Origin of the sequence: Salinisphaera sp. S4-8, from assembly GCF_040361235.1 — a bacterium.
Lineage (GTDB): Bacteria > Pseudomonadota > Gammaproteobacteria > Nevskiales > Salinisphaeraceae > Salinisphaera.
Map to the genome: position 1 here is coordinate 229,367 of NZ_APNF01000004.1, position 114,457 is coordinate 343,823.

Genomic DNA, 114,457 nt, shown 5'->3' on the forward strand with positions numbered 1-114,457 from the left:
TGGATCACCGCCAGGGGGGTACGCAGTTCGTGGCTGGCATCGGCGGTGAAGCTGCGTTCGCGCTCGACGAAGCCGTCCAGGCGCTGCATGAAGCGATCGAAGGCGCGGGCGATCGTGCCCACTTCATAGCCGTCGAAACGCTCGGCCATGGCCTGACCGGGCGCGCCGGGCTCCAGCCGTGCGACATGCTCGGCCAGCCGATTGATCGGCTTGAGGCTGATACGCGCGATCCACACCCCCAGCGGCAACGCCAGCGCGAAGACGATGATGACGGCCACGATCAGGGCGATACGAAACACCGACTCGCGCGCCTCGATGGCCGTGATGTCGTAGGTCAGAAAGGCGCGTTTGCCCTCGATCATGGTGGTGGCCACGCGATAATTGCGCCCGGCGTAGCTCAAATTCACCCCGCTGGTGTGGCGCGGCAGCGGGCGCAGCGCGGCGGGCAGGCGTTCCAGTTCGTCGGGCGCGACCACGAAGGCCTTGATCGTGGCCGAGTTGGGCAGCGCGGCCGGGCCATCCACGGGATATTCGGTTTCCAGTTCGCCGAGTTCGTGGGCGACGATACCGTCCAGCAGGTCGTGCTCCAGGCGTTCGTTGATGGCGAACAACGCAAGCACCATGAGTACGGCCATCACGGCCACGAACAGGGCCAGGGCGGCGGTGACCCGGAACTGCAGGCTGTCGAGCGGACGCAACACGGCGTGCTATTCGGGCGCGATCAGGCGATAACCCATGGTGGGGACCGTATGCAGCAACGGCGTGCCGAAGGGTTTGTCGATGGCGGCGCGCAGGGCATGGATATGCGTGCGCAAGGCTTCCGAGTCCGGCGGGTGATCGCCCCAGATGGCGGTTTCCAGCTCGCCGCGGCGCACCAGCCGGGGGGACGCCCGCATGAGCACTTCCAGCAGGCGCAGCGCGGTGGGCGTGAGATTCACGCGCTGGTCGTCGCGCGCGACCTGCCAAGTGTCCAGGTTGAGCACCAGATCGGCCACCCGCAATACATGTTGGCTCTGGCGCGGGCCGCGGCTGCCAAGAGCGGTCAGGCGGGCATCGAGTTCGAGCAACGAAAAGGGCTTGATCAGGTAATCGTCGGCGCCGCAGGCAAACCCGGCGAGCTTGTCGTCGAGCGTATCGCGGGCGGTGAGCATGAGAATCGGTGTCTGGCGATCGGCTTCGCCGCGCAGGCGCGCACACAGGTCGAAGCCGTCGATGCCCGGCAGCATCAGATCCAGCACGATGGCATCGTAGTCGTTGACCACGGCCAGATGCAGGCCGGTCACACCGTCACTGGCGCTGTCCATGACATGCTGGCGAGCGCACAGAAAATCGATGATATTGGCCGCGAGATCTTCATTGTCCTCGATCACCAGTATGCGCATAGTCGAATGGCCCGCCCGCCTCGTGTTGTCGAAAGGCCCGCGTGCTGAATGCCGCGCGTATCGCCCGGGGCATTTTATCCGTATTCGCACGCGCTCCGGTGTGACGCATGCTCGCATACACTGGCGTGCCCCGCGGCGGCGCGTACCTGCCGTGGCACCTTGTCTGCCGGATTTGTTCATGACAACGACCGATGCGTTTGTAGCGGCCCGTCGCAGCGGGACGCGCTCGCGGGGTGGGCTATGAGAATGGCGCGCTCCTCGGCGGTGGTGTTCACCGATCTCGATGCCACGCTGCTCGATCACCACGACTACGACTGGCAGCCCGCCGCGCAGGCGCTGGCGATGCTGGCCGCCCACGATGTGCCGGTTTGTATCGTTACCAGCAAGACCGCGGCCGAGGTCGCGCGCCTGCGTGTCGAACTGGGCAACGGCCATCCCTTCGCGGTGGAAAACGGCGGCGCGGTCGCGCTGCCGCGCGGCTATTTCGAGGGCGCGCGTTGCGATGCCGATACGCCGCTGGAGCTGGTCACGCTCGGCGCCGAGCGCGCGCGCTTGCGCGCGCTGGTCGAACGCCTGCGCGCGCAGCATGGTTTTCGCTTTACCGGTTTCGGCGATATGGATATCGCGGATGTGGTCGATGCCACCGGTCTGGATCGCGACGGCGCGGCCCAGGCGCTGGAGCGCCAGGCGTCGGAGCCGCTGCTCTGGCAGGACAGCGAGGCTGCGCTCGAGGCCTTTCGCGAGGCCGTCGAAGACGAGGGTCTGTGCGTACGTGTGGGCGGGCGGTTCGTGCATGTGCTGGGCAACGCGCACAAGGGCGATGCCCTCAACTGGCTGCGTGCGCGCTATGAGCGTGCGCACGGTCCGATTCTTGCTATAGCGTTGGGCGACAGCGGCAACGACACCGATATGCTCGACGCGGCCGATATCGGTTACTGGGTCGCGCGCCCCGATGGCAGCTATTACGGCGCTGCAACCGGGCATATCCGGCATGCGCGCGGTATCGGCCCGGCCGGCTGGGCCGATGCCATCGAGGCGTTGATCGCCAATCACGAAATCTAGAACAAGAGGACACGGCATGGCGGATTTTCATCAGAACGGCCTGATCACGACGTTGCATCGGCTGGGCCATCGGTCGATCGAGGCGCTCGAGTCCGAGCTGCGCGCCTTCGGCGAGCGCCGGCCGATGTCGTTGATCCTGCCCTGTCTGTATTCCGAGCTCGAAGGCGATGCGTTGCCGCATATCGTCGAAGAAATCGCCAAGGTCGATTATCTCGACGAGATCATCATCGGCCTGGATGCCGCCAACGAGCAGCAGTTTCTCCATGCCCATGCGTTCTTCGAACGCCTGGGTCAGCGTTACCGGCTACTGTGGAACGATGGTCCGCGTTTGCAGGCACTCTACGATCAGCTCGACGCCGAAGGCCTGGCCCCTGAACGCCCCGGCAAGGGCGCCAACGTCTGGAACTGCATGGGCTACTTCCTGGCCTCGGGGCGCGGGCGTGTGCTGGCCATGCACGATTGCGATATCAAGACCTACGATCGCGACCTGCTGGCCCGCCTGTTCTACCCGATGGTGCACCCGAACTTCAGCTACAAGTTCGCCAAGGGCTACTACGCCCGGGTGGCCGATGGCGGTATCAACGGCCGTGTGGCGCGGCTGTTCGTCACCCCGCTGGTGCGCGCGCTGATGACCGTGGTCGGCGATATGGAATATCTGCGCTATATGGACAGCTTTCGCTATCCCTTATCCGGCGAATGCGCCATGAGCGCCTCGGTGGCCGAATCCATTCGTATTCCCAGCGACTGGGGGCTGGAAATCGGCATTCTCGCCGAGGTGCATCGCAACTACACGCCCAACGCGATCTGCCAGGTCGATATCGCCGATGCCTACGACCACAAGCATCAGCCCGTCTCCGATCACGAAGCCGATACCGGCCTGGCCAAGATGAGCGCCGATATCGCCAAGGCGCTGTATCGCAAGCTGGCCACCTACGGTGTGGTGCTGCCGCCGGAAACCATTCGTACCATCAAGGCGGTCTATCTTCGCAACGCACTCGATAGCGTGGAGCGATTCTATTTCGATGCGCAGATCAATGGCCTGGGCTATGATCGGCACAAAGAAGAAAAAACCGTGGAAGTCTTCGTCGAGGCGATCATCAAGGCGGGTGAGCAGTACGTGGCCAACCCCATGGAGGTGCCCTTCATCCCCACCTGGAATCGCGTACGCGCTGCCTTCCCCAATTTCCTTGCGGATTTTCATGCGGCGGTCGAGGCGGACCACGAACAGGCCCAGGCCGCAAAAAACTAGCGCCGCAGGCGGGGCGTTTGCGATGCGCCCGTTCAGCCGCTGAATACCCGGCCATGTTATGAAGGCTCGCAAGCAGTGTACGAGGATGCATCGTATGGCGAAGCCGTCGAATACCAACGCCTACGAAGACGCCCGCGAGATCGAAAAGGCGCAATCGGCGCCGGAAATGGTCGGCCTGATCCGCCAGCAGCTGGACGCCGGCTTTCGCTGGCTGCGTTTCGAACCGGTGCTCGAACGCGAGTTTCGTGCCCATAACGATGCTGCCGGTGTAGCCAATCGTATTGCGTTGCTGGCCATCGCATTGACCGTGCTACTGATCAGCCCGCTGTTCGATACCGCCTTTTTCGGTGTGCCGCCGATGGCGGCCTGGTGGTCGCGGGTTCTGCTGATCGGTGTGCTCGGGCCGGTAACCGTCGTTGCACTAATATGGTGCGCTCGTTGTGGTGCCTCATCCGCGACCGAGTACGTCATCGCCGGCCAGTTCACGATCGTCAGCTTCGGGCTGCTGTTCAATCACATTCTGCTCAATCGGTATGGCGCGGAATTCCCGGTGGAATTCGTCGGCGTGTCGATGGTCGCCGTGGTCGCACTTGGACGCGTGCGCTCGTGGTTGATATTGCCCGTGGCTGTGCTGATCGCGCTGCTGACGCTGATCACGGAAATCTGGCTCGTGAACGCCAGTCCGACCGATTACTACCATCTCGCCGCAGCGGGCGTGCTGGCGCTGTTCGCGATCTATCTGCAGGCCGCGAACGAGTATGTGCTGCGGCGCAGCTGGCTCGACCGCAAGCTGTTGCAGCTGGTGGCGCGCCACGATGGCCTGACTGGCCTGCTTAATCGACACGCGCTGGAAAATGCGCTGGCCACCGCCCATGGCCACGCCGTGCGCCAGCGCAGCAACTACGGTCTGGCGATGGTGGATATCGACCAGTTCGGCGCTTACAACAATCATTACGGCCACCCGGCCGGCGATGAAGCATTGCGTCAGGTCGCCAGCGTGATCGAAGCCCACGCCCGGCGGCCGCTGGATGTGTGCGGGCGCTACGGCGGTGAGGAATTCGTGGTGTTCTGGATCGAAGGGCGCGAAAACGAGATCGAGGACCATGCCGAAGCGCTGCGCGCCGCGATCGAGGATGCCGCGATTGCGCACGCCACCTCGAAGGTGGCTTCGGTGGTGACCGTGAGTATCGGTCTATGCCACGTCAAACAGCCGCAGGAACATGATTCGCTGTCGGCAGTGCTCGCCTGTGCCGATGCCCTGCTCTACGAGGCCAAGGCCGCGGGCCGCAATCGGGTCGCCATCGGGCGATTCGATCGCAATGCCGCCGATGCGCAACCGCACGCCCGACGCGCTCAGGCCGCCGGCTAACCGCTGATCCAGGCGACTTCGTAGGGCGCGAGCGTAATCGAACGGCTCGAACCACTGATTTCGGTAGCCGCGACCACGTTGCGGCGCAGGCGTGCCTCGGGCAGCACATGGGCGGCCACCTTGACCGGCCGGTCGGTGACGTTATGCAGTGCCAACAGCGTCTGGCCGCCGCCACGGCGCTGGATCGCGAACAGATGCGGTCCCAGGTCGACCAGGGTCTGGGCAGCATCCGGGTGCAGGGCGGGCTGGCGCGCACGCACGGCCAGCAGATGCTTGAGCCGGGCGAATACCGTGGCATGGTGGCTCTGGCTGGCGAGCTGATATTCCAGCTCGCCGACATCCCATTTACGGCGATTGATGGTGCGATAGCGCCCGCTTTGCTCGACCCGTGACAGATCGTTGTGGGTCGCGGTCAGGCTATGAAAATACAACGCTGGAATGCCGGCCAGGGCCATGGCGATCGCCTGGCTGCAGATAAAGCGTTCGATATGCAGCGGCGTATCGCGCTCTTCGGCTGCCGCCAGCAGATCGTAATAGGAAATATTGAGCTCGTAAGGCTTGTGCGAGCCATCCGCCACCGCGCGCGTGGACACGAAACCGCCGCGCGCCCGTACGGTATCCACCAGATGTTCGATCGCCTCGCCATCCAGAATCGATTCCACCGCGCGCAGGCCGATGCCGTCATGGCTGGCGGTGAAATTCAGAAAATGACAGCCCTCGGGCAGGGCCGGCAGGCTGCGTGCCCAGTGGCTGAGCGTGCTGGCATCGCCGGTCAGCAGCGCGTCGGCAACCAACGGCGGCAGGGCGAACTGATAGGCCACATGGGCCTCGTCGCCGTCGACGAGATAGGAGATGTTCTCCACATGCGGAACATTGGTTTCGGTGATCAGCTGTACGCCCGGCGCGTAGTAGGCCAGTAGCGCGCGCAGGAACTTGATCAGGCGATGGGTCTGGGGCAGATGAATACAGGGCCCGCCGATTTCCTTCCATAAAAACGCCACCGCATCTAGGCGCAACAGCCGCGCGCCGCGGGCGACATACTCGAAGATAATGTCGATGAATTCCGACAACACGTCCGGATTGGCGAAGTTCAGATCGATCTGGTCTTCAGAAAACGTCGCCCACAGATGGCGGGTGCCGCGGGCGGTGGCCACCTCGGCAAGCAGCGGCGTGCTGCGCGGGCGTACCACCGCGCGCAGGTCGGTGGCCGGGTCGACTTCGATGAAGTAGTCACGGCCGGGATCGACATCGCCCAGATAGTTCGCAAACCACTGGCCCTTGCGCGAAGCGTGGTTGAGCACGAGATCGAACATCAGCGGGTGATCGTCGCCAAGCGCCGCCACGTCGTCCCAGTTGCCCAGCTGCGGGTCCACCGCGCGGTAGTCCATCACCGAGAAGCCGTCATCCGAACTGTGCGGATAGAACGGCAGGATATGGATCGCCGCGATCGAATCGGCCAGATGCTCGGCCATGAACGCCTTCAGCGTGGCCAGCGGCGCCTCGCTCGGGCGCTGGACGATATCGCCGTAGGTGATCATGACATTGAAGGCTTGATCGATCGGCGTGGTGGATTCGATCGGCAGGCCGTGGCGCGTGGCGGCATCGGCTGCCCGGTCCAGACAGTCGCTGGCGGCGGCTTGGCCGTAGAGCGGATCGAGCCAGTCGATCAGGGTCTGGCGGGGCGCCGGCTGGGTAGAGCTTGCATCAGGCATGCGTTTGCGGAAACAAGGTTTGTGCCAGCATGCATTATGCCGGTATCGGTTCTATGATTGGCGCCGGGTTCGAAACGAGCGCGAGGCGTGGTCATGATCGAAGGCGGCTGTCTTTGCGGTGCGGTGCGCTATGCGATTGCCGGCGCGCTGGCCGATATCCAGGTCTGCCACTGTCGAAGTTGCCAGAAGGCCCAGGGCACCGCGTTTGCAACCAATATCCCGGTCGCCCGTGATTGTTTCGAATGGCGCCGCGGCCAGGCCGAGATTTGCGATTATGAATCCTCGCCCGGCAAGCATCGGCTGTTCTGCGGTCGTTGCGGTTCGCCGTTGATCAGCCGTCGCGACGACGCCCCCGATGCCGCGCGGGTGCGTGCGGGCACGCTCGACGCGCCGGTGCATGCGCGTATCGCAAGTCAGGCGTTCGTTGCCGAAACGCCGTGCTGGTGGCCGCCGGCAGCGGATGTCGTCTGCTTTGACGGGGCACGATCCGAGACCGGCGGTTGACGCCGGTATGATCCGCAAGACACTGTTCTGGGGCGTTTTGACCCTGATCGGGCTGGCCGTGGCCGCGCCGGCGCTGGTGGGCTTCTATCTCGAGCGCGAGTTCGACGACATGGTCGCCCGGCTGGCGCGACCGGGCCTGACGCAGGTGACCCATGCGCATTTCGAGCGCGGCTGGTTCAGCTCGCATGCCACGATTCGCGTCGAGCTTGCCGCGCCGATATGCAGCGCGCCGCCCTGTGTCGGCACCACGCTGGATACCACCGTCTATCACGGCCCGTTGCCGTTCGGTGCGCCGCCCGAGAACAGCGAAGGCTTCGAGCCCGGGCTCGGCGTCGGTGTGACCCGAATCGATGCCGCCTCGCTGTGGCCGCGACATGTGTTCGAGCCGAGCCTCGCGCCGCTGCGCGTGATCACGCGGGTGGGTTTCGACGGCCTGGCACGGTCGCATCTGCACTTTGACGGGCGCGCGCTGGATATTGCCCGTGATCGCGTCGTGGCGCATATCGAAACCGCGCCGATTTCAGCCCATGCCCGTATTCCGCTGGCGGGTGGGCCGATCGCGCTTGATATGGCGTCGCCACAGTTCGAGATCGTCGGTGCCGACGGTGGTCAGCTCGCCTGGCGCGAACTCGAGGCGCGTCTGGGCGCAGCCGGCGAGGGCGGTTCGCTGCGCGCGCATTCGTTGCGTATCGCTGATGGGCTGGGCCAGTCAGCACTATTGCAGTCTCTGGCCTGGCAATGGCAGATGCTGCCGAGCGCGCCGGCGCGGATCAGCGCCCGTGTGGATGGGCGTATCGCCCGCGCAGTGATCAACAACAATGCGTACGGCCCGTTATGGGTCGAGGCCGAAACCGCGGATCTGGATATCCGCGCCTGGCGGGCGTTGTTCGCCCAGCTTGGGCTGTTGCGCGATATCGAAACCGGCAAGCTCGACGACAGCGCGCGGGCGACGCTCTACCGCGAAACACTGCCCGCCTTGCTCGCCGGTGCTCCGCGTATCGATGTGCCCCGCCTGCAGCTCACCACGCCGCAGGGCGATGTTCGCCTGAAACTGCATATCCAGGCGCCGCAAACAATGCGCGAGGCGCGTCTGCTGGCGGATGTGGTTTCGCAGCTGGATATGAACTTCGAAGCCCGACTGCCCGCAGGTCTCGCCCGCGATCTGACCGTACAGGTCATGCTCGCCAGCGGTCGCTCGCCCTATGCCATCGAAGAACGCGATATCGATCAGGCGCTGGCCGAACTGGTGCAACAGAACCTGATCGAATCGGTCGACGACGGCGTGGCCTATCGTTTGCGGCTCACGATCGAGGCCGGACGGCTCACGCTCAACGGGCGTAATCAAATCGGTTGGAAAGCCATGATCGACCAGTTCGAAGCGGCACGCGAGCGGCTTTGAGCGCCGCCGGCTACTAACCCGGCACCAAAACAGCTGACTCTGTCAGCCGTTTTCAATAGCTTCGCGGCCGTTGGCCGCGGCGAGTACGCTGTCGCGCACTCGCGTTATTAACCCGATAATTCATCTATGTGTGCCGGGTTAATAACCGGTCAGCGTCTTCGCGATCCAGGCCGATACGAACAAGCCAATGCCGAATACCGTGTGGTTCAGTAGGCTCTGCCAGCGTGCGTTACCGGGATTCGCGGTGTGGCGCGCGGCCAGGCCGGCGCCCATGGCGGGCTGCATGATCAGAAAAGGCGCGGCCACCGTTGCCACACCGATCAGCAGCGCCGGGCCGAGGGTCGGCCGGTCGAACCAGCCGGGGCCGGCAAGCAGTGGCAACAGACCGGCGAAAAGGACGCCGGTCAGGTAATGCACACTCCAGCCCAGCGGCTGTTCGCCACGGATCGGCGCGGCATCGGCAATACGGATGTGCCAAAACCGGCCATATCGCATATGGGCCAGCCAGCGCCCGACCCAGTCGAACCGCGGCGCCGACAGGCCGAACAGCGCCTTGGCTAGCAGGCTCCAGATATCCATTGCGACGGTGGCGCCGATGCCGGTCGCGAGGGTCAGTAGCAGGATTTTCATGGTCAATACGTAGCGCTTGTGAGAGTGGCGCGTTAGGTTAGTACTTCAAGTTCAATTGAAGTACAGCGCGATCAATGGATATCGCCGAGGTCGCCAAACGCGCGGGTGTGCCTGCGTCCACGCTGCGTTTTTACGAGGAAAAGGGGCTGATTCGCTCGATCGGTCGGCGCGGGTTGCGGCGCCAATTCAGCCCTGGGGTTCTCGATCGGCTGGCGCTCATCGCCCTGGGGCGGTCGGCCGGGTTTTCGCTCGCACAGATTCGGCCGATGCTGGGCGATTCGGGCCCGCGTGAAATCGATCGTCAGGCGTTGAGCGACAAGGCCGACGAACTGGATCGCAGAATCCGCGAGCTCACGGCCATGCGCGACGGTTTGCGCCATGCGGCGGTCTGTAGTGCGCCCAGCCACCTGGAGTGCTCCACCTTTCGTCGCCTGATGGGGGTGGCGGTGGCCGACCTGTCGCGGCGCTCGCGCCGGCGTGGCGATCAGCGGACCTGACCGAGTTCCTGGCTACGTGTCGGCTTCGTCTGTGCGGCGGCAAACTCTGCGCGTGGCGCAAATGCAACCGCAAACACGTTAAAATGCCGTGTTTTTGAATTCGACCGCGGCCATATCGCGGGAGCGCGCAATGAATACCCAGACCGATTTCGACGTCATCGTGGTCGGTGGCGGCCATGCCGGCACCGAAGCGGCCACCGCCGCTGCCCGTATGGGCGCGCGTACGCTGCTTTTGACCGACAACATCGAAACCATCGGCCAGATGTCCTGCAATCCGGCCATCGGCGGGATTGGCAAGGGTCATCTGGTGCGCGAAATCGATGCCCTGGGCGGCGTCATGGCCCGGGCGGCCGATCGCGGTGGCATTCAGTTTCGCACGCTCAACGCCCGCAAGGGCCCGGCGGTACGCGCGACCCGTGCCCAGGCCGATCGGGCGCTCTACAAGGCCGCCGTGCGTTCGATGGTCGAGAACACACCCAATCTGGCCCTGTTCCAGCAGTCGGTGGCCGATCTGATCGTCGAGGGCGATCGCGTGGCCGGCGTGATGACCACCATGGGCCTGGCCTTTCATGCACCCACGGTGGTGCTGACGGTAGGCACGTTTCTGGGCGGCACCATTCATATCGGCCACAAGCGCTTCGGCGGCGGTCGCGCGGGGGATGCGCCCTCGAATGCGTTATCCGAGCGCCTGCGCGCGCTGGACCTGCCGGTAGGCCGGCTCAAGACCGGCACGCCGCCGCGTATCGATGCCAAGAGCATCGACTACTCGCAGCTGGCCGAACAGCCGGGCGACGAGCCCGCGCCGGTGTTTTCGTTCATGGGTGAGCGCGGCGAGCATCCGCGCCAGGTGAGCTGTCATATCACCTATACCAACGAAACGACCCATCGGATCATTGCCGACAATATCGGCGAATCGGCCATGTATTCCGGCCAGATCGATTCGGTGGGCCCGCGCTATTGCCCCTCGATCGAGGACAAGGTGGTGCGCTTCGCCGACAAGGCCTCGCATCAGATCTTCATCGAGCCGGAGGGCTTGACCTCGGCCGAGGTCTACCCCAACGGTATTTCCACCAGCCTGTCGTTCGAAACCCAGCAGAAGGTCGTACGCTCGATCGCCGGCTTCGAGAACGCGCATATCACGCGGCCGGGCTATGCCATCGAATACGATTATTTCGATCCGCGGGCGCTTTCCTACACGCTGGAAACCAAGGCCATTGCCGGGCTGTATTTCGCCGGCCAGATCAACGGCACCACCGGCTATGAAGAAGCCGCCGCCCAGGGCCTTCTGGCCGGGCTCAACGCCGCGCGTGCGGTGGCCGGCGAAAGCGCCTGGTGGCCGCGCCGCGACGAAGCCTATCTGGGCGTGCTCGTGGACGATCTGATCACCCGCGGCACGATCGAGCCCTATCGCATGTTCACCTCGCGCGCCGAGCATCGCCTGCTGCTGCGCGAAGACAATGCCGATACGCGCCTGACGCCCATCGGCCGGGCGCTGGGGCTGGTTGACGATACGCGCTGGGCGGCGTTCGAGGCGGCGCGCGACGCGGTGGCCGCCGAACAGGCGCGATTATCGGCGATCGTGGTCAAGCCGGAAGACTTCGGCGCCGATCGCGGCGAACGCGTTCTGGGCAGCGTGCTCAAGCAGGCCACGCCCGTGGCCGAACTGCTCAAGCGTCCGGGCGTGGATCATGCCTGCTTGGTGGCCATCGAAAGCGTGGGCGCGCCCGATCTGTCGCAGCTCAACGCCGAGGCTGCGGAGGCGGTCGGCGAGCAGGTCGAAATCCAGGCCAAGTACGCGGGCTATATCACCCGGCAGAGCGCCGAGATCGAAAAGACGCGCCAGCACGAGGCCACCGCCCTGCCGGCCGATCTGGATTACGCGGCGGTATCCGGGCTGTCCAACGAACTGCGTGGCAAGCTCGAGGACGTACGCCCGACGAGTATCGGGCAGGCGTCGCGTATTCCGGGCATGACCCCGGCCGCAATCTCGTTATTGCTGGTGCACTTGAAGAAACTCGGACTGAAACTGGCAAAAACCGCCTGAGCACCGGTCGATAACCGCGCCCGCCGAGTCACCCGTGAACCGCGACGGGTGGGGCGACAGGCTTGCATCGCGCGCAAAACATTCGTGTAACCTAGTATTTTCGAATAGTTGCGGTTTCGCGGGGCCAAATTGAACAAGCTTCGAGCGCTAGGGTGTGTCCTGTTTGCTGCACTGCTGCTGGCAGCCTGCAGTAGCGAGGAGTCGGCCAAGTTCCCGGTCGAGAACACGCCCGAGATTCGGGACGACGGCACCACGGTGCTGCGCCGGGGTAACGGCGCCGAGCCGGAAAGCCTGGATCCGCATCAGGCCCGTAGCGTGCCGGCGGCCAATATCCTGCGCGATCTGTATTCGGGCCTGGTTCAGATTTCGCCGGCTGGCGAAATCGAGCCCGCCGACGCCGAGTCCTGGGAAATGACCGATAACGGGCTCGTCTATACCTTCAAACTGCGCAAGGATCTGCACTGGTCCAACGGCGAACCGCTGACCGCGCAGGACTATGTGTACAGCCTGCGGCGCAGTGTCGATCCGGCCACCGGCTCGCCTTATGCCCAGCTGCATGCGCCGATCGCCAATGCCAAGGCGATCATCGCGGGTGACAAACCGCCCGCAGCCCTGGGCGTACGTGCGCTCGACGATCACAGCCTCGAAATCACGCTCACCGCGCCCACGCCGTATTTTCTGGGCACGCTGGCGCACAGCATCAGCTATCCGGTCTACAAGCCGGCGGTCGAGGCCCACGGCGCGGCCTTCAGTCAGCCCGGCAACGCGGTGACCAACGGCGCTTACAAGATCGAAAGCTGGCGGGTGAATTCGATGATTGCGCTCGAGCGCAATCGCCAATACTGGGACGATGCCCAGACCGCGATCGGCCGCGTCGAGTACTACCCGATCACCAACCAGAACTCGGCGTTGTCGCGCTATCAGGCCGGTGAGCTGGATTGGGCCACCTCGGTGCCGATCCCGCGCCTGGAGGCCATCAAGAAATATATTCCCGCACAGCTGCATACCCAGCCCACGCTGGGCGTCTACTACTACGGCCTGAACGTCAAACGCCCGCCGTTCAAGGATGCGCCCGAGTTGCGGCGTGCCTTGTCGATGGCGATCGACCGGCGCACCATCGTCGACAAGATTACCCGGGGCGACGAAATCCCCGCCTATGGCTGGATTCCGCCGGTGGTAGAAGGCTATGCAGGCGCGCAGTTCTCGTGGACCAAGCTCTCGGACAGCAAGCGCGAGGCCAAGGCGCGCGAGCTATACGAAAAAGCCGGCTATTCCGAGAGCAAGCCGTTACAGATCGAAATCCGCTACAACAGCGGCGAGGGCAACAAGAAGATCGCCTCGGTGATCGCTGCGATGTGGCGCAGCGTGCTCGGTGCCGATGTCACCTTGCGCAACGAGGAATGGAAGGTCTTTCTCGACAACGTGCGCCAGGGTAATACCGAGGCCTACCGGCTGGCCTGGATTGGCGACTACGACGACCCGAACACCTTCTTCGAACTGATGAATTCCAAGTTCGGCCTCAACGGCACCGGTTATGCCAGCGCCGAATACGACCGCCTGCAGGAAAAACAGGCGCATATGCCGGACGGCCCCGAGCGCATGAAGATCATGAAGAAGGCCGAGTCCGTATTGCTGGCCGACAGTCCGATCATTCCGATCTATTTCTATGTCAGCAAATACCTGATCAAGGATTATGTGAAGGGCTTCGAGGGCAACCCGCTGGACTCCTACTACAGCAAGGATCTGTCGATCGAACCGTGAGCGCCCTGATCAGACGTTTGCGAACGGGCGACGCCTAGCCATGCTGGCCTATGCGCTGCGCCGGCTGCTGGGCGCGATCCCGACGCTGTTCATTCTGCTGACCCTGGCGTTCGTGATGATGCGCGCGGCCCCGGGCGGGCCATTCGATGCCGATCGCGAACTGCCGGCCCAGGTCCGGGCCAACCTCGAAGCCAAGTATCACCTCGACGAACCGATCTATCAGCAGTACGGGCGTTATCTGTGGGATATCGCCCACTTCGATTTCGGCCCGTCTTTCCAGTATCGCGATACCAGTGTCAACGACCTCATCGCCTCGGGCTTTCCGGTATCGCTCAAGCTCGGTGCGGCCTCGCTGGCGTTCGCGCTGCTCTTGGGTGTGCCGTTGGGCATGCTCGCTGCGCTGCGCCAGAACCGCCCAGCCGACTACGGCGCGATGACGCTCGCCATGCTGGGTATCTCCATCCCCAATTTCGTGCTCGCGCCGCTGATGATTCTGATGTTCGCGGTCTATAACGACTGGCTGCCGGCCGGTGGTCTGGATGGTTGGCAGAACTATGTGATGCCGGTGCTCGCACTGGGTACCGCGATGATGGCCTATGTCGCGCGCCTGGCCCGCGCCTCGACCATCGAGGTCATGCGCTCGAACTATGTACGCACCGCCCGTGCCAAGGGGCTGTCCGCTGCGCGCGTGGTCTGGGTGCATGCGCTGCCGGCCGCGCTTACGCCGATCGTGTCTTATCTGGGCCCGGCGGCGGCCGGCATCATTACCGGTTCGGTGGTCATCGAGACGATTTTCGGCATTCCCGGGCTGGGGCAGTTTTTCGTCCAGGGGGCGCTCAACCGCGACTACACGCTGGTGATGGGCGTGGTGCTGTTCTACGGCATCCTCATTGTGGCTTTCAATCTCGTCGTGGACCTGCTCTACGGCTGGCTCGACCCTAGGGTGAGCTATTGATGCGGCAAGTCAGGCGCCAGCCCGTTCGTTTCGCCGTCGCGGTGGTGGGCACTGCATGATCTTCGGACGTCGAAAACACATGCAGCAGGCCGCGCATGGGCGCAGCCTGTTCTCCGATGCGTTGCGGCGGCTGCGTGCCAACAAGGCCGCGCTGACCTCGATGGGCGTATTGGGCGTCATCGTCGTCGCGGTCGTGGTGGGGCCGTGGCTGTCACCGCATAACTACTTCGACCAGGACTACGGGGCGATCTGGGTGGCGCCGACCCTGACGGATGCCCACTGGTTCGGTACCGACTCGGTGGGGCGCGATCTGTTCGTGCGCGCGCTCGAAGGCGGGCGGATTTCGCTGATGATCGGTTTCGTCGCCACGCTGGTCAGCCTGGTTATTGGCGTGGCCTATGGCGCGACGGCCGGCTATGCGGGCGGGCGCGTGGACGCGGTGATGATGCGCATCGTCGATATTCTCTATGCGATGCCGTTTCTGTTCTTCGTGATCCTGCTGATGGTGTTTTTCGGCCGTAATATCCTGCTGATATTCGTGGCCATCGGGGCCATCAACTGGCTGGATATGGCGCGTATCGTGCGCGGGCAAACACTCGCGCTCAAACAGCAGCCCTTTATCGAAGCCGCGCGCATGTCCGGCGCGCCGGCGGTGTCGATCATCGCCCGCCATATCGTGCCCAACCTGCTCGGCGTGGTGGCGGTGTATATCACCCTCACCATTCCGCAGGTCATCCTGTTCGAATCGTTTCTGAGCTTTCTCGGCCTCGGCGTGGCCGAACCCGCTACGTCCTGGGGCGCGCTCATCAAGGACGGCGCCGATGAAATGAATCGCGCGCCCTGGCTGTTGATCGTGCCGGCGGTGTTTCTCGCTGCCACGCTATTCTGCTTTAACTTCATCGGCGACGGTTTGCGCGACGCGCTCGATCCGAAGGATCGCTAGGCTCGCGAGTCAGCATGACGCCCGAAATCAAGCGGGTCGTGTATCTGATCGTGGCGGTGTCAAACGACGCGCATTAAATCGGCACCGCGGATCGCGTTCTACGCGCTGCGATCAGGCAAGTATTTTGTCCGCCAATGAACGCGAAGAAACGCGAATAAGGCAAAAAGACGATCGGTCGAGCGGCGAGGCGTCGGCCCTTTACGCTTCGAGCTGAGCTTTGTACATGCGCAGTTGCGGATTTGCGCTTTTGGCATGTATTTGCGGATGTCTTTCCAAGGAACGAGCCCCTGTGTCGGGCAGGAACGACGCAGGTCGAATCGACGCCGCGGGCTTCGTTTGGCCGGTTGGTGGCTTACACTGGGTGCATGCTGCTCGACGTTCGCGATCTGAAAGTACGTTTCGACACGCCCGACGGCGTGGTGGAGGCCGTACGCGGGCTCGATCTGCAGCTCACCGCCGGTGAATCGGTCGGCATCGTGGGCGAATCCGGCTCGGGCAAGAGTCAGAGCGTGCTGGCCCTCATGGGGCTGCTGGCGGACAACGCGCGTGTCTCGGGCAGCGCGAGCCTGCAAACCGATCGCGGCCGGCTGGAGCTGATCGGCGCGAAACGGCGCACGCTCGAACGGATTCGCGGCGCGCGGATCGCCATGATCTTTCAGGATCCGATGACCACGCTCAACCCGCATCTGCGCATCGCCACCCAGATCAAGGAAGTGATCACGCGCCATCGCGGTTTGCGCGGCCGGGCCGCGACGAAGGCCGCGATCGAGATGCTCGAGGCGGTCAAGATTCCCGATGCCGCGCGTCGGATTCGCTATTACCCGCACCAGTTTTCCGGTGGTATGCGCCAGCGCGTGATGATTGCCATGGCGCTGGCTTGCGAACCGGATATCCTGATTGCCGACGAACCCACCACTGCCCTCGATGTGACCGTACAGGCCGATATTCTCGATCTGATGGCCGAGCTGCGCGAGCGCACGCAGGTCGCGTTGCTGCTCATCACCCACGATCTGGGCGTGGTCGCCGGCCAGTGCGAGCGGTTGCTGGTCATGCGTGCCGGCGAAGTGGTGGAGCGCGGTGCGATCGACGACATCTTTGCCGCCCCAGCGCACGACTATACCCGTGCGTTGCTGGCGGCCGTACCGCGTCTGGAAACGCCGCATCGCACGCGCGGGCGGCCATGAATCTGCCGGATTATCTGACCGACCCCGAGCTGATCGCACTGCTCAAGTTCTGGACCACGATCGTCGTGCTGGCCGGCAGCGCGATCGCGGCCAGCGTGCATGCGCTGCTCACCCGTGAAACACCCAGCAGCGCCTTTGGCTGGATCGGCGTGTCGGTATTGTTTCCACCGATCGGCCCGTTGTTGTATTACATGTTCGGCGTCAATCGCGTACGCATTCGGGCGCGTCGCCTGGACCGCCAGTCGCGCCACGGCCTGGGCGCGCATCAGCCCGGCGCCAACGCCGAGTTGCGCGACTACAGCGACATACTCGATCGCCGCCGGCTGGGCCTGGCCGCGGCCGGCGACCGGCTGTCGGCCTGGCCGGTGGTCGCCGACAATGGCGTGGAGGTGTTGCACGACGGCGAGCAGGCCTATCCGCCGATGCTCAAGGCGATCGAAAAAGCCCGTCGTTTCGTCTATCTGACCACCTATATCTTCGAGACCAACCGTACCGGCAAGCGCTTTATCGATGCCCTGGCGCGCGCCGCCGAACGCGGCGTGGATGTACGCGTGCTCATCGACGGGGTGGGCGAATACTATGCCTGGCCGGGCCGGCGCGCCGTGCGTCTGTTGCACAAACAGGGGGTCAAGTCGGCGCGTTTTCTGCCGCCACGGCTGATTCCGCCCTCGCTGCAGCTCAACCTGCGCAACCACCGCAAGATCCTGGTGACCGATGCCGGCGTGGCGTTTACCGGCGGCATGAATATTGGCGACCGGCATCTGGTGGAGGGCAGCCGTGGCGTGTCCGATCTGCATTTTCGTTTTGCCGGCCCGGTGGTGCGCCAGATCGAGGCCGTGTTTCTGTCCGACTGGGCGTTTGCCACCGGACGTCAGACCGGCGTGTCGCGCGGTGAGATCGCGCCGGCGGGTGACGCGGCCTGTCGCAGTATCGAGAACGGGCCGACCCGCGACACCGAGCGCCTGACCACACTCATTCAGACCGCAATCGCCAGTGCCCGGCGCAGTGTGCTGATCATGACACCGTATTTTCTGCCCGGACCGGCGCTGGTAGGCGCGCTGCAATCGGCCGCGTTACGGGGGCTGGAAGTCAAGATCGTGCTGCCGGCCAAGAACAATCTGCCGTTTGTGCACTGGGCATCGCGGCATGCGCTGGGCGAACTGATGATGCGCGGCGTGCATATCTACTATCAGCCGCCGCCGTTTGCCCATACCAAACTGCTCGTGCTCGACGAGGACTATGCGCTGGTCGGCTCGCCCAATCTCGACCCGCGCAGTCTGCGCCTGAACTTCGAGCTGGCCGTCGAGATATTCGACCCGGCCGGCGTGGAAAGCCTGGCCACGCATATTCGCGAGAGCATTGCCATGAGTCGGGCCTATTCGCTGACCGAGCTGCACAGCCGGCGCTGGCCGACGCGCCTGCGCGATTCCTTTTTCTGGTTATTCTCGCCTTATCTCTAGGACTATCGTTGCCGGTGGCTGGCGTCGAGCGAATGAGCCAGGGTAGCGGGCATTTCGATACGCATATGCACCGGCAGATGGTCGGAGAGCACGGTATCGATCACCCGCGCTTCGCCGATATTGAGCGTCGGCGAGGTGAGGATATGATCGATGCCGCGCCGCGGACGCCAGCTGGGAAAGGTCGGCAGCGGCCGGTCGTAGACACGCAGCCCGCTGGCCGCCAGCGCCGGGTCGGCGATCAGCGCCGAAGCCGTGCAGTTGGTATCGCCCATGATCACCACATGGCGATCCCGGGCCACGAGGTCGCAGATCGCGGCCAGCTGGCGTGCCCGGCTACCGGCGCCGAGTGCCAGGTGCGTGATCACCACGGCAAGCGGGTCTTCCGGCGTGCCGAAGCGCGCGATCAACGCGCCGCGCCCGGGCAGGCGCCCCGGCAGCTTGTGTTCGCTCACCGCGAACGGCGTATAGCGGCTGATCAGCCCGAGCCCGTGCTGGGCGACGCGCCCGAGATCGCGATTGACCTGGACCCGCCAGTATTCGAAGCCGGCGGCTTCGGCCAGATGCTCGATCTGGTTGCGGTACTGGCTGCGCCGGCTGCCGGCATCGATTTCCTGCAGGCCGATGATGTCGTGGCCGACCAGCAGTTCGCCGATACGGTCGAGGTTGTCGCGCACCTGCTGGCTGGGCAGCAGATGACGCCAGCCACGGGTTACGTATTCGCGATAACGCTTGGTGCCGACGCCGACCTGCATGTTGAAACTCAACAACGACAGGCTCGGCCCCGCTTGGCTGGGACGCGTCAGAGCGCCGGGTGCAGTGGGCGAATTCACAGGGTCAGCGTACCATCGTTACCGGGTGAGTGATGCCTTACGAAAACGGCCAGTCGATGAGCGAAACGTTGCTACGGGTAGACAATCTCAAGGTGCATTTTCCGCTGGGCGGTGGTCTGTTCGCCGCCGACGCGGGCGTGCTCAAGGCGGTTGACGGCGTGAGCCTGAACCTGGCCCCCGGGCGCACGCTCGGGCTGGTGGGCGAATCCGGCTGTGGCAAGTCGACGCTGGCGCGTGCGCTGACCGGCATGGTGTCCGTCACATCGGGCGAAATTGTGTTCGAAGACAACACGATACGCCACGACCGGTCAGCCAGCTGGAAAGCCCTGCGGCGTGATGTGCAGATGATCTTCCAGGACCCGCTCGCCAGTCTCGATCCGCGCATGACGGTGGGCCAGATCGTGGCCGAGCCGTTGCGGCATCTTCGCCCCGACCTGGGTCGCGCGGATCGACGCCGGCGCGTGGCGGCGATGATCGAGCGGGTCGGGTTGTCGCAGAGCCAGATCAATCGTTATCCACACGAATTCTCGGGTGGGCAGTGCCAGCGGATCGGTATCGCGCGCGCGCTGGTGGTCGAGCCGAAGGTGCTGATCTGCGACGAGCCGGTATCGGCGCTGGATGTCTCGATCCAGGCGAAGATCGTGGAACTGCTGCAACAGCTCCAGGCCGAGTTCGGCATCGCCATTCTGTTCATCGCTCACGACCTGGCCGTGGTACGCCAGATCAGCGATGAAGTGATGGTGATGTATCTGGGCCGGGTCATGGAACGCGCGCCGTCGAACACGCTGTTCGAGCGCCCGGCACATCCGTATACGCGGGCGTTGTTGTCGGCCGTACCGCGCCCGGATCCGGAACTCGAACGTCGTCGGCGTCGAATCGCCTTGTCCGGCGAGTTGCCGTCGCCGGCCGATCCGCCCTCCGGCTGCGTGTTTCGTACCCGCTGCCCCTGGGCACAGGTGGATTGCGCGGCACAAACGCCCGCGCTGCGGGCATTTGGCGGCGAGAGCCATGTGGCCTGCCTGCATGCCGAAGCCGTGGCCAGGGATCGGCTCGCCGCGACCGGCTGACGCGTGAGCTACGAGCGCCTGTTCAACCGCCTCGGCGTACTCGCGTTGTTCGTTGCCCTGGTGGTGGTGGCCGGCGTGGCCGGTTGGCATACGCTACTCAACACCTATGCCGGCGCCTGGTCGCACCAGCCCGAGGACGCCGACTGGCTGCTGGCCGATAGCGCACGGCAACTGATCGCCGACAGCATGGCGGATCTCGACGCCGGTGTCGTCGATCATCAGGTCGCGCTGCTGTCGAGTCGCGCTATCGGTGCGCGCGCGCCCGGCGAACCGGATCAGCCGCGGGTCAATGTATCCGTGCCGACGGCCCCGCGGGCCTGGCTCGAATGGCAGTTTCTACGTCATGCCGCCGGCGTGGACGATGTCTTGCAGGCCTTCGAGCTTCAGGCCTCGCGGTTGCTGCGCCAGATCGATGCCATGCCGGGTGACTATCGAGCCTATGTATTCGCCCGGGACGCGGTTTATAGCCGGGCGGGTGCGCTCGATGCCGGCGCTACCACGGCCTTCGTGGCCAATGCCGATGTCGTAGCGCTTGCCGCACGTAGCGATGGGCACCTCATTCCCGTGGTGTCGGTGCACCCGGCGCGACCGGATGCTGTCGCAGTGCTCAGGCGCTGGGCCGAGCGCGGTGTGCGCGATGTGGCCTGGTGGCCGGCGCAACAGCAGATCGATCTTGCCGGTGCATCTGCCCAAGCCGCCTATGCGGTGATGGCCGCACACGATATGCGCCTGCATACCCGGATTGGGCCGGGGCGTGACAGCGAAACAGGCCAGGCGATGATCGATGCGCGGGCGCTACGCGACGCCCTCGATGCGGGTGTCGCGGTCACGGTTTCCATCGACGCGCCCGCAGACAATGCGCGCGAGGTCATGGAATCGCTGTTCGCGTTGTTGCGGCAGCCGGCCTACCGGGCGCGGCTGCGTATCGCGCTCGACGGCGTGCTGGCCGGCCGGCGGGATCAATCGGTGCTCGCGCCGCTGTTACAGCATCCACAGTTTTTCGATCGGTTGTGCTATGCCAGTGGCTATCCGCATTCGGCGATCGCGGGCGCGATCGATCTCGAAGCGCTGGCGGATGACGGCTTTCTCGACCCGGCGCTGATTGCGCCGCTGCGGGCCATCTACGATGTCAATCCGTTGCTGTTCATGTTCGTGACCCTGCGCCAGGTCCGCTTGCCTACGACCGGGCTGAAGCTGCCGGCTCGCGTGTTTGCGTGCCGGGCGGAGTCATGAAGACTTAACACCGTTGTCCCAGGCTCCGCGGCATTGGATCTGTCGTTCGGAACAAACCTATGGGTCAGCCCACCCGTCATCATCGCAGCGTGCTCGCGCCACAGACACGTCGTTCTTTTCTGCGTCGGGCCGGATTCGCCGGCGGCGCCGCGTTATCGCTGGTCGGCCTGGCCGGTTGCAGCGACGATGGCGGCAGTTCGGTACGGGTGTCGCGTGCGCCGGGCAGCAGTGCCGCGCAGTTCGTCCATGGCGTGGCCAGCGGCGACCCGTTGACCGATCGCGTCATGCTCTGGAGCCGGGTGACGCCGGCGATCGAGGGCGATATCAGCGTCAACTGGTTTCTGTCCGAATCGCCGGACATGCGCAACGTGCTGCGTAGCGGCACCGTGATTACCGGCGCGTCGCGTGACTACACCGTCAAGGTGGATGCCACCGGCCTGGTCGCCAACACGACCTATTACTACTGTTTCGAAACCGCCACCGAGCGCTCGCCGGTCGGGCGCACGAAAACCCTGCCCACGAGCGGCGTCGAGCGGCTGCGGATCGCCGTGCTGTCCTGCTCGAATTATCCCTTCGGCTTCTTCAATGTCTATGGTCGGGTCGCCGAGCGCGCCGATCTGGATCTGGTGTTGCATCTGGGCGATTACATCTACGAATACCCGGGGCGCGGCGTATCCGAGGCCGAGAACCCGGATGAATACGGCGACGGGCGACCGCTCGGCCGTGCCCCTGAACCGCCCTACGAAATCGTCAGCCTCGACGACTACCGGACCCGCCATGCCTGTTACAAGACCGATGTCGACCTGCAGGAGCTGCATCGTCAGCATCCGATGATCTGGGACCATCCGATCAGCTCCCCAGCGATCCGCGTTTGAGTCCCAAACCGTTCGGCTGCAAGGCGCGCGCCGCCGCATCGTGGGTACTCACGATCTAGGCGAGCAACGCCGCAGACGGGCGGCTTGGGCCAAACCCGTTGGGCCAGGCCTTTGTGCTCGGCTGGCGGCGTTATTCGTCGGTTGTGTGCAAACAGCACACGGCCCTCCTTATTCCTTGCCAGTCGAGCACAAAGGCGCTGGCGCGGACCGCTGCGGAGCTGATCGGATGGTCTGGTGGACGACCACGAATCGACCAACGACAGCTGGCGCGGCGGCGCCCAGAACCACGACCCCGATCGCGGCGAGGGGCCGTGGAGCAAGCGCGAAGCGGTTTCGATCCAGGCCTATTACGAATGGCTGCCGATCCGTGAAACCGACCCGGATAATCGCGAGCGGATCTATCGCGGCTTCGAGATCGGCGACCTGGTGTCGCTGTCGATGCTGGATACGCGCCTGATCGGGCGCGACCAGCAGCTCGAAAACAATGCCGAGCAGGGGTTTACCGATACCGGCGATTATGCGAACGCCGATCGGACCCTGATCGACGACAATCAACGGCAATGGCTGGCCGACCGGCTCGAACAATCGCCGGCGATCTGGAAACTCATCGGTCAGCAGGTCATGTTTGGCCAGCTCAAGTCCGTGGGCGCGCCCAATGCCAGCAACGCCACCAACCCGGGCGGCCAGGGCGGCGTTTTTTTCAATTCCGATCAGTGGGATGGCTATCCGCGGGCCCGCGAACGGGTGTGGGAGATCATTCGTGGCGGCCAGGCCGCGCCGAATGTGGCGATCGACAACGTGGTGGTACTCACCGGCGATATTCATACCTCCTGGGCCATGGATATCACCGAGGATCCGAACAATGCCGCAGCCTACGACCCGGCCACCGGCCTGGGCTCGATGGGCGTGGAATTCGTGACCACGTCGGTGACCTCACCGGGCTTCGACAGCAACGATCTGCGCGATACGATTCTCAGCCAGAACCCGCATATGAAATACGCCGAGCTGACCCAGCGCGGCTATCTGCTGCTGGATATCACCCGCGAGCGCATGCAGGCCGAATGGTGGTATGTCGACGACATCAAAAGCCGTAACAACCAGCAGCGCTTTGCCAGCGCCTGGCAGGTACGTGCAGGCGAAAATCATGTCGTGGCCGCCAGCGGCCAAAGTCAGCCCGTCGCCGACGCGCCGGTGCTGGCGCCGCAAGACCCACAAGCGGCGGTGGCCACCGGCTAATCGCTGCGCATCCGGTCGCCGGCGGGAAAAGATCGTGTTTCACAATACGGTCATGGTTCGAGACTAGCCTTCGAGAACGCACTCTTGCGTTTGTTGGGGGTACGACATGGTCAAGCGTTCTGCGCCGCGCGCGCACGATCCCGTGCGTCGGCGGTTGTTGTTGCAAAGCCTCAGCGGTGCCGGATTACTGGTCACCGGGAGCTTGTTGAGTGGGTGTAACGACGGCGACGCGTCGGTTTCTCTCAGTTCCGGCCAGGGCTCGGGCGGTGGGGGAACCGTGCGCCCCGGCATGCCGGACGGCGGCGATAGCACGGGCTCGCCGATCAGTCGGCTTGGGGCGCTCGGCGCGGCTGACGAAAACGGGGTACGCCTGCCACCGGGCTTTGTTTCCCGGGTGGTCGCCACGGCGGGACAACGCCCCTATGCCGGTTCGCCCTATCTCTGGCATACCTATCCCGACGGCGGTGCGACCTTTCGCATGGACGATGGCGGCTGGGTCTATGTCTCCAACAGCGAGTTCGTGCCGGGCGGCGTGGGGGCGCTTCGTTTCGATGCCAACGGCGAGATCGTGGATGCCTATGCGATCCAGATCGGCACCATCCTCAATTGCGCCGGCGGTCCGACGCCCTGGGGCCCATGGCTGACCTGCGAGGAGTACGAAGCCGGTAGTGTCTATGAATGCGACCCGACCGGGGCGGGCGCGACCGACGCACTGTCCAACAAGAAACCGGCGCTGGGTACGTTCAATCATGAAGCCGCGACCATCGACCCCAACGCCGGCATCGTCTATATGACCGAGGACGATCCGCAGGGCGGTTTCTATCGGTTCGTCTGCGATGCCTATCCGTCGCTGGATTCAGGCACGCTACAGATCGCGGAACTCGTGGGCGATGACCCCATGACCCGCCGTGCGATCGTGTGGCACGACGTGCCACAACCCAATCCACCGACCGCGCTGCTCACCGAAGTCGAAAACCTGGCTGGCGAGCTGGGCGAGCTGCCGCTCGTTGGCGGGCTGATCGATGCCGTGGTCAATACCGCCTTCACGATCATTCCGGGCAATACGCCGACCCGCCAGCAGGTCGAACAGGCCAGTGTCTTCGATGGCGGCGAAGGCATCTGGTATCACGACGGGATCGTGTTCTTCACCACCAAGGGTGATAACCGTGTCTGGGCCTACGATACGGCCGACGGTTTCATCGAAATCATCTACGACGACGCCCTGTTCGACGAGCCCGTGCTCACGGGGGTGGATAACGTCACCATTTCGCCGCTTGGCGATATTCTGGTTGCCGAAGATGGCGGCGATATGCAGATCGTGGCGATTACCGCCGAGCGCGACATTCTGCCGCTGGTGCAAGTGGTCAATCAGCCGGATTCCGAGATCACCGGGCCGGCTTTCTCGCCCGATGGCAGTCGTTTGTATTTTTCCAGCCAGCGCGGGCGTCGTAATGTCGATGGCGACGATAGCGATGGCGGTTTCGGTATCACCTACGAAATACGCGGCATCGACGGCCAGCGTTTTTTCGACCCGCAGACCTCGACATGAGTGGCCCACGCAAGCCCGCCGGGCATTCGGCGTCGCGCCGTGGGTTTCTGCGCCGGGCCGGCCTGGCCGGTTCCAGCCTGGCGATTACGCCGTGGCTGGCCGCTTGCCACGACGACGGCAGCGTCGATCTGCGCAACACAAGCGACGACAAGGACGACAGGAACGATGAGGGCAGCGCCGATCCCGGCATGCCGGCGATCAGCGACGCGGTGGTTCGTTTCGAACATGGCGTGGCCAGCGGCGACCCGCTCACCGATGCGGTCGTACTCTGGACCCGGGTGACGCCGCAAGACAAAAGCGATGACCTGCCGATCGGCGGGCGTTATGTCGTGGCCCGTGATGAATCGCTTTCCGATATCGTCGTTGAAGACGACTTCCGAACCGACGCCCGCCGCGATTATACGGTCAAGATCGATCGCAACCGACTCGTGCCGGGCACGACCTATTTCTATCGTTTTATCGCCAACGGCACGGTGTCTCCGGTCGGGCGTACCCGCACCGCGCCGGTCGGCCCGATCGAACGCGCCCGAATCGCCTTTACCTCCTGTTCGCAGTATCCGGACGGATATTTCAACGTCTACGCGGCCATGGCCACGCACGCGGATATCGACCTCGTACTGCACCTGGGCGACTATATTTACGAATACGGCAGTGCTGGCGAGCTGGGTCGGGCGCACGCGCCGGATCACGAGATTGTGACGCTCGCTGATTACCGCATGCGCCATGCCCAGTACAAGCGCGACCCGGACCTGCAGGCGTTGCACGGCGCGCATCCGATGATCGTGGTCTGGGACGATCACGAATCGACCAACGACAGCTGGAAAGACGGGGCCGAAAACCACCAGCCCGATACGGAGGGGGACTGGGTGTCGCGCAAGGCGCGTTCGATCCAGGCGTATTACGAATGGCTGCCGATACGCGCGGTCGAGCCGGAACGCCCCGAGCGGATCTATCGACGCTTTAGCTGGGGCAATCTGGTCGATTTGATCATGCTCGATACGCGCCTGATCGGTCGCGATCAGCAGGCATCGAGCCCGCTCGACAGTTCGACTATCTACGACGAGCGGCGCACGCTGCTGGGCTTTGAACAGGAGGCGTGGCTGACGACCGAACTCACCCGTTCGGTGGCGCAATGGAAGCTCATCGGCCAGCAGGTCATGTTCATGCCGTTACGCCTGGGTTTGCCCAGGCTGATCGACCTGGAATTACTGCCCGCGCTCAGCGACAAGCTGTCGCTGCTCACCGAGGGCGGTATCGCGCTCAATGTGGATCAATGGGACGGCTATCCCGCGGCGCGTGGCCGGGTGATCGACCAGATTCGTATTCAGGGGCTCAACAATGTGGCGGTGCTGGCCGGGGATATCCACACATCCTGGGCCCAGGATGTCAGCGAAGATCCGAACAATCCGCTCGTCTACAACCCGATCACGGGCGAAGGCGCGCGGGCCGTGGAGTTCGTGTCGCCGTCGGTAACGTCTTCTGGTTTACCCGAGCTACAGCCGTTGCGCGATTCGTTGCGGCTGCTCAATCCGCATATGAAATATGTGGATCTGGCCAATCATGGCTATGTACTGCTCGATATCACGGCCGAACGGCTGCAAGGCGAATTCTGGTATGTAAATACCATCGCCGAGCGCGACGCCAGCGAGCGCTTTGCGACTTCTTTCGTGACCGTCAGCGGCGACAATCGCCTGCAGGAACAGCGCACGGCCAGCACCGGCGAAACCGCGACCGCAGATCTGGCGCAAAGTATCGGTACCGCCGAGGCACGCAACGACGCCCTCGAGCCCGTGGTTCGCGAAGCTTCACCACAGACTGCGTTGGCGTCGGCGTAACCCGCGACCGGGCGGCCCGACGACCGGTCAAAAAAAAGCCGCCCATAGAGGCGGCTTTTTTCTTGTCGTTCGCGGCGTTAAGGCCTAGAAGCGACGCGGACCGCGGGGGCGATCGTCGCGCGGACGCGCTTCGTTCACACGCAGGGTGCGACCACCGAGATCCTTGTTGTTCATGCCTTCGATGGCCTGTTTGGCATCGTTGTCGTCCGGCATTTCCACGAAACCGAAGCCGCGCGAACGGCCCGTCTCGCGGTCCATGATCACCTTGGCCGACGAAACTTCGCCGAACGCTTCGAAAGCGCCCCGCAGTTCGTCGTCATTGGTGTTCCACGACAGATTGCCCACGTAAATATTCATCTCGACTGATCCTAGCGATACCGTGTCATTATTTCTGAAAAACCGTACGGACTCGTCAACGACACCAAACTAAGACCAACGGAGAACGGCCAAAGCCGTATGAACTCCGAGTCTACATATTTTTCGTCGCTTGCAATAGCTCAAGCGGGAAAAAAATTCAAGCGCTGTGGCCGCACCGTAAAAGTGCGCTGACTTAGCTGCAATTCGGCTTGTTCGGCGCCTGACGATACAGCTGCATGGCCTGGTTCATATGGCTCTGCAGATTGTTGATCCGGCTCTGGTTGGAGGGATGGGTCGACATGAACTCGGCCGGCTTTTCGCCGCCGGCGGCGGCCATGTTCTGCCATAGCGCGACCGACTCGCGTGGATCGAAGCCGGCCCGGGCCATGAGTTCCAGCCCGATGGTGTCGGCCTCGCTTTCCTGGGTGCGTGAAAACGGCAGCAGAATACCGACCTGGGCGCCCAGGCCGAGCGCGGACATCACTGCCTGGTTGCCGCCGCTGCCGGAGCCGCCGAGAAAAGCCGATACCACCTGCAGACCGCCCTGGGTGGCAGCCTGTTGCGAGACGCGCTCGTTACCGTGGTCGGCCAGCACGTGGCCGACTTCGTGGCCGATGACCGCGGCGAGCTGATCGTCGGTCTTGGCGACATCGAGCAGGCCGGAATAGACACCGATCTTGCCGCCGGGCAGCGCGAAGGCGTTGACCTGGTCGTCCTTGAACACGGTGACTTCCCAGTCGCCGCCGGTTACGCGGGTGATCGCGTTGGCCACGCATTTCACATAGCGATTATCGGCGGTGCTGGTGTCGATCGGTTCTTCCTGCTTCATCTGCTGGTAGCTCTGAACGCCCATTTGCGCGATCTTTTCTTCCGAAAAGAGCTTGAGCTGGTTGCGCCCGGTTGGCGATGTCGCACAGGCGGCGAGCAATAGCAGCAGTGAAGCGACATAGATTCGACGCATGATCGACTTTCTCCCGAAGGCGGCGCGTGAAAGCGCCAATGACTCGTGTCCCGTAGATGACGATTCTATCGCGACGAGCTTGCGCGTCCATGAATACCGGGCCGGGCGCACCGGTGCATTGGTTACAATGCGCGCCATGGACGATGTATCGACGATTCTCGACTCTCTCAACGAAGCCCAGCGTGAAGCCGTAGGCGCGCCGCCGGGGCATATGCGCGTACTTGCCGGCGCGGGGTCCGGCAAGACCCGGGTACTGATTCACCGTATCGCCTGGCTGATCGGCGTCGAGGGCGTATCCCCGCAGTCGATACTGGCGGTGACCTTTACCAACAAGGCCGCCGGCGAGATGCGCGCCCGCCTCGAGCCGATGCTGCGCGTACCTGCGCGCGCGCTGTGGGTAGGCACGTTTCATGGCATCGCTCATCGGTTGCTGCGGCTGCATTTCAAGGAAGCCAAGCTGCCGCAGGCGTTTCAGATCATCGATTCGGACGACCAGTACCGTCTGGTGCGGCGTACGCTCAAGAATCTGGAAATGGACGAACAGCGCTGGCCGCCGCGCCAGATGCAGGGCTTCATCAACAGCTGCAAGGAGGCCGCCGAGCGCCCGCGCGATCTGGCCGATACCGGCGACTACGCACGTAGCCAGATGATTCGGGTCTATCAGGCCTACGAAAACGCGCGCGAATCCGCCGGCCTGGTCGATTTTCCCGAGCTGCTGCTGCGCGCCTATGAGACCTGTCGCGACAACGCCGACCTGCTGGCGCACTACCGGCGGCGTTTCAGCCATATCCTGGTCGACGAATTCCAGGATACGAACGCGCTGCAATATGCGTGGATTCGCCTGCTGGCCGGCGACAGCGGCAAGGTGTTCATCGTCGGCGACGACGATCAGTCCATCTATTCCTGGCGCGGCGCGCGGGTGGATAACATCCTGCGCTTCGAGGAAGACTTCAAGGACACCGCCACCGTGCGCCTGGAGCAGAACTATCGCTCCACCGGCACGATCCTGGGCGCGGCCAACGGTCTGATTGGCCACAATCTCACCCGGCTGGGCAAGGAGTTGTGGACCGCCGGCGCCGATGGCGAGCCAATCGACGTCTATGCGGCCTTCAACGAGTACGACGAGGCCCAGCATGTCGTCACCCGCATCCAGAACTGGATCGCCGACGGCGGCAAGCGCTCGGATATCGCGATTCTGTATCGCTCCAATGCCCAGTCGCGCGTGCTCGAGGAACGGCTGATTGCGGCCGAGATTTCCTATCGCATCTATGGCGGCCAGAAGTTCTTCGAGCGCGCCGAGATCAAGGACGCATTGGCCTATATGCGGCTGCTGCAGTCCCGGGCCGACGATGCCGCCTTCGAGCGTATCGTCAACACGCCGACGCGTGGCATTGGCGCGACCACGGTCGACAAGATCCGCAGCCATGCCCGCGCCGGCGCGATGAGCCTGTGGCAGGCCGCGTTCGATCTGGCCGAGAACGGGCTGCCGGCCCGGGCCGGCAAGATGGTGATGGCGTTCATCGAACTCATCGATACGCTGGACGCCGAGATCGAAGGCATGGCCCTGCACGAAATCGCCGAAAAGGTGATCACGGCCACCGACCTCAAGGCGCACCACGGCAAGGGTGGCGACGAAAAAGCCGAAGGGCGCAAGGAAAACCTCGACGAACTGGTGTCGGCCGCGCGTGCCTATACGGCCGATGACGACGACACCATGGACGAAATCACCCAGTTTCTGGCCTATGCCTCGCTGGAAGCCGGCGAGAACCAGGCCGGCGAGTGGGACGAATCCGTGCAGTTGATGACCCTGCACTCGGCCAAGGGCCTGGAGTTTCCGCTGGTGTTCATGGTCGGCCTCGAAGAAGGGCTGTTTCCACACCAGCGCTCGGTCGACGACGATAACGGCCTCGAGGAAGAACGCCGCCTGTGCTATGTCGGCATGACCCGGGCAATGGAGAAACTGCATATCTCGCATGCCGAGGTGCGCCGCCTGCACGGCTCGGAAAATCTGTGTGCGCCGTCGCGTTTTCTGCGTGAGATTCCGGCGGATTTTCTGCGCGAAGTGCGCCCGCAGGCCGGCATCAGCCAGCCGGTGTTTCGCCCGGGCAGCATTGCCAAATCCGAACAGCGCGCGGCCGGGCTGTCGCTCGGCCAGCGGGTATCCCACAAGAAATTCGGCCAGGGCACGGTGCTGGCCTTCGAGGGCGATGGCGCGCGTGCGCGTATTCAGGTGAATTTCGATGGCGTGGGTAGCAAGTGGCTGATCGCCGGCTATGCCAAACTCGACCCGGTATGATCGGAAATCGGTCGCACTGAACAAAAGACACGCATCGAAGCGTGTAACAAATCGTGTAATAAATAGGGGAACGCGATGGGGGGTTGTCGTATTGGGGGCGTGGCGGCTAGCTGGCTGATGGCTGCTTCGGCAGCGGCATGGGCTGTGCCCGGCATGGCTCAGGATAACGACCGGTTTGCGCCGCAGCCGCTGGCGTTTTCCGATCAATCGCCCACGGTGGCGGTTTATGGTCTGCCGCGTGCCGACGGCTATACCGTAGCCGAGCCCAGGGCCTGGCATGCCGGGCTGCGCATCGACTACACCAGCCACTTCAACGAGCAGCAAAGCGGTAACGAAAGCCTGTTGTTCGATGGCGAAACCACGCGCGCGGCCGTCGTTTTCGAGCGTGGGCTGGCCAACGACTGGCAGGCGACGGTCGAAATTCCCTTCGTCGATCACAGCGGCGGCTTTGCCGACGGCTTCATCGACGATTTTCATGATGTCTTCGGCTTTGCCGATGGCGGGCGTTCGGGTGCCCCGCACGATCGCCAGACGTTTCGCTACCAGCGGGATGGCCGTGTCGCACTCGATGTCAGCGATTCGCCTTCGGGCATCGGCGATGTCCGTCTCGGCCTGAAAAAACGCCTGGCCGGCATGGGCGACTGGGGCATGGCCGTGGCCGGCGAGCTCAAGCTGCCCACGGGTGATGCCGACCGCTTGACCGGCAGCGGCGCGGCCGACGTGTCGTTGTGGGCCACCGTGGGCAATAACCAGAACGGTACCTCGCGTTGGCGCATGCTGGCTGGCGCGGGCGGGCTGTATTCGGGCAAAGGCGACGTGCTCGAAGACCAGCGCGTCCAGGAAGTTGCCTTCGGCTGGGCCACGCTCGGTTATGCGCTGGCGCCGACCTTCGTGGTCGAAGTTCAAGCCTATGCCCATAGCGCGTTCTATGACGATACCGATATCGAGGCCCTCGACGGCACCGCCGTGTCTGGTGCACTGGGTTTCGACTGGCGCCTGAGCGAGCGCTCGCAGCTGGAATTTGCGATTATCGAAGACCTGAACACCGGCGCGTCGCCGGATGTCAGTTTTCTGCTGGGGCTGCGCCACGCCTTCTGATGCGCCCCCGGCAAGTGGGGGATTGATGAATAATCGTTATTTTTCGGCGTGGCGGGCGCTGGTCTGGCTGGGTATTGTCGGGCTTTTTCTGGCCGCCTCGCCGGCGCTCGCCCAGCCGGCCGATGCGCCGTCCGCCGATGCGGACCTGGCGGCCGCGGCCATGCCGGCCGCCGAGCGCGGCGTGCGCCTGCGCGTGGGCACCAAGACCGCGCCGCCGTTCGTGGTGGAACGTGGCGACGGGCGGTTTTCCGGCGTGAGTATCGTGCTCTGGGAAGCCGTTGCCGAGCGCCTGGGTATCGAATACGACTATGTACCCAGCGATCTGGCGAGCTTGTTTACGGGGTTGGAGGATGGCGGGCTGGATCTGTCGGTGGCCGCGCTCACGGTCACCGCGCCCCGCGAAGCCCATATCGATTTCTCCTATCCGTTCTATTCCACGGGCCTGGCGATCGCGGTGCCGGCCAGCGACGGCAGCGCCGTTTGGGCGACCATGCGACGCTTCTTTTCCTGGCAGTTCTTCACCGCGCTTGCCGCACTCGCCATCGTGTTGTTGGCGGTGGGCGTGATCATCTGGCTGTTCGAGCGCCGGGCCAATGCCGAGGAATTCGGTGGCAGTACCGCCCAGGGCCTGGGCAGCGGCTTCTGGTGGGCGGCGGTCACCATGACCACGGTCGGCTATGGCGACAAGGCGCCCAAAACGCTCGGCGGCCGGCTGGTCGGTCTGGTCTGGATGTTCGCCGCGATCATCATCATTTCCAGCTTCACGGCTGCGATCGCGACCTCGTTGACCGTGGATCGCCTGTCGTCGGGCATCAAAAGCGTTCAGGATCTGGCCAATGCGCGCGTGGTCACGGTGGCCAATTCTGCTGCGGCCGATGCCTTGCGCGATCGGGGCATCGCTTTCAGCACGCGGACCGAACTCGAAGACGGCCTAGCCGCGCTGACCGACGGGCAGATCGACGCCGTGGTCTACGATGCGCCGCTACTCAACTATCGGGTGATGAACGAATATGCCGGCACGCTGACCGTGCTCGAATCCATCTTCGATCGCCAGGATTATGCCTTTGCCCTGCCCCAGGGCAGCGATCTGCGCGAGCCGATCAACCGTGCGATTCTCGAATATCTGGCCACGGATGCCTGGCGCGACACGCTGACCGAATATCTGGGCCAGCAGCCCTAGGGCGCCAGCCCGCGCGGATTAGTCCTTGGCGCGCATGACCAGCGTATCGATACGGTTTTCGCGCAGGCGTTTGAGCATGTTGTTGAGTTCGCTCGACGAGCTGATGGTATTGCTCTGAACGCGATAGACCGTCTTGCCCGAGGGCAGGTCGACTTCGACCGTCTTGGCGGCCAGCCCCAGCAGGCCCAGCTCGGCCTTGCGTCGTTCGGCATCGGCCGGCGTCGAGAACGAGCCGGCCTGGATAATGTAACGGCCCGGTTCCTCGACCTTGGGCGTGGTGGGCTGCGGTTTGGACGCCGGCTGTTCGGCCTCGGCCGCGCTATGTGAACCATGGCCCGAGGAGCCCGCGTGTTTTTTCTTCTCCGGATATTCTTCTTCCGGAATCACCACCTCGTAGTTCGGCAGCATCTTGTAGAAGGAAAACCGCGGTTCTTCCTCTTCGGCCTCGGGTTCGCTCGCGGCCGCTTCGGCGGCCTTGGTCTGTTTCGATACGTCTTCGCTGCGGGCTTTTTCGGGCGTGGCGATCTGGATCTGTTCGCGGGCGAGATCGCCGCCGGGGCGGGCGAAGATATAGAACACCGCAGCGACGGTCAGGCCGATACACAGCCCGCAGATCATCCACACCCAGCCGGGCGGCCCACCGCTTTTGGCGCGCTTGGTCGGCGTCGGCCGGGCGGCCGGCTTGCGACGGGTGGGTTTGCGCTTGCCACCGTTCGACGAGGAGTTGCCGGGGCGGCCGGAATAATCGCGTGCCATTACATCTGCTCCGGAGCGCTCACGCCCAACAGCTTGAGCCCGTTGACCAGCACCTGTCGGGTGGCGAACACCAGCGCCAGGCGGGCATTGCGCAGGGCCGCGTCGTCGACGAGGAACTGCTGGGCGTTGTAGTAACTATGAAAGGCATCGGCCAGATCGCGCAGATAATGAGCCACGGCCTGCGGCGCGAAATCCGCCGCGGCGTTTTCGATGAGCTCGGGAAAGCGCGAAATCGCGGTGATCAGGCGTTGTTCGTGGGGGCTATCCAGGCGCGCAAAGTCGGCTTCGTCGCGGCGGTAGGCCAGGCCGCGCTCGGCCAGCTGGCCGTTGACGCTGCAGATACGCGCATGGGCGTACTGAATGTAGTAGACCGGGTTGTCTTCGGACTGGCTGCGGGCCAGGTCGATATCGAAGGTCTGCTGGGCATCCGGCTTGCGCGCAACCAGGAAGTAGCGTGTGGCATCACGGCCGACTTCGTCGATCAGATCACGGACCGTGACATAGGAGCCGGCGCGCTTGGAAAGCTTGACCTCTTCGCCGCCGCGCATGACCGCGACCATCTGATGCAGCACATAGGAGGGCCAGCCCTGCGGGATGCCGATATTCAGCGCCTGCAGGCCGGCGCGTACACGTGCGATCGTGCCGTGGTGATCGGCGCCCTGAATATTGATGGCATGCCGAAAGCCGCGTTCCCATTTGCCTCGGTGATAGGCGACATCGGGCACGAAATACGTATAGCCGCCCTCGCTTTTACGCATCACGCGGTCTTTGTCGTCACCGTAGTCGGTGGTCTTGAGCCACAACGCGCCATCGGCTTCATAGGTATGGCCGGCATCGATCAGCGCCTGGACCGTGGCCTCGACGCGGCCGTCGGCATACAGCGCCGATTCCAGCGCATAGTTGTCGAACACCACGCCAAAGGCCCGCAGGTCCTGATCCTGTTCGCGGCGCAGATAGGCCACGGCGAATTCGCGCATCGCGGCCATATCCTGCGGGTCGGCCGCGCCGGTGACTTCGCGGTCGTCGGCGACCACGGTATCGCCGCGCAGATAGGCCGCCGCCAGGTCCGCCAGGTATTCGCCGCGATAACCGCCCTCGGGCCAGTCGGCATCATCCGGGCTCAGACCGGCACAGCGGGCCGCGACCGAGCGGGCCAGCATTTCGATCTGGTTGCCGGCATCGTTGTAATAGAACTCGCGCGTGACCTGCCAGCCCGAGGCCTCGTACAGCCGGGCCAGACAATCGCCGATCGCCGCCTGGCGGCCATGGCCGACATGCAGCGGTCCGGTCGGATTCGCCGAGACGAACTCGATGAGCACCTGCTGGCCGGCGCCGGCTTCGCTATGGCCGTAGTGCTCGCCGGCGGCCAGTACGTCGTCGATTACCGCCCGAAACGCCGCCGAGGCAATAAAGAAGTTGATGAAGCCCGGGCCGGCGATTTCCACCTGGGCGATGCGCGCGTCGTCGGCCAGGGTATCGACGATGGTCTGGGCGATCTCGCGCGGGTTGCGGCGCAGCGTCTTGGTGAGCGTCATCGCGATATTGCTGGCGAAATCGCCGTGGGCGGCGTCGCGGGTACGCTCCACATGGGGCGTATCGGGGGTGTCGATATCGGGCCAGGCGCGGGTAACGGCGTCGGCAAGCAGGTCCTGAACGAGACGTTTCACGGTGTTTTCGATAGCGGTCGCGAGAATGACCGCGCAGTCTAACGCGCGCGCTCACGCCGGGCCACGTCTGGCCCCGGCTGGATACACGCTTCGATCAGCACGAAGGCCCGATGCGCGGGTGCGGGCGCGTGCGCCGCATCCACCAGCTCGTCTTCGGGCAGCACGCGTGCGCGGGTAAACCCGCAGTCTTCGAGCATGGCGATGGCTTCGTCTGTATTCGCACACAGCTGTTCGCGCAGATCGCGCCCGCTGATACGTCGTAGCGCATCGAACAGCAGCCGGCCCGGCATGCCGAATGTGTCGATGCGCTCGCGCGGATGCACCTCCAGCAGATAGCGTCCGCCGCCCAGGCGCGCAAGCAGTTCGGCGATCGCGCGCCAGGCGCGGCGTTTTTCGGCGTGATCGAGATAATCGGTCACCCCTTCGGTCATCGCGATCACCCGGGCATCGGCGCTCGTGCGCAGCGCACCACCCAGCCCAGGGTCGAGCAGATCGCCCACCTCGAGTGTGTAGTTGCCCGGCACGTCGTGCTTGGCCAGACGAGCGCGACGCGCGGCCACCATATCGGCCAGGTCGTAGTCGACCCAGTGCATGTCGGGATGCTTGCGTGCGTGGGCGATACCGCGTGTGGACAGGCCGGCGCCGATCTCGATCGCCAGATCCGGCGCCTGGGCTTCGGCCCAGGCAGAAAACCAGCGATGACGCCAGTACAGGCTTTCGCTGAACGCTCCTGCGGCCGGCGCGATCGGGCGCAGGGCGCGACAGCCGTAGTGCATGGGCAAGAACAGCGCCCGTCCGCGCCGGCTGTCGAACCAGTTGGCATATTCGAAGCCGAAATGCGCCCAGGCGCTGGCCGTGGCATAGCCGGTCAGCGATACGCGGGGGTTGCCGGCGCTGGGGTGTTCGGCGTGGTTCATATCGCTGTCCTATCGGCCCGATCGTATGAACTTTCGCATATTGTCCGTGGTGCCGGTCAGAGCAGATCCTGCGGATCGACATCGATCGACCAGCGCACACGCTTGGCGCCCGGCAGCTCGCCAAGCACGCGTTGCCAGTGGTCGAGCGCCGGATGCAGACGGGCGCGATGGCTGGCATGCAGAAGCAGATGGGCACGAAAGCGCCCGGCTCGACGCTGCATGGGCGCGGGCACCGGACCCCAGCAGGCGATCTGGTCGTCGACGCGGATGGTGGCCGCGGCCTGTTCCAGAAACGCCTGCGGGGACTGCATGTCGTGGGCCTCGGCGCGCAGCAGGGCAAGATGGCCGAATGGCGGCAACGCGGCTTCGCGGCGTTCGGCCAGGGCTGCCCGGGCAAATCCGTCGTAACCGTCGGTGAGCAGGCGATGCAGCAGCGGATGCTCGGGATGGCGGGTCTGTAACCAGACCTCACCGGCCAGATCGGCGCGTCCGGCGCGCCCGGCGACCTGGGTCACCAACTGGGCCATATGCTCGGCGGCCCGGAAATCCGCCGAAAACAGCCCGCCGTCGACATCGAGTACCGCGACACAGGTCAGACGGGCGAAGTCGTGGCCCTTGGCGAGCATCTGGGTGCCCACCAGCAGTTGCGTGGTGCCACTGGCAACGTCGGCGAGCTGGCTTTCCAGCTGGCCCTTGCGCGCCACGCTGTCGCGATCGAAGCGGGCCAGGCGCACGTCGGGGAAACCGCTGCGCAGCGCGCCGGCCACGCGTTCGGTACCCACGCCGAGCGCGACCAGCTGTTTCGAGCCACAGCTCGGGCAGCACGCGGGCGTGCTTTCGTGGGCACCGCAGTGGTGGCATTGCAGGCGCGCGCCGCCGCCATGCAGCGTCAGCGGCGCATCGCAGCGCGCACAGGGCGCAATCCAGCCGCAGTCGTGGCAGGACAACGCCGGCGCATAGCCGCGGCGGTTGATGAACACCATCACCTGGTTGCCCGCGGTGAGGTGGCGTTCGATATGCGCGAGCATCGGGTCGGACAATCCGCCCAGCAGCGGTCGCGAGCGGATATCGATCACCCGCACGGGCGGTAGCGCCGCGCCGGTGGCGCGCTCGGGCAGCGTGACGTGGCCGAACCGGCCCTGATCGGCGTTGTACAGGCTTTCCAGCGCGGGTGTGGCGCTGCCGAGCACGATCGGAATATCGGCCTGCTGGGCACGGCGCAGAGCGACATCGCGGGCGTGATAACGAAAGCCGTCCTGTTGCTTGTAGGAGCCGTCGTGTTCTTCATCGACCACGATCAGGCCCAGCCGTGGCATGGGTGTGAATACCGCCGAGCGCGTGCCGATGACGATATCGGCATCGCCCGCGCGCGCAGCGCGCCAGACATCGGCGCGTTCGCCATCGCTGCGCTGCGAGTGCAGCACGCCAATGCGGGCATCGAAGCGCGTGCGCAGGCGCTCGATCAGCTGCGGGGTGAGCCCGATCTCGGGGGCAAGAAACAGCACCTGCCGGCCGGCAGCCAGGGCATCGGCCATCTGGCGGCAATAGACTTCGGTCTTGCCGCTACCGGTCACGCCTTCCAGCAGGGTCGGATTAAAGCCGTGGCTGCGTTCGTTGAGCCGTTCGATGGCCTGCTGCTGTAGCGCGGTCAATGCCGGTGCAGGACCGGCGCTGCCTTGTTCGAGGGCGCCGGGCAGATCCACGGCCAGGATCAGTCCGCGGCGTTCGAGAGCCTTGAGCGGCGCATGAATCGCGCCGAAGCGCGCGAGCAGATGCGAATGCGCCACCGGGTGCCCGCCGGCGCGGATGGCCGCGAGCAGTTCGTGCTGGCGTCTGGCATGGGCCGGCGGCGCGTTTTCATCCGTCGCGGCGAGGGCCTGCCAGCCGCGATGACGGTTGGGCGTCTGGTCGGTTCTGGCCCGCCGCAGCGCGACCGGCAGTGCCGTCGCCAGGGCTTCGCCGATCGGGTGATGGTAATAGCGCGCAGCCCAGCGCAGCAGGCCCAACAATGACGCATCGAACACGGGCGCGTCGTCCAGGCGGGCGTCGATCGGGCGCAGGCGCGCGCGGGGCAGGTCGCTGTCCACCCCGCTTTCGAGGACCACGCCGACCAGTCGCCGGCGGCCGAAACGAACCAGCACGCGACTGCCGACTGGCGTCGTGGCGTCGGCGTCGAGATCGAGATAATCGAAGCCCCCGTATAAAGGGACGGGCACCGCAACCCGCAGGATCGGCGCGATTTCCTGGCCGGCCATCAAGGGTTTACAGCCTGTGGATAAAATCGTGGATGAATTTTTCGAACGGATGCGCGCAGGTTATACAAATACCGAGTTCCGGCCCAGATTTCGATATTAATTCGTTCTATATCAGTGGTTTGGGGAAATTCCGAGTTAATGTGCGCTGCAGCAAAATCAATTACGCGATCTTTTGCGTCCTGTGTATATGTGGATAAACCTTTTTCGGCAGCGGCCAGGCCAGCGTGCACGGGCCGGCTGCGCAAGGCGCGGGCTGTGGAGAAGATCGCGCTCATCGCGTGAGCGTGCGCAGTTCGTCGAGCATGGCCAGGGTCAGGCCCCAAAGGCGTTGGCCGTCGCCGCAGTGGTAGCAGGGCATGGGGATGCGCACATGTCCGATCGGCCAGTGCATCGTCTGGCGATTGGACGGCTCGTCGAGCCAGGCGAGCGCGAGCCAGCGCGTGGCGGCGATTTCGTGGTTGAGGACTGGCTCGTCCGGGTGGGCCAGCCGGTAGACGAACGGCGACACCACCATCGGCGCGCGCCGGCGGTGATCGAGTGTGAGGCGGTCGTTCAGGCGGCCGATTCCGTCGTCGCGGCCGATGGTCAGTCCCACTTCCTCGGCGGTTTCGCGACAGGCCGCGCGCGAGGCGCTGGCTTCGTCCACGCCGTCGACGCGTCCACCGGGAAAAGCCATATCGCCCGACCAGGGGTCGCCCTCGCGTTGCGCACGCACGGCAAGCAATACGTCCACACCCTGCCGGCTTTCGCGCAGGATCACGGCGACCGCAGCGCGCTTGAGCCGGCGGCGAAAACGCAGACGGCGTGGCGTGTAGCCGGCCAGGGCGTGGGCGAGAGGGGCGAGTTCGTGCATGCGACAAGCTTAACCGCTGCCGATCGTGGCCATGAAAAAAGCCGCCCGGAGGCGGCTTTTTCCTGCGACCCGGGCAGCGCTTCTAGAGCTGCTTGAGGCCGTTGGCCAGATCCGTACAGACCTGCTTCGCGTCGCCGAACACCATGCGGGTGTTGTCGCCGAAGAACAGAGCGTTCTGTACGCCGGAGAAGCCGGTGCCCTTGCCGCGCTTGACGACGTAGACCTCGCGGGCCTTGTCGACGTCGAGAATCGGCATGCCGTAGATCGGGCTGGATTCGTCGGTACGCGCGGCCGGGTTGACCACGTCGTTCGCGCCGATGACCAGCGCCGCGTCCGCGTTCGGGAACTCGGCGTTGATCTCTTCCAGATCGAAGATCTTGTCGTAGGGCACGCCGGCCTCGGCCAGCAGCACGTTCATGTGGCCCGGCATACGGCCTGCCACCGGATGGATGGCGAACTTGACGTCCACGTCGTGCTCTTTTTCCAGCATCTGCACGAATTCCCAGAGCTTGTGCTGGGCCTGGGCCACGGCCAGACCGTAGCCGGGCACGATGATCAGGCTGTCGGAATAGGCGAACGAAGCAGCGGCGTCGAAAGCCTCGACCGATTTCATCTCGCCTTCCGGGCCGTCGGCCTGGGCGCCGTCGTCCACGCCGAAGCCGGCGAACAGCACGTTCGAGATCGAACGGTTCATGCCGTTGGCCATGAGCAGCGTGAGCAGCGTACCGGCCGCGCCTACCACGGTACCGGCGATGATCATCGCCGCGTTGCCGAGCACGAAGCCCTCGAACGCCACGGCTAGGCCGGTGAAGGCGTTGTACATGGAGATGACCACCGGCATGTCGGCGCCGCCGATCGGGTTGGTCAGCAGCACGCCGAAGGCCAGCGACAGCAGGAAGAACAGCGTGACCAGCACGGGCGCGCTGCCATCGGAGGCGATGATGGCAATACCCAGAATCACGGTGATCGCGGCAACGCTGCCATTGATCAGCTGCTGGCCGGGCAGGCGGATGGTCTTTTTCATCTTGCCTTCGAGCTTGGCCCAGGCAATCAGCGAACCGGAGAAGGACACGCCACCAATGAGCGCGCCGATCACGGCCAGCGTGAGCACGGTCGCGCCGTGGTCGAAGGCGCTGCCGGAATACATCTCCACCAGCGCGATGGCCGCAGCCGCGCCGCCGCCCATGCCGTTATAGAGTGCGACCATCTGCGGCATGGCGGTCATTTCGACCTTCTTGCCGGTATACCAGGCGCCCGCGCCGCCGATGACGATGGCGAGAATCATCAGCACGTAGCGGAAGAAGCCCGCTTCCATGGCCGGATGCCAGAGCGTGACCACGGTGGCCAGCGCCATGCCGATGCCGGCCCACTTGATGCCGCTCTTGGCGGTCTTGGGCGAGCCCATGCGCTTGAGGCCGATGATGAACAGTACGGCCGCGATGAAATAACTCGCGTCTACGGTAAATTCCCAGAAACTCATATTCGGTAACCTTTTCGTGTGCTCGTTCTTGTAATGGGATCAGCGAGGATCAGTCCTTGGAGGACTTGAACATTTCGAGCATGCGCTCGGTCACGACATAACCGCCGACCGCGTTGCCGGCCGCCAGAATCACGCCGATAAAGCCGATCAGCGTCTCCCAGAAACCGTCGGCATGGCCCAAAGCGACCATGGCGCCGACGAGCACGATCCCGTGCACGAAGTTGGAACCCGACATGAGCGGGGTATGCAGAATGGCCGGTACACGGCCGATGATCTCGTAGCCGGTGAAGGCCGCGAGCATGAAGATATAGAGTGCGACAAAACCTGTAATCACTGTCTTTTCTCCCAGAAATTGATGAGCCGGTCGCCGAAGGGCTAGCCGTTGCCTTCGAGGGCTTTCTTGGCGGCTTCGTTGACGGTTTCGCCGTCGTGGGTGAGCGCGGACTTGGCCAGGATTTCGTCGTCCCAGTTGATTTCGAGCTTGCGCGTCTTGTCGGCCGGCTTGGCGTCTTCCTGGCCTTCTTCCTCGATCACGATCAGCTGCAGGAAGTTGAACAGGTTCTGGGCATACATCTCGCTGGCATGCTCGGCCAGCAGCGCCGGTACGTTGGACGGCCCGTAGATGGTCACGCTGCCATGGGTGACCACTTCATCGGGCTGGGTGAGCTCGCAGTTGCCGCCGCCGGACGCGCCCAGGTCGATGAGCACCGAGCCGGGCTTCATGGCATCGACCATCGCCTTGGAGATGATCTTGGGCGCCGGCTTGCCGGGCACCGCGGCGGTGGTGATCACGGCGTCCGCATCGGCCATGTTCTTTTCCAGCATCTGCTGCTGCTTCTTCTTTTCCTCGTCGGTCAGCTCACGTGCGTAGCCGCCTTCGGCTTCGGCTTTCACGCCTTCGGCCATGAGGAAGTCCGCACCCAGCGACTCGACCTGTTCCTTGGTGTCGGTACGCACGTCATAGGCGAATACCTTGGCGCCCAGACGCTTGGACGTGGCGATGGCCTGCAGGCCGGCCACGCCCGCGCCGATCACCAGCACCTTGGCCGGGCGGATGGTGCCGGCCGCGGTGGTCAGCATGGGCAGGAAGCGTTCCAGCGAATTGGCGGCCATGAGCGCGGCCTTGTAGCCGGCTGCGGAAGCCTGCGAGGACAGCGCGTCCATCGACTGGGCACGGGTGATACGCGGCACCAGTTCCATGGCGAAGCTGGTTACGCCGGCGTCGTTGAGCGCCTTGACCGTGTCCGGGTTGTTGTGGGCCTGGACGAAGCTGATGAGTACCGCGCCCTTTTTCATCTTGCCGATCGACTGGGCATCGGGCGCGTTGACCGCCAGCACCACATCGGCGCCGAATACATCGTCGGCGTTGTCGGTGATCTGGACCGGCTCCTTGAAGGATTCGTCCGGAATGCGGCTGCCTTCGCCGGCGCCTTTGGCGATCTTGATATCGACGTTCAACTTGGCCAGTTTGTCGGCCACTTTCGGCACCATGGCGACACGGGTTTCGCCACTGGCCGTTTCTTTCGGGACTGCGATAGTTACGCTCATGTCTTCCCTTGATTTGTTCTAATGAATATCCGGCGCGGCGAATCGGCGCGTGTGAACACACTGATATGACGCGTGCTGCGCTCGTCAGGCCGCAGGCCGGATCAACCCCGAAATCAGTCTAACCCAAACTATTAGGCTTTCGTAGCATGGACGGGGGTCGAGACGATCAATTGGCCGGCTGGGTCACTTTCGTCTCGACATAGTCCTCGGGGATGCTCAATCGCCGCTCGGACACGCGTTTGTGACTGACGTCCACCAGCTGGCGGCGCTCGCCGGTGTTGGTATCGGTAAAACGAACCGGCATGCCGGACAGGCTCAGATATGGCAGGCCCGCGGTTTCGAAGCCGGTGCCGGCGAGCAGCGTCTGCATGAGCGAAAACATGGAGGTGACGCTGGCAAACGTATCCTTGGAAATACCCAGTGCCTTGGGCGTGGCCACACACAGGGTTTCGGCCGGCCGGCCGTCGCGTACCACCTGTACGACCTCGCATTTCACGCCGGCCACGCGGTCTTCGCGGCCGGTGCGGTCCAGGCCGATCTTCTGATTGCGGGTATCCAGGCCGGGCACGGATTGCAGCATGGCCGCACGGGCCGTGGCCTGTTGATCTTCGGGTAGCTGTTGAACGCGGTTTTCGATCTGGGCGCGCAGCGCATCGACGCGCTGGCGGATCACGCTCGCCGAGTCGCTGTCCAGGCGGGTGTAGGTGCGCTCTTTCGGATCGATCGAGAAGATCGCCTTGTCGTTTTCGCGATAGAGCTGCCACTGGGGGCTGGCGTCATCGATACGCACCGCACCGGGGCGCATGTCCACGGTAAAGGCACCGCTGGCGCCCTGATAGGTCAAGGTGGTATCGGCGTGGGCGATGGCCGCGACAGCGCTCAGGCCGGCCAGCACGAAAGCGGCGGCCGTACGGCGGATTCGAATCATGGGCATGGTCCTTTCAAAGAGATCGGCGAATCGATGCCATGCCGCGTGCCTTGGCACACGGGCACAACAGATGATGGGTGCAGTACACTAGCGTCATGCTGCTCGTGGATGCCAGTGTCTATATATTCCGGGCGTTTCACTCGCTACCCTCGAGTTTGACCGGACGCGATGACCAGCCGCTGAACGCGGTCTATGGTTATACGACCTTTCTCGTGCAGCTGCTCGAAGCCGATGACGATCGCCAGGTCGCGGCGGCGTTCGACGAATCGCTCACGAGCTCGTTTCGCAACGAATTCTATGCCGATTACAAGGCCAATCGCGAACTGCCGCCCGCGGCACTCGAGGCCCAGATCGGCGCCTGTCGCGAAATCACCGAGGCGTTGGGCGTGGCCACGCTCTCCAGTCCGGTCTACGAGGCCGACGATCTGATCGGCACGCTGGCCGCTGCCAGCGACACCCCGGTCAAGATCGTCACCTCGGACAAGGACCTGGCGCAAATCATGGGCGCGCGCGATATTCTCTGGGACTACGCCCGCGAAATCCTTTACGACGAGGCCGCGATCGAAGCCAAGTTCGGCGTGCGCTGTGCCCGGATCGCCGATTATCTGGCGCTGGTGGGCGATAGTGTCGACAACATCCCCGGCGTGCCCGGCATCGGCGCCAAGACCGCGGCATCGCTTTTGCAGCGCTTCGACGGTATCGAGGCGCTGCTGGGCGATCTCGACGGCGTGGCCGCCAGCGGCCTGCGCGGGGCGAAATCGCTGGCGGCGAAGCTCGAAACCCACGCGGACCAGATCCGGCTGTCTTATCGGCTGGCCACTATCGTCACCGATATCGAACTCGATGCCGACCAGCGCGATATTCGCCGGCGCGCACCGGATTATCCGGCGCTGGCCGCGATCTGCGATCGGCTCGGCGTGGGCGAGCGCTTGCGCAAGCGCCTCGGGGTCGTCGCCTCGTGATCGACTGGGCGGCCATCGATACCGCCATTGCCAGTACAAGCGGGCGGCCGTTCGTGGCCGAGCGGCGTACCCGGTTGGGCGGCGGTTCCATCAACATCGCCTACCGGATTGAAAACGCCGTGCAGGCTTATTTCGTCAAGCTCAACCGACGCGAATGCAGTCTCATGTTCGCCGCCGAAGCCGCCGGGCTGGCCGAACTGAGCCAGGCGGTGGGGCTGCGTGTACCGCGGGTGATTACCCTCGGCCAGACGGACGCCCATGCGTATCTGGTGCTCGAACATATCGCCCTCGATGTGCTCACGCCGGCGGCAATGACCCGGCTCGGCGAGGGGTTGGCCGATATGCACGGCATCGTGGCCGTACGCTACGGCTTCGATCGCGACAACACCATCGGTTCGAGCATGCAGCCCAATGCCTGGCATGCCGAGTGGCTCGAATTCTGGCGCGAGAATCGTTTGGCCGTGATGCTCGATGCGCTGGCACCCCGGCATCCGGGGCTGGCACGGGATGGCGATGCCCTGCTGGCCGTGCTCGATACGCTGTTGGCCGGTCATCGTCCCGAGCCGTCGCTGGTGCATGGCGATCTATGGGGCGGTAATGTCGGGATGGACGAACACGGCGCGCCCGTATTGTTCGACCCGGCCGTCTATTACGGCGATCGCGAAACCGATCTCGCCATGGCCGAGCTGTTCGGCGGCTTTTCGCCGTTGTTCTTCGAAGCCTACTGGGGCGCGTGGCCGATGAGCGAGGGCTATCGGCATGTCCGGCGTCCGCTCTACCAGCTCTATCATCTGCTCAATCATGCCCGGCTGTTCGGTGGCCATTACGTGGCCGAAAGCCGGCGCGTGATGCAGCAGCTGCTGGCCAACGCCTGAGCGCGGTCATGCTGGTCGCAGCTCAGCGCATGCGTACAATGACGCGCATCGTCTTCGATTCACGCCAACGCCTGCGTACGCCGCCATGTCCGATATTCCGGTACTCGACACCCGCCCGCCGGCCGGCCTGACGCCGGGCTCGGTTGCGGCGAACAAGCTCGCCAAGCGACTCAAGCGTCTGACCGGTCAGGCCGTGACCGACTACGACATGATCCGCGATGGCGATCGCATCATGGTTTGCCTGTCCGGTGGCAAGGACAGTTACACCATGCTGGAGATGCTGCGCTATCTGCAGGAAGTCGCACCCGTGCGCTTCGAGCTGCGCGCGGTCAATCTCGACCAGAAGCAGCCGGGTTTTCCGGAACATATTCTGCCGGCCTATCTGGACGGGCTCGGCGTGGATTACGAAATTCTCGAGCGTGATACTTATAGTGTCGTCACCGAAAAGGTGCCCGAAGGCGCGACCATGTGCGGACTGTGCTCGCGGCTGCGCCGCGGCATTCTCTATCGTTATGCGCGCGAAAACGGCTTCAACCGGATCGCCCTGGGGCACCATCGCGACGACATCGTCGAAACCATGTTTCTGAACATGTTCCATGGCGCACGTATGGCCGGCATGCCGCCCAAGCTCAGGTCCGACGACGGCGAGAATGTGGTCATCCGTCCGCTGGCCTATTGCAGCGAGCGCGATATCGAACGCTATGCGCGGCTGAATCAGTACCCGATCATTCCCTGCAATCTGTGTGGTTCGCAGGCCAACCTGCAGCGCCAGAACATCAAGGGGATGCTGGCCGACTGGGAGCGCATAGACCCCGGCCGCAGTGAACGTATCTTTCGTTCCATGACGCGCATCGCGCCCTCGCAGATGGCCGATCGCGAGCTGTTCGATTTCGCCGCGCTGGATTGATCCAGAACAAAAGCGCGGCGGCACTGTCTCGGTATGGTCGGTCGACAAGCCACTTTGGTGCTTGTCGAGGGCGTTTGCGGGCAGGCATGGCCAGCTGTTGCCAGCGGTCTGTTTTCGGGGCAGGCCCGGCTGAAGCGTGGAAATGGGCACATTCCTTGCTCGTATTCGAAACACGGTTTTATTGAAAATCGTTCCTATCTACCGCATACTTTGACTGCAGTGAACAGTTGTGCACTGCAACGAAATTACCGCAAATCGTGAGGCGAATCAGGCGATGTCCGCAGAAAGGAAATATCCCGCCAACCCCCACCTGGACGACAAGTTCAATTGGGTTGAATTCATACCGTTCGCGCTGTTGCATGTGGCCTTGATCGGCATCTGGTGGACCGGTTTTACTGCCACCTCGATTGCGCTGTGCGTCGGGCTGTATTTTGCGCGCGTGTTCGCCATTACGGCGGGTTATCACCGCTATTTCTCCCATCGTGGCTACAAGACCAGCCGCGTGTTTCAGTTCGTGCTGGCCTTTGTCGGCTCGGCTGCGTTGCAGCGTGGCCCGCTCTGGTGGGCGGCCAAGCACCGCGAGCACCATCGCGATTCGGATATGCCGGCCGATTCGCACTCGCCGCGCCAGTACGGCTTTCTGGATGCCCACGTGGGCTGGGTCTATCGTGAAGCGCGCTCCCATGCCGAGATGGACCTGATCAAGGATTTCTCCAAATATCCGGAAATGCGCTGGATCGAACGGCATCAGTTCCTGCCGGCCATCATCGTCGCCAGCCTGTGCTTTGTCGTGGGCGGCTGGGCCGGTCTGGTGTCGGGCTTCGTGCTCTCGACCGTGCTGGTCTATCACGCCACCTTCACCATCAACTCGCTCAACCATGTCATCGGCAAGCAGCGCTATCTCACCGGCGACGACTCGCGTAACAACTGGTTCCTGGCGCTGCTGACCATGGGCGAGGGTTGGCACAACAACCATCACTATTACCCGTCGGCCGCGCGCAACGGTTTCTTCTGGTGGGAAATCGATACCACCTACTACCTGTTGCTCGGCTTCGAGAAGCTGGGTCTGGTCTGGGATTTGCGTCAGCCGCCCAAGACCATTCTCGCCAACGAGAAGGCGCCCACCCAGAAGATCATCGACAAATGTGCGGTCTATATCGCGGAAGGCTTCTCGGCCGATCGGATCAGCCGCAACATCCGGGCGCGCTGGGAAGGCAGCCATATCCTCGACGATCTGCGTGCCCATGCGCGCGACAAATGGGATTCCGCCGAAGCCTATCTGGCCGAAATCGAGCTACCGGAACTGCCCAGCGTCGAGCAGCTCAAGGCGCGGGCCTATGCGAAGTTCAAGATCCGCCATGAAGGCCTGGATCGTGCGATCGAGCGGGCGCACGAAATGCTGCGCCGATCGGTATCGCATCGCCTGATCGAACAGGCGCGCTCGGAGCCGGCTCCGGCCTGATACCGATTCGCACCGCCTGCTGATTGAAAGCCCGTCCTCGTGACGGGTTTTTTTATGTCTGGCGTGTCACGTTGAGTGGGCGTGTGGGGCGGCTGGGCCGTCGGCTTAAAACCAACGAGCAACTTGATTTTGTATGAAGCTTAGTTGGCTGTACTCAAGCAAGCAGGTTGTCCGCAAATGAACGCGAAGGTGCGTGAATAAGGCGACAGAGCAAGCGCTCGAAGTCCGGATGATCTGATGTTCATGCCACGCTGAGCTTTGTACTTGATCAAGACGGGCAATGGCCGTCATGGCCGGGTTCGACAACGCCGGTCGAATCGACACCGGAGGCTACGTCCGGTGTTGGATTACGCTGCGCTAATCCAACCTGCGCCCGCGTTTGCGTGGGTCGTGAGGGGCGAACCGCCATTCTTCATTTGCGCTTTTGGCGTGTATTGGCGGACTGGCTCTTCAAGGAACGAAGCCGCCGGATGCGGGTATCGACTTATCGGGGCAGGCCCGCTAGTCGAGCTTGTCGCGGTCGGCGGCCTGTTCCTTGTCGGCGGGCGGGTCCTGATCGTCGTTCTTGTCGAGGTGGCCGCCACAGAACTTGCAGTAGTGGGCATCGATTTCGTGGCCGCTGCGTTCACAGTGCGGGCACTGGCGCAGCTGGCGTTCGTTGGCGATCTCGTTGGTGAGTTCGGCGGTGATGATGCCGCCGGTGACCGCCAGCAAGGCATAGCCCAGCATGATGGCGATCCCGGCGATCGCCTGGCCGATGGGCGTGCCGGGCGCGATATCGCCGTAGCCCACGGTGGTGATGGTCACCACGGCCCAGTACATGCTGCGCGGAATGCTGGTAAAGCCGTGGGTCGGGCCTTCGACGACATACATCAGCGCGCCGAGGATGACGGTCACCAGCGCCAGCACGCCCAGAAAGATCTGCATCTTGCGTTGGGCGTGACGCAGCGAGCGGGTGAGTACATTGGCATCGTTGGCATAGCGCACGAGCTTGAGCACGCGGAAGATTCGCATGACCCGGAGTGCGCGTACGGCCACGAAGTAATGCGCCGAGGGTAGCATCAGGGCTAGATACAGCGGCAGTATCGATAACAGGTCGATGATGCCGTAGAAACTGCGGATATAGGCCCAGCGTCGGCGCGCGGCATAGATACGCACGGCGTATTCGATACTGAACAGGCCGGTGAACAGCCATTCCAACGCGTGCAAAATGCCGCCGATGCGTTGTTCGATCGCGGCCACCGATACCAGCATCAGATTGAGCACGCTGGCGACGATGACGATCAGCAGCGCGATATCGAAGGCGCGTCCGGCCGGGGTGGCGGTACCGAAGATGATCTCGCGCACACGGGTGCGCAGATCCGCGGGCTGCGATTCGCTCATGCCGCGATCACGCCGAAGCGCGTCAGTACGTCTGCGTGGTTAGCCGGCGCGACTGCCAGTAATGGCTGCGCCAGTAGATATTATCCAGGCGCGACATGGTCACGCCCTGGCTGGTCGAGGCGTGCATGAAGCGCCCTGCGCCGACATAGATGCCGACATGCCGGCTGGAGTAGCCGGTCTTGAAGAACACCAGATCGCCCGGCGAGAGATCGCCCGCGCTGATCGGCTGGCCCAGCCGGGCCTGGGCGCTGGTGGTACGCGGCAGGTTCAGCGATTCCAGTTCGCTCATCGTGCGCGCCACGAACGCGGAACAATCGATGCCGTTGCGGTCGATGCCGCCATAGCGATAGGGCACGCCGCGCCACTGGTGATAATAGTCGTAGAGGGCATCCACCATCGCGCCGTGATCGGGATATCGGCTCTTGTCGATGCCCGAATAGCCAGCGCTACCCCGGTAGCTCGGTTGGCTCGCACAGCCGCCGATCAGTACCGCCACGATCAGCATCAGCAGCCATTGCGGGTACACGCGCCCGCGTTGTTGCGACATAATCGCCTGCGCCATTCCTTCGTGCCTGTATTTGCCCGTGTTCATCAATTCCCTTATCGGCGCCCCGGCCGGCCCGCTTAAGATAGACAAATGAACCGCAACAGGGAAACAGGCGATGCGGCGCCGGGCCCGCAGACTGTTGCGGCGGTCGATCTGGGCTCCAACAGTTTTCACATGATCGTGGTCCGCGATGATGGCGGCAAGTTGCATGTGGTCGATCGGCTCAAGGAGTCGGTGCGCCTGGCCGGCGGGCTGAGCGCCGATCGGCGGCTCGACCCGGATGCCGCCGCACGTGCGCTGGCCTGCCTGGAGCGTTTCGGGCAACGCCTGCAAGGTATTCCGGCGGGCCATGTACGTGCGGTGGGCACCAATACGCTGCGCCGTGCGCGCGATTCCGATGCGTTTCTGGCCGAAGCCAGCGCCGCACTCGGTCATCCGGTGGAAGTGATTTACGGCGCCGAAGAGGCACGTCTGATCTATGGCGGCGTGATTCAGGATCTGGGCACGGACCACCCTCGGCGGCTGGTAATCGATATCGGCGGCGGCTCCACGGAAGTGATCGTGGGCGAGTTGGCGCGCCCGTTACTGGTCGAAAGCCTGTCGCTGGGCGCGGTCGTGCAGATGCAGCGGTTTTTCGGCAACGGCAAGATCAGCCGCAAGGCCTGGCAAGCCGCGGTCACCGATGCGCGGTTGACCGTCGAGCCCATCGCACGCGCCTATCGCAAGGCGGGTTGGGATCTGGCCATCGGCGCGTCGGGCAGTGTGAAGTCGATTCTGCGGGCCGCCGGCGCCAAAAAGACCGACGAAACCATTACCCCAGCCGATCTCAAGACGCTGGCGCGGGCACTGCTCAAGGCCGGCAAGGTCGACAAGCTGGATCTGCCCGGCGTATCCGATGAGCGGCGCGCGATCTTTCCCGGCGGGCTGGCGGTACTCACCGGCCTGTTCGAAAGCTTGGGTATCGAGGCGATGCGGGTCTCCGACAAGGCTCTGCGCGAAGGCGTGGTTGCCGACCTGCTCGGGCGTTTGCACGACCACGATGCCCGCGAGGACGGCGTGCTCGCGGCCAGTCAGCGCTATGACGTCGACCACGCCCAGGCCGAGCGGGTGGCCGCGACAGCTATCGCCCTGCTGGGCGACTACGACGACGAACGCGCCACCGGCATGGCACCCCGGCTGCTGCGCTGGGCGGCATTGTTGCACGAAATCGGGCTGGCCATTTCCCACAAGGGCTATCACAAGCACGGCGAATACATTCTGCGGAATGCCGATCTGCAGGGGTTTTCGCGTACCGACCAGGCCGTGCTGGCCACGCTCGTGCGCCTGCATCGCGGGCGTTTTCGGGCCGATCTGGTGGATGCGCTACCCGCGGACTGGCGCGCGCTGGCCTATCGGTTGGCGCTGGTGTTGCGTCTGGCGGTGATTCTGCACCGCGGTCGCGATCCGGATATCGTGCCACCGGCCTGGCTGGCGGTCGAAAAGAACGCGCTGAGTCTGCACTGCGATGCCGACTGGCTGGACGAGCGTCCGCTCACCCAGGCCGATCTGGCCCGTGAGTCGGAACTGCTCGCCCGCGCCGATATCACCCTGCATACCGTCGCCGACGACTCGTAAGGGTCAGCGCAGCCGCGATAAACCGCGCGAGCACGACATCGTGCTCGCGGCGGTCGATCTGTCAGGGCTGCCCTAGTTGGCGTTGTATTCGCGGGTGGCCGCGAAGGTGATGTCCGGCCAGCGTTCCTCGGTGAGCTGGAGTTTGACCCGGGTGGGCGCCAGATATACCAGCGCGCCGCCGTGGTCTTCGGCCACGCCATCGTCCATACGGTCGCGAAAGCGCCGGATCTCGCGCTCGTCGCCATAGATCCAGCGTGCGGTATGCACGTTGATGGGCTCGAAGGTGGCTTTTACGCCGTATTCGTTCTTGAGCCGTTCGGCCACCACGTCGAACTGCAGTACGCCCACCGCGCCCAGAATCACGTCGTTGTTGTTGATCGGGCGAAACACCTGGGTCGCGCCTTCTTCACAGAGCTAGTCGAGGCCCTTGTGCAACGCCTTGGCCTTGAGCGGGTCGCGCAACACCACGCGCTGGAACAGCTCCGGGGCGAAGTTGGGGATGCCGGTGAACTGCAGATCCTCGCCCTGTGAGAAGCAGTCGCCGATGGCGATCGTGCCGTGGTTGTGGATGCCGATGATATCGCCCGGCCAGGCGGTTTCCGCAGCCTCGCGGCGATTGGCCATGAAGGTGATGGCGTCGTTGACGCGAATCTCCTTGCCGGCGCGCAGGTGCTGCATCTTCATGCCTTTTTCATAGTGCCCGGAGCACACGCGCATGAAGGCGATCCGGTCGCGATGCTGCGGGTCCATATTCGCCTGGATCTTGAATACGAAGCCGGACAGGCCGTCCTCGGCGGGGGCTACCTCGCGCGAGGTGGTTTCGCGTGGCTGCGGCGCCGGCGCCCATTCCACGAAGGAATCCAGCAGCGGGCGGATGCCGAAGTTGTTGACTGCCGAGCCGAAGAATACCGGGGTGAGTTCGCCGGCCAGATACATGTCCAGATCGAAGCCGTCGCCGGCCTCGCGGACCAGTTCGATCTCTTCGAGCAGATCGTCGTAGAAGATGCCGGCGATTTCCTTGAGACGCGGATCGTCGAGGCCGTCGAGGGTGATCGTCTTGCCGCCGGCCTCGTTGTCGGTGCCTTCGTAGAGATGCACCTTGTCTTCGAGCAGGTGATAGACGCCCTTGAACTGGCTGCCCATGCCAATGGGCCAAGTGATCGGCGCACAGGCGATGCCGAGCACTTCTTCGACCTCGTCGAGCACTTCCAGCGGCGGGCGGCCCTCGCGGTCCATCTTGTTGATGAAGGTGAAAATCGGCGTGGTACGCAGCCGACAGACCTCCATGAGCTTGATCGTACGCGGCTCGACGCCCTTGGCGATGTCGATGACCATGAGCGCGCTGTCGACCGCGGTGAGCGTGCGATAGGTGTCTTCGGAGAAGTCCTCGTGGCCCGGGGTGTCGAGCAGATTGACGATGCGTTCGTTATAGGGAAACTGCATCACCGAGGTGGTCACCGAAATACCGCGCGACTGCTCCATCGCCATCCAGTCGGAGGTGGCATGACGCGATGCCTTGCGGCCCTTGACCGTACCGGCGAGCTGGATGGCACCGCCGAACAGCAGCAGCTTTTCGGTGAGTGTGGTCTTGCCCGCGTCGGGGTGCGAGATGATGGCAAAGGTCCGACGCTTGGTCGCTTCGCGCGCGGTCGGCGTGTTGTCGAGGGCGGGTGACGCGCTCATCGGTGGCTCCCGGTCACTATAAAAGGCTGTATGGATTGGCAAAAATATGTGTATAGTGCAACGCTATTCATAGTACTAAGAAATGCAATTATGAATAGCGATGTGCATTGCCTATAATTCGTTTCGAAGCCGGCGGGGCGCAATACCTCGCCGCTCTTCGCAGAATCGGTGTTCCCCCTTCACCGGTTTTTGCGCCAACGCAGCGTCTATCCTACCCGAGCGATGACGTTGTGATGGTGGCGTCGCTTCCCCCCGAGCGGCGCCGCTCTTCAAGGCCCGGATCGGCTGCCCTCCCGATTCGGGCCTTTCTTTTGTCTGGCGTCAGGCGCTGGTCCGTCCGCCGGCGCTCGGGTCGCGACGGATCCGCAGGCATACCGTAACGATATACAGACACAAAAACACCGCGAACATCAGTTCCTTGACTTCGCCGGCCTCGATATCGAAAGGAAACGGCACGTCGCCCAGCGTGGATTCGAGCAGCTTTTCCGGCACCGAGGCCAAGGGCGCGAGCAGGCCGATCGCCACGCAGTCGAAGCCCGGCATGACCCAGTAGCCGAACGTGCCACGCGCATAAAAGCGCCCGCGCAGGCGCCGCGCAATCGGCAGAATCGCGCCGCCAATGAGCATGGCCGCGCCCAGCAAGTTACGCGGTAGCTGATCGAGCAGCGAGCCGGCCACCGAATTCGAATTGTGCAGGTTGGTTTCGCCCTGGTTGTTGAGCGATCGCCACTGTTCGGGCGTGCTCCAGCCGAACCAGTGCTGGCCCCAGCTGGCTTCTTCGCCCCCGAAATACAGACAGCCCAGGCTGAACAGGGCAAAAAACACCGTCAGCGCACGATCGCCGCGGCGAAAGGCCCAGACCGTCACCGACACGCCGCCGATAAAGGCAAGCGCGAGGGTTGCCACGGTACCGATTTCGGTCAGTCCCGATTCGTGGCGCAGCCAGGCGTCGTAGACCGGCTCGCTGAGCGGCGCGCGGGCCATAAAATGGGCCAGATAAAGGCCCAGGGGCACGCCAAGCCAGGCCCAGCGGGGCAGCACGGCATCGGTCGATCGGATGGTCATGTCGGCAACAACGGTTTGTAAGGGCCGGCGGGCGGCCCCGAATCAACGGATGGCGAATGGTGTGGGCGCATCCGATGATTCGATGGATTGGGCATCGATATGGTCCACTTTCGCCGCGGACGGGCCGTCGGCGAGCCAGTGGGCCAGGGCATCGAGCGCTTCGTCGTTTCCAGCCGCCTGTACTTCGACCCGGCCGTCGGTCAGGTTGCGAACCCAGCCGCCCAGGCCGAGTTCGTTGGCGCGTTCGCGCGTGGCGGCTCTAAAGCCCACGCCCTGCACGCGGCCGCTTACAAGGAATTGACGTGCGTTGTTCATGGCGATGTCCTAATGCGTCATTATATAGCTTCCATATTTATTTGGCGCGCTTCGAATCATGTTCAACCGCATCCGCCGGCGCGTGCGTCGTTTGATCGAACCGAACCACGCCGTGGCCGCTTCACCGCGCGATACCACCGTGCAATTGCGTCTACCCAACCCCTACGGCGGCGCGCCCTGGCTGACCGCGACCGTGGCGATCAGCCGTACGCCGCGTGGTCAGGGCCAGTCGCTTCGTCTGCGCGCCCATGTCGATGGGGCGCTGCGCCTGCCGGGCGCGGGTGCCGAACGTCAGCGTCTGGTGCTCGATAGCGACGACCGCGGCGGGTTGATCCGCTATTCACGCAACGCAGCCGCCGCGCTCGCGCGCGGCGTGGTAGAGCGCTTGCCTGCACAGCCGCTGGAACAGCTTGCAACGCGCCGCTGGCGCACCTGGCTGGATGTGCAATTGAGCACCTCGCCGCTCGATGGTGGCGCGCAGGCGCTCATGCCCGAACCGTTACGCGGCATCTACGGGGGCGGTTTGCCGCGTAGTGGCACCGGTGAGCCGCGTATCGGCGTCTGGTCGGGGCCGGCTGGGGGTAGCGCCGGCGGTATGGCCCAGCTGGTACTGCTTCAGCTCGACGAACACGATCTCGGGCGCGCTAAAGGCGAAGGTGAGCGTTCTGCGTTCAATCTCAACGCCAGTATCGCGCAGGTGGTCGAGCCGTTGACCGGGGGCGAATCACAGGACTGAACACCGCCGGCGAATTGACTCGCGCGCGGTTTTACAAGAGCATAGCGCTGCGCCGGGCTCCATGGCGCAGGCTGTTTTCGGGAGATTTCGATGATTCAAAGTTGGCGTAAGGCCCTTGCGGTCTTGGTTTGTTGCGCCTTCGTGTATGGCCCTGCGTTCGCCCAGGCCGAGGGCGGCGATACGGCCGGCGACGCGGCGGCCGGCAAGGAACGCTTCTACACCTGCGAGGGTTGTCACGGCATTCCCGATTACAACAATGCCTATCCGACCTATCACGTGCCCAAGCTGGCTGGTCAGCATGCTGCCTATATCGAATCCGCGCTCAAGGCCTATCGCAGCGGCGCGCGCAAGCATTCGACCATGCATGCCCAGGCGTCGAGCCTGAGCGATCAGGACATCAAGGACATTGCGGCATACCTGTCGCAGTTGCAGCGCTAAGCACGGGGGCATAGAACGATGAAACATACGGTTTCACGCGGGTTGATCTGTCTGGCGCTGTGCGTTTTTGCAGTCAGCGGCTTCGCCGAAGAAAACCAGGGCGGCGACAAGCCGGCCGGTAACGACTGGGTATCGCAGACCACCCAGACCTGTGCCAGCTGTCATGGCAAGAATGGCGTGTCGCAGACCGCGAACTTCCCGGTGCTCGCCGGGCAGTATCAGGACTATCTGCTGCACAGCCTGAAAGCCTATCGCGATGGCGACCGCCAGAACGCGATCATGGGCGGCCAGGTCCAGGGCATGACCGACGCCCAGCTCAAGGCGCTGGCGCGTTATTACAGCCAGCAGGACAGCCCGCTGCATACGCCCATGGCGGACTGAACGACACTATCGGGCGCCGTGGCGCTCTTTGCGGGGGAATAGTCGATGTCGAATTTCGCGATCTACATGATTGGTATCGTCATTGTGGCCGGTGCGCTGGCTTACGGTGCCTATGCCTTGAGCGTGCCCCCGGTCTGGATCGGTGTGGGCGCGGCGGTGATCCTGGGCTTCGGGCTCATGGGCGCAGTCAAGAAAACCCGCGGGCCTTCCAACGGGCCGCGGCGCTAGTACATCCGTCGGCGGCTGCGCGTCGCCCGGCCGGGCGCTAAAGAAGCGCCCCATCACGGCCGCCGAAGGCCGGATTACGCCTCTGTATTGAATCCCAGCCGCGCCAGCAAGCCGTCGAATTCGTCGAGATCGTGAAAAGCGATCCGTAATTCGCCGCGCCGCCGCTCGGCGTCGTAGTCGATGGCGACCGCGTTGCCGACATGCTCGGCCAGCCGGGTTTCCAGCTCTCGCATCGTGTTATCCGGACCCGTGGCGTCGCGGGTGGGCGCCGCCTGGGTGGCCGCACGGCGTGCGGCCTGTTCGAGCTGGCGTACGCTCATGTGCTTTTTGGCCGCGTCGCGCGCGAGCGCAATCTGTTGCGCCTCGCTCAGCCCGGCCAGGATCTTGGCGTGTCCCAGGTTGAGTTCGCCGGCTTCGATATGACGCTGGACCGGAGCCGCGAGCTGGCGCAGGCGTAGATAATTGGTCACGTAGACCCGCGACTTTCCGATCTGGCGGGCGACGGCGTCGTGGGTGAGGCCGTGTTCGTCGCACAGGCGTGCCAGGCCATGGGCCGTATCCATCACACCCAGCGATTCACGCTGTAGATTCTCGATCAGCCCCAGCACCGCAGCCTGGGTGGCATCCAGATCGTTGCGCACGATCGCCGGCAGTTCGGTCAGGCCCGCGCGTTGGGCCGCACGCCAGCGGCGCTCCCCGGCCAGCAGCTGATAGCCCGACGCATGGTCGCCGCATACCACCACCGGCTGGATCACCCCGGCGCTGGCGATCGAGGTGGCGAGTTCGTCGATACGCTCGGATTCGAATGCCGTACGCGCCTGGCTCGTGCCGGGCCGGATCAGCTCGATACTGATTGATACCACGCGACGGGCGTGGCTTTCGGCGGCGGGGGAAAAATCGGTCATCGAAGCAGGCCTGAAACAGGCTCGGCACGGCTGATCTGCGTGCTAAGCTCAAAGCGTTGGCGCCAGTGTAAGACCAAAGACGCGTCGTTGATAAAGCGTCTGTTCGTGCGAGGAGTAAACATGCGCACCCGGCAATTTCTTAAACCGCGGACCGTGGGCCGCGATGTCGACCAGTTGGTCGATGCCTTGCCGAAACATAATATCGGCACCCAGGGCTACGATCCGTGGGGGCTCAACCCCGATACCGCCAAGATTACGTTCACGGCGGTGCGGTGGCTGTATCAGAACTATTTCCGCGTACAGGCGCAGGGGCTGGAGCATATCCCCGGGGAAGGGCGCCTGTTGATCGTAGGTAACCACAGCGGTCAATTGCCCATGGATGGCGTGATGGTGAGTTTCGCCGTCGCCAACAAGTCGGAAAATGCCCGTTTGCCCCGTTCCATGATCGAGCGCTGGTTTCCTTCCGTACCGTTTCTGGGCAACTGGATGAACTCGGTGGGCGGGGTCATCGGCGACCCCAAGAACTGCGGCAAGATGCTCGAGCGCGAAGAGTCGATTGTGGTTTTTCCGGAAGGCATTCGGGGTTCCGGCAAGCCGTATCGGCTGCGCTATCAGCTGCAGCGCTTCGGCCATGGTTTCATGCATTTGGCTATGGAGCACAACGCCCCGATCGTGCCCGTGGGCGTGGTCGGCTGTGAGGAAACCATGCCGTCGCTGGTCAATATCAAGCCGCTGGCGCGCATGCTGGGGATGCCGTATTTCCCGCTCGCACCGCTGGTGCCGTTGCCCGCGCGCGTGTTCCTCAATTTCGGCAAGCCGATGCATTTTGCCAACGATGCGCGCAACGAGCGCGATGTCGAATGGCGCGTTGAAGAGGTCAAGGACGCTATCCGCGATCTCATCGACACGGGTATTGCTCAGCGCAAGAGTATTTTCTGATGAGTCAGCCGAACGAGCGCAAGCGCAAGACAGCGTCCGAGAACGAACAGGCCAGCACAGAAGAGGATAACGATACGAAGTCCGCTCCGCGTCGCAAGACACCGGCTCGACGTCAGTCAGCACCTGCAGCGACCAAGAGCAAGAAAGCGGCATCGGGCATTGGTAGCAGCACGCGCGGCAAGATATTGGTGACCGGCGCAGCGGGCGCGCTGGCCCAGCATGTGATTGCGCTGCTCAAGGAGAACTACGACGTGATCGGCGTCGAGTTTCGCGGCTTGCAGACGGATTATCCGGATACCGTCGATTACGTTGTGGACTTCAACCAATGGCCCTTCGAGGACGTGTTCCGCGAGCACGGCTTCATGGGAATCATTCATCTGGGGCGGATTCGATTCACCCAGTCGACGCGCAATCGGCGCTATTCGGCCAATGTGGTGGGTACCGCACGGCTACTGCGGCTGGCATTGAAATACGGCGTGGAAAAGGTCGTCGCCATGTCCACTTTCCACGTCTACGGTGCGGATGCGCGCAACCCGTCGCTTATCGACGAGGAATATCCGATGCGTGCGGCCAACCTCATGCCGGAAGTGGTCGACGCCGTCGAGCTCGAAAATTTGTTCAATATTCATCTTTACAAGAATCCTGAGCTCAACATCACGATCCTGCGGCCGTGCAATATCGCGGGCCCGGGTATCAACAACGAGATCAGTCGGATGCTGGCGCAGCCGGTCGTGCCATGTCTGTTCGGTTTCTCGCCGTTAATGCAGTTCATTCATGTAGAGGATATGGCCGATGCCGTGGTGCGGTCATTCGAGCGTAACCATCCAGGCGTATATAATGTTGCCCCTGACGACTATGTGGCCTATCAGGATGCGCTGCAGCTGGCCGGCTGTCGCCGGCTGTTTCTGCCCTCCGTGCCGCCGGCGCTGGCGCGCCGATCGGTCCGGGCGCTGGGGCGTTATGCGCCACCGGATTATCTGATCGATTTCTTCAAATACGCGGTGATCATCGACGGCGGGCTGTTCGCACGCACCTTCGATTTCACCCCGCAACATTCACTGGCCGATCTGCTGGGCCATTATCGCGCCCATAAATGAGCGCGCTGCTGGCTTCGCTTCGAGGTATTACATGACGACACGCTTGCCGCAACGGCTGACTCTCCTGTCGGGGCTGCTCGGTCTTTTCGCGCTGGGTGGCTGCGTGCACAGTCCGCCCTCCGATCCCTGGGATCCGATCGAGCCGGTTAACCGCGCGGTCTACAAGTTCAACGATACCGCCGATCGCTACGTGCTCCAGCCGGTGGCGCGTGGCTACGACAAGATCACCCCCGATCGGGTCCAGACCAGCGTTGGCAACTTCTTCGCCAATCTCGACGAGCCGGTCAACATGGCCAATAGCGCCTTGCAGCTCAAGTGGGGGCCGTTCAATACCTCGCTGGGCCGCTTCATGGTCAATACCACGGCTGGCGTCGGCGGGCTGTTCGATGTCGCCAGTGCGGTTGGCGTCGACAAGGTCGACGAGGATTTCGGCCAGACGCTGGGTTACTGGGGCCTCGGCCAGGGGCCGTATCTGGTGCTGCCGTTCCTGGGCCCGAGCAGCGGCCGCGATGTGTTCGGCCGGGTGGGCGACCAGTTCGTCTATCCGCTCAACTATGTGGATGAGGACTACGACTACGTGGTCTGGAGCCTGCGTGCGCTGGATCTGATCAACCTGCGTGCGAGCCTGCTCGGTTTCGAGGAAACGCTCGAGCAGCAGTTCGATCCCTATGCCTTCATGCGTGGCTACTATCTCGAAAACCGTCTCAAGGCGGTTTACGATGGCGACGTGCCGGCCGATCGGTTGTATCAGGACGACGGCGCGGACGACGAAGACGCTGGCTAGCGCGGGCCGTAGATGTCGGCAGGCTCGAGGGATATGGCGGTGCTCGCAAGCTTGACGCGCGCCCAGCTGCATGCGCATGCCACGCGCTACTACAAAAGCGGCGGGCGGACCGAGCCGGAGGTCGCGCTCGTGGTCTACGGGGATGCCTGCGCGGTGTTCAAGGACTATGCGCGTACGCCCGGCTGGTTCGGCCGCATCGTCGCGCCGGTGCTCATCTGGCGTGAGGCCAGCGCGCTCAAGCGCCTTGATGGGATCGTCGGGGTGCCCCAGCTGTATCGTCAGCTGGATGCACGCGGCGTGTTGATCGAGTACCTGCCGGCCACGCCCTGGCCCCAGGCCAAACCGGGCGAGGCCGCCTACCATCGGCTCGACGAACTCGTCGCGCAGATGCATGCCCGCGGCGTAGCGCACTGCGATCTCAGAGCGCCGAGCAATATGCTCGTCGACGACGAGGGTCAGCCCTATATCGTGGATTTCGTCGCCCGGGTGTGCCGCGGCCAGCGCTGGAATGTCCCCTGGAACTGGTTGTTTCGCCAGTTCGTAGGCGCCGATGAAAGCGCACTGGCCAAGCTGCGTGTGCGTTTTGCGCCGCGTCTGGCCAGCGCCCACGATCGTGCCCTGCTCGACGAGCGCGGGATCATCGAGCGTGTGGCACGGGCCATCGGCGAGCGTACCCGGGCGCTCGTGCGTTATTTCGTGGGTTCCTGAATGGGCTGGCTGCTACGCATTCTGTCGTTGTTCGTGCCGTTGCTGCGCTGGCCGCTGCGGGCCTGGATCAATACCCATGCCTCGCCGTCGGATCTGTCCGAGATCGCGCTGGCCGGTGATAAACCCGTGTGCTACGTACTGCCGGTCGCCAGTGTCATGGACTGGCTGGCACTGGAAGCGGTGTGTGCCGAACAGGGCCTGCCACGCCCCTACCTGGCAGGTAACAGCATGCCGAGCATGCAGCGGTCGGTGGTCGTGGCCTTGCCGGTCGGGCGTAGCGGCGAACGCTCGGATCTGCATCGCATTGTCGCGCGCGGCCTGCATGACCAGAATTACGACGTCCAGCTGGTACCGGTGTCGGTCTTCTGGGGGCGTAATCCGGTCAAGGAAACCTCGCTGTTTCGAATTCTGTTTGCCGACAGCGAGCGCAGCGGGCGGCTGCGTAAACTGCTGATCGTGCTGGCGAACGGACGCAACACGCTGGTGCATTTCGGTCAGCCGCTGGATTATCGGGGTTTTCTGGACGAGGCCGAGGTCGGCGCGCCGGATGTCATGGTGCGCAAGCTCGTGCGTGTGCTGCGTATTCATTTTCGGCGCCAGCGCACGGCCACGCTCGGCCCGGCGCTTTCGCGGCGCAGCCAGCTGATCAACTCCCTGCTCGCCGATGCCGATGTCCAGCAGGCGATCGAGGATTCCGCCCGCCGCGACAAGGTGAGCGTGGCGGCCGCGCGCTCGCGGGCGCGCGACTATGCCAACGAGATCGCGGCCGACTACTCGAATATCGCCATCGGCTTCATGCTGCGGGTGCTCACCTGGCTGTGGAACCGGATCTACGACGGCGTGGACGTGCGCCATCTCGCTCGCCTGCGCGCGACCACGCACGATCGGCGCGAGGTCATCTATCTGCCCAGTCATCGTAGTCATATGGACTACCTGCTGGTGTCCTACATCCTCTATCAGGAAGGCCTGGCCCTGCCGCAGATCGCGGCCGGCGTGAACCTCAACTTCTGGCCGGTGGGAGCGTTGCTGCGGCGCTGCGGCGCGTTTTACCTGCGCCGTAGCTTCAAGGGCGATCGTCTCTACACGGCAGTCTTTCGTGCCTATGTGGACGCGCTTATCCAGCGCGGCCAGCCGATGAAGTTCTACCCCGAAGGCGGGCGCAGCCGTACCGGGCGGCTGTTGTCGCCTAAAACCGGCATGCTGTCGATGGCGGTCACCAGCGCGCTCGGCGGCAAAGGCGCGCCCGCGGCGATTGTGCCGGTGTATATCGGTTACGACCGGGTCATGGAGGTCAACAAATATTTCGACGAACTGCGCGGCACGCGGGTCAAAAAAGGCGAGTCGATGGGCGATCTCGTACGCGGCTCGACCAAGGTCTTGAAGCGCAAGTATGGCCGCGTGTTCGTATCCTTCGGCGAGCCGATCGACCTGCAGGCCTATGCGGATGCCCATCTGCCGGATTGGCGCGAGCGCATGCGTGGGCTGGAAATGGACGCCCGCCCGCGCTGGCTGCAGGATTTCGTCGCCAATCTGGCCGAGCGGGTGATGGAGCGCATCAATGCCACGGCCACGCTCAATGCCACCGGCCTGGCCTCGTTGATCCTGCTCGGCAGCCCGCAAAAAGCCGTCGCCGAAGACGAAATGGTCCAGACCCTGGCGCTGCTGGCCGAACTGGCGCGCGTGTGTCCGTATTCGCGTGATGCCACCGCGCCGGAACACACGGACGGTCACGCGCTGCTCGCCGAAGCTGAGCCGATGATGCGCCTGATTCGAGTGCCCCACGCCTGGGGCGATGTGCTGACCGTGGAATCGCGTCAAGCCGTATTACTGACCTATACGCGCAACAATGTCATGCACCTGTTCGCGCTGCCGTCGCTGGTGGCCAATTTCTTTGCGCATGCCGAGTCGCGCGAGCGCGAACGTGTGCTCGATGATGCGGTAGAACTCTATCCCTTGCTGGCCTCGGAGCTGTTCCTGCGCTGGCCGACCGAGCAGGCGCGTGCCGCGCTGGGCGAGGCGATCGATGGGCTGCTCAAGTGTGGATTGCTGCTGAGCGACGAAACCGGTCGGCTACAGCGCCCGGAAGCCGGCACGGCGGCGTTCGCGGCATTGATGAGCCTGTCGCGGATCATGCGCGAAGCGCTCGAGCGTTATGCCATGACGGTGATGCTGCTCAGCCATAATCTTGAAACCGGTAACGTCGAACGCGGCCGTTTCGAACGTCAATGCCAGCTCATGGCCGAGCGCATGGCGATACTCACCGGCCGCAACAGCCCGGAATTCTTCGATTCCCGGCTGTTTCGCAATCATCTGCAAACGCTCGTGCGTGTCGGTTTGTTGCACCAGCAGGGCAGCAAGCTCGAAATCGACCCGGCACTGCGCGACGTGGCCGAGCACGCGCTGCAACTGCTGGGTGCGGACCTACGCCAGTCGATCGCGCATCTCACGTCGTTGCCGCACCTCGACGACGGTGTCGATAGCAGCGCACAGGCCGAGCCGGCCAGCAAATCAGACTAGTCGCAGCGCGACGCTGAAGCCCTAGCGCGGCGGCGCGGGCCGCCAGAGATAGAGCGGTTGGGCCGAGGCCTGGCTATCGAAGGATAAATCCACCGGCACACCGGCCGCACTCATGCGCAGTCCGCTGGCAGCGGCGGTTTCCGAGAGAATCGAGTTCGGTGCGCTGCGGCCCTGGTAATAGCGAATCACGCGCGCCGAAGTTACGTCCGCCGCGTCGCGTGCACGCGCCAGCACGTCATCGATATGGCCAATCTCGTCGACGAGGCCAAGACGTAGCGCATCATCGGCGGCCAGAATCCGGCCGTCGGTGATCTCGTCGAAATGATCACGATCCAGCTGGGGCCGACCGGCCTCGACCACGGCTACAAAACGCGCAAACAGCGAATCGATCACATCCTGGACAATGGCCTGTTCTTCAGGCGTGGCCTCGCGCAGTGGCGACATGATGTCCTTATGCTGGCCGCTGACATAGCTCGCGTTCTCTACGCCGAGCTTGTCGAGCAGGCCGCTGGCGTTCACGCCCGGTATGATCACCCCGATGGAGCCGGTGATCGAAGTCGGTTGCGCGATGACGGTATCGGCAGCCATGGCCACGTAATAACCGCCCGAGGCGGCCACGCCGCCGAAGCTGGCAATGACCGGTACGCCGGTTTCGCGACGATAGCGGGCGATACGCGAGTGAATCTCGTCGGCCGCGGCGACTGTTCCGCCGGGGCTGTTGATACGCAATACGACGGCGCCGATTTCATCATCGTCGGCTGCCTTGTCGAGCGCACGGCTGACTGTGGCCAGCGTTGACGGCTGCTGCACGAGTCCGAGCGCGCGGCTCGCCGGTGCATCGGAGATGAAGCCGGAAATCGGCAGCCACAGAATCTTGGCGCGACCTTCGCCTTGCACCGTGGTTTCGCGCAAGGCGTTGTCGCTGGCCCCGAAGGGCGAGATAACTACGCAGCCGGCGAGCGCAAACGCGAGCGCGAACAGCGGCGCCAGTTTCAGCGCAGAACGTGCACGACCGCCCACGCTAATGCACCTGGGTCTGCCAGGCCTCGATCGCTGCAATCGTGCGCTCGGTGGCCTGGGTCAGGCATTTTTCGGCCTCCTCGCGCTGTTCGTCGTCGAGATGCTCCCATGCCATGGCAATGAACGGGCGGGCCTCGTCGAGCACCTCGTGTTCGTAGAGCTGGCGATAGGCGGTTTCCAGGGCAGCCAGGCATTGGCCGATCGCATCGGCCGCCATCTTGGCTTGCTGGAATACCATCACGCAGGCCCCGGTCGCGGCGTGTTCGAGCATCGGCTCTTCTTTCGCGGCTGCCGGATAGTGTTCGGTGAACAGATCGGCCAGGCGCGTGACCATTTCGACCAGTGCGAGCATGGCCGGCATATCGTCGTGTAGCGTCGGGTGGCCGCGCTTGGCGGCGACATTGGCGGCGATCTTGAGAGCCGGGCCGATCACACGATGATAAGTGCGCGGGTTGAGCGCATCAGGGTCAAGCTGCTCGGGGTCGAGACGTCGGGCGGTATCGGGATTGTCCATGCTGAATATATCGGTTGGTCGTCGAAACGCACCTTGCGGCGCGCCAGGTTGCCGCTCGCGGTGTGGAATATCCGCCGGCGTGTGGAGTTCGGGGCTGGTCTGAGCCAGCCCATCATCCTATCACTCGGCCGGTAGCACGATCTCTACGCGCGCGCCGCCTTTTTCGCATCGGGTGAGGATGATATCGCCGGTATAGGAACGCACGATTTCGGCGGCGACGGCGAGTCCCAGGCCCTGGCCTTCACGGCTGGTATCCGCGCGTACGCCGCGTTCGAGCAGGCGTTCGGTCGAGCCGTCGCCAAAGCCGCGGCCGTTGTCGTCGATCTGCAGATAGAGATCGCTGCCCTGGGTTTCGGCGCGTACGTCGACTTCGCCATCGCCGTACTTGGCAGCATTGTCCATGAGCGTGCCCAGCAGTTCGGTCAGATCGCCCTCGTCGATGGGCGCCTTGACCGAGGCCGGGATATGCACCCGAAAACGGGTGCCTTGTTCGGCATAGACCTTGGTGAGTGCGCGCGCGAGCTTCTCGGCGACCGGCGCGATGGCAATCGACACCGCCAGGCTGCGCTTGCCGGCCGCGGCCGCCTTTTGCAGCTGGTAGTCGAGAATGTCGTTCATGCGCGCCAGCTGGGTGCGCAGGCCGTGGCGCTGGCTTTCGTCCAGGCGCTCGTCCTCGGCCAGGCCGCGCAGTACCGCCATCGGCGTTTTCAGGCTGTGGGCCAGATCGCCCAGCGCGTTGCGATAGCGTGTCAGGCGGGCCTGATCGTTGGAGAGCATGGTGTTGAGGTTGCTCACCAGCGGCTGGATTTCGTCCGGGTAGCGGCCTTCGATACGGCGTTTTTCGTGGGCCTGGAGGTTGGCCAGGTTGCGCGCCAGCCGACGCAGCGGCGCCAGCCCCCAGCGCAGGATCAGCAATTCCACGATCAGCAGGATCAGCGCCGCAGCACTCAGCAGCGTCCAGAGCACGCCGCGAAAACGCTGCATCTGCTTGACGAATGTATGCGCATCCTCGGCAACCACGAGGGTATAGCGATAATCGGTGCCGGCATCGGTGACCCAGCGAAAACCAAAGGACAGGGTGATCAGCGTGCCGCGTTCGTCGGGGTAGATGCGCATGAACTGCCATTCACCCACGGCCGGCAGGCTGTCCAGGCTCAGCGGCTCCAGCAGCGAGGGCGAGCGCCAGATGGACTGGCCGTTTTCATCCAGCACCATGGCATAGAGACCGGAATCGGGCCGGGTGAGATCGGATTCCGGCAACACCCGCGGCGCGAGTTTGAAGCCGCCGTCCTCGGTGATCTCGGCGCTGCCCAGCAGGGCATAGCTCAAGCCCTGCAGGCGGTCGTGCTCGGCCTGGTCGGCGCGCTCACTCACCGCGGTTTCCAGCGCCACGCCGGTGAGCACGATAAAGGCCAGCAGAAGTACCGCGGTCGCGGCCAGCAGCCGCGCCCGCAGTGAATTCATCACGGTTGCGACGCGCTGTCGTTGGTCGCCGTACGGGGATCGCGTGCCAGGCGATAGCCGCGCCCGCGCAGGGTTTCGATGGGCTTGCGCGAGCCCTCGGGGTCGAGTTTGGCGCGCAGGCGCCGTACGAAGACCTCGATCACGTTGGAGTCGCGTTCGGCGTTCTCCTCGTAGATATGCTCGGTCAGCGCGGTCTTGGACACTACTTCGCCCGCGTGCAGCATCAGATGTTCGAGTACGCGATATTCATAGGCGGTCAGCTCGACCGACTCGCCGGCCACGAAGACCTCCTGGCGGGCCGTATCCAGCACGATATCGCCGGACTCGAGCTTGGGCTGGGCCCAGCCGCGCGAACGCCGTACCAGCGCCTGGATACGCGCGGTCAGTTCTTCCGGCTGGAAAGGCTTGACCACATAATCGTCGGCGCCGGTTTCCAGGCCTTCGACCTTGTCCTGCCAGCGGCTGCGCGCGGTGAGAATGAGCACCGGATAATCGAGGCCGGCTTCACGAACCTCGCGAATGATATCCAGCCCGGTCGGCCCGGGCAGGCCGAGATCGACGATGGCGATATCCACCGGGTACTCCAGCGCAAAGAACAGGCCTTCTTCGCCTTCGCCGGTCGCATCGACGGCAAAGCCGTCGCCGCGCAACTGCGCACAGATCTGTTCGCGCAGATCGACATCGTCCTCGATAACCAGTGCTCGCATAGGGTCAATCGTATTGTTCGTGGGCTAGTGGCGGGCCTCGACATGCACGATGCGTACACGTCCGCCATCCAGGAGTTTTACCCGATAGTAGGGCCCGCCGGGGCCGTCTTCCAGCACCACGTTGAGTACGCGTCCGCCATATTCGCGCGCTGCACGTCGGGCGGCCTCCGCCGGCGCCACATTGGGCGGCGGGCGTGATTCATCGCCCGCGACATCGCGCGCGGCACTGCGGCCCGGGCCAGCGCCTTCGGCCAGCGGTGCGCGCAGGGCGTCGCTGCCGAACTGGGCCAGGGCAATCGGGCAGGTCAGAAGCACCAGCAGGGCCACGGCCAGACGCAGGCCGGCCCAGGCCGTATCGGGGTCGATCGCGTAGTGGCGCATTGCGATAGAGCTCGGGATCAGCCCGTGCTAGAAACTGCTGCGGAAACCCGAAGACGTATTGTTTCCGGGGTTACCGCTGCGTTGCAGGCAATCGTTGAGGCGGTTGTTTTCCATCCGACGCGCGTTCCAGGCGCCCGCGCCTGCGCCGGCGAGTGCGCCCAGGCCGGTGGCGATATCACGCCCCGAACCGCTACCGATCTGGTTGCCCAGCAGGCCGCCGGCTGTGCCACCGATGATGGCCTGACCGGCCGTACTGGTGGCGCCCTTGACGGCGACGTTGCGGTCGTCGTTCTGGTAGTAGCAGTCGTATTGGCCGCCGGGTACGGCCTGAAAAATCGGATCGACCTGCGGTTTCGGGTTGCTCGCGCAACCGGCGACCAACAGACAAGCCGCCGCCAGGCCGGCGACGACAAGGGTTCGGAGCGGCGTGATAATCGGTGTCATGATGCATGTCCCCTAGCGTCGTGCTGAACTTAGGCTTCAGGCGCTGAACGCATGCTTAATTCTGACTTGGCCGGGCCGGTCTGCATAGCTGCCGGTGGCAGGTATTCATGGCCGATTCACGCCCGCGCGCGCATGCTCGTATGGACAAAGTGCCGTTTTTTGCGGCCAGGAGGTTCGACATGGGTTGGCCACGCTTTATCACGCCCGCCAGTGTGCTGATGCTGGCGATCGCCGGCACGGCGGCTGCGGCCGATAATTCCGGCATCGTCATTATCGATCAGCAGCAGCGTTCGACGCCGTTCGGCAGTTATAACAGCCAGCGGCGCACCGAAGTTTACGGCCCGTCGAGCGGTTTTCGCTACGAGGAATACGAAACCCCGATACAGCCGGTCTATCCGCGCTATGGATACGGGCGTCATGGCGGCTATGGCTATGGGCCCGGCTATGGCGGACGGGGCCGGGTGTTCGAGCATAACGGCGCGCCGGCGGCACCGGGTGTTTACGGCTGGGGATCGGGGCGTGGTGATCGCGACCATCACCCGCACCGTGATCCGCGCCCCGGCTACGACGCACATACGCGGCGCGACAACGGGCGTACGGTTCAACCCGCACGACGTGCTGTCGAGCCGGCTCAGCGTACGATCGAGCCGGCCCAGCGGCTGCTGGACTAGGGCTTATCGCCGCGAGATAAGCCCTCGCATCGGCGCCCCGCGCCTTGCCCGCCACGCCCGGCACGGGCATGCGATGACATATCCCGCGACCACAGGCCCTAGCGTGCGGGCATCAGATCGCACTGGCGCATTGCCTGTTGCCAGTGCTCGGTATGGTTTTCGATGGCCTGATCCAGGCGCGCCCATATGCCGGTCTGCGTGCTCAGCGTACGCGCGCGATAGCGCGTGAATTCGGGCGGTAAGGTCACGCGTTGCCGATCGATCAGCGCATTGACCGTCTCGCGCCAGAGGCGGCCGGCCCGCACCAGATCGGCCAGATAAGCCTGAACCCGTGGACCGTAGATCTCCACCAGGATCGTATGCAGCACCCGGGCTCGGCGGTTCGGGCGATGGTTGAAGCATAGCGGCCGTTCGTTCAGCCGGGTTTCGATCAGCTGGCTGGCGCGTTCGAGGGCCGCCGCGGCCTGCAGTGCGGCGATCTGCAGGGCGCCGCCGTATTCGCTGGCATCCAGGGTTTCATACACGCCCACGAGCGTGTCTTCGCTGACCACGCGTTCGGCCTGCATGTCGGCCATGGCTGCCGTGAGTCGGGTGAGTGCCGCGCGAGCGCTGCGCCCGGCCAGGCTCGGTTCGAGCCCGGCATTGTCGCCGGCGATACTGAACAGATGCGCCATGGGCGCGCTGGCCATCGTCTGATTCCAGATGATGGCGCCGCGTGCCTGGCGCTTGAGCGCGATCAGCCGATCCAGACGGGCGACGAATTCGCGTGCGTCGTGTTCGGTATCGCCATCGAAGCCGGCACGGCAGCGGATGAGGCCAGCCAGTAGCCGGGATTCATAGGCCAGACGCGCCTGGGGCGGGGCGACCCGGCCGAGAATGCTGTTGCGCTCGGAAATCAGGTTCACCAGGCCACAACGATGCAGCTGGAAAAAACCGATCCAGCCGGTACGCGGGGTCTGTACGGGTTGTGCGAGTGCGCGCCGGGGCGGATACAGGCTGCGCGGCGTGGCCGTTGCCGCTGGCAGATCGCGCTCGAGCGTACGCGCCAGCCGGGTAAGATAGTCGTCAAAGCGCGCCTGGGGGCTGTCTGCGGCGCGACAGCCGGCCAGGGCCGCGACCAGCAGTATCGCCACCAGGCCGGCTCGCGCGGTAGGTTTTCGCCTGTCGCAGGAACGACAATCGCCTGTACTCATGAGTCACGATACGATCGGGGCCATCGCGCAGTTGCCGGAGAACAGCTCATGTTCGAAGCCCGTAGGAACGAGGGCGTACACGCCGGGCCGACGGGCCAGGCGCGTGTGGCCGTGCATGTAGATGCGCGTATCAAGGATAACCGTGCGCTGCGTGAGCGTATCGAGCAAGCCATCGCCCCCCGGCAAGGCCTGATGCTGGCTGATGCGCTGGATGAGCTGCCGGAGGTGGCCGCGGTTTTTGCACTCTATCCCGAGGTGGACGCGCTCGAAGCGCTGGCGCGGCAGGTCCGCGATGCGCGCGCACGGCGCGGCGACGGCCGGCCGGTGCTGGTGGTGGGCCTGTCGCCGGACCGTCTCACGCTGTTTGGCGGCTGGCTCATGCGCGCGGCCGCCGGTGGCGAGATCGACGGTCTGCGTCTGATCGTCGATCGCGATCCCAACGTGCTGGTGTCCCAGCTCGGTGATTATCTCGAGGCCGTGCATGAGCCCAGCGTGATTGCCGTGCCGGGCGCCGCGCAGGCACAAGGCGCTCACGAGCGCTATTTCTTCTGCCTGAGCCCGGCGTGGCAGGCAGCGATGAGCTATGTCGCGGAACTGGCAGAAAACCATGTGGCGCGTATCGGCCTGTTGGGCGAGCCGGGCGTGGGCAAGAGCGCGATGGCCTATTTCTATTATCTGTGTCGGGGCCGCGGAGAGTTCATCAAGCTCAATCTGGCCGCCGAAGTCGGAGATACGCCAGCGCTGAAAGCCCTGCTGTGTGGCGAGGTGACCGCAGCCCAGTCGCGTACCGGCGCGTTGGCCCAGGCGCGCACGGGTGTGTGTTTTATTGATGCATTCCAGGGCCGGGCGAACGGGTTGGCGGATGTGCTCGACGAGGCCTTGGATAGCGGCGAATATCTGCCGCACGGGGCCGCCGCCAAACAGCCGCTCGACTGTGCACTGGTGTTCGCGGCGACGCCTGCTGCAGCGCGCCCCCTGCCTGCCATGCCCGCGGAATTGCCGGCGCGCCTGGCCGCGCAACCGGTCTATCTGCCGTCGCTACGCGCGCGCGGCGAAGATCTGATCGCGATCGTCGCTGCCACCCTGGACACCATGCGCACGCGCTCGACGACCTGGCAGGCGCCCGCCGGCCTAAGCCATGCCGCCTGGCAGGCGCTTTGCAATTGCCCCTGGCGCGGCAATGCGCGCTCGCTCGAACGCGTCATGGAAACGGCGTTCATCAGCGCGGCGACCGCGCGCACGCCGCTGATCGAGCGCGATGCCATCGACAGCGCGCTCGCGCTCTGGGAGCCGGAGAGCGGGGCCGCGCCTGCGACTTAAGTCGCGCTGGCTGCTACGGAATCTCTGCATAACCTGTCGCGGTCGCGCCGGTGTGCTTTGCGCGCGATCGACAGACAAGTGAGCGCGTAGCGTGCCCAAGCCGATAACAAGTTGCACGGTAGTGAACACTGACGCCGATCAAGCGCGCGCAAAGCCGGCGGCCCCGAAGGGGTTCGGCCTCAAATGCGCTACGACGGCGTTGCCGAGCTTGATCTGCCCATCGTTGATTTCCTGGGGCAGGCGCTGCGCTCGGACGCCTTGTCGCAACGCCTTTGACCTTGAAAGTCTTTTCAGGGCGAACGCGAGCCGCGAGAGGTTATGCGACAGATTCCTAGGCGGGCTATGCTCGCAAAACGATCTCTGACGCGATGCTGTGATGCCCGAAACTGCTGTCGATCCGGTTGCCCGTCTGCGCGAACCGCTGATATTGCCCTGCGGCCAGCGCCTGGCCAATCGGATCGCCAAGGCGGCGATGACCGAGGGGCTGGCCGATGCGCGCATGAATGCCACGCCTGCGCTGGAAACGCTCTATCGGCGCTGGTCGCATGGCGGCGCGGGGCTGTTGATTACCGGCAATGTGCAGATCGACCGCTGGGATCTCGAGCGCCCCGGCAATGTCGTGATCGACGGCGATGCCGACCGCGACGCGCTCGCGCGTTGGGCGGCGGCCGCCCAGCACGGCGGCAGCCGGGTATGGATGCAGCTGTCGCATGCCGGGCGCCAGGCGCCGTTATATTGCACGCCGCGACCGGTTGCGCCGTCGCCGGTGGGCCTGAAGCTGCTCGGGGCCTATCGTCGGCCGCGCGCGCTCACCCAGCGCGGCATCGATAGCGTGATCGAGCGTTTCGTGGCTGCCGCGACGATCGCCCGCGATGCCGGCTTCGACGGTGTCCAGATTCATAGCGCCCATGGCTATCTGCTCAGCGAATTTCTCTCGCCGGTGACCAACCGCCGCAAGGACGAATACGGCGGCAGTCTGGAAAATCGGGCGCGCCTGCTGCTGGCGGTGGTGCGTGCGGTACGCGCCGCGGTCGGCCGGGAATTCGCGATCGGGGTCAAGCTCAACTCGGCGGATTTCCAAAAAGGCGGGTTCACCAACGCCGAGTGCATCGACGTGGTGCGCTGGCTCAACGACTGTGGCATCGATCTGCTGGAAATCTCCGGCGGCAGTTATGAACAGCCGCGCCTGCTCGGGCATAGCGGCGACCAGCGCCAGGCCGACGCCCCGCGTGAAAGCACGCGTGCGCGCGAGGCCTATTTCCTCGAATATGCGGCCTTGATCCGCAAAGTGGCGCGTATGCCGTTAATGGTGACCGGCGGGTTTCGTTCGCGCGATGCCATGGTCGAGGCGCTGGACAGTGGCGATACCGACCTCATCGGCCTGGGCCGGCCCCTGTGTGTGGATCCGAATTTCGTCGCGCGCCTGTTCGATGGCACCACCCGCCAGGCCGAAGATCCCGGCGCGGAACTGGCCTATGGCCGTGGTCTGTTCGGGCCGCGATCGTCGGTGTCGGCACTACGCTTTTTGAATATCTTTTCCCAGATGGGCTGGTACTACATGCAGCTCATGCGCCTCGGGCGTGGCCTGGAGCCGGACTGGCGGATGTCATTGCGCAAGGGGTTGTTCGGGCACGTGCGTTCGGAGCTCGGCGCTGCCCGCCGTATCCGGCCCTTTCAGAAACAGGCCGATACGCTCGATGCCGAATGATCGGCTAGCCAAACACCTGAATGCCGAGCAATAGCACGCCCAGGCCGTTGAGCGCGCCGTGGCCGATGATGAGAAATCGCGGCGGCGCCTGATGCTGGTAGATCAGGCCGAAGAACACCGCCCCGGCGGCGAAGCCGATCGCTACCAGCGCGAAGGCGCTCCACACGAGCACGCCCGGGTGCATGAATGCACCGATGAGCAGGCAGAGCAGCCCCACGCCCGATATCGCACCGTGACCGATGCGAAGCGGGCGTGTGGCGCCGTCGAGCGCCGCCATCGTCAGCCCGCCCAGTGCGGCGACGAGCAATAACCAGAAGGCGGCCGCGAGCATGGCTTAAACCGCGGCGCCGTGGGCGCTATGTGCGCCGGCCGCGGCCGAGCCGCCGTCGTTCGGGGCCATGGGCGGCTTGGGCGTATCGCCCTGGGCATCCGGTTGCGGCTGTGCCTGCTGCTTGGGCTTTTGCTTCGGTTCGTTCTGATCGTCGCCGCTGTTGTCCTGAGCAGCATTATCGGATTCGGACGGATTCTGTTCCTGTTGCTGCGCTTTCGCCTTCGGCTGGTCCGGGCTGGACTGGTTCGACTTGTCCTGCTCGGGCTGCTGCTGCGCCTGTTTGGGCGTCGAGGCGGCGTCAGCCGACGGGGCCTTGGGCTTGCCGTCTTCGTCCTGGATTTCGAGCTCGTCGATCACGTCTTCCACACCGGCCTGCGAACGGGCCTTCTTGAGCGCAAGCTCGCGCGTCTCCTCGTCCGGCACCACGCCGGTTAGGGTGACGACACGATCTTTCACGCCCACCGAGATCGCGGATTTGTCGAACGATTTTTCGTTGAGCACGTCGCGCTGGATGGTACGGAAGAGCACCTGATCGTTGACCGTCTTGTTTACGGCCTCCGAGGCCGCGGCGACCTTGTCGCGGGCCTTCTTGAGTTCGGCTTCGGCTTCGTTGAGGTTGGCCTGAAGTTCCTGGAGCTCTTCTTTCTTGTCGTTGAGCGCTTCCTGGGCTTCATTGCGCGACTCGCGCGCTTCCTTGAGCTGTTCGACGGCGTTGTCGTATTTCTCCTGCGGGGTTTCGGAGCAGCCGGCGAGCAGGCTCAGCGAGAGCACGAGGGCCGTGAATACGGTGGCGAAACGGAACGTGGCGTTGTTCATCGAAGGCGAGAATGCAAATGAGCCGATAACCGAAAATAACATGTTTCTACGAACCTGCTTCGGCTACTAGAATATTGGTCATGCGTATCGCTGGTTATACATTCGCGCAGGGGCTCGCGGCTGCGCCCATGGCCGGCGTGACCGATCGCGTGTTCCGGGCGCTTTGTCGCAGCCTCGGCGCCAGCGTGACGACCGCGGAAATGGTCTCGGCCCGCCCCGAACTGCGGGGCACGCGCAAGTCGCGGCTGCGTCTGGATCAGCACGGCGAGCCGGCGCCGCGTATCGTCCAGATCGCCGGCGGCGATGTCGCCGATCTGGTGCATGCGGCGAAGGTCAACGCCGACGAAGGCGCGCATATCATCGATATCAATATGGGCTGCCCGGCCAAGAAGGTCTGCCGCAAGGCCGCGGGCTCGGCATTGATGGCCGATGAAGACCGCGTGGCCGCAATTCTCGATGGCGTGGCGAATGCCGTCGATGTGCCGGTGACCCTGAAAATGCGTACCGGCGTAAGCGCGGACCGGCGTAATGCCGTGGCCATCGCCCGGCGTGCCGAGCAGGCAGGTATCGCAGCACTGGCCGTGCACGGGCGCACCCGCGATCAGCACTACACCGGCACGGCCGAGTACGACACCATCGCCGCGGTCAAGCGCGCGGTATCGATTCCGGTGTGGGCGAACGGCGATATCGACTCGCCGGCCAAGGCCCGTACGGTGCTCGCAGCCACCGGCGCGGACGGGCTGATGATCGGACGCGCGGCCTGTCGCCGGCCCTGGCTTTTTCGCGAAATCGCGCTCGAGCGGGCGACCGGCATGGCGCCGGCACCGCCGAGTCTGGCCGACGAGCGGGAATTATTGCTGGGCCTGATCGAACAGCTGCACGATTTCTACGGCGAGCAGCAGGGCGTGCGCGTAGCGCGCAAGCATATCGGCTGGTTGCACGAACGCCGTCCGGCATCGGCTGTGCTGTATATGGATCTGGTCCAGGCGGACACGGCCGCCCGCCAACTGCGTCTGCTCGACTGTTATTTCGATGCCGCCGCCACCGCCGAACAGCGGGGCGGGGTGTCACCAAACAAAAAAGCGGCCGGGCGAGGTATCGCCACGGCCGCCTGAAGCCAAGGGCCGGCTTACATGCCCGGTGCGGTGCCGCTAAGCCCCGCCGAGCCTACGAACAGGCCCAGAATCAGCAACTGGATCAACCAGCCGACGATACACACGCCCACGGCGCGCAGGGTGCTTTGATAATCCAGTGCCTGACGTACGGCGATGACCGTCGTGGCCAGCATCCAGATCGACACCACGAACACCACCAGCGTGCCGATCACCGGGATGATGCCGAAAATACGCAGCAGTCCGGGGGTGGCCGCAAAACCGAGCGTACGCAGCAGCTGGCCTACATCGGCCTCGGTCTGGGCTTCCGGTAGCAGTTTGGTGCCGATCGCCCAGATCAGCGCCGCCCAGATCAGCCAGCCGAGCAGGGCCGCGACAGCATTGAGCAGCAGATAGCCGATCCCGCCGCCGCCGATCGCACCGATGCCCGCAGCCAGGGAGGCGAGTACGACAATCAGCGCGGCCTGGCCGGTGGCACCGCGATCGTGTTCGACTTCCTCGTAGGTTGGCGCGTGCAGCTTGGCGGCGCCAATCATTCGTTCGCTAAGACTTTGCATGACGGAATGGGTTGTTGAATTTGCATCCGATCTTGGCTTAGATAAGTGTTCCACGCCAGCCTGCGGTTTTTGCGGATTGCGCTTGCCCCGGGGCGCACTTACGCTGTCGGCTCGACAATTCGCAATCGGTGAAGATTCTGCGCGCCCTACTGCTGATCAATCGCAAATCCCGCCAGGGTGAAGCCAACGCCCAGGCGGCCCGCGACGCACTCGAAGCGCTCGATGTCGAGATTACCCTCGGCAAATTTCAGGAACCTGACGACGTAGCTGCCGAGATCGATCGGCATGCGCCAAACGTGGATATCATCGTCATTGGCGGCGGCGACGGTACGCTCAATCTCGCGGCAGCTGCGGTCATGCGCGCCGAACGTCCGATGGGTGTCCTGCCGCTGGGCACGGCCAACGATTTTGCCCGTACGCTGCTGATCCCCACCGAGCTCGAAGCGGCCTGTCGCAATGTGGTGGAAGGCGTGAGCCACGGCGTGGATCTGGGCCAGTGCAACGACGTGTATTTCGTCAACGTCGCCAGCGTGGGCCTGGCCGTGCGGGCCTGCGAATATCGTTCGGATGCGGCCAAGAAATGGTTCGGCTCGTTCGGCTATGCCTCCAACGTGTTCCAGGCCTATCGCGATACCGAGCCCTTCGATGCGGTGGTGCGTTGCGGCGACGAAACCCATCGTCTGCATTCGATCCAGTTGGCCGTCGGCAATGGCCGCTATTTTGGCGGCGGGCTGGCGGTGGCCAGCGATGCCGCGCTCGACGATGGCCGACTCGATCTCTACAGCCTCGAGCCGCAGCCGCTGGCCAAGCTCGTGGGCATGCTACCGGCGCTGGTACGCGGGCCGGACAAGTCGATTCAGGGCGTGCAGTTGCTGGAAGGCACCGAATTCGAAGTCGATACCGGCAAGCCCATGCCCATCAATACCGACGGCGAGATTCTCACCGAAACACCGGCAAAATTTCGGATCCACCCGTCAGCACTGCAGGTGAAGGTGCCGCAGGAATATGTTGATCGATATGGGCGCCGTAACACGTCATAAGTACAGGCAATAATTACAAGTCATAACGAATCGAGCATGGCGAAGGCCGCTGTGCGATTCCAATGCCGAGGAGCATGCGATGAGCGACCGACCGCAGCGATTCACCGATGCCGAAGCCACCATCGACTGGCTGATCGAAACCGTCGGCCACGATATTCATGTCGGTGCGCCGCTGGGCCTGGGCAAGCCGGCGACGCTGCTCAATGCGCTCTACGCGCGCGCCAAGGCCGATCCATCGATCAATCTGCAGATTCTTACTGCGTTGTCGCTGGATGTGCCCCAGGCCGGCAGCGAACTCGAACGCCGCATCATGGATCCAATCGTCGAGCGCGTGTTCGAGGATTATCCGGGTCTGGATTATGTACGTGATCTCAACGCGGGCAGCGTGCCCGACAACATCACGATCTCCGAATTCTTCTTTCAGCCGGGGGCGATGCTGGGTAACGACAACGCCCAGCGCCACTATCGCTCGGTCAACTACACGCACGTGGCGCGCGATCTGATCAACGCCGGGGTGAACGTGCTCATGCAGATGGGCGCGCCCGGCCCCGATGACAGTCAGTTCTCGTTATCCAGCAATACCGATGTCACCCTCGATCTCATGCCCGTGGTCGAGGCCATGCGTGAACGCGGCGAGCCGATCTGGGTGGTCGGCCAGCTCAACAAGCGCATGCCGATGATGACGCGTAGCGCGCTGGTGGACGCTGCGCTGGCGGATGCGGTGTTCGAAGGCGAGGCCGCCACCTTCAAACCCTTTGGCGCACCGGCCATGCCCGTTGCCGATGCCGATTATGCGATCGGTCTGCGCGTATCGAGTCTGCTCGCCGATGGCGGCACGCTGCAGATCGGCATCGGTTCGCTCTCCGATGCCATCGCCTATTGCTGCGATCTGCGCCATAACCACAACGACGACTACCGTGTGCTGATCGACCGGCTCGCCCGCAGTGCGCATGAACGCGAGCTGGCCGAGGCGATCGGCGGCGAAGACGTATTCGAGCGCGGGCTCTACGGCTGCACCGAAATGCTCGTCGATGCCTATATCCAGATGTATCGCGCCGGCGTGATTTCGCGTGCCGTGTATGACGATATCGATATCCAGCGTCTGCTGGATGCCGGGCGCATTGGCGAAACGGTGGACGCGAATACGCTCAACGCGCTGCACGACAGTGGCGCGATTCGGGCCCAGCTCGACGCCGACGATGTGGCCCGGCTCAAGCACATCGGCGTGTTTCATGCCGATGTGCGCTATGCCGAGCGCAAGCTGGACGCCGGCGATGGCGGCGAGCCGATCGCGGCCGATCTCGATGACCCAACCGCGCGCGAGGCGATGGCATCGCGTTGTCTGGGCGATCGGCTCAAGGGCGCGACGCTTGTGCATGGCGGTTTCTTTCTCGGGCCGAACAGCTTCTATCAGTCGCTGCACGACCTCGACGACGACGAGCGCGAGCTGTTTCACATGACCAGCGTCGGCCAGATCAACGAGCTCTACGGCAATGAAGCCCTGCGGCGCGTGCAGCGGCGCGACTCGCGTTTCGTCAACACCGCCATCAAGGCCACGCTGGCCGGTGCGATTGCCTCCGACGGGCTGGAAAACGGCCAGGTCATCTCCGGCGTAGGCGGGCAGTACAACTTCGTATCACAGGCGCATGCGCTCGAGGACGGACGCTCGATCATCTGCGTACGCGCGGTACGCCAGTCCTCGGACGGGCCCGAGTCCAATATCGTGGCCCACTATGCGCACACCACCATTCCGCGCCATCTGCGCGATATCGTGGTCACTGAATACGGCGCGGCCGATCTGCGCGGCAAGACCGACGAGGAAGTCGCTATCGCCATGATAGAAATCGCCGATGCCCGGTTCCAGGATGAGCTGCGCAGTGCTGCGGTGTCTGCCGGCAAGCTGCGCCGCGATTATCAGATTCCCGCGCATGCACGTAACAACACGCCGGATCATCTGCGCCGCCTGTTCGCCCCGGAAAAACAAAAGGGCCGTTTCGAGGCCTACCCCTATGGCAGCGATTTCACCGAAATCGAGCGCGCGCTCATCGGCGCGCTCAAGAAGCTGCAGAGCGGATCGCACGGCAAGACGTTGTCGAGCTTTGCCCGGCATGCCTCGCGTCTGGCCACCTTGCCGGCCAGTGCGGCGCCCTATCTCGAACGCATGGATCTGCAACGCCCGCGCACGCTGCGCAAGTCGTTGTATGCCCGGGTGGTGGCACTCGCGCTGATCAACGACGGCGTGATCGATTCCCACGACGAGCCTGCCGACGCCGAGCTATGAGCGCGCCCACGCGCTTTGCCAGTCCCGAGGCACTCGACGCCGCGCTTGCAGGCCAGGGTTATGTCAGCGATGCCGAATTGCGCATGACGCTGTATCTCGCGCTCGCCCTGAACAAGCCGCTGCTCGTGGAAGGCCCGGCCGGCGTCGGCAAGACCGAAATCGCCAAGGCGCTGGCGGCCGCGGTCGATACCCGCCTGATCCGGCTGCAGTGCTACGAAGGCCTGGATGCCGCCCAGGCGCTGTATGAATGGGATTATCCGCGCCAGCTGCTGGAAATCCGGGTTCAGGAAGCCGCGGGTGTCTCCACCGACAGCCTGCGCGATAACCTCTATTCCGACAGTTTTCTGCTCGAACGCCCGTTGCTGGCGGCGCTTCGCCACAGTCCGCCGCCGGTATTGCTGATCGACGAGCTCGATCGCGCTGACGAAGCCTTCGAGAGTTTTCTGCTCGAAATCCTGTCGGACTGGCAGATCAGTATTCCCGAATACGGCACGGTACGCGCCGACACCCCGCCGCTGGTGGTGATCACCGGCAACCGCACCCGGGCGCTGGCCGAGGCCACGCGAAGGCGCTGTCTGTATCTGTGGATCGACTATCCGGATCGGGCCAAGGAACTGGCCGTGCTGCAAAGCCGGCTGCCCGGCATCGATACGCGTCTGGCCGAGGCCATCGCCGATTTCCTCGCCTGGGCTCGAACACAGGAACTGGCCAAGACGCCGGGGCTGGCCGAAACACTCGACTGGGCGGCCGCGCTCATCGAAATCGGTGCCGCCGACCTGGATGATACGCGTATCACCGTCACCCTCGGTGCCCTGTTCAAGGACCCGGCCGATATCGATGCCATGCGCGCACGCCTGGAAGACTATCGCCGTAGCCAATGAACGACTGGTCGCTCGCGCGTGTCGTGACCGCGTTCGTTCAACAACTACGCCAGGCGGGCGTCACCGTTAGCCCGGCCGAAAGCGCCGATGCATTGGCCGCACTTGCGCACACACCCATGCAGCCGCGCGCGGATTTCGCCCGCCTGCTACGGGCCTGTCTGGCCAAGACCCCCGAAGACCGCGCCCGGTTCGATACGGTTTTCGCCGAATTTTTCGACGACCGGCCCACGGAAGTCGCCGAGCAAGCGGACGCTGACGACGACCAGACAGGCAACCAGAAGGCTCATGGCGTCGGCGATGCCGAGCCTGCCCCTGCAAAAACGACGGCCTCGGACGGTGACCCAAGCGAAAACGCCAACACCGGCGCCAGTGCTGCGCGACAGGCCATGCAGACCGATCTCGCGGCGATCGGCGCCGATGAGCGCGAGGCCATGGAACGGCTCATTCGCACGCTGGGCCACCAACTGGCGCGACGCGCGGCCCGGCGCTGGCGCGCGCGCTCGCAGGGCGTGATCGATCTGCGGCGAAGCCTGCGTGCGGCCATCGCCCACGGCGGCGAAGTGTTTACGCTGCGCCGGCGTTATCGTCCGCGCGAGCGCCCGCGGCTGGTGGTATTTGCCGATGTCAGTTATTCCATGGATGCCTACAGTCGCTTCTTTCTGTGTTTCATCCATGCGTTTGCGCGCGTGTTTCGGGCGGTGGAAAGCTATGTATTCAGTACCGAATTGTCGCGGGTGACCGAGACGCTCGCGCGCTCGGCCTCGGTCGAAGCCGGGCTGGCGCGCCTGCCCGACAGCGTTGCCGGCTGGGCCGGCGGCACCCGTATCGCCAGTGCGCTGGAAAGCTTCATGCATCGTTTTGCCGATCAACAGCTCGATCGCAATACGGTGGTGATGATCGTCTCCGACGGCTGGGACAGCGACAAGCCGGAACGGCTGCAGGCCGTGCTCAAACGCCTGCGCGGGCGTTGCCGGGCCATCATCTGGCTCGATCCGCTGATGGGGCATCCGCGCTTTTTCAGTACCGCGCTGGGGGCGCAGCATGAATCACCGCATGTCGACATATGTGCGCCAGCGCGCAATCTGGCCGGGCTCGAGGCTTTAGTCGAACAGCTGTCGCGGGCGCGGGTGGTTTAATCACTGCGCGGCCACCCGGCGTTCGACGCCGCTGGTGATCGTGATTGGACGAATCGCGCTCCCGCATTTGCGCGTTTGGCGTTTATTTGCGGACTGTTTTTGCAACAGCGCGACGCGCACCGCGGTGTTTCACGTGGGTCTGGCAGGCACGCGATCTATGCGTCACTTCACCGTAAACCGGCGCGCACCAATCATCTGACCATCGTCGGTGATGACCGTCACCCGCCAGTGGCCACTCGGGTCGTCGCCGAGGGCGAGTTTGTGGCTCCACGCGCGATAACCGTTTTCCGGGCCGCCGCCGGTGATTTCGAGCGGAATACGATCCACCACCTTGCCGTCGTGCGACCAGACATGCAGCACCTGTTGTTGCAGTCCGCGTGGCGCGGCGATGGCGGTAAAGGCATACAGACCGTCCGCGGCGAGTTCGTCTGCCGAGAAGTTCGCGCGATCGTGGCCGGGCTGGCGGTTATCGACATCCACTTGCAGGGTGATGGCCATATCGGTGGCGCGCAGGGTGGCTGGCGGAATCCAGAAACGCCCGAACCAGGCGAGGCCGCCGAGGGCCACCGAGAGCGCGGCCAGCAGCAGCCAGCGCCACCACTGGCGTGCCTGCAAGGCGTCATTGAAGCTGGGCAAAGCGCATACGCCCATGGCCACCGAAGCGATGGCCACGCTTTCGCCGGTGGTCAGCGACAGCATGATGGGGCCGGCAGTCAGCAGGGCGACGAACAGGGTGAAACCGTGGAAACCCAGAAACAGCCAGCGGCGCTCGGCGATGCCGTGCAGGTAGATCGGATCGATCGTCGACGCGGCGGCGGCGACGATCAACAGGCCGGTGAACAGCGCCTGGCCGCTCAGCCAGGTAGTCGTGGCCAGAAAGAACGGCAGGACGAAGAACAGGGTTTCCTGGTGCAGGCACTGGGCCGCAAAACGCACGGCCGCCTGCGGAATACGTTCGCCGAAATAACGGGCAAGCAGGCGACACAGCAGCCCTTCGAACAACAGCGCCAGCCAGCCGAGCAGCATGAGCGCGGTGACCCATTGCGCCAGCGCGGCCTGGCGTTCGACCAGAAAGAAACTGCCCGCGCCCATGGCGAAGGAGGCCACCGGCAACAGCCGACGGTAGCGATAGGCGATACGGCCCGCGCGGCTGTTGAGCAGCCGGGTGAAATACTGTTCGACCGGACTGGCGTCGGGACTGTCGCTGGCAACGGTTTGGCTGGCCACGGGACTCGCTTGCAGACACGTAGAAGATCGCCGCGCCCTGTATTCAGGCGTGCGGCGGCGCGATCATAGCAGCGTGGTGGCTGTACGTCGGCTGACCGGTATGCGAATGCAGCCGCTCGTATCGTGCTGCGCTCTTGCAACGGTTATCGGCGCCCGCAGTGTGAGGTTGAGTGCCGCAACCGCGGCGCGCCCGGGCGCGGTGTTATCATCGGGGCCGGTCAACGACACAGTACGAACGACGGTCGACGACGGCATGAGCGATTTCAAAGGTATTCCCGTAGTAACAGGCACCAAGGTGCAAAAGCCCAATGGCACGCGGGCGATCAAGAACGGCATGAAGGCGAACAAGAACGCCGCGGCCGTACCGATCGGGCGCAAGCCGGATTGGCTGCGCGCGCGCCTGCCCACGGGCGACACCTATCAGGCCGTCAAGAAGAACGTGCGCGAGCACAAGCTGGCCACGGTCTGTGAAGAGTCGATGTGCCCGAACATCGGCGAGTGCTGGAGCCACGGCACCGCGACGATCATGATCATGGGCGATACCTGTACCCGCGCCTGTCGCTTCTGTGCGGTGGATACCGGCAACCCGCGCGGCTGGCTGGATGCCCAGGAGCCCGAGCACTGTGCCGATTCAGTCGAGATCATGGGCCTGAACTATATCGTGCTCACCTCGGTGGACCGCGACGACCTGCCCGACGGCGGTGCCCAGCACTATGCCGACTGTGTGAAGGCGATCAAGGCACGCACGCCCAACGTACGCGTGGAAGCGCTGGCGCCGGATTTTCGCGGCGTGGCCGAACATGTCGACAAGGTGGTGGATTCCGGGCTGGAAGTGTTCGCCCAGAACGTGGAAACGGTCGAACGCCTCACCCATGTCGTACGCGATGCGCGGGCCGGTTATCGCCAGACGCTGGATGTGCTCGAACACGCCAAGAAGCACAATCCGGATGTGCTCACCAAGACCAGCGTCATGCTGGGTCTCGGCGAAACCGAAGACGAAATTGCACAGACCCTGGACGATCTGGCCGCGATTGGTGTCGATATCGTCACCTTCGGCCAGTATCTGCGCCCGACCGTGAATCATCTGCCGGTCGAGCGCTATGTGCCGCCGGCGGATTTCGCCAAGTATCGGCAGTGGGGCCTGGCGCGCGGTTTCCTGGAAGTCGTCTCCGGGCCGCTGGTACGCAGCTCCTATCGCGCCGATCGGGTGTTCGACAAGAACAACGCCGGGCTCGACCAGACGGCGTAGTGATAGCCGGGGCGCCGTCAGCCAGTGCGGGCCGGGTCGGCCGGCGCGTCAGTGCTCTGGTGGCGGCGCCTGTCGAACGTCGTCGAGTTCCGCATGGCGTTCGGACAGGAAATCACCGAGATTGTGCAACGCTTCGATGTGCTCGCACAGGGTCTTGATAGTAACCAGCAGCGGTAGTGCCACGATCATGCCCACCGCCGACCACAGCCAGGCCCAGAACGTGACCGTGATGAATACGATGACCGTATTCAGACGCAGGCTGCGGCCCACGAAATAGGGCGTGACAATCTGGCCTTCGAGCGTGGTGAGCGCGAAATAGACGCCCGGAACGATCAGTGCCCAGCCCACCCAGTCGAAGGTGATGAGCGCAATCATCGCCGCGATCGCAATCCCGCCAAGCGCGCCGAGATACGGGATGAAGTTGAACAGGAAGGCGATCACCCCGAACACGGCCGGATAGGGCATGCCGAATGCCCACATCGTCAGCGCGACCGCGACGCCCAGACCGGCGTTGATCGTGGTGATGGTCAACAGATAGCGCGAGAGCTTGCGCTCGATATCGTGGGCGATCTGGGCGGCCCGGCGTTTGTCGCGAAAGCTCGGCATCACGTGTACGAGCTTTTCGTAGAACATGTCGCCCGAGGCGAGCAGAAACAGCAGCAGCACCATCGTGAACACGAACTGGGCGATTACGTTGGGGGCGAGCAGCGCGGCCTGGGTTGCTGCGCTTTCACCTTCGATTTCCACCGTTTGAACGTCCGGCGTGTCGCTGCGGGTCATGGACTGCAGCTTTTCGTTGGCCTCGAAGATGGCGCTGAAGGGGCCGGCGATATCGGCCAGCTGTTGTTCGATGCGTTGTTCGATACGCGGGGCGTTCTCGATCCAGCCAGTCGCCGGCACGGCCAGTGCGGCCACCGCGAACAGAAAACTCACCAGCAATACGCTCACGATCACCAGCGACGACAGCGCTGCGGGCACCCGTCGCCGGTCGAATACGCGCCGAATCGGCGCGAATACCATGGACAGCAGAAAGGCCAGCACGAGGGGTACGAAAAAGCTGCGGGCCTGGCTCAGCACGAAGACGGACGCATAGAGAAACAATGCGACGAGCATCCACTTAACCAGCGGACTCGCGCCCAGCGCGACCGAATGCTGGCTGTCGCTGGATTGGGTGTCAGGTTCAGCCATTCAGGACTCGGTGGAGATGGAGCGCAGCGCCCGCCGCGAGCGGCCAGCGAATAGTAGCGGGCAACCCCGAGGGGCAGCGTCTTTTTGCTAGCTAACCACGAAAATCAATGTTTTCGTATGATTTGTGCAAAAAAACAGGCGATCGGCCGTAGCGGCGCGATCGCCTGCGTAACCGCCGATGACGCGTGTGGCCACGGGCGGATCGGTTTGCACGGCGCGTATCAGACCTGGGGCGGCTGACCGTTGGAGGCCATCAGCCCGCCGTCGACCGGCAGGTTCACGCCGCTGATGAAGCGGGCGTCGTCGCTGGCCAGAAAGGCGATGGCCGCGGCGATGTCTTCGGGCGCAGCGCCCGCCCCCAGCGGCATACGCTCGGCGAACTTGTCGAGCAGGTCGTCCTTTTCGAACACGCCGCTGGCCATGTCGGTACGGGTCAGGCTCGGGCAGACCGCGTTCACGCGTACCCCGTCGCCGCCGTGATCCAGCGCCAGCGCCCGGGTGAAGTTGCTGACAGCGCCCTTGCTGGCGTTGTAGACGCTCATCGCCCAGTCGCCGCCGAGGCCGGACACCGACGAGGTGTTGACGATATTGCCGCGGCTCTCGATCAGATGCGGCATGGCGGCGCGGCAGCAGTGGAAGACGCCGTCCACGTTGATCGACATGATCTTGCGCCAGGTGTCGTCGTCGGTGTCGGTAATCCGGCTCTGGGTGGCCACGCCAGCATTGTTGACCAGAATATCCAGCCGCCCGCAGGTCGCGATGACGTCGTCGACGAGCGCGTTCACCGCGTCGGCGTCGGCCACGTCGGCCGGGCGTACGTGAACTCGATCGGCGGGCAGATCCTTGGCGACCTCGTCGAGCTTGTCTTTTGTGCGGCCGACGAGCACGACGGTCGCGCCTTCGTCGACGAGGCGTTTAGCGGTGGCCGCCCCCATGCCGGAGCCGGCGCCGGTGATCAGAGCGATCTTGTCCTTGAAGCGTTGCATGCCTGCGGTTCCTGTTATTGGGCGTTAAAACCGAGCGACCCCGGCCGGGCTAGCCTGCCCGGCCGTTGTCTCATGCAACCAAAGCTGACGATGAACGCGCCTGAATCAAGTCCGTACGCGATTATTTACAGAATTCACCGTGCGGCGTGCCCAGACCATCGGGGCTTCGAGCGATCGGTCTTTCGCCTTATTCGCGTGTCTTCGCGTTCATTCGCGGAAACCTTGCTTGCTTGAGTTCTGCCAACTGCGTTTCACACACCAACAATCACCCTGGGGCCGATTCAGCGCTTGTCGAAAATCATGATGCCCCAGGCCAGATGGCCGGCATTGCCGGCATCCACCCAGTGCTGCAGGCCTTTTTTCATGTTGTCGATATAGGCAGTCGAGATCGCCGAATCGCGCAGCTCGTCTTCGCGCTCGACAAGGGTGTCGTGAATCCCGCCGTAGTGTCGCGGTATCTGGCGGGTATGGTCTTCGAAGGCGCGGCGGGTGAAGCCGCGGCGTTCAAGTGCGCGGGTATAGAAACCGGGCGAGCCCATGGTATCGAGCTGGATGCGATCGAGCACCGGCTGCAGCACCCCCTCGGGACAGTCATCGGCCTGCATGGGATCGGTGAAGATGAACGTGCCGCCGGGTGCGAGCACACGGGCGACTTCGTCGAGCACGCGCTCGCGATTGCCGGAATGCAGCATGGCATCCTGCGACCAGACGATATCGAAATAGCCGTCGTCGAAGGGGATGTTTTCGAAGTCCCCGTCGACGACGTGCACGCGATCGTCCAGCCCGCGTTCGGCGTTCTTGCGACGTGCGCGCTCGTTCTGCACTTCCGACAGATTCAGCGACACCACGGTGGCGTTGTGGCGTGCGGCGACATGGCGTGCGGAGCCGCCGTAACCGCCGCCGATATCCAGCACGCTCGCGCCGTCGAGCGCGGGCCCGAGTGCGGCGCACATGCGCTCGACGGTGCGATGGCTGGCATCGACCACCGCCTCGGTGGCGGATTCGTACAGGCCGATATGGATATCCTCGCCGCCCCACAGGCGCGAGTAGAAGTTCTCGGCGTCGTCGCTGTTGTAGTAGGCCTGGGCCGTGCGTACGGCCTGGGAATACTGTGTCATGTTCGCTCCTTACGATTGGTCCGCTTCGGCTTCGCGATAGGATTTTTCGGCGACGTGGATGAAGAAGTCCGGGTCGCTTTCCCGGTAGCTGCTCTGAAAATCACCGTAGGTTTTCACCGACTGAAAGCCCACCTGGTGCATCAGCTCGTGCACATAGGCCTTGCGCAACGGGAACATGTTGAGGTGATAGACCTCGTCGCCCGGGAAGGTATAGCGAAACCGGGCGAGGCCGTCGTCGACATGCTCGGGCGCGGCCGAGACATTTTCGCCGCAGTAGTAGTACTTGTGTCCGGGTTCGGCCTTGCCGTCGAGCAGGGCGTCGTAATTGCGCTGATCGAGGATGAGAATGCCGTCATGCTTGAGCATGGCGTAGAACTCGGCGAGCGTGCGCCGACGGTCGTGCTCGGAAAAGATATGGGTGAAGGAGTTACCCAGACAGATGATGGCGTCGTAACGTCCCACCACGTCGCGCGACAGCCAGCGCCAATCGCTGTGCACGGTGGACAGGATCATGCCGCGTTGGCGGGCGTTCTCGAAGGCCTTGGCCAGCATCTGCGGGCTGCCGTCGATACTGGCGACCTCGAAACCGGCCTTGAGTAGTTGTACGGAATGAAAACCGGTGCCGGTGGCCGCATCGATGACAGACTGGCAGCCGTAACGCTTGAGTACGTCGATGAAGAAATTGCCTTCGCTGGCGGCGCGTCCGTCCCAGTCGATGAGATCGTCCCAGCGTTCCACGAAGTCGTGGACATATTCGTATTGATAGTGGTCGGTTTCGCGCACATCGGTCGGCGCAGCGCCGAAGTCCTGGGTACGCTGGAATATCGGATTGTGCTGGGTTGCTTCTTTCATACACGAAAGTCCCCGTCACGGTGCCGCCGGTATCCGACGTCTCGCCGCAAGCTTTTCAAATGGAATGACTACGTTATGCAACCCGCACGCCAGGCTACAACCGCTGTTCGCCAGGTCCTTGATGCGACAGCAAAGACGCCGTTCCCGCAACGATGACCCGCCGATGACAGGTTGTGCACAGCGTCGAAATCGCACCATCGTCGTGCCGTCACTTGCCCTGGATGGGCGCTAGCCGTGCGTCGGTTTACCGCGCTCTACACGCGCCTGGACGCCAGCACGGCCACCAACGACAAGGTCGCGGCCATGCGCGACTATTTCGCAGCCGCGCCACCCGCGGATGCGGCCTGGGCGGTATCGTTTCTGTGTGGGCGACGCATCAAGCGGCTCATCCCCTCGGCACGGCTGCGCGAATGGACCGCCGAGGCGATCGACATGCCCCTGTGGCTGGTCGAGGAAAGCTATTCGGCGGTCGGCGATCTGGCCGAGATCGTCACCCTGTTGCTCGATGAAATCGAAACCGGCGATACCGGCCTGGATATCGCCCTGCACGACTGGGTGGAGCAGCGTATCCTGCCGCTGCGGGATATGGACGACGAGGCCCGCAAGGCGCGCATCGTCGGCTTCTGGCGGGAACTGCCCACCGATGCCCGCTTTACTCTCAACAAGCTGCTCACCGGCGCGTTTCGCGTGGGCGTGTCGCGCCGGCTGGTTACCCGGGCGCTGGCCGAGACAGCCGATATCGAACCTGCCCGGATCGCCCATCGGCTGATGGGCCGCTGGCGGCCCACGCCGCAGTTCTTCGAACGCCTTATCGACCCGGAAGATCGCGGCGAGGATGCCGCCCAGCCCTATCCGTTCTTTCTCGCCTCGCCGATCGAGCAGGCGCCGATCGCGGCGATGGCGGATCTGGGCGCCCGCAGCGACTGGCATGCGGAATGGAAATGGGATGGCATTCGCGCCCAGCTCATTCGGCGCCAGGGCCAGTGTCATATCTGGTCGCGCGGCGAAGACCTGATGGAAGGGCGTTTCCCCGAGCTGGAGGCCGCGGCGGCCGATCTGCCCGATGGCTGCGTGCTCGACGGCGAGATTCTGGCCTGGGCCGAGGGCGAGCCGCGGCCGCTGCCGTTCGCGCGCCTGCAGCGGCGTATCGGCCGGCTCAAGCCGTCGGCGAACATGCAGGCCAAGCACCCGGTGCGTTTTCTGGCCTACGACCTGATGGAATACGACGGCGCCGATGTTCGCGAGTCGCCCATCGAGGATCGCCGCGCGAAGCTGGAAGCGTTGGTCGGCGGGCTCGAGTCGGATACGCGCATCGCGGTATCGGCGAACGTGGAATCCACCGGCTGGGACGAACTCGCCGCCCTGCGCGAGCGCAGCCGTGAATTCGCCACCGAAGGCTTCGTGCTCAAGCGCGCGCGCTCGCCGTATCGAGTGGGGCGCACCCGCGGCGACTGGTGGAAATGGAAGGTCGACCCCTATTCGATCGATGCCGTGCTGCTCTATGCCCAGCCGGGCAGCGGCCGGCGTTCGAACCTGCTCACCGACTACACCTTCGCGGTCTGGGACGGCGAGAATCTGGTGCCGTTTGCCAAGGCCTATTCGGGGCTGACCGACGAAGAGATCGGCCAGGTGGATCACTGGATTCGTCGCAACACACGCGAGCGCTTCGGCCCGGTGCGCTCGGTCGAGCCGACGCATGTGTTCGAATTGCACTTTGAAGGCATTCAGGCGTCCAACCGCCACAAGTCCGGCATTGCCGTACGCTTTCCGCGTATCGCGCGCTGGCGACACGACAAGCGGATTGAAGACGCCGACACGCTCGAGGGCGTCAAGGCGCTGCTACCGATCGAGGAACGTATCGAATGAGCTGTTCAAGCCAGATGGCCCCTGCGCGGCCCGCGCCATGACCGCCCGCCATTCCGAGTCCGAATCGCAGGCGCCCGAACCCACGCGCATTCGTTTTGCCGACATGACCTGGCGCGACTATGTGCGTATCGGTCTCGGCGTGTTCTTCTTTTTGCTGGGGATTGCCGGGCTGGTGCTGCCGATCCTGCAGGGCGTGCTGTTTCTGATCATCTCGGCGATTCTGCTGGCGCCCTATTCGATCTGGGTACAGAAGCAGCTGCGCCGTTTCGAGCGCCGTTTTCCCTGGGTGGCCGAACAGGCGCGGGCGGTGGCGGCACGCTGGAACCCCGGCAAGCGCGACTGAATGGCGTCGGCCGAGGCGCGTATCGAGGGCTGGTTCGCCGCCCGCGACTGGCAGATATTCGATTTCCAGCGCGAGGCCTGGGCGGCCTATGCCGCCGGCGAGTCGGGCCTGATCCATGCGCCCACCGGCACCGGCAAGACGCTGGCGGCCTGGTTCGCAGCACTTGGCGACTGGCTGGCCCGCGCCGACGACCCCAACGCCAACCCCGGCCTGACCCTGCTGTGGATTACGCCGCTGCGCGCGCTGGCTGCCGATACCACCGCCCACCTCGCTGCTAGCGCGGGCGAGCTGGGGCTGAACTGGAGCGTGGAACAGCGTACCGGCGATACCAAGAGCCATATCAAGGCCCGCCAGCGCAAGAAGCTGCCCAGCGCGCTCGTGACCACGCCGGAAAGCCTGGCGCTGCTGTTGTCCTATGCCGACCACGAAACGCTGTTCGGCCAGCTCGACGGGGTGGTCGTCGACGAGTGGCACGAACTGTTGTCCAGCAAGCGCGGCGTCCAGCTCGAGCTGGCCCTGGCCCGGCTGCGCAGTCTGCGCCCGAACCTGCGGACCTGGGGGCTGTCGGCCACGCTGGCCAATATCGACGAGGCCGCGGATGCGCTCACCGGCGGGCGCGCCGCGCGTGAAATTCGCGGCCTGGTACCGGCCGAAACCCGTATCGAAGCGCTCATCCCCGACACGATCGAACGTTTTCCCTGGGCAGGGCATCTGGGTACGCGCCTGGTCGAGCCGGTCATCGATGCGCTGGAGGCCGCCGAAACCACGCTGCTGTTCACCAATACCCGCTCGCAGGCCGAACTCTGGCACCAGGCGCTGCTGCGTGCCCGGCCGGACTGGCTGGAGCGTATCGCCCTGCATCACGGCTCGCTGGATCGCGGCCTGCGCGAACAGGTCGAGGCCATGATCGCCGACGGGCGCCTGGCCTGCGTGGTGGCCACGTCGAGCCTCGATCTGGGGGTGGATTTCTCGCCGGTCGATCAGGTCATCCAGATCGGCAGCCCCAAGGGCGTGGCCCGCCTGCTTCAGCGGGCCGGGCGTTCCGGCCATCGCCCGGGCGCGGCCAGCCGTATTCTGTGTGTGCCCACCCATGCCTTCGAACTGGTCGAGATCGCGGCCGCCCGGCGTAAGGCACTGGCGGGCGATATCGAAGCACGCACACCGCTAACCGGCGCCCTCGACGTGCTCTCCCAGCATATCGTCACCCGCGCCCTGGGCAGCACCCGCGAAGGCGGGGTGGACGAAAACGCCCTGCTCGCCGAGGTGCGCAGCAGCCGGGCCTATCGCGACCTGTCCGAGGCTGAATGGCAATGGACGCTGGACTTCGTCACCCGCGGCGGCGCGGCGCTGTCGGCCTATCCGGAGTTTCAGCGCGTCGAACGTATCGACGGTCGACTGCGGGTGACCGATCGGCGTATCGCCCGTCGTCATCGCATGACCATGGGCACGATCACCTCGGATGCGGCCATGAGCGTGCGCTTCATGAAAGGCGGGCGTCTGGGCACGGTGGAAGAGCGCTTCATCGCCCAGCTCAAGCCGGGCGACGTATTTCTGTTCTCCGGGCGCCTGCTCGAGCTGGTGCGGGTACGCGAACTCACCGCCTATGTGAAAGCGGCGACGCGCAAGAACCGCCAGGTGCCGCGCTGGGCCGGCGGGCGCATGGCGATTTCCGGCACGCTGGCCGATGCCATCCGTGGCCTGCTGGAAGCCGCCCGCGACAACGACTACGGCGAGCCGGAACTGGCCGCGATCCGCGACCTGCTCGAAATTCAGCGCCGCTGGTCGGCGTTGCCGGCCGCCGACGAACTGCTCATCGAGCATGTCACCAGCCGTGAAGGGCGGCACTGGTTCTTCTACCCCTTTGCCGGCCGGCTTGCCCACGAAGGGCTGTCGGCATTGGTGGCCTGGCGGCTGGCGCAGATGCACAAGGCGTCGTTCCGGTTTTCGGTCAACGATTACGGCTTCGAACTCGTTACCCGCAACAAGGTCGATTTCAGTGAGGCCGAGCTGCGCGCTGCACTCTCGCCGGAGAATCTGGTGGACGACCTGCTGGCCTGTCTGAATGCCGCCGAGCTGTCCAAGCGGGCATTTCGCGATATCGCCCGTATCGCCGGGCTGGTGTTTTCCGGCTATCCGGGTGCGCACAAGAGCGCGCGCCAGGTTCAGGCCTCCAGCGGGCTGGTGTTCGACGTGCTCACCCGCTACGACGCGAACAATCTGTTGCTCGACCAGGCCCGGCGCGAAGTGCTGGAACGCGAACTGGAGTTCAATCGGGTGTTCGCCGCCCTCGAGGCCATCGCCGGCCAGTCGCTGTGCATAGCCAACCCGCCGCGGCTCACGCCGCTGGGTTTTCCGCTCTGGGTCGAACGGGTGGCCAGCCAGGTTTCGAACGAATCCTGGCGTGATCGCGTCGAGCGCATGACCGTACAACTGGAAAACGCCGCGGATAAGCCGAAGAAAGCGGTCCGTTAATGAACGCGAGCCGCGCCAATGCACGGCACATGAAAGGCGGGAAGACAGGGTTATCCGCAGATTACGCAGATTGATTGATTTGGCGGTGGCGGGTGGTCGGGCTCACTGGCGCCGCGGCTTTGGTGGCGCTAGCGGTAAGTAAAGGTCCGCAGATCGACGCAGATCACACAGATCCAGGACAATAAACTGCGGTCGTTCACTGTCGTGAGGCGCATGTGCCGCGCTTATTCATCTGTGTAATCTGCGAAATCTGCGGTTGGTGAAGAACGAAGGCATCACACCGTCGATTACCGAAAGGGCCAAACAGCAGTCCAGCCGGCCTTCGCCTGCGATGGGTCTTTCGCCTTATTTGCGCGTCTTCGCGTTCATTCGCGGACTCTTAAATTTTGCTGGAGCGCAGCCGAATGCGCTTCATCGAAAGCGTTTTTTTCTGCGTAAATCTTTGTCGATCTGCGGACAACCAGGGCTGGCCGCGAATGAACGCGAAGCCCGCGAATAGGAAAGACCGGCAGCGCGATCGCCAGCAGGCTAAAGATGTGTGCGTGCAAGTGAGCGCAGGGCCTGCAAATGCAAGATAAGAGAAAAGCGGGAAGACATTTTTCCGCAGATCGACGCAGATCAAGACAAACAGAGATATTGACCAGCCTGTGGTTCGATATTGAAGTCAGCTGCTTGCAACGCGACAGCGTCTGACTGGGCTCAAACTCGCGCACGAGCCTTAAAGCGCGGTTTACGCACCTTCCCGTCGATCTAGCCTGCGGCTTATTTGCGTATCTTCGCGTTCATTTGCGGACACTTCCGTGCCTGAGCGCAGCCAATACTTCTCATCAAAAGCGTTTTTATCTGCGTGAATCTGCGTTGATCTGCGGACAAGAATATCTTCGCGGCGATACGCAAAGGTCAGGATGTGTCTTGAAGCGATGGGTGCGTGTCTGCGCAGTCATTCGCGGCCCAGCTTTTGCTGGCGCGATTCGCGGGCAAGACGCTTACTTGAGTACAGCCGATATCATGGCGTCTTTCGCCGGTATTTGCGGACTGTTGAAACGCCATGTCGCCAAGCGCTGAAAGCCCGCGCCCAAACAATCAGGTCGAGCTGGAACTGGCCGGCCAGCGGCTGTGTTTGCGCGGCGATCACAGCCTGTTCTGGCCGGCCCGTTCGACGTTGTTCGTGGCCGATACCCATTTCGGCAAGGCCGGCGTGTTCCGCAAACAGGGGCTGGGGGTGCCCAGCGGCACGACCGATGCCGATCTCGCCCGCCTGGGCACGGCGCTGGCCGAAACGCAGGCGCAGCGGCTGATCGTGCTGGGGGATTTCGTACATGCGCCGCCGACGGCGGATACCCCGTGGCTGGCTCGTTTTGCCGCCTGGCGCGCGCAACATGCGCAGGTCGAAATGATCGTGACCCGCGGCAACCACGATCGCGGCGAGCGGCTGCCTATCGACTGCGATCTGCGTTGGCATGCCGGCAGCCTGTTCGATACGCCTTTCGTGCTACGCCACGAACCCGAGGCAGACCCGCGCGGGCCGGTGCTCGCCGGCCATGTGCACCCGGTAGTTCATCTGGGGGCGGGCCGCGAACGCCTGCGCGTGCCGGTGTTCTGGCGCCATGCCGACGGCTTGATGCTGCCGGCGTTCTGCAGCTTTGCCGGCGGCCAGCGTATTTCGCCGGCCGCGGGTGATCGCGTATTCGTCGTGGGCGACGGCGAGGTGGTCGAGGCGGCGATCGGGTAATCGCCGCCAATCGGCTGCTTCGACCCCATCACTGGGCGCCGTTCTGCTTGCGCCAGGCCTCGAAGCGATCGCGTTCGGCCTGGCTGGCGTTGTTCCACCAGTACTCGAGCATCTGCAGCGACTGCGGCGGGGCGTTCTCCGGCGCCGGCTGCGGTGCGTCGGTGCTGGCGGCCGGGGTCTTGCCCACGGGGGCGAACACCGTATTGCCGCGCCGGATGGTCTCGATTTCGGGTTCGGCCACGGCGATTTCGCCGCTGACCGTATTGCCGTTGGCCCGGTTTTCGATCAACAGGCTCGGGTTGGCGGCAAAGGCTTCGCCAGCGTCCGGGGTGGTCGGGCGCTCGCCGGTGACCGCGTACTGGCTGTTCGCGCGGGCGCTAAAGCTGACGGTGATGGGTTCGGATAGCACGCGGGCGTAGTCGTCGGTGCGGTCATCGTTGTCTGCGATCAGATCGAAATAGCGCAGTACGAGTTCGTGTTCGCCCGGTGCGACCCGCAGGGTCTGATCGCGGCCGTCGAAGGTGTAGAAGTTGTCGCGCAGTACGGTGCCGTCGATGGCCTGCACCTGAAACTGGTAGGGCACGAACAATTCGGCACTGGCCGCGCCGCTGGGTGCGCCGGTATCGAGTTGACGCACGCCCGCACAGCCGGCGAGGGCGGTCAGGCCCGCGATCAGACTCGCGCGAACAAGAAAACGAAGAGCGATACGCGACATGAAAGGCCCCCGGCGCTGATGACTGCATGGGTGTTCGAGGCCGCGGCATGCGACCGACGCACACCTTGTGCCGCGAATATGACAGGCGCATGACAAACACGTGACGACAAGGCCTGTCGGTACGCCAGCGCTCGTACACGCACGCAGTCCGCGCGAACAGGTAGAATCGCCCCCATGCTTATTGCAATGATTATCGGCGCCGTGATCGGCGGCGCCCTCATGGGGCTGCCCGGCGTGTTGCTGGGTGGCGTTCTCGGTTTCGCCGGCGCACAGATGCTGGCGATGACGCTGCTCAAGGGCGCGCTGGGCACGATTCGGGCGCAGTTTCTCGATTCCACGTTCGCCGTCATGGGTGCGTTGTGCAAGGCCGACGGCCAGGTCACGCGCGACGAGATACGCGTGGCCGAAGATCTGTTTGCCAAGCTTCGGCTCAACGACGAACAGAAAGCGCAGGCGCGGGCCTCGTTCAATCGGGGTAAGGCCGACGATTTCGATCTGGACGGCGAGGTGGCTGCGTTTCGTAAGGTCGCGCGCGGCCAGCGGGCGCTGCACCAGATGTTTCTGCAGGTCCAGATTGCTGCGATCGCGGCCGACGGCAAGGTCAGCAACGCCGAGCACGACATGCTCATGCGCGTGGCGCGCGCCCTGGGCCTGTCGGAAATGGAAATCCGCCAGCTCGAGGCCATGCTCTCCGGCGGTGGGCCCGGGCGTGCCTCCGGCGACGGTATGGGCTCGAAAGCCGGTATCGACCCCAAAGAGCAACTCGAACAGGCGTATACGGTACTCGGGGTGGATTCGTCGGCCACTGATGGCGAGGTCAAGAAAGCCTATCGCCGCCAGATGAGCCAGAACCATCCGGACAAGCTCGCTGCCAAGGGCATGCCCGAGAGTATGCGCGATATGGCCGAACAGAAAACGCGCGAGATCGGTGCCGCCTACGAACGTATTCGTGAGGCGCGTGGGCTGAGCTGAGTTCGGCGCGCGTTTTTGCGCCCAACCCGGGATCGCCGGCGTGGCTTTTCAGGCCTGCGTGGGCGTCTGTGCCGACAGGCGCTGGATGAACCATTGCAGCGCGCGCCCGGTGGTAGCGCTTTTCCAGAGTAGATAGCAGGGCTGCGGCGCGCGCGGGCTGGCCAGTTCGCGGGTCACGAGCCGCCCCTGGGCCAGAGGCGTACGCACCCACCCGGCCGGGCAATGGCCCACGCCCAGGCCTTGTTCGATAGCTTCGATCTTGCTGTACATGCTGCCCACGGTCAGCCGTGGCTGCCCATCCAGCAGCCCGGCACTGCGCGGCGCGAGTGCGCGGGCCGTATCGGCTACGACAACGGCGCGGTAGTGGCGCAGCAAGTCTTCGTCCAGTGGTGTGGTGTGTTCGGCCAGTGGGTGGTCGGGCGCACAGCAGAACACGAATTCCACGGTGGCAAATGTTGCGCGGCGGATGCCGGTCTGGGTTGGCGGATCGGTGACACCGATCGCGAGATCCACACGGTCTTCGATCAGGGCTTCCCAACTACCGCCGAGGATTTCTTCACTCAGGCGGACGTCGATCGCGGGATGGGCGCGATGGAAATCGGCGAGTGCCGGCCAGAGTTCGCACGGCGCGAGCAAGCCGTTGAGCGCAAGCCGCAGTTCCGGCTCCCAGTTGTCGGCCAGCCGGCGTGCGGCCGCGCCCAGTTCGCGGCTGGCAGTGAGAATACGCCGGCCCTCTTCCAGCAACAGGCGGCCCGCCGGCGTGAGTACGGCGCGATGGCCGCTTCGGTCGAAAACGTTGATGCCCAGCTCTGCTTCGAGCTGGCCGATGGTGTAGGAGATCGCCGATGGCACACGGTAGAGCGACGCAGCCGCGGCAGCGAAGCTGCCGTAGCGGTCGATCGCATCGAGCGCTTCCAGTGCTTCCAGGCGAACGGGGGGCGTTTGGGCCGACATGCGATGCGTTAATCAAATAATTTGAACGAGTATGCCAAAAGGCTTCGCTTTCATCGTTTTCGTATGCGTTCTATGTTGAGCCCATACGATCGAGGCGGCATACAAGCCACCGCGGTGCTGACGATTATTTGCATGAACAAGGAGTTGATCATGAAGAAGATGCTGGTGCTTTATTATTCGATGTACGGGCATATCGAGACGCTGGCCAATGCCGTGGTCGAAGGCGCAAAAAGCGTCGATGGCGTCGAGGTGACCCTCAAGCGCGTGCCGGAAACGATGAGCGACGAGGCGTTGCAAGCCGCAGGCGCGAAGATGGATCAGTCGGCGCCGGTGGCCGAGCCGGGTGAAATCGCCGATTACGATGCCATTGTGTTCGGCACGCCTACGCGTTTCGGCAACATGTCCGGGCAGATGCGTACCTTCCTGGATCAGACCGGCGGGCTGTGGGCCAACGGCAAGCTGGTGAACAAGTTCGGTAGCGTGTTCACGTCCAGCGCCACGGGTGCGGGCAACGAAACCACCATCACCTCGTTCTGGAACACGCTGGCCCATCACGGCATGCTGATCGTGCCGGTCGATTATGCCGGCGCTCAAGAGCTGTTCGATATTTCCGAACTGCGCGGCGGCTCGCCCTATGGCGCCTCGACCTATGCCGGCGGCGACGGTTCGCGCCAGCCGAGCGAAAAGGAGCTATCGATCGCACGCTATCAGGGCGAAAAGGTCGCGCGACTAGCCACGGCGCTAAGCCTCTGACACAGTTCGCCCATACGCCGATACGCAACCGCAAGGACAGGGGCATGAGCAAAAACGCAGCGACCGATCACCGTATTCACAACACCCTCGCTGTGCGCTGGAGCCCCTATGCCTTCAGCGATAAACCGGTGCCGGCCCAGGATCTGGCCAGTGTGTTCGAGGCGGCGCGCTGGGCGCCGTCCTCCTACAACGAGCAACCCTGGCGCTATATCGTGGGGATCAAGGGCCAAGGCGATACCCATGCGCGTATTCTCGAATGCCTGGTCGAAGCCAACCGCGCCTGGGCACAGAATGCGCCGGTGCTTGCCCTGGGTGTGGTGGTTCGCACGTTCACCCGCAATGGCGAGCTCAACAAGGCCGCGGAACACGATCTGGGCTTGGCGTCGGCGAATCTGGTCACCGAAGCGACCACCCGCCGGCTGTTCGTGCATCAGATGATAGGTCTCGATCCGGACGCCGCGCGCAGCGCCTTTGCGATCCCGGAAAACGCCGAGGCATTCACCGCCATGGCGATCGGCTATCGCGAAACCTCCGATAACATGAATCAAGCGCTGCTGGAGCGCGATACCAAGCCCCGAGAGCGGCGTGCGCTTGACGAATTCGTGTTCGTGGACCGGTTCGGCAATCCGGCTGGACTCTAGGCTGGAGCGGCCTTGGCGCCGCATCGGCACCGTTTCGCGTTGCACTTCAGCTGTCGTTAATAAACGACAGTCGTGTTATAGATAGGAGAGGGAATCCACGATAATAGAAAGTGCATGAGCGATAGCGAACCTGAAAAGGCGGGTATCAATCCGCCTGTATTTTTTCCATCAGTCGCCGTCATTGGCGTGCTTGTCATCTTCGGGGCGGTTTTCCCGGATCGAGCCAATGACTTCTTCAGCGGGATGCAGAGCTGGCTGATCGCGACCTTCGGCTGGTTGTATCTGGGTGCTGTCGGCGCCTATCTGGTTTTCTGTATCGTGCTCGCGCTGTCCCGCTACGGACAGTTCCGGTTGGGGCCGGATCACAGCGAACCGGATTTCAGCTATATCTCCTGGTTCGCAATGTTGTTCTCGGCGGGCATGGGCATCGGTCTGATGTTCTATGGTGTGGCCGAACCGGTTCTGCACTATATGAACCCGCCGCAGGGCACCAGCGAAACGGGCGAAGCCGCGCGTGCCGCGATGCGGATCACCTTCTTCCATTGGGGTATGCACGCCTGGGCGATCTACGCCGTGGTGGGCCTGTGCCTGGCCTATTTCAGTTTCCGGCGCGATCTGCCGCTGCGCATGAGTTCGGCTTTGTACCCGCTCATCGGCAAGCGCATCTACGGCCCCATCGGTAATGCGGTCGATATCCTGGCCGTGTTCGGCACCCTGTTCGGTGTGGCCACGTCGCTTGGCTTTGGTGCCCAGCAGGTCAACTCGGGGTTGAACTTCCTGTTCAGCGTGCCCGAAGGTCTGAGCACCCAGATCGTGCTCATCTGCATCATCACCGCGATGGCCACGACCTCGGTCGTACTCGGCCTCGACGGCGGCATCCGTCGCGTATCCGAACTCAACCTGTGGCTGGCTGCGGCGCTGCTGCTGTTCGTGATCGTGATGGGTCCGACGCTGTTCATCTTCCAGTCGCTGATGCAGAACATCGGCAACTACATGTCTTCGATGGTGGACATGACCTTCAATTCCTGGGTGTATACAGGAACTGAAGATACCGACAGCTTCATGAGCAGTTGGACGCTGTTCTACTGGGCCTGGTGGATTTCCTGGTCACCGTTCGTGGGCATGTTCGTTGCGCGTGTGTCGCGTGGCCGTACGATCCGCGAATTCGTGCTCGGCGTGCTGCTGGTACCGGTGGGGGCCACCTTCCTGTGGCTGACCGCCTTTGGTGACGGTGCGCTGCACATGATCATGGTGGACGGCATGACCACCGTCATGGACGCCGTGGACGAAAACACCTCGACCGCGCTGTTCGTCTTTCTCGAACAGTTCCCGTTCACCTGGCTGACATCGATTCTCGGCACGATGCTGGTGATCACCTTCTTCGTGACCTCGTCGGACTCCGGTTCGCTGGTCATCGATATCCTCACCGCGAAAGACGGCAACGAACCGCCGGTCTGGCAGCGTATCTTCTGGGCGGTACTGGAAGGTGTGGTTGCCATCGTGCTGTTGGCCGCCGGCGGTATCGGGGCGCTGCAGGCTGCATCGCTGGCCTCGGCTCTGCCGATTACCGTGATCCTTCTGATCATGGCCTATTGCCTGTATCGCTCGTTGAGTATCGAGCTGGTCAAACAGGACAGCCTGCGCTATGCGATGAATACGCCTTCGAACGTCGCCGGTTTCGGCGGTGGCAGCTGGCAGAACCGTCTCAAGACGCTGGTTACGTCGCCGCGCCGCAAGCAGGTCGACGAGTTCCTGACCAACGTGGTCAAGCCGGCCATGGAGGCGGTCGCCAAGCAGTTCGAAGAAAGCGGCATGACCACCAAGATCAGCACCGAGGACGATCGTTGCTATCTGGATGTCGACCATGGCGCCGAAATCGACTTCGTCTATGGCGTGCGCGCGCGTCGCTTTACCGCGCCCACGTTCTACATGGGCGCGCTGACCCGTCGCGAAGAGCAACAGAAGGCTCAGGAGCGCGAGCACTTCCGTGCCGAGGTCTTCCTGCGTGAAGGCGGGCAGCAGTACAACGTCGTGGGCTATACCAAGGAACAGCTCATCGGCGATATCCTCGACCAGTACGAAAAGCATCTGCACTTTTTGTATCTGGTGCGCTAAGCGTCCGGCGCTTTTGTAGCGCCCGGCAGCCCGGCGTCGCCTCGTGCGGCGCCGGGTTTTTTTATGCCTGATCCGCACGTGGGTGCAACGCGTGTGCTGCGGCCTGAAAAGACGATGCGGTATGCTTGGCGGGTTCCATTTTCGAGCCGAGTCTGCCTGCCCATGCGACAGGATCCGTTTGCCGTTTCCAGCGTTCCGCCCATGATCAAGTGGTTACTGATCGCGAACGGGCTGGGATTTCTGTTCCTGATGTATGCCCAGGAACCGGTCATGCAGTATTTCGCCCTGTGGCCGCTGGGCGAATATCCGGTGCGCACGTCCGCGGGCGTCGGCAGTGTCGGTTTCGAAGTCTGGCAGTTGCTCAGCTATGGCTTTCTGCATGGCAGTTTCGGCCATCTGTTCTTCAACATGTTCGGCCTGTGGATGTTCGGGCGCGTGGTCGAACAGGTCTGGGGTGGTCAGCGTTTTCTGCTCTACTATCTGGTTTGCGTGGTCGGTGCCGGTATCACCCAGGTGCTCACGCTTGCGCTCATGTCGCCGGGCCAGCCCGTACCCACGGTCGGCGCTTCGGGCGGGTTGTTCGGCGTGCTGCTGGCCTTCGGCATGATGTTTCCCAATGCCCGGGTGATGCTGCTCATCCCGCCGATTCCAATGACCGCGAAATGGCTGGTGATCGGTTACGGGGCGATGGAACTGTTCTTCGGCGTGACCGGCACCCAGGCGGGTGTGGCGCATTTCGCCCACCTCGGTGGCATGGCCTTCGGCTTCGGGCTGATCATGTACTGGCGTCAGCAGCGCGGCGGGCCGCGCGTCTGATTGAACGCGGCCCGCCTGCGTGCGGGCCGCTAACGCGCGCGAGGACTTAATCGTTGGTCGACTTTCCCCGCTGACCGTTTTGCGGCAATCTGGCGCATCGGCGGCCCGTGCTCTATCGCGGTGCGGGTCGGGCCGAACATGAATCATCTAAAAAAAGGCGAAGCGGTCGGCTCGTGTTGCGGGCGGCGGCCGAGCGAAGGGGAGCCATGAGCATTAAACGTCGTCAGTTTCTGACCGGAGCGGCCGGTGCGGTCGCGGCCGCGAGTACCGTGTTTTCGCCGATGACCATCGCGCGGAACAAGAAATATCGCCTGGGCATGGTCACCTCGTGGCCTTCGTCCATCGATACCCTGTTCGGCACCGCCGAATACATCGGCCGATCGATCGAATATGCCACCGATGGCGATGTCGAGGTCGAAGTGTTCGCGGCTGGCGAGCAGGTCGGCGGTCTCGAGGTCTATGACAGCGTGTCGAGCGGCGCGTTTGCCATGGGGCATACCGCGTCCTACTACTACATCGGCCAGGATCCGACCCATGCTTTCTTTACGGCCATGCCGTTCGGCCTGACCGGCCAGCAGCAGAATGCCTGGATCGAAGAAGGCGGCGGTGGCGATCTGTGGAACGAGCTCAACGCCCGCAGCAACATGGTGGCGTTTCTGGCCGGCAATACCGGCGGCCAGACCGGTGGTTGGTTCAATAAGGAAATCAATTCGCCCGAGGCTCTCAAGGGTCTGAAGATGCGTTTTCCCGGCGTGGGTGGTCAGGTGATGGCGCGTGCCGGCGTGAATATCCAGAATCTACCCGGTGGGCAGGTCTATTTCGCGCTCGAACGCGGCGTGATCGATGCGGCTGACTGGGTCAGCCCCTACGACGACGAAATCCTGCAACTGCACAAGGCCGCCAAGTACTACTACATGCCCAGCTGGGCCGAGCCGGGCGCGACGCTCGGGTTGTACGTCAACAACGATATCTTCAAGGATCTGCCCAAGGATATCCGCGAGACGATCCCGGTCGCTGCCAAGGCCGCCAACGAGCGTATGTTTGCCCAGTACACCGCCCGCAACGGCCCGGCCCTGAAGCGCCTGATCGCGGGCGGCGCGCAGGTGCGCACCTTCCCGGCTGAGGTGTTGGACGTGCTCAAGGGCTATACCGACGAGATCCAGCAGGAGCATGCCGACAAGAATAAGCTTTATGCCAAGGTCTACGATCAGTGGCAGGGCTTTCGCGACGAGGTTCGGGCCTGGACCGATGTCAGCCAGTACAACTTCCTGCGCTATATCAACGGCGATCTCGCCTAGCCGTCACGCTGTGAGGCCGGCAAGCCGCGCCGCCCCATCGGGCCGCGCGGCTTTTTAATGCCCCGGGGTACTGTTTGGTTTACTGAGGCGCGTTCGAAGAACGACCGTCCGCAAATGAACGCGAATGCACGCGAATAAGACAAAGGTTTCCGCCCTGAACGATATGCCAACCGCGTGGGCAGTTCAGACAAGCGCCTGACAACCGGTTTTCCATTTGCGTTAATTGGCGTTCATTCGCGGATTGTTTTAATCCGCCGATTGTTTGATCCGTTGTTCGTGCCTTGGAAGTACGGCTCGAGGCGTGAAGTAACGCAGTGCGTCCGTCAGCTTTCCCATCGAATCTGCGTAATCTGCGGATTGCTTCAAAGAACAAAGCCTTGCGTGGTCGAAGGCAAAGATGAGTCCGCAAATGAACGCGAATGCACGCGAATAAGATGGAGGTTCCCGCCCTGAGCGATACGCCAACCGCGTGGGCAGCCAGGTAAGCGCCTGCCAAACGCTTTTTTATTTGCGGTTATTGGCGTTTATTTGCGGACTGTTTTTCGCCGGGCTCGCGTCGTCGCCTATTGCACCGCGTTGCTGAGCTGCGGCAGCCAGAGCACGAGCTGCGGGAACAGCCACAGCAGGATCAGCGCGAACAGCTGCAGGCCGATGAAGGGCACCACGCCGCGATAGATATCGATGGTGCGGATGCCGGGCGGCGCTACGCCCTTGAGATAGAACAGCGCGAAGCCGAAGGGCGGGGTGAGGAAGGAGGCCTGAAGATTGACCGCAATCAGCACGGCGAACCAGAGCGGGTCGATACCCAGCTGGATGGCGATCGGGGTGATCACCGGCACCACGATGAAGCTGATTTCGATGAAGTCCACGAAAAAGCCCAGCACGAAGATGGTGAGCATCGTGAAGAACAGGAATGCCAGCGCGCCGCCGGGCAGGTCGAGCAGGATCTCTTCTACCAGCTGCGGGCCGCCGAGTGAGGCGAAGACCATGGTGAAGGCGGTCGCGCCCAGCAGGATGATGAACACCATGGCGGTGAGCTTGACGGTCTGATCCATGACCGCGCTCAGGCTTTCCCAGTTCAGGCGGCGATTGATCAGCGCCAGCAGGCTCGCTCCCAGCGCGCCCATGGCGCCGGCTTCCGTCGGCGTGGCGATGCCGGCAAAGATGGTGCCCAACACGATGAGAATCAGCGCCAGCGGCGGCGTCATCATGCCCAGTACCCGCAGCAGCAGCCGGCGCGGGCTGATATCGCGTTCGCTGGCCGGCAGGGCCGGGGCCCGCTCGGGGTAGCGCAGCGCTACGAAGATTATCCACAGCACGAACAGCACCGACAGCAGAATGCCGGGAATGAGCGCGCCCAGAAACAGATCGCCGATGGACACCCGCATCTGATCGCCGAGGATGATCAGCACGATGCTCGGCGGTACGATCTGGCCGAGCGTGCCGGAAGCGGCGACCGTACCCGAGGCCAGGCCCTTGTCGTAGTTGTACTTGAGCATCACCGGCAGGGCGAGCACGCCCATGGTGACCACCGACGCGCCGACCACGCCGGTCGAAGCCGCCAGCAGGGTGCCGACCACCACCACGGAAATCGCCAGGCCGCCGCGTATGCGTCCGAACAACAGCCCCATGGTCTGTAGCAGGTCGGAGGCCAGCCGTGATTTTTCCAGCATCACGCCCATGAACACGAAGAACGGCACGGCGACCAGTTCGTAGTTGTCCATGATGTTGCCGAAGATGCGGCCCGGCAGGATATTGAGCCGGGCCATGCGAAACGCCGGCTCCCAGGGCAGCGTCAGGCCCATATCCGGCAGCATGTCGCTGCCGATGAGCGTGAACAGCACGGCCGTGCCACCCAGCGTGAAGGCCACGGGATAACCGATCAGCAGCAAACCGATCGCGGTCGCAAACATCCAGAGGGCGAGATAATCCACGGTCAGGGCCTGTTGTCGAGGTGTGCGCGCATGCCGGACAAGCCTAGAGGCCCTCGGTTTCCTGGGTGGCGCGATGGGCGTCGTTGTCGCTAAAGCCGGGCTCGTGCACCAGATAGGCGATGTTCTTGATGATTTCGCTCACGCCTTGAAGGATGAGCATCGCGAACGCCACGAGCATCACGGTCTTGATCGGGTAGCGGGCCAGCCCGCCGGGGTTGGGGCTTTGCTCCATCACTGCCCAGGAGCGCTCTACATAGCCCAGGCAGAAATACAGACCGAAGATACAAAAGGGCACGAGGAAGAACAGCGTGCCGAAGATGTCGATCCAGGCTCGCGCGCGCGGGCCCAAGCGGCTGTAGACGATATCTACACGTACGTGCCCGTCCACGCGCAGCAGATAGGCCGCGCCGAGTAGAAAGATCAGATCGAAGGCATAGGTCTGCAGCTCGAGATAGACATTGGCCGATAGCTGCACGCCCAGATATTGCCCGAGATACCGGGTAATCACGTTATAGGCGCCGATCAGCACCATGGCGATCGTCAGCCACCACATCAGTCGGCCGACCAGGGTCGAAAAGCCGTCGATCGCGCGTGCCACGCCCAGCAGAATGTTCATGTTGTCTCCTCGGCCGTCGTTCTAACCGCGACGACTCACGCGCGCATACAGGGCGGCGATTCTAGCCGACCGCGTGGCAATAGCCCAAGTCGGGGGCCGTAATGTCGGGCCTGACGCGCTGGCATACCGCCAGCCGACAATAAAAAGCCCGGCGCGCGTATGCGGGCCGGGCTTTAACCGTGAGTAGCGTGCTACTCGGTCTCGACCGTTGCCTCGATGTTCTCCTGTTTCCTTGCGAGGTTGGCCGCAATATCGGCTTGGCGATAGAGCAGCTTGCGGTAGTTCTTGTTCGAATACCGCTGATCCTGGTCCTCGAAGTGGTCGGAGCCGGCATCGTCGGACTGGCTATAGCTGATCAGCCCATAGCCTTCCGGGCCGTTGTCGGTAAAGCTCAGGCCGAAGTGCCAGCTGGTGCCGTAGCCAATCAACCAGCCCTCGCCGGGCGTGCTCGACAGATCGCCCGAGTCCTCAATCGTATCGGCGGGCGCATAACGCGGATAGCGGGTACCGTCCTCGACCGGGTCGGTATCCGGGCGCACGATGTTGAAGCCACCTTCCAGGTTCTGGTTGCCGTGCCATTCGATCGGGCTGCCAGACTTCGCCGGCGTGCCATTAGGACGGGTACCCGCCGACTGCTGTTCACGCTGAACATCGCCCAGGCGCGCGTTATACGCAATATTCACCTGATCGAGTCGGTCCAGGCCACGGGCCAGTGATGCCAGCATCGGATCCTGGGCCGGATTGCTGGGCGCGGCGTTGGGCGTGCTCGGCGTGGTTTCCGGGTTTTGCGGATCGAAATCCACCGAGAACTGGGCCGGATAGGTCGGATCATAGTCCGCCATGAACATCCGGAACACATGCGCGCCGGTACTGTTCACATCGTATACGCCGTCCCAGTTGGCCAGCGCGGCACAGCCCTGGGCCACCGAGCGGCTGCCCGAGCCCGTGTTGATGGCGGTATCGCCGGCGTTGTCGCAACGGCTGCGCAACTCGTCGAGCAGGGTTTCGGCGTAGTAGGCCCGGTTGGAATACAGGGCCTTGATGATTTCCTCGCCGGTGAATTTGCCATCGCTGCCCGCCGGAGCCACGGTCGACAGGCCGGGATCGGTCGGGTTTTCCAGCATCTTCAGGCCCATGCGGGTACGCGGCGAGAGAATGCTGTTGGTCTTGCCGTAGAGCGGCGAATAGCCGGTCAGGAACGACTTCGGATTGGTCGCCCAGTAGCTGTCGTTGGAGTTCTGGACATAATCGCGGCGCTCGAGCTTGGGCGCGCCGGCATAGGGCACCCGGCCATCGCAGTCACCCTCGACCCAGTCGTTGAGCGAACGGCTGCCGTCGAGCAGGGTCACGCCGGCGTCGAACAGCCCGGCCACCACCGGGTTGAAGTTGATACGTGCCTGAAACGCCTGCAGCGCGCCGGGCGAGAGTTGCGGTACCGAGGTGCCGTCGATATAGAAGGCCTGACCGGAGTCGTCGGCATACATGGTGTTGACCCACAGCACGCTGCCGCAGGCCTCGAACGGCTTCTTGAACTGGGCGAGGTTGGATGCCCGGCCCATGTTCAGCCACTGGTCGACCACCTGGCGGGCGGTTTCGGTATTGGCGTCGCGATAGGTCAGCGCTGATTCACGTCCGGCGAACTCGCCGCCCCAGGCCGGAAGGTTTGCGTTGATCACGTTGCCGGCGAGCATCGGACCGTATTCCGAGAAATAGAACTCACGTTGGAACGGCAGCGGGACGGGGGCTTGGTCTGTCAGCACCTCGATTGTGAGCGTGCGCTCTTCGATGCGCTTCGGCTCACCGTCCTTGATATACGTCATGTAGCTGGAGTCGCTCTCGTCGAGCGTCAGGTCATATAGCGTGAAATGCTGCGCGGTCGATACGGTGTGGGTCCAGGCGATGTTTTCGTTGAAGCCGATCAGCGGAATCACGATACCGATCAGGCCAGCGCCGTTGACGTTATAAACGCCCGGCACCGTAAGCTGCATCTGATACAGGCGGCGATTGCCGGTATAGGGGAAATGCGGGTTGGCCAGCAGTGCGCCCTTGCCATTCTCAGTCATTTCAGAGCCGATGCCCCAGCCGTTGCTGGCCATGCCACGGTCGTTGAAATCGGTCTTGGCGCCAATCGATTTGGGCGTGGCCGAACGCGCGAACTCGGCGAGTGCCTTGGCGTTGAAAACGTCAGTCGATGCCGGATCGGCGTCGGCGAACGAAGTAGGCGCGGGCGAGGTCGCGCTTGTTTGCACGGCCAGCCGAGGCCTCGGGCTCGTTCCTGGCGGCACGGCCAGGAAAATGGGGCCGCCGGTGAACTGATCGCCACTCGCATAGAGGGCCACCAGCTGGTAGTAGGCATAGACATCGGTGGCCGTGATCGGGAAAACCCAATCCCCGCCATTGCACTTGGCCGGCAGATTGTCGTTGCCGGTTTCAGCGAGGTACTTGTTGTAGCCAGCGGCGAAGCCTCGCAGCATGGCCTGCGAGGGCGCCGAGAGTTCATCGAACTCGGCCTGGGCTTTTTCGTACAGGCCAAGGGCCTTGTAGCTGAAATCGGTGACGATATTTACAGGCAGCTGTTGGTTTTCAGGGTCGTCGGGGTTGATGGGCGTGCCCGGCCCGTAGTATTTCGCCCGTTCGCCGCGCGCACGCACGATGGAATCCGCGATGATGCAGATATTGTCGCGTGCCTGGACATAACCCGAGCCGAAGGCCACGGATTGCAGGTTGTCGGCGGTGATATGCGGCACGCCACCAGTGGTGGTCTGAATACGCGCGGACAGTTTGCCGTCTGACGCACTGATCTGGCTGGCAGTCAGCGCGGCGGGGCCGGTACCGGTGTTATTGCCGCTGTCGACATTGTCGTCACCTCCGCCGGATGAACAGCCGATCAGGCCGACACCCAAACATAACGATACGCCGGCCGCGAGTAGCGGCCGTTTGAATTTGAATAGTTTCATGGTCTCCCCCTGGAAATAATCTCTCGTGCCCAAGTCGCACCCGGCGATCATAGCTCCGTGAATTATTGTTTGCACGCGCAAGCGCCCGGCAATATATGGTTTTTATTGCTCTGGCGTGTGCTGTGGCCCGTGCGTCGGTGAAATATGCGTGTGTTTGCATCCGCCGAGCCGATGGCGCGCTATATTAGGGGTATGAACATCCGATCGTCGCTTGTCGTATTGTGCAGTGCCCTGCTGCTGGCCGCCTGTGCCAGCGGGCCGGCCTATCGTGCCGCGCCGACGGCGGATGGCTATGGTTATCGTGACACCCAGCTCACGGCCGATCGCTATCGGGTGAGTTTTTCCGGCGATTACGACATGGCACGGGAAACGGTCGAGAACTTCGCGCTGTTCCGGGCCGCGGATGTGGCGCTTGCGCACGGGGGCGAGCGTTTTCGGATCAACTCACGCGAGACGTCGCCGGTGACCAGCACCTATGGCGGTGGCCCGAGCACGAGTGTGGGCTACGGCTGGGGCTATCCGTTCTGGGGCACGAGTATCGGCTATTCGACCGGCGCGTCGAGCCGTACGCGCTACGAAACGGTGCTCGAAATCCAGATCGGCGACGAAGTACCGGCCCAGGGCCCCGACGTCTACGACGCGAATCAGCTCAAGCACAATCTGGCAGCGGCCGTGGCCGCGGGCGAACAGCGCTAGGGCCTGTCCTTGACCGTGGGCCCGCCGCGCTCGGCGGCCCGCGCCTTGCCTGACATGCCCGGCACGGGCAATGCGATGGTATATCCCGTGACGACAGGCCCGGGCGTCGGCTAGGCCTTAACGCAGCTGGAAGCGCACCGGTACGGTCAGGGCCAGTCGCTGCATGGATACGCTCGCTGGCAGGGCGGGCAGCGGGTCGGCCTTGCGGATCATGTCGCGTACCGCCTCGTCGAGCAGTTCATGACCCGAGCTCTGGCGGATTTCCCAGTCGAGCACGTGGCCGTTGCGGTCCATGACGAAATACAGCAGAACCGTGCCTTCCTGGCGCAGTCGCCGTGCGCGGCGCGGGTAGTCCTTGTAGCGCTGTAGCCAGGCGCCGAGCTCGGCACGGTAGTCGGGCGGCGTATCGGACACGCTGCCGGTCGTACCCTGCTGGGTGGTGGCGGCCGTCTGCGGTGCCTTGGCCGGCGCGTTGTTGCGATCCTGACCGCCCGCCGGGCGCGCATTGCTGTCGCGGCGCGCACTGGTGCTGGCCGTGGCGGTTTGCGGCTGTTCGCGGCGTTCCGGCTCCGGGCGCGGCTTGGGTTTGGGCTGCGGTTTCGGTTCCGGCTTGGGCTGTGGCTTGGGCTCGGGTTTCGGTTGTGGCTTGGGTTTGGGTTCGGGAACCGGCGTGGGTTCGGGCTCTGGTTCGGGCGTCGGCTCCGGTTCGGGCGCGGGTGTGGGTTCCGGCTCCGGCGTAGGTTCCGGCTTGGGCTCGGGTTCTTGCTGGGCCGGTTCGTCTTGTTGCTCGGCCGCGTCGGCGGCCACCTGTTCGGGCTGTGGCTCGCCCTGGGTGGGCGCAAGTGCGATGCGCACGCCGGCCGCGCCAGTGTCGGCCGTGCGGATCGTGTCGTTCAGCGTAAAGCGCACAAGCAACGCGGCATGGGCGGCGATGGCGATCGTGAGCACGATCACCCAGTGATGCAGGCCGATACGTTTCATGGGTCCGTGTGCTGGGTCAGCAGATTGACTTCAGCGATGCCGGCACCGCGTAGTGTGGTGAACAGGCTGCCCAGGGCATCGGCCTTGAGTCCGCCGTCGGCCCGAATCTGTAGGGGCTTGTCGTTCGGCCAGTCGGCCAGCGCCTGGGGCAGGGCGTCGCGCGTGATCGGTTCGCCGCCGAAAGCGAGGCGTCCATCGCCGGCAACCGCCAGCACCTTGTTTTCCAGCTGCGTGGATTGCTCGGCGTCGGTCGTGGCCGGCGGCGTGAGTTCGAAGGGCGGCTTCTGGGCCAGCACCCCGGCGAGCATGAAAAAGATCAACAGCAGAAAGACGATATTGATCAGCGGCAGGATGTTCTCTTCGGTGGAACGTGGCCGCTTGGGGGGCGCAAGGATCATGGGCGATCCTCCTTGGCGCCGGTGGCCCCGGTGGCCAGCGACATGGGCGCGACGCCCGCGCCCGAGAGCGCATCGAGCGCGCCCACGGTGACGTCCAGCGTGGCGTCGGGGGCCGGCTGCACGATCACCGCCGAGATATCCCCGGCCGCGATGGCGGCATTCAGGCGCTGTGCCAGCGTGCGGGGGGCGCGGCTGGTGCTGCCGTCGTAGTGCAGGCTGCCGTCAGCATCCACCCGTACCACGGCCGGCGGGGTGTCGCCGGGCGCGGCTTCGCTGGTGCCGGTCGCCAGCGTGATCGGGCGCCAGTCGGTAAAGCTGGTCGCCAGCATGAAGAATACGAGCAGGATGAACACCACATCGATCAGCGGGGTGAGGCTGATCGAGTGCTTGCGCCGCTCGAACGTCTCGATATGCATGGCGCTCAGGCGTGGGCGGTGGAGGTTTGTGCGGGGCCTGCGGCGGGCGCGGCGTTTGCCTGTGCCGGTCGGCTCAGCGCGGCGGCCTCATGGCGGGTGAAAAAGCGCGTCAATGCATCCTGCATGTCTTCATGCAGGCGCTCGACCACGCGCTCGCACCAGTTGAGTGCAACCACCGCGGGAATGGCGACCACCAGGCCGACCGCGGTGGTCAGCAGCGCTTCCCAGATGCCGTTGGACAGTACCGAGGGGTCGACCTGACTGCCGGCGTTGGCCAGCTGTTGGAATGCCGTAATCATGCCCATGACCGTGCCCAGCAGACCGAGCAACGGCGCGAGCGAGCCAATGACTTCGAGCGGGCGAAAATAGCTGCGCATCTGGCTGAGATGGCGGGCGCCCACGCGGGCGGCCTCTTCACGGACCACGGCCACATCTGCGCCGGCATTCACGCCGCGCATCGCGACGGCCAATGTATCGGCGATGGGGTTGCGTTCGTCGGCCAGGGCGGCGATCGCGCCCTGACGGTCACCGTTTTGCCACTGATCGAGTGCGGGTGCGATGAAGCGGCGTTTGCCCACGCGCGCGCTCGCGAACTGCCAGCATTTGAGCAGCACGATCGCCAGGGCGATGACCGACATGGCCACCAGCACGGCCACCACAGGGCCACCCAGGCGTAACAAATCGACCAGACCGGCCAGGTCGAATACCGCGGAACTATCGGATGTCATGACCGTTTTCTCGACTGTGGAAGATGAAAAACTGGATGCGACAAGGCGCAGGAGTATGAATCAAACAGGCAGTAAATGCGAACGATTATTATTACCAGCATAGGGCGGGTCGCCTCGCCGATCGAAAAACCAAGGTTCATGCGCCTTTCGTCTTATGCAGACGGCGGGTGCAAATGCGTATGCTGATTGATGTTTGCAATCGACGCATCGGGAGAATCTATGGCTGACAACAAGATCGAATCGGTTCTGAAAGAGGATCGACAGTTCGATCCGCCGCAGGCGTTTCTTGACCATGCAACGCTCAAGCCAGCCGACGTAGACGCGCTATACCAAGCCGCCGAAAAGGATCACCAGGGATTCTGGGCCGATCAGGCGCGCGACAAGATCGATTGGCACAAGCCCTTCAATCAGGTTCTGGATGAGTCTGACGCCCCGTTCTTCAAATGGTTCGCCGATGGCGAGCTCAATGTCTCCTATAACTGTCTCGACCGGCATCTGGACAGCAAAGGCGACAAGACCGCCATCATCTTCGAAGGCGACGATGGCGAGGTCGAGCACATCAGCTATCGCGAGCTGCATGCACGTGTGTGTCGCTTTGCCAACGCACTCAAGGCCAACGGCCTGAGCAAGGGCGACCGCGCGGTCATCTATCTGCCCAATATTCCGCAGGCCGCGGTGGCCATGCTGGCCTGTGCACGTATCGGCGCCATCCATTCGGTCGTGTTCGGTGGCTTTTCGGCCGTGTCGCTACGCGATCGTATCGACGACGCCGAAGCCAAGATGCTGATCACTGCCGACGGCAACTACCGTGGCGGCAAGCTCATTCCGCTCAAGCAGACCGCCGACAAGGCGCTCTCGGAAGGCTGCCAGAGCATCGAAAAGGTCATCGTCTACAAGCGTTCCGGCGCCGACGTCACCATGACCGACGGCCGCGATCTGTGGTGGCACGATGCCGTCGACGGTCAGGCCGACGAATGCGAGCCGGAATGGGTGGATGCCGAGCATCCGCTGTTCATTCTCTATACCTCCGGCTCCACCGGTAAGCCCAAGGGCATTCAGCATTCCTCCGGCGGTTACCTGCTGGGCGCGATCTGTACCTGCCGCTGGGTGTTCGATCTCAACGACAGCGACGTGTTCTGGTGCACCGCCGACGTCGGCTGGGTGACCGGGCATACCTACATCACCTACGGGCCCACCGCCTGTGGCGCGACCCAGGTCATGTTCGAGGGCGTGCCGACCTATCCGGAGGCCGATCGCTTCTGGAAGATGGTCGATACCCATCAGGTCACCATCTTCTATACCGCGCCCACGGCCATTCGCGCGCTGATGAAACAGGGCGACGAATACCCGCAGCGTCATGCGCTGGATAGCCTGCGCCTGCTGGGTACGGTCGGCGAGCCGATCAACCCCGAAGCCTGGATGTGGTATCGCGAAGTCATCGGCAAGGAACGTTGCCCGATCGTGGATACCTGGTGGCAGACCGAAACCGGCGGCCACATGATTACGCCGATTCCGGCGACCACGCCCACCAAACCGGGTTCCGTGGCCAAGGCGCTGCCCGGCATCGCCGCCGACATCATCGACGAGTCCGGCGAACGGGTCAGCGATGCCAATGCCGGCGGCATTCTGGTGGTCAAGAAACCGTGGCCCTACATGCTGCGCACGATCTGGGGCGATCCCGAGCGCTACAAGGAAACCTATTTCGGTATGTTCGACGAACATACCTATGTCGCTGGCGACTCCGCCCAGCGCGACGAGCAGGGTAATTTCCGTATCCTCGGTCGTATCGACGACGTGGTGAACATCTCCGGCCACCGCATGGGCACCATGGAGGTCGAATCGGCGCTCGTGGCGCACAAGGCCGTGGCCGAAGCCGCCGTCGTTAGTCGTCCGCACGAGGTCAAGGGCGAGTGCATTGTCGCCTTCGTCATTCTCAAGAACGACGATGGCAGCGATCAGCTAGCCGCCGAGTTGCGCGAGTGGGTGACCGAACAGCTCGGCGCTATCGCCAAGCCCGAGGAAATCCGCTTCGCGGACGGGCTGCCCAAGACCCGTTCCGGCAAGATCATGCGGCGTTTGCTGCGTACCGTGGCACGCGACGAGGAAATCACCTCGGACGTATCCACGCTGGAAAATCCGCAGATCATCGACCAGCTGCAGGCCAAGGGCAGTTAGCGTCGAGGGTGGTTAAGGCGGCGGGCGCGAATGCCCACCGTCGCTGACGATCGCAGGGGGTGGCTGGCCCGGTGTTGCGCGTTGCGCACGCCGGTGCCGGCCTTTTTTATGTCCGTCGTAAGCCGCTTGCGACGTGCGCGTTTATTTGCGGAACGGGTGTCGGGTTCGATCGCATCACGCATCCGCGCCCAATCGCCGTGTCGGCGAAAACGGTCCGCGAATGAACGCTAATAAACGCGAATGCATGGGGCAGGGCTTGATTACGCAGACCGTTCGGCATGTGGCGTGAACGGAACAGCGTCCGGCATTCGAATGCTCAGTGTTTCGTCCTATTCGCCTGTCTTCGCATTCATTTGCGGACGGGGGCGGGTTCGGTCGCACCATTCTTCCGAGCCCATCGCTGTGTCGGCGAAAACGGTCCGCGAATGCACGCCAATAAACGCAAATGTTGGGTGGTTATGGTTATGCCAACAGGTGCGCATGCGGCGTGAACAGCAGCCCACGTGGCCGTCAAACCATCTGACTTTCGCTTTATTCGCGTGTATTCGCGTTCATTTGCGGACAACCTGCTTGACTGACCGCAGCGGCCTGAGTCTCACGCATACGCAAGACTCCCCGAGCGTGGTCCGCGTGCGCCAACCCGCGGATTTTTCGTAACATGGCGGCCATCGTGCCGCTGTGCGGCAATCCATTCCCGTTCTGGAGTATCGCCACGTGAAAGACAACATCGTTATCGCCGCTGCCGGGCGCACCGCGATCGGCCGCTTCGGCGGCACCCTGGCCGGCATCGGCGCAACCGAACTGGGCGCCCACACCATTCGCGCCTTGCTCGCCCGCCACGATATTCCCGTGGATGCGGTCGACGAGGTCATCATGGGCCAGGTGCTTGCCGCCGGGGCGGGTCAGAATCCGGCACGTCAGGCCTCGATTCGGGCCGGGCTGGGCGACGCCACACCGGCGATGACCATCAACAAGGTCTGTGGCAGCGGGCTGAAGGCCGTGATGCTCGCCGCGCAGGCGGTTGCCCTCGGCGATGCCGAGCTGATCGTGGCCGGTGGCCAGGAGAACATGAGTTCGGCCCCGCATGTCTTGCCCAACTCGCGTAACGGCAAGCGCATGGGGGACTGGGAACTGGTCGACACCATGATTCGCGATGGTTTGTGGGATGCCTTCAACGGTTATCACATGGGCCAGACGGCCGAGAACGTGGCCGAAAAATACCGCATCTCGCGTCAGGAGCAGGACGAATTCGCCGCGCGCTCGCAACAGCGGGCGGAGGAAGCGCTCAAGCACGGCCGCTTCGAAGATGAGGTGCTGCCGATTGAAGTGCCGCAGAAGAAAGGTGATGCGATCGCCTTCGCCCGGGATGAAGGCCCGCGTGCCGGGGTGACTGCGGAAGGCCTGGCCGGGCTCAAGCCGGCGTTCACCCGCGACGGTACGGTTACCGCCGGGAATGCCTCGGGGCTCAACGACGGCGCGGCTGCCGTGGTCGTGACCACCCGCGAAAAATGCGAAGCGTTGGGGCTGACGCCGCTATGTCGTATCGCCGGCTATGCCAATGCTGGTGTCGACCCGGCACTGATGGGGATCGCGCCGGTGGCCGCGACCGAGCGTTGCCTCAAGCGGGTCGGCTGGCAGGTGGCCGATCTCAATCTCATCGAGGCCAACGAGGCGTTCGCCGCCCAGTCGGTTGCGGTCGGTCGTCAGCTGGAATGGGATATCGACAAGGTCAACGTCAATGGCGGTGCCATCGCGTTGGGGCACCCAATTGGTGCATCCGGCTGTCGCGTACTGGTCACGCTGATCCACGAAATGATGCGCCGCGACGTACAAAAAGGTCTGGCCACGCTGTGTATCGGTGGCGGACAGGGCGTCGCGCTCGCAATCGAGCGCTAGCTGTCAAGAAAATCGGCAGCTGATGCCTTCGTAATACACTGTTTTGCGATGATTAACGATTGCGTCGGCGGCTAATTGGGTAGCGCGGCGCGGATTTATGCCTGCTTTTGGCATCGCATTTGCAACAGCTATGGCGTACGACGATTTCGCGCCGTGTTGTTCTCCTCCA

At 63.8% G+C, this 114,457-nt stretch carries 104 protein-coding genes and 1 pseudogene (1 of these 105 only partly in view); 58 read left to right on the forward strand and 47 right to left on the reverse strand.

What is annotated here, in order from left to right:
* Together S4A8_RS07910 and S4A8_RS07915 are read right to left on the reverse strand one after the other, a co-directional pair.
* A protein-coding gene (locus tag S4A8_RS07910) for a sensor histidine kinase (RefSeq protein WP_353175532.1) crosses the window boundary here: on the reverse strand, positions 1-701 show its 5' portion. Its footprint begins 577 nt before the window's first position; only the first 701 of its 1,278 coding nucleotides appear in the window; it begins with the start codon at positions 699-701; the stop codon falls past the left edge of the window.
* A 6-nt stretch (positions 702-707) separates the two neighbouring features.
* Positions 708-1,382 (reverse strand): response regulator transcription factor, encoded by a 675-nt coding sequence (locus S4A8_RS07915; protein WP_353175530.1) that lies wholly within the window; start codon positions 1,380-1,382, stop codon positions 708-710.
* 246 nt (positions 1,383-1,628) lie between these two features.
* Between S4A8_RS07915 and S4A8_RS07920 the strand changes: the two genes are divergently transcribed.
* The 3 genes from S4A8_RS07920 (at position 1,629) to S4A8_RS07930 (ending at position 5,062) form a co-directional block, all read left to right on the forward strand.
* Positions 1,629-2,444 carry an HAD-IIB family hydrolase gene (locus tag S4A8_RS07920; protein ID WP_353219741.1) on the forward strand — a complete coding sequence of 272 codons (816 nt, stop codon included), beginning with the start codon at positions 1,629-1,631 and terminating at the stop codon, positions 2,442-2,444.
* A gap of 16 nt (positions 2,445-2,460) precedes the next feature.
* A complete protein-coding gene (locus tag S4A8_RS07925) occupies positions 2,461-3,693 on the forward strand; it encodes a glycosyltransferase family protein (protein WP_353219742.1) in 1,233 nt (410 codons plus the stop codon).
* Positions 3,694-3,787: 94 nt separating this feature from the next.
* The gene (locus S4A8_RS07930; protein WP_353219743.1) at positions 3,788-5,062 is read left to right on the forward strand and encodes a GGDEF domain-containing protein; all 1,275 of its coding nucleotides are present in this window, start codon (positions 3,788-3,790) and stop codon (positions 5,060-5,062) included.
* On the opposite strand, the gene S4A8_RS07935 is transcribed toward S4A8_RS07930, so the two are convergent.
* Entirely contained in the window at positions 5,059-6,774 is a 1,716-nt protein-coding gene (locus tag S4A8_RS07935) for a sugar phosphorylase (protein WP_353219744.1), read from the reverse strand. The two genes, S4A8_RS07930 and S4A8_RS07935, sit on opposite strands and share 4 nt — an antisense overlap.
* Positions 6,775-6,867: 93 nt before the next feature.
* Between S4A8_RS07935 and S4A8_RS07940 the strand changes: the two genes are divergently transcribed.
* Together S4A8_RS07940 and S4A8_RS07945 are read left to right on the forward strand one after the other, a co-directional pair.
* Positions 6,868-7,278, forward strand: coding sequence for a GFA family protein (locus S4A8_RS07940; RefSeq protein ID WP_353219844.1), 411 nt, complete (start codon positions 6,868-6,870; stop codon positions 7,276-7,278).
* Between the two features lie 7 nt (positions 7,279-7,285).
* Complete coding sequence (locus S4A8_RS07945; RefSeq protein ID WP_353219745.1) at positions 7,286-8,677, forward strand: DUF945 family protein; 1,392 nt, start codon at positions 7,286-7,288, stop codon at positions 8,675-8,677.
* Positions 8,678-8,815: 138 nt separating this feature from the next.
* On the opposite strand, the gene S4A8_RS07950 is transcribed toward S4A8_RS07945, so the two are convergent.
* Positions 8,816-9,307 (reverse strand): DUF2938 domain-containing protein, encoded by a 492-nt coding sequence (locus S4A8_RS07950; RefSeq protein WP_353219746.1) that lies wholly within the window; start codon positions 9,305-9,307, stop codon positions 8,816-8,818.
* A 74-nt stretch (positions 9,308-9,381) separates the two neighbouring features.
* Here S4A8_RS07950 and S4A8_RS07955 point away from each other — a divergent pair, with 74 nt between their 5' ends.
* The 7 genes from S4A8_RS07955 (at position 9,382) to cls (ending at position 18,151) form a co-directional block, all read left to right on the forward strand.
* Entirely contained in the window at positions 9,382-9,804 is a 423-nt protein-coding gene (locus S4A8_RS07955; protein ID WP_353219747.1) for a helix-turn-helix domain-containing protein, read from the forward strand.
* A 130-nt stretch (positions 9,805-9,934) separates the two neighbouring features.
* A complete protein-coding gene (mnmG, locus tag S4A8_RS07960; protein ID WP_353219748.1) occupies positions 9,935-11,848 on the forward strand; it encodes a tRNA uridine-5-carboxymethylaminomethyl(34) synthesis enzyme MnmG in 1,914 nt (637 codons plus the stop codon).
* A gap of 129 nt (positions 11,849-11,977) precedes the next feature.
* Positions 11,978-13,609, forward strand: a complete 1,632-nt coding sequence (locus tag S4A8_RS07965) for a peptide ABC transporter substrate-binding protein (protein ID WP_353175517.1) — start codon at positions 11,978-11,980, stop codon at positions 13,607-13,609.
* Between the two features lie 40 nt (positions 13,610-13,649).
* Positions 13,650-14,564 (forward strand): oligopeptide ABC transporter permease OppB, encoded by a 915-nt coding sequence (gene oppB / locus S4A8_RS07970; protein ID WP_353175515.1) that lies wholly within the window; start codon positions 13,650-13,652, stop codon positions 14,562-14,564.
* Positions 14,565-14,643: 79 nt separating this feature from the next.
* Positions 14,644-15,507, forward strand: coding sequence for an ABC transporter permease subunit (locus S4A8_RS07975; RefSeq protein WP_353175514.1), 864 nt, complete (start codon positions 14,644-14,646; stop codon positions 15,505-15,507).
* Between the two features lie 365 nt (positions 15,508-15,872).
* Positions 15,873-16,691, forward strand: coding sequence for an ABC transporter ATP-binding protein (locus tag S4A8_RS07980; RefSeq protein WP_353219749.1), 819 nt, complete (start codon positions 15,873-15,875; stop codon positions 16,689-16,691).
* A complete protein-coding gene (cls, locus tag S4A8_RS07985; RefSeq protein WP_353219750.1) occupies positions 16,688-18,151 on the forward strand; it encodes a cardiolipin synthase in 1,464 nt (487 codons plus the stop codon). Before S4A8_RS07980 ends, cls begins: the two co-directional genes overlap by 4 nt.
* Positions 18,152-18,153: 2 nt before the next feature.
* On the opposite strand, the gene S4A8_RS07990 is transcribed toward cls, so the two are convergent.
* The gene (locus tag S4A8_RS07990; protein WP_502950718.1) at positions 18,154-18,981 is read right to left on the reverse strand and encodes an endonuclease/exonuclease/phosphatase family protein; all 828 of its coding nucleotides are present in this window, start codon (positions 18,979-18,981) and stop codon (positions 18,154-18,156) included.
* A gap of 32 nt (positions 18,982-19,013) precedes the next feature.
* Here S4A8_RS07990 and S4A8_RS07995 point away from each other — a divergent pair, with 32 nt between their 5' ends.
* From S4A8_RS07995 to S4A8_RS08020, 6 genes are all read left to right on the forward strand, one after another.
* The gene (locus tag S4A8_RS07995) at positions 19,014-20,048 is read left to right on the forward strand and encodes an ABC transporter ATP-binding protein (protein ID WP_502950719.1); all 1,035 of its coding nucleotides are present in this window, start codon (positions 19,014-19,016) and stop codon (positions 20,046-20,048) included.
* 3 nt (positions 20,049-20,051) lie between these two features.
* Positions 20,052-21,281, forward strand: coding sequence for a hypothetical protein (locus tag S4A8_RS08000; RefSeq protein ID WP_353219752.1), 1,230 nt, complete (start codon positions 20,052-20,054; stop codon positions 21,279-21,281).
* Positions 21,282-21,340: 59 nt separating this feature from the next.
* Entirely contained in the window at positions 21,341-22,156 is an 816-nt protein-coding gene (locus tag S4A8_RS08005; RefSeq protein ID WP_353219753.1) for an alkaline phosphatase D family protein, read from the forward strand.
* A 234-nt stretch (positions 22,157-22,390) separates the two neighbouring features.
* Positions 22,391-23,392, forward strand: a complete 1,002-nt coding sequence (locus S4A8_RS08010; RefSeq protein ID WP_353219754.1) for an alkaline phosphatase D family protein — start codon at positions 22,391-22,393, stop codon at positions 23,390-23,392.
* A gap of 106 nt (positions 23,393-23,498) precedes the next feature.
* Positions 23,499-24,941, forward strand: a complete 1,443-nt coding sequence (locus tag S4A8_RS08015) for an alkaline phosphatase PhoX (protein WP_353219755.1) — start codon at positions 23,499-23,501, stop codon at positions 24,939-24,941.
* A complete protein-coding gene (locus S4A8_RS08020) occupies positions 24,938-26,776 on the forward strand; it encodes an alkaline phosphatase D family protein (protein WP_353219756.1) in 1,839 nt (612 codons plus the stop codon). Before S4A8_RS08015 ends, S4A8_RS08020 begins: the two co-directional genes overlap by 4 nt.
* Positions 26,777-26,860: 84 nt before the next feature.
* Here S4A8_RS08020 and rbp read toward each other — a convergent pair whose 3' ends face one another.
* Together rbp and S4A8_RS08030 are read right to left on the reverse strand one after the other, a co-directional pair.
* Entirely contained in the window at positions 26,861-27,133 is a 273-nt protein-coding gene (gene rbp, locus S4A8_RS08025) for an RNA-binding regulator (RefSeq protein ID WP_006914093.1), read from the reverse strand.
* A gap of 193 nt (positions 27,134-27,326) precedes the next feature.
* Complete coding sequence (locus S4A8_RS08030) at positions 27,327-28,094, reverse strand: M48 family metallopeptidase (protein ID WP_353175499.1); 768 nt, start codon at positions 28,092-28,094, stop codon at positions 27,327-27,329.
* A 136-nt stretch (positions 28,095-28,230) separates the two neighbouring features.
* Here S4A8_RS08030 and uvrD point away from each other — a divergent pair, with 136 nt between their 5' ends.
* The 3 genes from uvrD to S4A8_RS08045 all read left to right on the forward strand — a co-directional run bounded on the left by uvrD (position 28,231) and on the right by S4A8_RS08045 (position 32,668).
* Positions 28,231-30,390: a DNA helicase II gene (gene uvrD, locus S4A8_RS08035; RefSeq protein WP_353219757.1), complete on the forward strand. Its 2,160-nt coding sequence runs from the start codon at positions 28,231-28,233 to the stop codon at positions 30,388-30,390.
* 153 nt (positions 30,391-30,543) lie between these two features.
* Positions 30,544-31,488 (forward strand): DUF3187 family protein, encoded by a 945-nt coding sequence (locus tag S4A8_RS08040; RefSeq protein ID WP_353219758.1) that lies wholly within the window; start codon positions 30,544-30,546, stop codon positions 31,486-31,488.
* A gap of 25 nt (positions 31,489-31,513) precedes the next feature.
* Positions 31,514-32,668, forward strand: coding sequence for a transporter substrate-binding domain-containing protein (locus S4A8_RS08045; RefSeq protein WP_353219759.1), 1,155 nt, complete (start codon positions 31,514-31,516; stop codon positions 32,666-32,668).
* An 18-nt stretch (positions 32,669-32,686) separates the two neighbouring features.
* Here S4A8_RS08045 and S4A8_RS08050 read toward each other — a convergent pair whose 3' ends face one another.
* The 10 genes from S4A8_RS08050 to S4A8_RS08095 all read right to left on the reverse strand — a co-directional run bounded on the left by S4A8_RS08050 (position 32,687) and on the right by S4A8_RS08095 (position 43,072).
* Complete coding sequence (locus S4A8_RS08050) at positions 32,687-33,424, reverse strand: SPOR domain-containing protein (RefSeq protein ID WP_353219760.1); 738 nt, start codon at positions 33,422-33,424, stop codon at positions 32,687-32,689.
* Positions 33,424-35,091 carry an arginine--tRNA ligase gene (gene argS, locus S4A8_RS08055; protein WP_502950720.1) on the reverse strand — a complete coding sequence of 556 codons (1,668 nt, stop codon included), beginning with the start codon at positions 35,089-35,091 and terminating at the stop codon, positions 33,424-33,426. Before argS ends, S4A8_RS08050 begins: the two co-directional genes overlap by 1 nt.
* Before the next feature lie 38 nt (positions 35,092-35,129).
* Positions 35,130-36,008, reverse strand: a complete 879-nt coding sequence (locus S4A8_RS08060; protein WP_353219761.1) for a hypothetical protein — start codon at positions 36,006-36,008, stop codon at positions 35,130-35,132.
* Between the two features lie 56 nt (positions 36,009-36,064).
* Positions 36,065-38,263, reverse strand: a complete 2,199-nt coding sequence (locus S4A8_RS08065) for a primosomal protein N' (protein WP_353219762.1) — start codon at positions 38,261-38,263, stop codon at positions 36,065-36,067.
* Positions 38,263-38,538 (reverse strand): hypothetical protein, encoded by a 276-nt coding sequence (locus tag S4A8_RS08070; protein ID WP_353219763.1) that lies wholly within the window; start codon positions 38,536-38,538, stop codon positions 38,263-38,265. The genes S4A8_RS08065 and S4A8_RS08070 overlap by 1 nt, the downstream gene beginning before the upstream one ends.
* Positions 38,535-39,116 carry an NUDIX hydrolase gene (locus S4A8_RS08075; protein ID WP_353219764.1) on the reverse strand — a complete coding sequence of 194 codons (582 nt, stop codon included), beginning with the start codon at positions 39,114-39,116 and terminating at the stop codon, positions 38,535-38,537. The genes S4A8_RS08070 and S4A8_RS08075 overlap by 4 nt, the downstream gene beginning before the upstream one ends.
* A gap of 82 nt (positions 39,117-39,198) precedes the next feature.
* Entirely contained in the window at positions 39,199-40,596 is a 1,398-nt protein-coding gene (locus S4A8_RS08080) for an NAD(P)(+) transhydrogenase (Re/Si-specific) subunit beta (RefSeq protein ID WP_353219765.1), read from the reverse strand.
* A gap of 49 nt (positions 40,597-40,645) precedes the next feature.
* Positions 40,646-40,930 (reverse strand): NAD(P) transhydrogenase subunit alpha part 2, encoded by a 285-nt coding sequence (locus S4A8_RS08085; RefSeq protein WP_006914082.1) that lies wholly within the window; start codon positions 40,928-40,930, stop codon positions 40,646-40,648.
* A 41-nt stretch (positions 40,931-40,971) separates the two neighbouring features.
* Positions 40,972-42,144, reverse strand: a complete 1,173-nt coding sequence (locus tag S4A8_RS08090) for an NAD(P) transhydrogenase subunit alpha (protein WP_353175481.1) — start codon at positions 42,142-42,144, stop codon at positions 40,972-40,974.
* 166 nt (positions 42,145-42,310) lie between these two features.
* A complete protein-coding gene (locus S4A8_RS08095; protein ID WP_353219766.1) occupies positions 42,311-43,072 on the reverse strand; it encodes a DUF4412 domain-containing protein in 762 nt (253 codons plus the stop codon).
* Between the two features lie 95 nt (positions 43,073-43,167).
* Between S4A8_RS08095 and S4A8_RS08100 the strand changes: the two genes are divergently transcribed.
* The 4 genes from S4A8_RS08100 (at position 43,168) to S4A8_RS08115 (ending at position 47,278) form a co-directional block, all read left to right on the forward strand.
* Positions 43,168-44,034, forward strand: coding sequence for a 5'-3' exonuclease (locus tag S4A8_RS08100; RefSeq protein WP_353219767.1), 867 nt, complete (start codon positions 43,168-43,170; stop codon positions 44,032-44,034).
* Positions 44,031-44,909, forward strand: coding sequence for a fructosamine kinase family protein (locus tag S4A8_RS08105; RefSeq protein ID WP_353219768.1), 879 nt, complete (start codon positions 44,031-44,033; stop codon positions 44,907-44,909). The genes S4A8_RS08100 and S4A8_RS08105 overlap by 4 nt, the downstream gene beginning before the upstream one ends.
* A gap of 85 nt (positions 44,910-44,994) precedes the next feature.
* The gene (gene ttcA / locus S4A8_RS08110; RefSeq protein WP_353219769.1) at positions 44,995-45,816 is read left to right on the forward strand and encodes a tRNA 2-thiocytidine(32) synthetase TtcA; all 822 of its coding nucleotides are present in this window, start codon (positions 44,995-44,997) and stop codon (positions 45,814-45,816) included.
* Between the two features lie 274 nt (positions 45,817-46,090).
* On the forward strand, positions 46,091-47,278 hold the full coding sequence (locus S4A8_RS08115; protein ID WP_353175471.1) for an acyl-CoA desaturase: 1,188 nt from the start codon (positions 46,091-46,093) through the stop codon (positions 47,276-47,278).
* A gap of 501 nt (positions 47,279-47,779) precedes the next feature.
* Here the strand turns inward: S4A8_RS08115 and S4A8_RS08120 are convergent.
* Both S4A8_RS08120 and S4A8_RS08125 read right to left on the reverse strand, forming a co-directional pair.
* Positions 47,780-48,661, reverse strand: coding sequence for an ion transporter (locus tag S4A8_RS08120; protein WP_353175469.1), 882 nt, complete (start codon positions 48,659-48,661; stop codon positions 47,780-47,782).
* A 22-nt stretch (positions 48,662-48,683) separates the two neighbouring features.
* A complete protein-coding gene (locus S4A8_RS08125) occupies positions 48,684-49,223 on the reverse strand; it encodes an NlpC/P60 family protein (RefSeq protein ID WP_353175467.1) in 540 nt (179 codons plus the stop codon).
* Between the two features lie 75 nt (positions 49,224-49,298).
* Between S4A8_RS08125 and S4A8_RS08130 the strand changes: the two genes are divergently transcribed.
* Entirely contained in the window at positions 49,299-50,822 is a 1,524-nt protein-coding gene (locus S4A8_RS08130; RefSeq protein WP_353219770.1) for a Ppx/GppA phosphatase family protein, read from the forward strand.
* Between the two features lie 72 nt (positions 50,823-50,894).
* On the opposite strand, the pseudogene S4A8_RS08135 reads toward S4A8_RS08130, so the two are convergent.
* The 3 genes and pseudogenes from S4A8_RS08135 to S4A8_RS08145 form a co-directional block, all read right to left on the reverse strand.
* Positions 50,895-52,505 (reverse strand): annotated as a pseudogene (locus tag S4A8_RS08135) (peptide chain release factor 3).
* Positions 52,506-52,826: 321 nt separating this feature from the next.
* On the reverse strand, positions 52,827-53,570 hold the full coding sequence (locus tag S4A8_RS08140; RefSeq protein WP_353219771.1) for a hypothetical protein: 744 nt from the start codon (positions 53,568-53,570) through the stop codon (positions 52,827-52,829).
* A gap of 42 nt (positions 53,571-53,612) precedes the next feature.
* Positions 53,613-53,885 (reverse strand): acylphosphatase, encoded by a 273-nt coding sequence (locus S4A8_RS08145; protein ID WP_353219772.1) that lies wholly within the window; start codon positions 53,883-53,885, stop codon positions 53,613-53,615.
* Between the two features lie 112 nt (positions 53,886-53,997).
* Between S4A8_RS08145 and S4A8_RS08150 the strand changes: the two genes are divergently transcribed.
* The 4 genes from S4A8_RS08150 (at position 53,998) to S4A8_RS08165 (ending at position 55,668) form a co-directional block, all read left to right on the forward strand.
* On the forward strand, positions 53,998-54,621 hold the full coding sequence (locus S4A8_RS08150; RefSeq protein WP_353219773.1) for a hypothetical protein: 624 nt from the start codon (positions 53,998-54,000) through the stop codon (positions 54,619-54,621).
* A gap of 90 nt (positions 54,622-54,711) precedes the next feature.
* Positions 54,712-55,059: a c-type cytochrome gene (locus S4A8_RS08155; RefSeq protein WP_353175457.1), complete on the forward strand. Its 348-nt coding sequence runs from the start codon at positions 54,712-54,714 to the stop codon at positions 55,057-55,059.
* Between the two features lie 18 nt (positions 55,060-55,077).
* Complete coding sequence (locus S4A8_RS08160; protein WP_353175455.1) at positions 55,078-55,440, forward strand: c-type cytochrome; 363 nt, start codon at positions 55,078-55,080, stop codon at positions 55,438-55,440.
* A 45-nt stretch (positions 55,441-55,485) separates the two neighbouring features.
* Positions 55,486-55,668: a hypothetical protein gene (locus S4A8_RS08165; RefSeq protein ID WP_006914063.1), complete on the forward strand. Its 183-nt coding sequence runs from the start codon at positions 55,486-55,488 to the stop codon at positions 55,666-55,668.
* A 74-nt stretch (positions 55,669-55,742) separates the two neighbouring features.
* Here the strand turns inward: S4A8_RS08165 and S4A8_RS08170 are convergent, their stop codons facing one another.
* A complete protein-coding gene (locus tag S4A8_RS08170) occupies positions 55,743-56,573 on the reverse strand; it encodes a ParB/RepB/Spo0J family partition protein (RefSeq protein ID WP_006914062.1) in 831 nt (276 codons plus the stop codon).
* A gap of 120 nt (positions 56,574-56,693) precedes the next feature.
* On the opposite strand from S4A8_RS08170, the gene S4A8_RS08175 reads away from it, so the two are divergent.
* From S4A8_RS08175 to plsB, 5 genes are read left to right on the forward strand one after another with little or no spacing between them, the layout of a single operon-like run.
* On the forward strand, positions 56,694-57,512 hold the full coding sequence (locus S4A8_RS08175; RefSeq protein WP_006914061.1) for a lysophospholipid acyltransferase family protein: 819 nt from the start codon (positions 56,694-56,696) through the stop codon (positions 57,510-57,512).
* Positions 57,512-58,609, forward strand: a complete 1,098-nt coding sequence (locus S4A8_RS08180; protein ID WP_006914060.1) for an NAD-dependent epimerase/dehydratase family protein — start codon at positions 57,512-57,514, stop codon at positions 58,607-58,609. Before S4A8_RS08175 ends, S4A8_RS08180 begins: the two co-directional genes overlap by 1 nt.
* Before the next feature lie 31 nt (positions 58,610-58,640).
* The gene (locus S4A8_RS08185; protein WP_006914059.1) at positions 58,641-59,393 is read left to right on the forward strand and encodes an MlaA family lipoprotein; all 753 of its coding nucleotides are present in this window, start codon (positions 58,641-58,643) and stop codon (positions 59,391-59,393) included.
* Positions 59,394-59,432: 39 nt separating this feature from the next.
* Entirely contained in the window at positions 59,433-60,101 is a 669-nt protein-coding gene (locus tag S4A8_RS08190) for a protein kinase family protein (protein ID WP_353219774.1), read from the forward strand.
* Complete coding sequence (gene plsB / locus S4A8_RS08195) at positions 60,102-62,618, forward strand: glycerol-3-phosphate 1-O-acyltransferase PlsB (RefSeq protein WP_353219775.1); 2,517 nt, start codon at positions 60,102-60,104, stop codon at positions 62,616-62,618.
* Positions 62,619-62,639: 21 nt separating this feature from the next.
* Here the strand turns inward: plsB and sppA are convergent, their stop codons facing one another.
* The 6 genes from sppA to S4A8_RS08225 all read right to left on the reverse strand — a co-directional run bounded on the left by sppA (position 62,640) and on the right by S4A8_RS08225 (position 67,148).
* On the reverse strand, positions 62,640-63,638 hold the full coding sequence (gene sppA / locus S4A8_RS08200; RefSeq protein ID WP_353219776.1) for a signal peptide peptidase SppA: 999 nt from the start codon (positions 63,636-63,638) through the stop codon (positions 62,640-62,642).
* 1 nt (position 63,639) lies between these two features.
* Positions 63,640-64,152: a hypothetical protein gene (locus tag S4A8_RS08205; protein WP_006914055.1), complete on the reverse strand. Its 513-nt coding sequence runs from the start codon at positions 64,150-64,152 to the stop codon at positions 63,640-63,642.
* Positions 64,153-64,272: 120 nt separating this feature from the next.
* Positions 64,273-65,616, reverse strand: coding sequence for an ATP-binding protein (locus S4A8_RS08210; RefSeq protein WP_353219847.1), 1,344 nt, complete (start codon positions 65,614-65,616; stop codon positions 64,273-64,275).
* Positions 65,616-66,323: a response regulator transcription factor gene (locus tag S4A8_RS08215; RefSeq protein ID WP_353175435.1), complete on the reverse strand. Its 708-nt coding sequence runs from the start codon at positions 66,321-66,323 to the stop codon at positions 65,616-65,618. Before S4A8_RS08215 ends, S4A8_RS08210 begins: the two co-directional genes overlap by 1 nt.
* A 24-nt stretch (positions 66,324-66,347) precedes the next feature.
* On the reverse strand, positions 66,348-66,704 hold the full coding sequence (locus S4A8_RS08220; RefSeq protein WP_353219777.1) for a PepSY domain-containing protein: 357 nt from the start codon (positions 66,702-66,704) through the stop codon (positions 66,348-66,350).
* Between the two features lie 27 nt (positions 66,705-66,731).
* On the reverse strand, positions 66,732-67,148 hold the full coding sequence (locus S4A8_RS08225) for a glycine zipper 2TM domain-containing protein (protein ID WP_353219778.1): 417 nt from the start codon (positions 67,146-67,148) through the stop codon (positions 66,732-66,734).
* A gap of 179 nt (positions 67,149-67,327) precedes the next feature.
* Here S4A8_RS08225 and S4A8_RS08230 point away from each other — a divergent pair, with 179 nt between their 5' ends.
* Positions 67,328-67,819 carry a hypothetical protein gene (locus tag S4A8_RS08230; protein WP_353175429.1) on the forward strand — a complete coding sequence of 164 codons (492 nt, stop codon included), beginning with the start codon at positions 67,328-67,330 and terminating at the stop codon, positions 67,817-67,819.
* A 98-nt stretch (positions 67,820-67,917) separates the two neighbouring features.
* On the opposite strand, the gene S4A8_RS08235 is transcribed toward S4A8_RS08230, so the two are convergent.
* Positions 67,918-68,952 carry a DUF3080 family protein gene (locus S4A8_RS08235; protein WP_353175428.1) on the reverse strand — a complete coding sequence of 345 codons (1,035 nt, stop codon included), beginning with the start codon at positions 68,950-68,952 and terminating at the stop codon, positions 67,918-67,920.
* 108 nt (positions 68,953-69,060) lie between these two features.
* On the opposite strand from S4A8_RS08235, the gene S4A8_RS08240 reads away from it, so the two are divergent.
* Together S4A8_RS08240 and S4A8_RS08245 are read left to right on the forward strand one after the other, a co-directional pair.
* On the forward strand, positions 69,061-70,332 hold the full coding sequence (locus S4A8_RS08240) for an AAA-type ATPase lid domain-containing protein (RefSeq protein ID WP_353219779.1): 1,272 nt from the start codon (positions 69,061-69,063) through the stop codon (positions 70,330-70,332).
* Between the two features lie 376 nt (positions 70,333-70,708).
* Positions 70,709-72,040 carry an NADH:flavin oxidoreductase/NADH oxidase family protein gene (locus S4A8_RS08245; RefSeq protein WP_353175426.1) on the forward strand — a complete coding sequence of 444 codons (1,332 nt, stop codon included), beginning with the start codon at positions 70,709-70,711 and terminating at the stop codon, positions 72,038-72,040.
* Between the two features lie 4 nt (positions 72,041-72,044).
* Here the strand turns inward: S4A8_RS08245 and S4A8_RS08250 are convergent, their stop codons facing one another.
* Complete coding sequence (locus tag S4A8_RS08250) at positions 72,045-72,371, reverse strand: hypothetical protein (RefSeq protein WP_353175425.1); 327 nt, start codon at positions 72,369-72,371, stop codon at positions 72,045-72,047.
* Positions 72,372-72,374: 3 nt separating this feature from the next.
* Positions 72,375-73,187, reverse strand: a complete 813-nt coding sequence (locus tag S4A8_RS08255) for a BON domain-containing protein (RefSeq protein WP_353219780.1) — start codon at positions 73,185-73,187, stop codon at positions 72,375-72,377.
* An 80-nt stretch (positions 73,188-73,267) separates the two neighbouring features.
* On the opposite strand from S4A8_RS08255, the gene dusB reads away from it, so the two are divergent.
* Positions 73,268-74,302 carry a tRNA dihydrouridine synthase DusB gene (dusB, locus tag S4A8_RS08260; protein WP_353219781.1) on the forward strand — a complete coding sequence of 345 codons (1,035 nt, stop codon included), beginning with the start codon at positions 73,268-73,270 and terminating at the stop codon, positions 74,300-74,302.
* A gap of 14 nt (positions 74,303-74,316) precedes the next feature.
* Here the strand turns inward: dusB and S4A8_RS08265 are convergent, their stop codons facing one another.
* Positions 74,317-74,856 carry a YIP1 family protein gene (locus tag S4A8_RS08265; protein ID WP_353175422.1) on the reverse strand — a complete coding sequence of 180 codons (540 nt, stop codon included), beginning with the start codon at positions 74,854-74,856 and terminating at the stop codon, positions 74,317-74,319.
* A gap of 128 nt (positions 74,857-74,984) precedes the next feature.
* Here S4A8_RS08265 and S4A8_RS08270 point away from each other — a divergent pair, with 128 nt between their 5' ends.
* From S4A8_RS08270 to S4A8_RS08285, 4 genes are all read left to right on the forward strand, one after another.
* Entirely contained in the window at positions 74,985-75,896 is a 912-nt protein-coding gene (locus tag S4A8_RS08270; RefSeq protein WP_353219782.1) for a lipid kinase, read from the forward strand.
* A gap of 79 nt (positions 75,897-75,975) precedes the next feature.
* On the forward strand, positions 75,976-78,177 hold the full coding sequence (locus S4A8_RS08275) for an acetyl-CoA hydrolase/transferase C-terminal domain-containing protein (RefSeq protein WP_353219783.1): 2,202 nt from the start codon (positions 75,976-75,978) through the stop codon (positions 78,175-78,177).
* Positions 78,174-79,058, forward strand: coding sequence for an AAA family ATPase (locus S4A8_RS08280; protein WP_353219784.1), 885 nt, complete (start codon positions 78,174-78,176; stop codon positions 79,056-79,058). The genes S4A8_RS08275 and S4A8_RS08280 overlap by 4 nt, the downstream gene beginning before the upstream one ends.
* Positions 79,055-80,194: a vWA domain-containing protein gene (locus tag S4A8_RS08285; protein WP_353219785.1), complete on the forward strand. Its 1,140-nt coding sequence runs from the start codon at positions 79,055-79,057 to the stop codon at positions 80,192-80,194. The genes S4A8_RS08280 and S4A8_RS08285 overlap by 4 nt, the downstream gene beginning before the upstream one ends.
* A gap of 162 nt (positions 80,195-80,356) precedes the next feature.
* On the opposite strand, the gene S4A8_RS08290 is transcribed toward S4A8_RS08285, so the two are convergent.
* Complete coding sequence (locus tag S4A8_RS08290) at positions 80,357-81,421, reverse strand: DUF5924 family protein (RefSeq protein WP_353175414.1); 1,065 nt, start codon at positions 81,419-81,421, stop codon at positions 80,357-80,359.
* A 253-nt stretch (positions 81,422-81,674) separates the two neighbouring features.
* Here S4A8_RS08290 and lipA point away from each other — a divergent pair, with 253 nt between their 5' ends.
* Entirely contained in the window at positions 81,675-82,670 is a 996-nt protein-coding gene (gene lipA, locus S4A8_RS08295; protein ID WP_353219786.1) for a lipoyl synthase, read from the forward strand.
* A 48-nt stretch (positions 82,671-82,718) separates the two neighbouring features.
* Here lipA and S4A8_RS08300 read toward each other — a convergent pair whose 3' ends face one another.
* From S4A8_RS08300 to S4A8_RS08315, 4 genes are all read right to left on the reverse strand, one after another.
* Positions 82,719-83,858, reverse strand: a complete 1,140-nt coding sequence (locus tag S4A8_RS08300; protein ID WP_353219787.1) for an AI-2E family transporter — start codon at positions 83,856-83,858, stop codon at positions 82,719-82,721.
* Positions 83,859-84,079: 221 nt separating this feature from the next.
* Positions 84,080-84,844 carry a meso-2,3-butanediol dehydrogenase gene (gene budC / locus S4A8_RS08305; protein ID WP_353219788.1) on the reverse strand — a complete coding sequence of 255 codons (765 nt, stop codon included), beginning with the start codon at positions 84,842-84,844 and terminating at the stop codon, positions 84,080-84,082.
* A gap of 281 nt (positions 84,845-85,125) precedes the next feature.
* Positions 85,126-85,962, reverse strand: coding sequence for a methyltransferase domain-containing protein (locus tag S4A8_RS08310; protein WP_353219789.1), 837 nt, complete (start codon positions 85,960-85,962; stop codon positions 85,126-85,128).
* Positions 85,963-85,971: 9 nt separating this feature from the next.
* Positions 85,972-86,814, reverse strand: a complete 843-nt coding sequence (locus tag S4A8_RS08315) for a glycine/sarcosine N-methyltransferase (protein WP_353219790.1) — start codon at positions 86,812-86,814, stop codon at positions 85,972-85,974.
* A gap of 234 nt (positions 86,815-87,048) precedes the next feature.
* Here S4A8_RS08315 and S4A8_RS08320 point away from each other — a divergent pair, with 234 nt between their 5' ends.
* The 5 genes from S4A8_RS08320 to pdeM all read left to right on the forward strand — a co-directional run bounded on the left by S4A8_RS08320 (position 87,049) and on the right by pdeM (position 93,227).
* Entirely contained in the window at positions 87,049-88,680 is a 1,632-nt protein-coding gene (locus S4A8_RS08320; protein ID WP_353219791.1) for an ATP-dependent DNA ligase, read from the forward strand.
* A gap of 37 nt (positions 88,681-88,717) precedes the next feature.
* Positions 88,718-89,023, forward strand: coding sequence for a YbaN family protein (locus S4A8_RS08325; RefSeq protein WP_353219792.1), 306 nt, complete (start codon positions 88,718-88,720; stop codon positions 89,021-89,023).
* Positions 89,024-91,495 carry a ligase-associated DNA damage response DEXH box helicase gene (locus tag S4A8_RS08330; protein ID WP_353219793.1) on the forward strand — a complete coding sequence of 824 codons (2,472 nt, stop codon included), beginning with the start codon at positions 89,024-89,026 and terminating at the stop codon, positions 91,493-91,495.
* Positions 91,496-91,754: 259 nt separating this feature from the next.
* A complete protein-coding gene (locus S4A8_RS08335) occupies positions 91,755-91,994 on the forward strand; it encodes a hypothetical protein (RefSeq protein WP_353219794.1) in 240 nt (79 codons plus the stop codon).
* 549 nt (positions 91,995-92,543) lie between these two features.
* Positions 92,544-93,227 carry a ligase-associated DNA damage response endonuclease PdeM gene (gene pdeM / locus S4A8_RS08340; RefSeq protein WP_353219795.1) on the forward strand — a complete coding sequence of 228 codons (684 nt, stop codon included), beginning with the start codon at positions 92,544-92,546 and terminating at the stop codon, positions 93,225-93,227.
* A 28-nt stretch (positions 93,228-93,255) separates the two neighbouring features.
* On the opposite strand, the gene S4A8_RS08345 is transcribed toward pdeM, so the two are convergent.
* On the reverse strand, positions 93,256-93,942 hold the full coding sequence (locus S4A8_RS08345) for a DUF2057 family protein (protein ID WP_353219796.1): 687 nt from the start codon (positions 93,940-93,942) through the stop codon (positions 93,256-93,258).
* A 174-nt stretch (positions 93,943-94,116) separates the two neighbouring features.
* Here S4A8_RS08345 and djlA point away from each other — a divergent pair, with 174 nt between their 5' ends.
* The gene (gene djlA / locus S4A8_RS08350) at positions 94,117-94,914 is read left to right on the forward strand and encodes a co-chaperone DjlA (RefSeq protein ID WP_353219797.1); all 798 of its coding nucleotides are present in this window, start codon (positions 94,117-94,119) and stop codon (positions 94,912-94,914) included.
* A gap of 48 nt (positions 94,915-94,962) precedes the next feature.
* Here the strand turns inward: djlA and S4A8_RS08355 are convergent, their stop codons facing one another.
* Positions 94,963-95,868, reverse strand: a complete 906-nt coding sequence (locus S4A8_RS08355; RefSeq protein ID WP_353219798.1) for a LysR substrate-binding domain-containing protein — start codon at positions 95,866-95,868, stop codon at positions 94,963-94,965.
* Between the two features lie 150 nt (positions 95,869-96,018).
* Between S4A8_RS08355 and wrbA the strand changes: the two genes are divergently transcribed.
* The 5 genes from wrbA to S4A8_RS08380 all read left to right on the forward strand — a co-directional run bounded on the left by wrbA (position 96,019) and on the right by S4A8_RS08380 (position 101,491).
* Positions 96,019-96,621, forward strand: coding sequence for an NAD(P)H:quinone oxidoreductase (wrbA, locus tag S4A8_RS08360; RefSeq protein ID WP_353219799.1), 603 nt, complete (start codon positions 96,019-96,021; stop codon positions 96,619-96,621).
* 44 nt (positions 96,622-96,665) lie between these two features.
* Positions 96,666-97,262, forward strand: a complete 597-nt coding sequence (locus S4A8_RS08365; protein ID WP_353175390.1) for a nitroreductase family protein — start codon at positions 96,666-96,668, stop codon at positions 97,260-97,262.
* 114 nt (positions 97,263-97,376) lie between these two features.
* Positions 97,377-99,377, forward strand: coding sequence for a BCCT family transporter (locus S4A8_RS08370; RefSeq protein ID WP_353219800.1), 2,001 nt, complete (start codon positions 97,377-97,379; stop codon positions 99,375-99,377).
* 162 nt (positions 99,378-99,539) lie between these two features.
* Positions 99,540-100,193 (forward strand): rhomboid family intramembrane serine protease, encoded by a 654-nt coding sequence (locus S4A8_RS08375; protein ID WP_353219801.1) that lies wholly within the window; start codon positions 99,540-99,542, stop codon positions 100,191-100,193.
* Positions 100,194-100,399: 206 nt separating this feature from the next.
* Positions 100,400-101,491, forward strand: a complete 1,092-nt coding sequence (locus S4A8_RS08380; RefSeq protein ID WP_353219802.1) for a TRAP transporter substrate-binding protein — start codon at positions 100,400-100,402, stop codon at positions 101,489-101,491.
* Between the two features lie 563 nt (positions 101,492-102,054).
* Here S4A8_RS08380 and S4A8_RS08385 read toward each other — a convergent pair.
* The 3 genes from S4A8_RS08385 to S4A8_RS08395 all read right to left on the reverse strand — a co-directional run bounded on the left by S4A8_RS08385 (position 102,055) and on the right by S4A8_RS08395 (position 106,998).
* Complete coding sequence (locus tag S4A8_RS08385; protein ID WP_353175681.1) at positions 102,055-103,431, reverse strand: TRAP transporter large permease; 1,377 nt, start codon at positions 103,429-103,431, stop codon at positions 102,055-102,057.
* 37 nt (positions 103,432-103,468) lie between these two features.
* Positions 103,469-104,041: a TRAP transporter small permease subunit gene (locus S4A8_RS08390; RefSeq protein ID WP_353219803.1), complete on the reverse strand. Its 573-nt coding sequence runs from the start codon at positions 104,039-104,041 to the stop codon at positions 103,469-103,471.
* A 191-nt stretch (positions 104,042-104,232) separates the two neighbouring features.
* Positions 104,233-106,998, reverse strand: coding sequence for a penicillin acylase family protein (locus S4A8_RS08395; protein ID WP_353219804.1), 2,766 nt, complete (start codon positions 106,996-106,998; stop codon positions 104,233-104,235).
* Between the two features lie 192 nt (positions 106,999-107,190).
* On the opposite strand from S4A8_RS08395, the gene S4A8_RS08400 reads away from it, so the two are divergent.
* Positions 107,191-107,694, forward strand: coding sequence for a CC0125/CC1285 family lipoprotein (locus S4A8_RS08400; RefSeq protein ID WP_353175380.1), 504 nt, complete (start codon positions 107,191-107,193; stop codon positions 107,692-107,694).
* Positions 107,695-107,811: 117 nt separating this feature from the next.
* On the opposite strand, the gene S4A8_RS08405 is transcribed toward S4A8_RS08400, so the two are convergent.
* Genes S4A8_RS08405 through S4A8_RS08420 form a run of 4 tightly spaced genes read right to left on the reverse strand, consistent with a single transcriptional unit; the run spans position 107,812 to position 110,217 of the window.
* Positions 107,812-108,675, reverse strand: coding sequence for an energy transducer TonB (locus tag S4A8_RS08405; protein ID WP_353219805.1), 864 nt, complete (start codon positions 108,673-108,675; stop codon positions 107,812-107,814).
* Positions 108,672-109,073, reverse strand: a complete 402-nt coding sequence (locus S4A8_RS08410) for an ExbD/TolR family protein (protein ID WP_353219806.1) — start codon at positions 109,071-109,073, stop codon at positions 108,672-108,674. Before S4A8_RS08410 ends, S4A8_RS08405 begins: the two co-directional genes overlap by 4 nt.
* Positions 109,070-109,489 (reverse strand): ExbD/TolR family protein, encoded by a 420-nt coding sequence (locus tag S4A8_RS08415; RefSeq protein WP_353219807.1) that lies wholly within the window; start codon positions 109,487-109,489, stop codon positions 109,070-109,072. Before S4A8_RS08415 ends, S4A8_RS08410 begins: the two co-directional genes overlap by 4 nt.
* Positions 109,490-109,494: 5 nt before the next feature.
* Complete coding sequence (locus tag S4A8_RS08420) at positions 109,495-110,217, reverse strand: MotA/TolQ/ExbB proton channel family protein (RefSeq protein ID WP_353175373.1); 723 nt, start codon at positions 110,215-110,217, stop codon at positions 109,495-109,497.
* 219 nt (positions 110,218-110,436) lie between these two features.
* Between S4A8_RS08420 and acs the strand changes: the two genes are divergently transcribed.
* Together acs and S4A8_RS08430 are read left to right on the forward strand one after the other, a co-directional pair.
* Positions 110,437-112,392 (forward strand): acetate--CoA ligase, encoded by a 1,956-nt coding sequence (gene acs / locus S4A8_RS08425; protein ID WP_353219808.1) that lies wholly within the window; start codon positions 110,437-110,439, stop codon positions 112,390-112,392.
* A gap of 714 nt (positions 112,393-113,106) precedes the next feature.
* Positions 113,107-114,288: an acetyl-CoA C-acetyltransferase gene (locus S4A8_RS08430; RefSeq protein ID WP_353219809.1), complete on the forward strand. Its 1,182-nt coding sequence runs from the start codon at positions 113,107-113,109 to the stop codon at positions 114,286-114,288.
* Positions 114,289-114,457: the final 169 nt, after the last annotated feature.

What these genes read in the sequence shown, in the direction of transcription:
- rbp (WP_006914093.1), bottom strand. Translation starts at nt 27,133, where the DNA reads ATGAATATTTACGTGGGCAATCTGTCGTGGAACACCAATGACGACGAA.
- S4A8_RS08125 (WP_353175467.1), bottom strand. Translation starts at nt 49,223, where the DNA reads ATGGCGCAGGCGATTATGTCGCAACAACGCGGGCGCGTGTACCCGCAA.
- S4A8_RS08015 (WP_353219755.1), top strand. Translation starts at nt 23,499, where the DNA reads ATGGTCAAGCGTTCTGCGCCGCGCGCGCACGATCCCGTGCGTCGGCGG.
- dusB (WP_353219781.1), top strand. Translation starts at nt 73,268, where the DNA reads ATGCGTATCGCTGGTTATACATTCGCGCAGGGGCTCGCGGCTGCGCCC.
- S4A8_RS08220 (WP_353219777.1), bottom strand. Translation starts at nt 66,704, where the DNA reads ATGCGCCACTACGCGATCGACCCCGATACGGCCTGGGCCGGCCTGCGT.
- S4A8_RS08215 (WP_353175435.1), bottom strand. Translation starts at nt 66,323, where the DNA reads ATGCGAGCACTGGTTATCGAGGACGATGTCGATCTGCGCGAACAGATC.
- S4A8_RS08230 (WP_353175429.1), top strand. Translation starts at nt 67,328, where the DNA reads ATGGGTTGGCCACGCTTTATCACGCCCGCCAGTGTGCTGATGCTGGCG.
- S4A8_RS08280 (WP_353219784.1), top strand. Translation starts at nt 78,174, where the DNA reads ATGAGCGCGCCCACGCGCTTTGCCAGTCCCGAGGCACTCGACGCCGCG.
- S4A8_RS07950 (WP_353219746.1), bottom strand. Translation starts at nt 9,307, where the DNA reads ATGAAAATCCTGCTACTGACCCTCGCGACCGGCATCGGCGCCACCGTC.
- S4A8_RS08255 (WP_353219780.1), bottom strand. Translation starts at nt 73,187, where the DNA reads ATGAACAACGCCACGTTCCGTTTCGCCACCGTATTCACGGCCCTCGTG.
- S4A8_RS08165 (WP_006914063.1), top strand. Translation starts at nt 55,486, where the DNA reads ATGTCGAATTTCGCGATCTACATGATTGGTATCGTCATTGTGGCCGGT.
- S4A8_RS08375 (WP_353219801.1), top strand. Translation starts at nt 99,540, where the DNA reads ATGCGACAGGATCCGTTTGCCGTTTCCAGCGTTCCGCCCATGATCAAG.
- ttcA (WP_353219769.1), top strand. Translation starts at nt 44,995, where the DNA reads ATGTCCGATATTCCGGTACTCGACACCCGCCCGCCGGCCGGCCTGACG.
- S4A8_RS07955 (WP_353219747.1), top strand. Translation starts at nt 9,382, where the DNA reads ATGGATATCGCCGAGGTCGCCAAACGCGCGGGTGTGCCTGCGTCCACG.
- S4A8_RS08090 (WP_353175481.1), bottom strand. Translation starts at nt 42,144, where the DNA reads ATGAGCGTAACTATCGCAGTCCCGAAAGAAACGGCCAGTGGCGAAACC.
- S4A8_RS08100 (WP_353219767.1), top strand. Translation starts at nt 43,168, where the DNA reads ATGCTGCTCGTGGATGCCAGTGTCTATATATTCCGGGCGTTTCACTCG.
- S4A8_RS07935 (WP_353219744.1), bottom strand. Translation starts at nt 6,774, where the DNA reads ATGCCTGATGCAAGCTCTACCCAGCCGGCGCCCCGCCAGACCCTGATC.
- S4A8_RS08380 (WP_353219802.1), top strand. Translation starts at nt 100,400, where the DNA reads ATGAGCATTAAACGTCGTCAGTTTCTGACCGGAGCGGCCGGTGCGGTC.
- S4A8_RS08160 (WP_353175455.1), top strand. Translation starts at nt 55,078, where the DNA reads ATGAAACATACGGTTTCACGCGGGTTGATCTGTCTGGCGCTGTGCGTT.
- S4A8_RS08050 (WP_353219760.1), bottom strand. Translation starts at nt 33,424, where the DNA reads ATGGCACGCGATTATTCCGGCCGCCCCGGCAACTCCTCGTCGAACGGT.
- S4A8_RS08405 (WP_353219805.1), bottom strand. Translation starts at nt 108,675, where the DNA reads ATGAAACGTATCGGCCTGCATCACTGGGTGATCGTGCTCACGATCGCC.
- pdeM (WP_353219795.1), top strand. Translation starts at nt 92,544, where the DNA reads ATGTCGCCAAGCGCTGAAAGCCCGCGCCCAAACAATCAGGTCGAGCTG.
- S4A8_RS08185 (WP_006914059.1), top strand. Translation starts at nt 58,641, where the DNA reads ATGACGACACGCTTGCCGCAACGGCTGACTCTCCTGTCGGGGCTGCTC.
- S4A8_RS08140 (WP_353219771.1), bottom strand. Translation starts at nt 53,570, where the DNA reads ATGACCATCCGATCGACCGATGCCGTGCTGCCCCGCTGGGCCTGGCTT.
- S4A8_RS08250 (WP_353175425.1), bottom strand. Translation starts at nt 72,371, where the DNA reads ATGCTCGCGGCCGCCTTCTGGTTATTGCTCGTCGCCGCACTGGGCGGG.
- S4A8_RS08410 (WP_353219806.1), bottom strand. Translation starts at nt 109,073, where the DNA reads ATGATCCTTGCGCCCCCCAAGCGGCCACGTTCCACCGAAGAGAACATC.
- S4A8_RS07980 (WP_353219749.1), top strand. Translation starts at nt 15,873, where the DNA reads ATGCTGCTCGACGTTCGCGATCTGAAAGTACGTTTCGACACGCCCGAC.
- S4A8_RS08075 (WP_353219764.1), bottom strand. Translation starts at nt 39,116, where the DNA reads ATGCACGAACTCGCCCCTCTCGCCCACGCCCTGGCCGGCTACACGCCA.
- S4A8_RS07915 (WP_353175530.1), bottom strand. Translation starts at nt 1,382, where the DNA reads ATGCGCATACTGGTGATCGAGGACAATGAAGATCTCGCGGCCAATATC.
- S4A8_RS08275 (WP_353219783.1), top strand. Translation starts at nt 75,976, where the DNA reads ATGAGCGACCGACCGCAGCGATTCACCGATGCCGAAGCCACCATCGAC.
- S4A8_RS08365 (WP_353175390.1), top strand. Translation starts at nt 96,666, where the DNA reads ATGAGCAAAAACGCAGCGACCGATCACCGTATTCACAACACCCTCGCT.
- acs (WP_353219808.1), top strand. Translation starts at nt 110,437, where the DNA reads ATGGCTGACAACAAGATCGAATCGGTTCTGAAAGAGGATCGACAGTTC.
- S4A8_RS08225 (WP_353219778.1), bottom strand. Translation starts at nt 67,148, where the DNA reads ATGACACCGATTATCACGCCGCTCCGAACCCTTGTCGTCGCCGGCCTG.
- S4A8_RS07930 (WP_353219743.1), top strand. Translation starts at nt 3,788, where the DNA reads ATGGCGAAGCCGTCGAATACCAACGCCTACGAAGACGCCCGCGAGATC.
- S4A8_RS08095 (WP_353219766.1), bottom strand. Translation starts at nt 43,072, where the DNA reads ATGATTCGAATCCGCCGTACGGCCGCCGCTTTCGTGCTGGCCGGCCTG.
- S4A8_RS08115 (WP_353175471.1), top strand. Translation starts at nt 46,091, where the DNA reads ATGTCCGCAGAAAGGAAATATCCCGCCAACCCCCACCTGGACGACAAG.
- S4A8_RS07995 (WP_502950719.1), top strand. Translation starts at nt 19,014, where the DNA reads ATGCCTTACGAAAACGGCCAGTCGATGAGCGAAACGTTGCTACGGGTA.
- S4A8_RS08300 (WP_353219787.1), bottom strand. Translation starts at nt 83,858, where the DNA reads ATGGCTGAACCTGACACCCAATCCAGCGACAGCCAGCATTCGGTCGCG.
- S4A8_RS08180 (WP_006914060.1), top strand. Translation starts at nt 57,512, where the DNA reads ATGAGTCAGCCGAACGAGCGCAAGCGCAAGACAGCGTCCGAGAACGAA.
- S4A8_RS08285 (WP_353219785.1), top strand. Translation starts at nt 79,055, where the DNA reads ATGAACGACTGGTCGCTCGCGCGTGTCGTGACCGCGTTCGTTCAACAA.
- S4A8_RS08205 (WP_006914055.1), bottom strand. Translation starts at nt 64,152, where the DNA reads ATGGACAATCCCGATACCGCCCGACGTCTCGACCCCGAGCAGCTTGAC.
- S4A8_RS08040 (WP_353219758.1), top strand. Translation starts at nt 30,544, where the DNA reads ATGGCTCAGGATAACGACCGGTTTGCGCCGCAGCCGCTGGCGTTTTCC.
- S4A8_RS08390 (WP_353219803.1), bottom strand. Translation starts at nt 104,041, where the DNA reads ATGAACATTCTGCTGGGCGTGGCACGCGCGATCGACGGCTTTTCGACC.
- S4A8_RS08030 (WP_353175499.1), bottom strand. Translation starts at nt 28,094, where the DNA reads ATGCGTCGAATCTATGTCGCTTCACTGCTGCTATTGCTCGCCGCCTGT.
- S4A8_RS08210 (WP_353219847.1), bottom strand. Translation starts at nt 65,616, where the DNA reads ATGAATTCACTGCGGGCGCGGCTGCTGGCCGCGACCGCGGTACTTCTG.
- S4A8_RS08345 (WP_353219796.1), bottom strand. Translation starts at nt 93,942, where the DNA reads ATGTCGCGTATCGCTCTTCGTTTTCTTGTTCGCGCGAGTCTGATCGCG.
- S4A8_RS08060 (WP_353219761.1), bottom strand. Translation starts at nt 36,008, where the DNA reads ATGAACCACGCCGAACACCCCAGCGCCGGCAACCCCCGCGTATCGCTG.
- cls (WP_353219750.1), top strand. Translation starts at nt 16,688, where the DNA reads ATGAATCTGCCGGATTATCTGACCGACCCCGAGCTGATCGCACTGCTC.
- oppB (WP_353175515.1), top strand. Translation starts at nt 13,650, where the DNA reads ATGCTGGCCTATGCGCTGCGCCGGCTGCTGGGCGCGATCCCGACGCTG.
- S4A8_RS08155 (WP_353175457.1), top strand. Translation starts at nt 54,712, where the DNA reads ATGATTCAAAGTTGGCGTAAGGCCCTTGCGGTCTTGGTTTGTTGCGCC.
- S4A8_RS08330 (WP_353219793.1), top strand. Translation starts at nt 89,024, where the DNA reads ATGGCGTCGGCCGAGGCGCGTATCGAGGGCTGGTTCGCCGCCCGCGAC.
- S4A8_RS08240 (WP_353219779.1), top strand. Translation starts at nt 69,061, where the DNA reads ATGTTCGAAGCCCGTAGGAACGAGGGCGTACACGCCGGGCCGACGGGC.
- uvrD (WP_353219757.1), top strand. Translation starts at nt 28,231, where the DNA reads ATGGACGATGTATCGACGATTCTCGACTCTCTCAACGAAGCCCAGCGT.
- S4A8_RS08120 (WP_353175469.1), bottom strand. Translation starts at nt 48,661, where the DNA reads ATGAGCGAATCGCAGCCCGCGGATCTGCGCACCCGTGTGCGCGAGATC.
- S4A8_RS07945 (WP_353219745.1), top strand. Translation starts at nt 7,286, where the DNA reads ATGATCCGCAAGACACTGTTCTGGGGCGTTTTGACCCTGATCGGGCTG.
- S4A8_RS08070 (WP_353219763.1), bottom strand. Translation starts at nt 38,538, where the DNA reads ATGAGCGCGATCTTCTCCACAGCCCGCGCCTTGCGCAGCCGGCCCGTG.
- S4A8_RS08130 (WP_353219770.1), top strand. Translation starts at nt 49,299, where the DNA reads ATGAACCGCAACAGGGAAACAGGCGATGCGGCGCCGGGCCCGCAGACT.
- S4A8_RS07925 (WP_353219742.1), top strand. Translation starts at nt 2,461, where the DNA reads ATGGCGGATTTTCATCAGAACGGCCTGATCACGACGTTGCATCGGCTG.
- S4A8_RS07920 (WP_353219741.1), top strand. Translation starts at nt 1,629, where the DNA reads ATGGCGCGCTCCTCGGCGGTGGTGTTCACCGATCTCGATGCCACGCTG.
- S4A8_RS08080 (WP_353219765.1), bottom strand. Translation starts at nt 40,596, where the DNA reads ATGAGTTTCTGGGAATTTACCGTAGACGCGAGTTATTTCATCGCGGCC.
- S4A8_RS08415 (WP_353219807.1), bottom strand. Translation starts at nt 109,489, where the DNA reads ATGCATATCGAGACGTTCGAGCGGCGCAAGCACTCGATCAGCCTCACC.
- S4A8_RS08310 (WP_353219789.1), bottom strand. Translation starts at nt 85,962, where the DNA reads ATGACACAGTATTCCCAGGCCGTACGCACGGCCCAGGCCTACTACAAC.
- S4A8_RS08020 (WP_353219756.1), top strand. Translation starts at nt 24,938, where the DNA reads ATGAGTGGCCCACGCAAGCCCGCCGGGCATTCGGCGTCGCGCCGTGGG.
- budC (WP_353219788.1), bottom strand. Translation starts at nt 84,844, where the DNA reads ATGCAACGCTTCAAGGACAAGATCGCTCTGATCACCGGCGCCGGCTCC.
- S4A8_RS08355 (WP_353219798.1), bottom strand. Translation starts at nt 95,868, where the DNA reads ATGTCGGCCCAAACGCCCCCCGTTCGCCTGGAAGCACTGGAAGCGCTC.
- S4A8_RS08400 (WP_353175380.1), top strand. Translation starts at nt 107,191, where the DNA reads ATGAACATCCGATCGTCGCTTGTCGTATTGTGCAGTGCCCTGCTGCTG.
- S4A8_RS08395 (WP_353219804.1), bottom strand. Translation starts at nt 106,998, where the DNA reads ATGAAACTATTCAAATTCAAACGGCCGCTACTCGCGGCCGGCGTATCG.
- S4A8_RS08005 (WP_353219753.1), top strand. Translation starts at nt 21,341, where the DNA reads ATGGGTCAGCCCACCCGTCATCATCGCAGCGTGCTCGCGCCACAGACA.
- S4A8_RS08315 (WP_353219790.1), bottom strand. Translation starts at nt 86,814, where the DNA reads ATGAAAGAAGCAACCCAGCACAATCCGATATTCCAGCGTACCCAGGAC.
- S4A8_RS08325 (WP_353219792.1), top strand. Translation starts at nt 88,718, where the DNA reads ATGACCGCCCGCCATTCCGAGTCCGAATCGCAGGCGCCCGAACCCACG.
- plsB (WP_353219775.1), top strand. Translation starts at nt 60,102, where the DNA reads ATGGGCTGGCTGCTACGCATTCTGTCGTTGTTCGTGCCGTTGCTGCGC.
- S4A8_RS07940 (WP_353219844.1), top strand. Translation starts at nt 6,868, where the DNA reads ATGATCGAAGGCGGCTGTCTTTGCGGTGCGGTGCGCTATGCGATTGCC.
- S4A8_RS08145 (WP_353219772.1), bottom strand. Translation starts at nt 53,885, where the DNA reads ATGAACAACGCACGTCAATTCCTTGTAAGCGGCCGCGTGCAGGGCGTG.
- lipA (WP_353219786.1), top strand. Translation starts at nt 81,675, where the DNA reads ATGAGCGATTTCAAAGGTATTCCCGTAGTAACAGGCACCAAGGTGCAA.
- S4A8_RS08065 (WP_353219762.1), bottom strand. Translation starts at nt 38,263, where the DNA reads ATGGCCGGCCAGGAAATCGCGCCGATCCTGCGGGTTGCGGTGCCCGTC.
- djlA (WP_353219797.1), top strand. Translation starts at nt 94,117, where the DNA reads ATGCTTATTGCAATGATTATCGGCGCCGTGATCGGCGGCGCCCTCATG.
- S4A8_RS08245 (WP_353175426.1), top strand. Translation starts at nt 70,709, where the DNA reads ATGCCCGAAACTGCTGTCGATCCGGTTGCCCGTCTGCGCGAACCGCTG.
- S4A8_RS08370 (WP_353219800.1), top strand. Translation starts at nt 97,377, where the DNA reads ATGAGCGATAGCGAACCTGAAAAGGCGGGTATCAATCCGCCTGTATTT.
- S4A8_RS08045 (WP_353219759.1), top strand. Translation starts at nt 31,514, where the DNA reads ATGAATAATCGTTATTTTTCGGCGTGGCGGGCGCTGGTCTGGCTGGGT.
- S4A8_RS07975 (WP_353175514.1), top strand. Translation starts at nt 14,644, where the DNA reads ATGCAGCAGGCCGCGCATGGGCGCAGCCTGTTCTCCGATGCGTTGCGG.
- wrbA (WP_353219799.1), top strand. Translation starts at nt 96,019, where the DNA reads ATGAAGAAGATGCTGGTGCTTTATTATTCGATGTACGGGCATATCGAG.
- mnmG (WP_353219748.1), top strand. Translation starts at nt 9,935, where the DNA reads ATGAATACCCAGACCGATTTCGACGTCATCGTGGTCGGTGGCGGCCAT.
- S4A8_RS08175 (WP_006914061.1), top strand. Translation starts at nt 56,694, where the DNA reads ATGCGCACCCGGCAATTTCTTAAACCGCGGACCGTGGGCCGCGATGTC.
- S4A8_RS08420 (WP_353175373.1), bottom strand. Translation starts at nt 110,217, where the DNA reads ATGACATCCGATAGTTCCGCGGTATTCGACCTGGCCGGTCTGGTCGAT.
- S4A8_RS08170 (WP_006914062.1), bottom strand. Translation starts at nt 56,573, where the DNA reads ATGACCGATTTTTCCCCCGCCGCCGAAAGCCACGCCCGTCGCGTGGTA.
- S4A8_RS08265 (WP_353175422.1), bottom strand. Translation starts at nt 74,856, where the DNA reads ATGCAAAGTCTTAGCGAACGAATGATTGGCGCCGCCAAGCTGCACGCG.